This window comes from Pseudomonas sp. PA15(2017), from assembly GCF_001945395.1.
GTDB lineage: Bacteria > Pseudomonadota > Gammaproteobacteria > Pseudomonadales > Pseudomonadaceae > Aquipseudomonas.
Window position 1 is genome coordinate 1669 of record NZ_MSXV01000056.1, and the last position, 114317, is coordinate 115985.

Sequence of the window (114317 nt, forward strand, 5' to 3'; positions counted from 1 at the left end):
CGGGGCAGGCTCCAGCTCGGCCAACCGATGAAAGCCCGCTTGTTTGAGACGGCGCGCAACGGTACTGACGGCCACGCCGAGTGCCAGCGCGATCTGTCGGTAGGTATGGCGAGATTGGCGTAGTTGAATCAGTTGTGCGATGAGGTCGATTGCCGTCTCATGAGGGCATGAATGCGGACGTGACGAGCGATCCATCAGGCCGGCCTCGCCCTCCTCACGAAAGCGCCTGAGCCATTTGTAGGCGGTGCGGACACTGACTCCTGCGGCTTGTGCTGCATCTTCGACACGTAATCCATCGAGCATGCGCTGCACGAGAAGGGCTCGACCTCGAGGGGTAAGACGGGCATGTTTATGCAAGTTCATCCGGGGCTCCTGGAAGGCTGTGTTGGTTGCGCTTCCAGAATTCCGGGAACGCCCCGGATGAACAACCTACTGAGAGATCACAGCTAGCCTCAATCGGGCTAACTCCACGCCTATTCTTGCGCCGCCACATGTTAGCTGAAAACGACCAGCTACGGCGAATATTTTTATTCTAATAAAATTTTATAGTTGACTATATTTTTTTATTTGTGATAATTAATTGGCCATGGCCGATCATCAGATTCACCGATGGCCGTGGCATGAGCTTTTCAATCCGGGTTGGCTCGCAAGGGCCTCCGTTTGCTTCACGCAGCAGCGACGTAGAGGTTTACGCGGACGCCAAACGGGTAGACCGCACTGGGCAGTCAGCCAAATCGATAATGGCTTTCTGAAAACAAGTGTTTGAATGCAGTCAACATCCATTGGAGTGAGTGTCTTGAATCTCAAAAGTATTTCCCTGGCAATAATCCTAGCCATGACGGGTGCTGTTCACGCCGAGCAGATCAATCGCAGCGAGAATGCGACGGAGTTTTTGGAAAGCGTGTTCACGGGCACAGAGCAGTATTCAAACTTCTATCGAATGGAAGAAATATTCCCTACCAATAGAGTTTTGAAGTCGGGCAATCCAGTGCAGTGGCCAGTAGGCAAATCTATTTCTCTTCCAGATCGCTATACATTCCAAGGAGAGGAGCGCGCGACTCAGGGCCTTTTGACAGAGACAGAAACATCCGCTCTCCTGGTCATTAAAGATGGCCAGATTCGTTACGAAAACTATTGGCTGACCGGTGGGGAAGACCATCACTGGATGTCGATGTCCGTGGCCAAGAGTCTGGTTTCTGTACTGATGGGCGTTGCGGTTTCCGAGGGCATGATCGAGAGTGTCGAAGACACCGCTTCGAAGTATTTACCAGAGCTGAAAGGCTCTGCTTACGAAGGTGTGCGATTGAAGGACATCCTGCAGATGTCCTCGGGTGCTCGCTGGAGTGAGGATTACTCTGACGAGAAAAGTGAAGTCAACCGTCTTTTGAGCGCCATGACCGGACAGTCTTCTTTTTTGGAGTTCGTGGGCTCTATGAAAAATGAGCTAAAGCCCGGAACCTTCAATCGCTACAACTCTGCAGACACGCTGGTTTTGGGATTGGTGTTGGAGCGTGTAACCGGTAAAACGCTGGCAGCCTATACTCAGGAAAAGCTCTGGGGGCCGCTCGGTGCGACCGATGATGCTTACTGGATCACGGACAAGGCTGGCCACTCGATGGCTTTCGGGGGCTTCAACGCAACCGCTCGCGACTATGCTCGGCTTGGAGAATTGTATCGCCTAGGTGGCAAGTTCAACGGTAAACAAATCGTTCCAGAAAAATGGGTTAATGCATCGCTGACCGCTGATGCTCCGCACTTGGTGCCTGGTGATCGGGAAAACGGTGATTCTGGTATGGGCTATGGCTATCAATGGTGGCTGCTCGAAGGCGGTAAGCATGATTACTCTGCCATTGGCGTGTACAATCAGTTTATCTATGTGAGCCCGGAACACCGCACAGTAATCGTCAAGCTGTCCGCGCCTCGAAATTATGGCACTACAAAAGAGAATATCTCGTTGCACGAAGATGAGACTTTCGAGCTTTTTCGCAAGATCGCTGAAAGCATGGACTGAGGCGATACGCCACCCAAAGGCTTAACTTAGCGATTAGGGCGGGTAACCGCCCTTTTTTGCGTCTGCCACCGCGATCATTTCGCCGAAGTCAGTAGAACTGAAGACACTCTGGCGACTGTAGATGACAGCAAACACAATCGAGCAGAAGTATGAGTGTTGTTTTGAGATGCCACATCAGCAATCAATACGCCGCCAAGATTCCCTGCGGGTGGTAGCCGTGGATCACCGTGCCGTTGACCTTGAGCACCGGCACGCCGCGGCCGCCCAGGGCGTCGTAGGCGCGGCGGGCTTCGGGAGATTTTTCGATGTCCAGCTCGGTGTAAGCGATGCCGCGTTCGCCGAGAAACTCGCGGGTCTTGGCGCAGTAGCCAGCACCAGCTGGTGGAATAGAGGATGACTTCACCCTGGCCGGCCACCTGCTGCGGTTTGCCCAGCAGCATCGGTTCGATGCGATCCCAGTGTTGCCAGGCGGCGAGCGCCGCGAGAATCAGCAAAATCCGTTTCATGATGAGCGTCTCGGCAATGGGGCTCGGCGTTTATCAGCTAGGGTCTGTTGACGTTTCACACGCGGCCGCGCCAGAGCCCGTTTTATCGCGAGGCAAGGCACGAGCCGCGAAGTTTAGCTGGCTAAATGAGCCGGCGAGAAACGCTGCCTCGCGATAAAACGGGCCCGGCCCTTCGGGTTGCGCGAGAAATCTCGTCATGCGTCGTTGGTGGACTTGGCAAGGGAACGACCATTCCCTGCGTCCTCCGCCTAGCCTGGCGAGATTTCTCGCGGCAACGCGGCTCGCGTTGAAACGTCAATAGACCCTAATCCTTGCGGCGTTTCAACTGGTCGGTCAGCTGGGTCGGCAGGTTGCGGATGGTCAGGGTATCGGAGGCCTCGTCGTATTCGATCTTTGAGCCCAGCAGGTGGGCCTCGAAGCTGATCGACAGCCCTTCGGCGCGGCCGGTGAAGCGGCGGAACTGGCTCAGGGTGCGCTTGTCGGCGGGGATCTCTGGCGACAGGCCGTAATCCTTGTTGCGGATATGGTCGTAGAAGGCCTTGGGGCGCTCCTCGTCGATCAGCCCGGAGAGTTCTTCCAGGGTCATCGGCTCGCCCATCTTGGCCTGGCTGGTGGCGTAGTCGACCAGGGTGTCGGTCTTCGCCCGGGCCTGCTCTTCGGGTAGATCCTCGCTCTCGACGAAGTCGCTGAAGGCCTTGAGCAAGGTGCGGGTTTCGCTGGGCGAGTCGACGCCCTCCTGGCAGCCGATGAAGTCACGAAAGTACTCCGAGACCTTCTTGCCGTTCTTGCCCTTGATGAACGAGATGTACTGCTTGGACTGCTTGTTGTTGCGCCACTCGCTGATGTTGATGCGCGCCGCCAGGTGCAACTGACCGAGGTCCAGGTGCTTGGCTGGGGTCACGTCCAGCGCGTCGTTCACCGCCACGCCTTCGCTGTGGTGCAGCAGGGCGATGGCCAGGTAGTCGGTCATGCCTTGCTGGTAGTGGGCGAACAGCACGTGGCCGCCGGTTGACAGGTTGGATTCTTCCATCAGCTTCTGCAGGTGCTCGACGGCCTGGCGGCTGAAAACCGTGAAATCTTCGCCGTCTTCCAGGTAGGTTTTCAGCCAGCCGCTGAACGGATAAGCGCCGGATTCCTCGTGAAACAAGCCCCAGGCCTTGCCCTGCTTGGCGTTGTAGCTATCGTTGAGGTCGGCCAGCATGTTCTCGATGGCCTGGGAGGCACCCAGTTCGCTGTCGCGGGCGTGCAACACGGCAGGGCTGCCGTCGGGCTTCTTGTCGATCAGGTGGACGATGCAGTGACGGATCGGCATGGGCTATCTCTTCAGGCGTGACGCAAAGGGGCCGCGTCAAAGCGGCCAGGGTTGCGCAGAGTTTACCCGACTGTCGTCGCGTTGGTCGCCCGTTGCCGAACCAGCAGCGGGGCTTGGCGCATTTTGGGGTGTCGAGTGTTGAGGTGCGCGTCAGGATTGCTTCTGTGGACGAGGGCAGTGGGCTATCTGTGACTTGTTACAAATTTTCCCGATAAATATCTAAAGGTTATTATATAACATTATTTCAGACTATTATGAATAATAGCTTCTGCAGGCACTGAAGGCAGCGAAATCTTCGCCATCTTCCAGATAGGTTTTTCAGCCAGCCGCTGTAGGGGATGGATGCCGCATTTCTCGGGGGAAGAAGCCCCAGCTTTACCCTGCTTGGCGTCGTAGCTGTCGTTGAGGCCGGCAAACATGTTTTCGATGCCCGTGAAGGCCACAGATGGCTGTCGCGGGCATGCAACAAGGCACGTCTGCCGCTGTGGTTTTTGTCGATCAGATGGGCGTGGGTCGGCATGGGCTATCCCTTCAGGCCTGGCGCGAGAGGGTCGCGTCTGAGCAGCGGGGGGGCGCAGAGTTCATCCGACTGTCGCAGGCTCAGTCACCCCGCTGCCGAGCAGCGGTAGGGGGTAGCGAATAGCGCGTCTCAGGATGTCGAGTTTCGAGGCAGACTTGACAACCGCTTCTGTGAGCAAGGTCAGCTGGCTGGCTGAGTATTGTTACATTTTTTCCCAATACTAACTTTAACGTTAATGACTAGCATTGTCATAGGTAGTCCGAGCAATCTGTATTCATGGCGGTTATTGAAGGAGTTCACTAATGACCAGTAGTGCCAGACCTGCCGGCCCAAAGGCCCGAGACATAAGTGTTGATGTGCTCATCATGGGCTCTGGAACCGGGCTTGCCGCTGCACTTGCTGCCAAGGAAAAGGGGCTTTCCGTTCTTGTGGTTGAGAAAACCGAGCTGGTGGGCGGCTCCGCCGCGCGCTCAGGAGGCGCCTTCTGGATACCCGGCAATGATGCGTTGCGCCGGGACGGTGCGAATACCTCGGCGAAGCTGGTGAAAACCTATCTGGATGATCTGGTTGGCGAGGATGCCAAGCCCGCTCGGCGAGCGGCCTACGTAGAGCATGGGCCGGCAGCGGTCTCGATGCTGGAGCGAATGACCAAGCTGCGCTTCATATGGTCAAAAGAGTATTCGCATTACCACGCCGAGCGCCCAGGCGGCAGCGCACTTGGGCGCACCTGTGAGAGTAGCCCCTTCGATATCAACCAGCTTGGCGCTGAGAAAAAACGGTTCAGGCCCTCTGCAATGGGCTCGTCGCCTATATCCGTGCCGGTCACAGGCACGGCTTATCGGTGGCTGAACCTGATCGTACGCAAGCCGTTGCAAGCCATTGTGATTGGTTTCAAGAGCGTGATCCTCAAAGGGCTGGGCGCAATGCTGCTGGGCAAGTTTCACGTCGCCAGCGGTCAGGCGCTAGCTGCAGGCATGTTCGAGGGCACCATTCGAGCCAATATTCCAATCTGGACCCGCGCCCGCGTGGTTGAGCTGTTGAGTGAAAGTGGACGTGTGAACGGTGCGGTCGTCGAGCAGGACGGCCAGCGTTTTCGGGTTGACGCTGCGCGCGGGGTGATTCTGGCCGCCGGCGGCTTTGACCACAACATGGCGATGCGCACGAAATACCAGTCACCATCGCTGGTTGAAGACTTGAGCCTCGGTGCCGAAGGTAATACCGGCGACTCGATCAACCTCGCGCAAGAGAGCGGTGCAGGGATTGAACTGATGGATCAGGCCTGGTGGTTCCCTTCGGTCAAGGCTGTTAAGGGCGAAGCTCCGAAAATTCTGCTGGCCGAGCGCTCCCTGCCAGGCTCGATCATCGTCGACCAGCATGGCGAGCGTTTCCTGAACGAAGCCATGGATTACATGAGTTTCGGCCAGAAGTTGTTGCAGCGCGAGCAAGAGGGTAAGCCAGTGGGCCAGATGTGGCTGGTTTTCGACCAGGCCAATCGCAACGGCTACATGCTGGCTGGCTCGCTGATGCCGCGTATGTCTCTGCCGCAGGCTTGGTACGACGAGGGTATTGCGGTCAAGGCGGATAACCCCCGTGATCTGGCCCGCGCCGCCGGCCTGCCGGAAGACCGTTTCGTTGCTGCTTTCGAGCGATTCAATGGCAATGCATTGCAAGGAAAGGATGAAGATTTCCACCGTGGCGAGTTCGCCTACGATCGCTACTACGGCGACCCAACGATTCGACCCAACCCCAATGTTCGTCCCTTAACGGGCACGCTGTATGCCATCAAGCTGGTGCTTTCTGATCTTGGCACCTGTGGTGGCCTGATGACCGACGAACATGCCCGCGTGCTACGTGAAGATGAAACGCCAATCGAAGGGCTCTATTGCAATCGGCAACAACGCAGCCAACGCGTTTGGTCGAACCTACCCCGGCGCTGGCGCCACCATTGGTCAAGGCATCACGTTCGGTTACATCGCCGTTCAGGACATGGCCAGCCATTAGCGGTGCCTGATGCCATGCGCGTGGACAAAAGCTCGTCAAGGTGCGCCGCTTAATGAGTGGCGACTAAACCGCTCCAGCGTGGCGGCGTCCTGTGTTTGTCCTTGATTGATAAAGCCATCCGGTTAATCCGATGTTGCTGGTTCCCTGTGTGCCGCTTACCTCATCAAATCTGGCAGCGAGCGTCCTCGCTCCAAAGGTTTGACAGGTTTGCGGCGCTTGGCCGGTGGGCGTTTTACATCATTGCGCTGCAGCGTTTGTCGTTAGCGGTCGTGTTGGATACGAGGCGTCGACGCTGTTTGCTCCACGGTTTTTCACTACAGATAGGGATGTTGAATGCCTTCTTTCCGTATTTCTTGGCAAGCCCTCGTTTTCGCATCGAGCGGCTTTTTGATTGCTGGCTGTTCAAGTGATGATCCCCAGGAGCCGCTGCCTCCTTCGCTGGTCATCATTCAAAGCATCGAAGCGTTACACAGTGAAGGTGATCCGTGGCGTTTCTCAGGCACGATCAACAGCGTGACCCAGACCGACATGGCTTTTCAGGTCTCTGGGCGTCTGGAAAAGGTTCTGGTTGCCAATGGTACCCCTGTCAAGCGCGGCCAAGTGCTCGCCGAGCTTGACGCTACCGATTACCGACTTCGGGTGCGCGATGCCAAGGCCAATCTTGATCTGCTGACGGCGGACCTCAAGCGTAAACGCCAGTTGCTGGCTGAAGGCATTCTCGCGCCGGCTGCGGTCGAGCCGGTAGTCGCGAACCAGATCGCTGCTCAAGTCGCGCTCGACATGGCGCGGCGCGAGGAGTCTCACACTCGCCTAAGGGCACCTTTTGATGGTGTTGTTGCAAGGCGTCATGTGGAAACAGGCACTGTATTGGAGGCAGGCAGCCCTATCTTCACATTCCAGGACAACCGTTTCATGGAGGTTGACGTCGATATACCCGAGTCTGTGGCGCTGCAGATACCTTTTGACGCCACGCTGCAGGTCCAGGGGACGATCCTTTCGCAGAATCTTTCGCTGCCCTTGGTCTACAAGGAGCACGCGACCCAGCCGGATGAGCGTGCCCGTACCTATCGCGTCAGGCTGCGTGGTGATCGGCCCAACGGGGTTAACTTGCTGCCTGGTATGGCTGTGCGAGTGAAAATACCCCGGCAACATGATTCAGGTACGGCAAATGCCTATCAGGTACCCGTCAGTGCCGTCGTTAAGCACGAAGATGGCAACGAGTCCGTTTGGGTCGTCGATTCTGACCGAGCTCGGCACATTCCAGTCAAGATGATGGGGTTTCAAGGGGAATTGGCTGTGATTGAAAGCGAGCGCCTTTCTCCTGGCTCCAAAATCGTGGTTGCGGGTGCTAGCAAGTTGCAGGACGAACAGCAGGTTCGCTTCCAGGAGCGCACCGAGTGATGGATATAGCCCGTTATGCCATGACGCGACGCGTCAATATTGGTCTGCTATTGATGGTCTGCTTTTTTGGAGGCCTGTACGCTTACTTCGAGCTACCGCGTCTGGAAGACCCGGAGTTCACCATCAAAGAAGCAGTGATCACCGTCTCTTACTCGGGGGCGACCGTTGAACAGGTCGACCAGGAGGTCATCGACCCGCTGGAAACGGTCATTCAGGAACTGGAGCAGGTCAAGACGATCCGCTCCAAAGCCACGCCTGGCAATGCCGAGATTCGCATTGAAATCCTCGAGCACTATCGCGGTAGCGAGTTGCCACAGATCTGGAACCAAGTGCGCAACAAAGTGGGCGATGCGGCGGGTAGCTTACCCCCTGGCGCGTCCGCGCCGTTGGTCAATGATGATTTCGGCGATGTATACGGAATCTACTATGCGCTGACCGGTGACGGCCTGACCCCCGCCGAACTTCGTGATGTGGGAAAGAAACTGCGTCGCGAAATGGCCCTTGTCGAGGATGTGAACAAGGTCGAGCTGATGGGGGTGCATGAGCAGACCGTCGTGGTCGAGGTAGATCCTGACAGGCTGGTCTCGCTGAGCTTGTCGCCTGAAGAAATCATCACGGCACTGCAGAACGCCGACCAGGTCGTTAGCGGTGGTGGTGTACAGGTGGCAGGCAACTTCCTGCGGATAAGGCCCACCGGTGCTTTCGATGAGCTGGAGGCTATGCGCAATCTCCCTGTCGGCGAAGGCCGCCAGAGGTTGCGTTTGGGAGACGTTGCGCGGGTTTACAGAGATTACAGCGAGCGTCCCGGCCAATTGATTCGCTTCAACGGCGAGCCAGCGGTGACCTTGGGCTTCAGTGGGCAATCCGGGGCCAACATCGTTGAAGTCGGCAAGCGTGTTGAAGCCAGGCTCGGTGAGCTGATGCGCGACTTACCCACCGGTCTCCAACTGCACCCTATCTATGCCCAGCACAAAGTGGTCGACGAGGCGGTAGGCGGCTTCGTCATCGATGTCGCGATCTCGATCTTGATTGTTGTCGCGGTGCTCTGCGTTGCCATGGGGCTGCGGGGTGGCTTAATCATCGGCAGTGTATTGCTGTTGACCGCATTGAGTACGTTGCTGGTCATGCTGGTGCTAGGCATCGAGCTGGAGAGGATTTCGCTCGGTGCGCTGGTCATCGCCATGGGTATGCTGGTCGACAATGCGTTGGTCATCTGTGATGGCGTGCTGGTAAGGCAAAAACGCGGGCTGAGTTTCGCCAAGGCGGCCAGCGAAGCAGTGAAAAGCACTCAGTGGCCATTACTGGGTTCCACATTCATCGGCATTCTTGCCTTCGCCGGCATTGGCCTTTCCCAGGACACAACCGGCGAGTTCCTGTTCTCGTTATTTGCCGTGGTCGCCAGCTCTCTGCTATTGAGCTGGTTTCTGGCGATCGTGGGGGTGCCCTTTCTTGGTTATTACCTGCTTGGCGGGCGCAAGGAAGAAGGCCAAACACAGCAGGCCGATGATGACGGTGAGCGAGATCAGCAAGCTGGCGACAAAGCCTTTCAGGGCAAGGGCTATGACCTTTTCCGCTCTTTCGTCAGTGCCGTCCTGCACCGACGCAGGCTCTCCGTCGCCTTGCTGGTAGTGGTCACCGCGTCGTCGCTCTATGCGTTTCGCTTCGTCCCTCAAGACTTCTTCCCGCCCTCTGACACGCCGTTGTTCACGGTTGACGTGTTCTTGCCCCAAGGCACAGATATCCGCGAATCCGAGCGGGTGGCCGGCGGCGTTGAAAGCTGGTTGGCCGAACAGGATGGCGTTTCCGGTGTAGCGACCTTCGTCGGTACGGGGGCGTCGCGGTTCATGCTGACCTACATGGCCGAGCGCCCCGAGCCTTCCCTGATACATTTCGTGGTGCTGGTCGATGACGCCGAGCAGATTGCAGGCTTGGCTGAAAAGGCCAACAAGGAGTTACCGGATCGCTATCCGGAAGGCAGCATCGCAGCCAAGCAATTGATGTTTGGTCCCAACGAAGAAGCGAAGCTGGAAGCCCGCTTCAGTGGGCCTTCGCCAGAGGTGTTAAGGGCCATTTCCGCTGAGGCGCAGCGTCGTCTGCTGGCCGACGGCGACGTCTTCAACGTGCGTGATAACTGGCGCGGGCTCGAGTGGTCGCTGCGTCCCCAGCTCAATCTGGAGCGACTGGCGGACAGCGGTTTGACGCGCCAGGCGGTTGCCCAAGCGCTGGCACTTTACAGTGAGGGCTACAGGGCGAGCGCCTTCCGAGAGGCAGACGAGCGGATACCTATCCTGCTGAGGGCTAAGCACAGCGAACGAGTCAGCCCCGAGGGTCTTCTCGAACGGCAGATCTGGAGCCCCAGTGCTGGGCGCTACATACCGCTCAGTCAAGTGAGCGATGGTGTCGAACGTGTTCGCGAGCCTGGCCAACTGCATCGCTACGACCGTGAGTTGACGGTATCGGTTCGCGCCGAGCCTCGCAGCGATGAAATTTCGAGCGAAGCCCAGAAGCGTATCGCTCCGTTACTCGAAGGGATCGAGCTGCCCCATGGCTACAGCATGAAGTGGGGCGGAGACCATGAGTCTTCCTCGGATGCCCAGGAAGCACTGGCGGGAACCCTGGGCTTGCCCTACCTGGCCATGATCGTTATCACCGTTCTACTGTTCTCACGGGTTCGGCAGCCATTGATCATCTGGCTGGTCGTGCCGATGTCGGTCTGTGGCGTGGTCGTTGGCCTGCTGATATCGGGCTTGCCTTTCGGCTTCATGGCCCTGCTGGGTCTGCTCAGCCTGACAGGCATGCTGATCAAGAACGCGGTGATTCTGGTCAACGAGATTGATCAGCAAATTGCCGATGGCGTGCCGCGCATGAAGGCACTCGTCGAAGCATCTGCATCGCGTCTCAGCCCGGTCAGTCTGGCGGCCATCACCACCGCGCTGGGCGTAGCGCCTCTGTTGCTCGACCCGTTCTTCGCCAATATGGCTGTTACGATCATTGGCGGCTTAGTGTTCGCCACGCTTCTTACTCTCGTAGCAGTACCCTGCCTGTATGCGCTCATGATGCGCATCAATGAGGATGAAACATGAGACTTGCCGTTTGCGTGCTCGTCGCCGCAATGCTGGCTAGCTGCTCGAGCCATCGAGAGATGCCGCCTGCCGAACTCCCCGAACAGTATTTCAGTGTCGGCCCTTACCAGGCGCTCGATGATGCTTCGCTGGCCAACTGGTGGGTTGGTTTTGGCGACAATGATTTAAGCCGTCTCATCAATACCGGTCTTTCGCGCAATCAGGACGTTCGCCTGGCGATAGCGAGGCTCGACACGGCGCGTGCGCAGTTGCGAAACGCGCGGGCTGATATCTATCCGACGCTTTCGGCTCCGACGGAAGCCAGTAGGCAATGGATTGATGCCGACGCTGGCGACAGCGAACTGGGCAAAGAGCTGGGCTTAGGTGATCGTATTCGCGTGCAAAACTGGGAGGTAGCGCTGCAGGCCAGCTGGGAGGTGGATCTGTTTGGCGCGACCCGGGCGCGCATTCGTGGTGCCGAAGAAGAAGCTCGGGCTGCGCAAGCCGAGATTGTGGCGATGCGCCTGGCGGTCACCTCGACGATTGCCCAGGGCTACATCCAGTTACGTGGGCACCAGGCGCAACGTGACGAACTGAATCAAGCCATTGCGCTTGCCGAGAAATTTGCCAACATCGCCCAGCGGCGCTTTGACATAGGCGAGGTCACGCTTCTGGATGTCCAGGCATCGCTTGCTGAAAAGGAGAGCCTGATTGCGCAGCTCGCCGAAACAGATGCCAATTTGCGAGAGGCGGGTCTGGCGCTGAACACGCTGCTGGATATGCCACCAGGCTCGGTTGAGCAATCCCTCGGCCAGCGACCTGTCCCTCTCTACAATGGAGCCGTGGCAATCGGTCAGCCAGCGGATCTGTTACGCCGCCGCCCCGATGTGATCGCGGACATCGCGCGTTTGGATGCCTCCTCGCAGCAAGCGATCGCGGCACGCCGTGACCTCTTCCCCTCCTTGGCCCTGCAGGCTGCCCTTGGGCGCAGTGGCTTTGCCATCGGCGGGCAGTCCAGCGTGTCCGATTTCGGCCGCATTGGGCTGACGTTTGATCTGCCGTTCTTGGATTTCATGCGCCGCGACGCTGCAATCAACATCGCAGACTCTCAGCAGCAAGTAGCCTACCTCACGTTACGTCAGACCCTGGCCAAGGCCTTGGAGGAAGTCGAGCGTGCTGCCGTGCGGCAAGATGGCTCCGAGCGGCGTGCCGGGGCGCTGCAGCGCAGCCTGGCTCATCGGGAACGTGCCCATCAGTTGGCCGACCGTAGCTATCAGCTTGGCGAGGCCAACCTCAACGAGGTGCTCGATGCTCAACGGCAGGTGATCGACGCCCGTCAACAAGCGAACCGAGTTCGAAGCGACAGAGCTATTGCGCAGATCGAATTGTTCGTCGCCTTGGGCGGCGGCTGGAGTGGAGCTGCCCTGGATGAGGTAGCAAGCGCGAAGTAAAGCGCCCCAGGTAGTGTTTGAGCCAGGCGACCAGTGGGATGGCTGCCTGGCTCGGTTCGCCCCCTGCCTCAATCTCCGCTGGCGGCCTATTTCCAAGCGGCTCCAGCCAGCGCTGTTGGTTGAACACGGCCACTCATTTCTGGCTTTCTACGCTTTTTCGTGACACGCGTTTGCCGATCAGCTGGGCTCTGTAGAAGCCTTTGCTCGCCACTGCCAGGGCGTTTTTGGCAAGCGCAGAGTACACAGTTTGCCCTTGTGGTTTCGCTATCAGCTTGCTTCGCCCAGGCATCTCGACTGAGGTGTGGCGATGAACGGGATAACTGGCGGCCTGAGGGCCTGTTCAAAGTCCTGTATGCGCATGAAGCGGCAACTACAAAGCAAAAATGGACATCGGCGCATTATCTGTGGGAGCGGTAGAGGACGCCCAGTCCATGCCAGCGATTTTTCGCGCGCATGGCGCGCTCCCACGGTGGATCGGTGAACGGCCGCAGGCCCGCTGAGCCCTCAGTTGCTGCGGAGCGCAGGCGCCCCATTCGCTGCCGCGGATGGGCAACATGGCAGGGCTGCCGTCGGGCTTCTCGTCGGTCAGGTGAACGATGCAGTGACGGATCGGCATGGGCTATCTCTTCAGGCGTGACGCAAAGGGGCCGCGTCAAAGCGGCCAGGGTTGCGCAGAGTTTACCCGACTGTCGCAGCCTTGGTCGCCCGCCGCCGAGTCAGTCCAGGGCGATTGCCGTGCGGCGACTTGCCCGCCAGCGATCGAGCACCAGTAAGCCGGCCAGCAGGCCGATGGCGTACAGCGCATCGAGGCCCAGCATCAGCAGGATGCCCGCGCACAGCAGCGTGCTGAGGCCGGCCAGCCAGCGCCACAGGCCGCGGAGCAGCAGCCAGCCGGCGGCCATGCTGAGCAGGTAGATGACGATGAAGTTGCCGTTGGCGTAGCGGATCAGCTGGTCGAGCGACAGCGACAGGCTCCAGATCAGCGTGGCACTCAGGGCGCAGCTGAGCACCACCAGCAGCAACGCCCTGGCCGGTACGCCATTGCCGTTGCGAACCGCCAACGCGCGGGGCAGCTTGCCTTCGTCGGCCAGGCTCCAGATCAGTCGCGAGAAGCCCTGGATATACACGTTCATCGAGGCGAAGCAGGCCAGGTAGCCAATGCTCGCGCTGAGCCAGCGGGCCTGGTCGCCAAGCAGCACGTCGAGCATCAGCGGCAGCGACGCGGCATCGGTGCGCGCATCGCCGTAGGCGTGAAAGCTCAGCACCGCCACCGAACAGGCCCAGTACACCAGGCCGGCGAGCAGCACGCCGAGCAGCAGGGCGAGGGGGAAGTCGCGCTGCGGATTCTTGAACTCCTCGCCCAGATGGGTGAAGGCCTCGATGCCGACGAAGCACCAGAACATCACGCCCAACGCCACCGGCAACAGCTGCCAGTTTCCGGCCAGGGGCGGCAGCAACGGTTGCTCGGCGTGGGGCAGGTCGCCCTTGACCCAGATCAGTGCGATGGTGGCGACGATGGCCAGGGCAATGGCGATCTGCACGCCACCAGAGGTACGGGCCGGCCGCTGGCCGAGCAGCAGAATGATGCCCAGGGTAGCGAGCTGGATGGCCAGGACTGCCAGGTCGCTGAGGGTGAACAAGGCGTGCCAGAAGCCGCTGGCGATGTTCAGCGCCGCCGGCAGGCCCACCGGAATCACCGCGAGAAACAGCCAGGCGCTGGTGCGCTCCATGGGCGCGCCGAACGCGCGACCGATCAGGTGCGGGGCGCCGCCCGCATGCGGGTAATGGCGGCCGAGCTGGGCGAAGGTGAAGGCCATCGGCAGAATCAGCACGATCAACAGCAGCCAGGCCCACAGCGAAATCTCGCCAGCAGCCGTGGCGGCCAGCGCGGGAATCACGAAAACTCCGGTGCCCAGTAGAGACGTACACAGCAAACCCACGCCCTGCAGCAGCCCCAGTTCCTTGTTCAATCGGCTCATGTTGTATGCTCTCGCTCCAGACGCGGCCCCTGGCAGAGCGCCTGCCGACCGTATCGCCATGGTAAGGCCGCTTCGCTTGCGCGGCTGCTGGCGAAGCGTCGCCGATCACCGACAAAACGGCGGCAATGACCGTCATCCTGTTTGCAGAGAGCTTCAGTGGACAAGTTCGATCAACGCATCATCGCCTTGCTGTGCGCCGACGCGCGCCTGACCGTCACCGAGGTGGCTCGCCAGGTCAACCTGTCACGTTCCGCAGTGAGCGAGCGCATCCGCCAGCTGGAAGCGTCCGGGGTCATCCAGGGCTACCACGCGCGCATCGCCGAGCCGGCCGCGGTGGTGGTCAAGGCCTACCTGGAACTGTTCTACAAGGGCGGACGCTGCGAGCAGTATGTCGAGCGCATGCGCGCCTTCCCGGAAGTGCGCCGCTGCTCGGGCATCAGCGGCGAAACGGACATGCTGATCTATCTCGAGGCAGCTTCGATGGAACGGCTGGCGGAAGTACGCGGGGAGATCGAGAACCTGCCAGGCGTGTTCAAGGTGAAGACCCATATGGTGGTGAAGGATTGGCTGATGTGAGGCTCAGAGGTTCTGCACCGATATTGGTGCTGCTTCCCGGCATGGATGGAACCGGTTCATTGTTCCAGCCTCTCATCGATCGGCTCGGCACCTTTTCGATATCAGAGTGGTTCGCTACCCCGCTACCGAAGCCTTGGGCTACGAGGCGTTGGAGCGCCTGGTTATCGCAGCGCTGCCCAAGGGCGAGCCATTCATGCTTCTTGGGGAATCGTTCTCCGGCCCATCGCAATATCGATTGCAGCTGCGCAGCCACCCGGCCTGACTGGCTTGATCCTTTGCAGCACCTTCGCTGTAAGCCCACGCCCTGCTATCACCGCACTTTGGCTTCTGGCGGGGACCTTGTCGCCCAAACGAGCGCCCCGCGCAGTTCTCGATCATTTGTTGCTTGGTCGCTATTCAAGCAAAGCACTTCGTTCAGCCTTGTCGTCAGCAGTCGCTCAACTATCGCCCGCTGCTTTTTCCGTGAGGATGAAGGCTATCCATACCGTTAACGTCTTGCCGAAACTAGGATCCATTTCAACACCAGTGCTCTATCTTCAGGCGACTGAGGATCGGCTCGTTCGGTCATCCTCCTGCGCCCTTATACAACGCGAGCTCCCTGCTATTCGCGTTGTCTCGGTGGCGGCCCCGAATTGTCTGCTGCAGGCCGCTCCTGGAGATGCGGCTTCGGCCATCAGCGCTTTTGCTGACCAGTTTTAAGGCTTCTGGCGGCGCAGTCTGGAGCTGTTTCTTAAACCGATACCAATGCAGAGGAGTTGTGAGATGCTGTTCGCTGATGCGTTCAAGTACAAGAAATGGGCAAACGCGGAATTGCTTGAGCTTGGCGAGCGCCAACTGGAACAGCTTCCCGAGAACGATGCGCAGTTCTTCACCCGCATCCTTAATCACACCACGGTCGTCGACAGCCTTTTTATCAGTCGTCTATCTGGTGGGGCGGAACGCTACAGCGCTGACAACACCCGCGAGACGCCTACATTTGCACAGCTCAAGGCACGTATCGCGCAGAACGATGCGTGGCTCATCGGCTTTGCAGAGCGCGCCACAGCTGATGAATTGCAGCGCGTCGTTTCGTTTCGCTTCACCGATGGCGACCATGGGCAATTGTCGGTGGAGGAGGTGCTGCTACATCTGCTGACGCATGGCAGCAATCATCGCGGGATGGCGTCGCGAACGCTGGCGATTCATGGGCTCGAACGACCGAAGGATACTTTTACGCGGTATCTGCATGAGGCTGAGCCGGTCAGGAGAGAGCAAGCCCGGGGATCGTTCACCTGAGCCTTAGAACCTGTTCACGATCATCATGCGCATGAAGCGGCAGCTGCGAGGTAGAAGCGGCCATCGATGCAGTACCTGTGGGAGCGGGCCATGCCCGCGATTTTTCGCGCGCATGGCGCGCTCCCACAGTGGATCGGTGAACGATCGCTACCGCCACTTGGCGGCCAAATCGGCGAACCTGAGCCGAAAGATTATGAACAGGTTTCTAGCGCCTGTTCAAAGTCTTGCATGCGCATAAAGCGGCAATTATAAGGCAGAAGCGGCCATTGATGCAGTACCTGTGGGAGCGGGCGGGGACGCCCAGTCCATGCCCGTGACTTTTTCTCGGGCATGGCCCGCTGTCACAGATAATCACCCGTCCATCCTTCGGGAAAGAACGGCCGCTCCCGCCACTTAGCGGTCAGAATCGGCGAATCTGGACCTAAAGATTATGAACAGGTTGTTAGCCGTCAAGCGCCGCCGTATAAGCCCACATCAGCAACTGCCAAACCTCCTCGGGCATTGCCCCGCAATGACGCTTCAGCTGGCGCATGTCATGGCGCGAGGCGTCGGCGGGGCGCCAGCGGCGGCGGCTTTTTTCCAGGTCGAGCAGGGCGATTTCAGTGCGGGGTGAAGCGGTTTCATCGTCTTCGACCCTGATGAAGACATGCTTGGCGTAGCAGCAGCCGTGCTGCCAGCCACCGCGATGCATGCGAGCCAGGGTATCGGCCAGTGCGGCCAGCATGTAGGCCGACTGCTCGGCGCTGTGTTGTGTTTCGTACCACTGCTGCAGGCTGATGAACCCTGTCAGCGCCTGGGTGATCAACAGGGCCTGCCACTGGCCCTCATGCTTGCGGGCTGAGCCATAAACCAGTTTTGGTACCCGCACGCCCAACTCAGCGAGTGCCTGATAAGCCTGCAGCTCGCGCAAGATGGTCGGGCGGCCAAGTGGATGGCGCAGGCTGCGGTACAGGTGCCCGGTCTGCCGTTTGCTTTAGAGCAGCGGATGGGAGGGGTTGCGGGGCCGCAACAATTGCACACCGCTTTGCCCTTCGCGGCGCTGATTGAGAGGCTCTACCCAGGCACCGTGGCACTGCCACCAGCGTTCGAAGGGGCTGGCCTGTACTGTCGATTGAAAGCCGACTGCCGTCGCCATCACAGCACCTCGCGCTTGCGCAGTACATAGGTGCGCCACATGGCATAGCCGGGCAGAAAGTCGCGATGGCCGAGAATCTGGAATCCCGCTTCGAGAAACTCGGATTCGATCTGCTCGCGGCGCACCACGAAGCGGTTCTCGCCCGCGCCGCGGCGTTTCTCCAGGCGATTACGCCGCCAGGCCTTGTAGTTGCCGTCGACCCACAGCGAAACGATCACCGTATCACGGGTTACCCGGTGAAACTCGCGTAATGCCGCCAAGCGGTGTTCCGCTGATTGGATGTGATGCAGCAGGCGAATGCAGAACACGCAATCCACCGAGTTGTCGCCCAGGGCGATATCGAAGGCCGAAGTCTTGAAGGTCTTGCCCCGGTCGACCACTGCCGGCGGGTGGGCGGCGAGAGCGGTGGCGAGCATGTCGGCGGAGTTGTCCGCAGCCAGGATCACCCGGTTCGGGTGTTCGGCGAGCATCGGCCAGAAACGCCCGGCGCCGCAAGGCAGGTCGAGCACCAGGTTGGGATCGCCGGCCAGGCGCAGGGCGCTGCGGCCGACCTGCACGTCGCGCCAGTGCGACAGCCGCCTGGCCAGGCCGTCCTGGTGTTTGTGCAGGTAGCTCTGGGCGTGTTGCTGGTCGTACTTGCCGGAGAAGGCCAGTTCGATGGAGCGGGATTTGGACATGACGAGGCACCTCTTGGGGAGTGCCTCGATGCTAAGCGGGCAGTTCTGATGAACCCGTCAAGCAAAGGTGAAAAAGTGTCAGTTGCCGGGTTGCAGTAACACCTGAAAGCAACTGCCGGCTACCGGCAGGCTGTGCACGGTGATCTGCCAGCCCTGATGGGCGCAGATGCGCTTGACCAGCGACAGGCCCAGGCCGAGGCCTTCACCGCGCGCCTGCTCGCCACGCACGAAGGGATCGAAGATCTGTTCATGGTGCTGCTCGGGAATGCCCACGCCGCTGTCCTCGACGCGAAAGCCGTCGGCGAGCAGGGTCAGTTTCACGAAACCGCTTTCGGTGTAGTGCAGGGCGTTGCGCAGCAGGTTGGCCATCACCGTGCGCAACAGGGTCGGGTTGTACACGCCATCGGGCTGCGCCTGGGCGTCGATCTGGAAGTCCAGGCCCTTTTCGCGCATCAGCGGCGCCCAGGTGTCCACCTCCTCGTAGGCGATCTGCTCCAGGCTGGCGCTGCCGGCGAACAGGCTCTCGTTGCCCTTGACCCGCGCCAGTTGCAGAAAGGTCTGCACCAGGTCCTGCATTTCCGCGCTGGCGCGTTCGATGCGCTGTACCTGCTTGCGCTGCATCGGCTCCAGGTCGACCTGGGAGAGCAGCTCGCAGGAGCTGGCGATGACCATCAGCGGCGTACGCAGCTCGTGGCTGACGTCACTGGTGAACAGCCGCTCGCGTTCCAGGGACTGGCGCAGGCGGCCCAGGGTGCTGTCGAAGGCGGCGGCGAGTTGGCCCACTTCGTCGTCCGGGTATTCCGGAGCCAGTGCCGGTGCCAGTGGCAGCAATTGGTCGCGGTGGCGCACCTGATTGGCCAGCTTGCTGACCGGACGCATCACCCGCTCGGACATGAACCAGCCCAGCACCAGGGCGCCGAGCACCGACAGCAGAAAACCCGCCAGCACCACGTTGAACAGCACCTGCTCGCGCTTTTCGAATTCGCTTTGCTCCTGCACCAGCAGGTAGCGATCACCGTTGATCAACTGGGTGAAGATATAGAACGCGCGCTCGCCTTCCAATCGCTCGCTGAAGCCTTCGGGCAGGTTGGCGTAGCGCTGTGGAATGGCGTATTGCGGGTAGTTCGAGGCGAAGAAGCGGGTACGCGAATCCAGACGCGGCTCCTGGCCGCTCTTGAGGTCCTGGTGCACCACTACGCCCAGCTCCAGGGCCAGCTCCTCGGAAACCAGGTGCTCTTCGATCAGGTGCACGATGGCCACGATGCTCAGGGAAAACACCCCGCTGACCAGGATGGTCATGGTCGCGAAGGCGATCAGGATGCGCCGGCGAAACGGCTGCTTACTTTGCATCGGTATTCGCCGCCAGCCGGTAACCCACGCCGTGCACGGTTTGCAGCAGGGCAGTGGCGAAGGGTTTGTCGATGGCCTGGCGCAGTTGATGGATGTGGCTGCGCAGGCTGTCGCTGTCCGGGCAGTCGTCGCCCCACAGGGCTTCCTCCAGCGCCTCGCGACGCACCACGGCGGGCGAGCGCTGCATCAGGATGGCCAACAGCTTCATGCCCAGGGGGTTGAGTTTGATCGGTATGCCGGCGCGCGTCACGCTGAGCATGTCCAGGTCGTAGGCGAGGTCGGCGACTTCCAGCAGACGTCGGCGATTGCCCTGGGAGCGGCGCAGGATGGCTTCGATGCGCGCCACCAGCTCGGACAGCGCGAAGGGCTTGATCAAGTAGTCGTCGGCCCCGGCGCTCAGACCCTGCAGGCGATCTTCCAGGGCATCGCGGGCGGTGAGCATGAGGATCGGGATGCTGCTGCGCGCCTCTTCACGCAGGCGCCGGCACAGCTGGTAGCCGTCCAGGCCGGGCAGCATGATGTCCAGCACGATCAGGTCGTAATGCCCTTGGGTGGCCAGATGCAGGCCGCTCAGACCGTCCTGGGCGCAATCGGCCGTGTACCCTTTGAGCTGCAGGTAATCGAGGATATTGGCCAGGATGTCGCGGTTGTCTTCGATCACCAGAATGCGCATGTAACGTTCTCTTCACGGGGATTGACGCTTTTTTCACACGGCCATGACGAACCCCCCACGGGGCCATCGCGAGACTGAGCTCGTTCATCCAGCCAGGATCATACGATGCCACAGCTTCGATACGCCCAACTACGTTACCTGTCGATTGTCCTGTTTGCCTGGGCGAGCGTCTTCGTGCTCACCCGCGGCGCGTTACTGCTAGCCCACTGGAGCGATGCCGGCGCCGGCGGTGTGCAAATCCTGCGTATCTTCATGGTGGGCCTGGTCTACGACGCGACCTTCCTGCTGTATACCGCGCTGCCGCTGGCGCCCTACCTGCTGCTGTGCCCGCACCGGCTTTGGCAGCACCGCGGCCATCGGGTGTTGCTGCATCTGCTGCTGGGCATTAGCTTATTCGTGATGCTGTTCACCGCCACGGCCGAGTGGTTGTTCTGGGACGAGTTCGGTGTGCGGTTCAACTTCATCGCCGTGGATTACCTGGTGTATTCGGAGGAGGTGATCAACAACATCCTCGAGTCGTACCCGGTGTATCCGCTGATCGCTGCCCTGGCGCTGGTGGCGGTTTTTCTGACCGTGGTCCTGAAGAAGCCGGTCAGCGGGGCGTTGAGTGCACCGGTGATGCCCCACAAAGCGGCTTTGGGCGCCTGGGCATTGGTGCTCGCCGGGGCGCTGCTGGCAAGCCTGGCGGTCAACCAGAACTTCCCGCGCGGGCTGGGCGGCAACGCCTACCAGAACGAACTGGCCAGCAATGGCCCGTTCCAGTTCTTCGCCGCCTTTCGCAACAACGAGCTGGACTACATGAAGTTCTACGCCACGCTGCCCGACGAGCAGGTCGGCTCGTTGCTGCGCCAGGAGGTTGCCGAAGACAACGCGCGGTTCGTCAATGACGACCCCGAGGATATCCGTCGAATGATCGACAACTCCGGCCCCGAGCAGCGCCATAACGTGGTGCTGGTCACCGTCGAAAGCCTCAGTGCACGCTACCTGGGCGCCTTCGGTGATACCCGTGGCCTGACCCCCAATCTCGATGCGCTGGCCAAACAGAGCCTGTTCTTCAGCAACCTGTATGCTACCGGCACTCGCACCGACCGCGGCCTGGAGGCGATCACCTTGTCGGTGCCGCCCACCCCCGGGCGCTCGATCGTCAAGCGCATCGGCCGCGAATCCGGTTACGCCAGCCTCGGCCAGCAGTTCCGGAACAAGGGCTACGACAGCGTGTTCATCTACGGTGGCCGCGGCTACTTCGACAACATGAACGCCTTCTTCGGCGGCAACGGCTACCGGATCGTCGACCAGAGCAGCGTCGCCAGCAGCGACATGACCTTCCAGAATGCCTGGGGTATGAGCGACGAAGACCTCTACGCGCAGACCCTGCGCGTGGCCGACGCCGACCACGCCGCCGGCAAGCCGTTCTTCCTGCAATTGATGACCACCTCCAACCACCGGCCGTACACCTACCCGGACGGGCGCATCGACATTCCTTCCGGCAGCGGTCGCGAAGGCGCACTGCAGTACACCGACTACGCCATCGGCCGCTTTCTGGCCGAGGCGAAGGGCAAGCCCTGGTTCGCCGACACCCTGTTCGTGTTCGTCGCCGACCACACCGCGGGCAGCGCCGGCAAGGAAGACCTGCCGGTGGCCAACTACCACATCCCGCTGTTCATCTACGGCCCTGGCATCATCACGCCTGCCGAGGTAACGCGGCTGACCAGCCAGATCGACGTTGCGCCGACCTTGCTCGGGTTGCTGGGCTTCGATTACAGCTCGACCTTCTTCGGCCACAACGTGCTGCGCGATAACGCTCCGGCTGGTCGCGCGCTGATCGGTAACTACCAGCACCTGGGCCTGTTCGACGGCCAGAACCTGGCGATTCTCAGCCCAAAGCGTGCCATGCGTCGGCACGACGATGCCTTGGGCATCAGCCATGAACGGACGGTGGCCAAGCGCGATCCGCTAGTGGCGCGCGATATCGCCTACTACCAGGGCGCCAGCCATGACTTCACCCAGGGTCTATTGAGCTGGCAGCCCACTCAAGCGGCTGCCGTGGCGGTGCACCCATGATCGGTGATCACGCCGTGTCGTTGCCTGCTTACGCTAAGCCTTCGCGGGCTTTCGACTTTCGCCTCTGGCTGGGCATGCCTCTGGGCCTGGTGGCACTGCTGCTGGTGCTCGACCCCAAATCGCTGGATTTTGCCCTGGCCGCGCGCTTCTACGACCCGCTCAGTGGATTCATCGGCGGGCGCAGCTCCTGGCTGGAAAACGTGCTGCACGACCAGGTCAAGATCATGGTGATCTGCCTGGGCGTGGCCTGCATCGTCGCCTTTCTGCTCAGCCTGCTGCCGCTACGGCTGCGCAGCTGGCGCCGCGAACTGGGCTATCTGGTGCTGGCGCTGGGGCTGTCGACCAGCATCGTGCCGCCGCTCAAGACCCTGACCGCCGTGCAATGCCCGTGGAGCCTCACCCAGTTCGGCGGGCACGAAGCCTTCAGCCCGCTGCTCGGTGAGCGCCCGGTTACCGACAAGCCCGGGCGCTGCTGGCCGGGCGGGCATGCTTCCACCGGCTTTTCCCTGCTGGCCCTGTATTTCGCCCTGCGTGATCGCCGCCCGCGCCTGGCCCGCTGGGCACTGGGGTTCGCTCTGACTTTGGGCTGTGTGCTGTCGCTGGGGCGCATGCTGCAGGGCGCGCATTTTCTCTCCCATAACCTGTGGACGCTGTTGCTCGACTGGCTGATCGCCACGATCGGCTACCGCGTGCTGCTGTACCGTCCGGCGCCGCAGCCGGCGCCCACCCTCGCTCAGGAGCTGCGCGGATGAGCGTCGTCAACCTGCGTCAACTGCTGCTGGCGGTTCTGTTCTGCGCGCCCGGCGCCTCAGCCTGGAGCGCGGTGCAAAGTGCTGTCGTGGACTCGCGATGGGCGGCGCCGGTGGACAAAACCTTCAACCTCTACCGCATGCAGCCTGACCTGTACCGCAGCGCGCTGCCCAAGGCGAATCAGCAGGGCGAGCTGCAGCGCCTGAAGATCGCCACGGTGATCAACTTCTACCAGCGCAGCGATGCCGAGTGGCTGAGCGATCCGCACATCCGTCTGATCCACCAGCCCCTGCATGCCGACCGCGTCGACGACGCCGACGTGCTGCTGGCCCTGCGCAGCATTCGCCAGGCACAGGCCAGCGGCCCGGTACTGATCCACTGCAAGCACGGCCAGAACCGTACCGGCCTGATCGCCGCCATGTACCGCATCGTTTACCAGGGCTGGAGCAAGCAGCAGGCGATTAGCGAAATGCGCGGCGGCGGCTTCGGTGGGCAGGAGCGGTTCGAGGATGCCGAACGTTACGTGCGCGAGGTCGATCTGCCGCGCTTGCGCCAGGCATTGGTCAGTGGCGCCTGCAGTACCAGCCCCTGGGCGTACTGCGCACTGCGCGACAAGATGCTCGAGGCGCTCAACGAGTGGTGAGGTGACGATCATGAACAAGCGCCTGGTTTTCCTGGCCATAGCCCTGGTGACGCTGCTTGGCGGCTGCCAGAGTACGCACGACTATCTGTTGGCCCAGGACTATCCGCCGGCCTTCGCCTCCGGCTACGCCGATGGTTGTAGCAGCGGCGACAGCGCGGCCAAGGCGCTCGGTGCGTTTCGCAAGGACGTGCCGCAGTACCTGGCCGACAACCAGTACGCCAGCGGCTGGGACGACGGCTTCCGCCAGTGTCAAGCCAGTGCGAATGCCGGTATCGAGCGGCGCCTGCAGCCCGACAGCGACCGTGATCGAGACTGGTAGCACTAGGGTCGACCAGGACATGGCCAAGGCCATGAGCCGTTCGTTGAAGCGCAACTAGGCGAGTGCACCCTTTAAAGATCATAGGGCAGGGCACATTGGTGGGCCCGACCGCCGAGAGCCCCCATGCCCGCCACGCCGAGCGCGGAGCACAGCCCCTGGTCGAGCGCTTCTGCGCCTGGGCTTCACCTCGTTCGGTGGGGCGGTCGCTGATCTCGGCTCTTTCCGCCAGGCATTCTCCGCTTTGTTAGCCTGCTTTTTCCTCGTATCGGCTGCCTCGTCTGCGTTTTTCAACAGCCTGCGGTACTGTGATAGCCGGCTCCATCGGCAAGGAACGTGACATGGCATTCGACTGGCACGGCGGCACCATCACCCGCGACACCCCGATAGGCAGCGATTACCGCACCACTCAGAACGTGCGTCGCTTCATGGCGGAGCAGTGCGGCGTCGCCTTTCGTTTCGATCGGCCGTTCATGGCCTGGATTCGCAGTGGTGCGCCGCGCACCATGGGTGACGTGGTGGACGAAGGGTTGCGGCGTAATGGCGCCCAAGGCTAAGAACCTGTTCATGATCTTTATGAGCATGAAGTGGCAGCTGCAAGGCAGAAACGGACATCAGCGTAATACCTGTGGGAACGAGCCATGCCCGTGATTTTTCGCGGGCATGGCCCGCTCCCACAGTGGATCAGTGACGGCTGCTTCCGCCCTCTAGTTGCCGCTTCATCCGCATAAAGATCGAGACCGGCTTCTAGTCGCTGCCGTGGCGTAGGCGTTCCACCAGCGCCGGCAGCTCGCTCATGCGCCCGATCAGGTGGTGCACGCCCAGCTGGCGCAGGGTCTCGCCGTGCTCGGGTGGAATGTGGCTGGCGCCGAGAAACCCGATCACCTGCATGCCAGCGGTCAGTGCCGCGGTGGCGCCGGTGGTGCTGTCCTCTACCACCAAGCAGCGGCTGGGGTCGACGCCCGCGCGCTCGGCGGCCAGCAGGTAGAGATCCGGCGCTGGTTTCGGTCGTTCCACCTGGTCGGCGCTGAAGGCCCCGACATTGACGCGCTCGACCAGCTCGCAGCGCTGCAGGGCGAAGGCCACGGCGTCAGCGTAACTGTTGGAGGCGACGGCAAGCGGCAGGTCGATTTGCATCAACGCTTCGCGCACGCCGGGGATCGGCTTGACCTGCTCACGGATCAGCGCCTTGGTGATGGCGCGGTTCTTGTCAAGAAACCCCTCGGGCAGTGTTTTGCCGAAATGCGCTTCGGCCAGGGCCATGATGTCGCGGGTCTGCAGGCCGAAGGTGCCAGCCAGCACCACGTCCAGCTCATGGGCCGGGTAGTGCTCGGCCAGCGCCGAGTGCAGGTGGTGTTCAGCGATGATCTCGCTGTCGATCAGTACCCCATCGCAGTCGCAGATCAGCAGTTCGATGGGCGGTTTCGGCGGCATGGCAGGCAGTCTCCTGTAAGGCGTTTAAGCCTGTTTACCATACAAACCCGTTCAGTTCGAACCGCTCGCCACGGCTCCGGTCGAGCGCTGCAGCAGCAACAAGGGCAGCCCGGCGGCCAGAATCGCCAGGCCGAGCAGGGCACCGGCACCGGCATACAGAGTGCTCGACCAGAACAGCCCCAGGCAGCTGGCGGCGAACAACAGCGGTAGCAGCGGGTACAGCGGCACGCTGAACGGTCGGGCGCGATGCGTATTCAGGCGACGCAGGCGCAGCAGCGACAGGGCAGTCAGGCACATGAACAGCCAGAACACCGGCGCGGTGTAGGCGACCATGCTCTGCACGCCGTTTTCGCTCAGGGCGCCGAACAACAGCAGCGGCAGGGTGATCAGGCATTGCACCAGCAGCGCTCGCACGGGTGTGGCGGCGCGGTCATTCCAGGCGCCGAGCATCGACAGCTGTGGCACGTCGCGACCCAGGGCGTAGTAGACCCGCGAGCCGGTGAGGATGGTGGCGTTCAGGGTGCTGATCGCGGTGATGCAGATCAGCGCGCTGAGTAGCACACCGCCCCAGGGGCCGGCGACGATGGTCATCAGGTCGGCGCCGATGGCACTGGACTGGCGTAGGCCTTCGAGGCTGAAGATGTTGAGGAACACCAGGTTGGCCAGCAGGTAGACGCCGGTCACCACCAGAGTGCCGATCAGCAGCACGCGGCTCATGTTGCGGCCTGGGTTGCGCAATTCGCCGGACAGGTACGCGGCTTCGTTCCAGCCGCCGTAAGTGAGCAGCACGAACACCATGCCCATGCCGAGCATACCGGCCAGGTTGCCGCCGGCATCGGCAGCGGCTGGCTTCACGTGGGCCAACGGTTCGGCCAGCAGCAGGCCGGCGAGAATCACCGTGACCAGCGCCAGCAGGGTGATGCCGGTGAACAGCACCTGCAGGCGCTTGGATTCGTGGGTACCCAGAATATTCAGGGCCGTCAGCGCCAGCACCACGATGGTGGCGTGCCAGGCACTGCCGTATTCACCGAGCGGCAGCAGGCGCTGGGCGTAGTCGCCGTAAATGAAGGCGACCACGGCGATCGCCCCGGTCTGGATCACCGTGCCCCTGGCCCAAGCGAACAGTAGGCTGATCTGCCGGCCCCAGGCCAGGTGCAGGTAATGGTATTCACCACCGCGATCCGGATAACCGGCGCCCAGTTCGGCATAACACAGCGCGCCGACCAGCATCACCAGGCCGCCGGCCAGCCACAGGCCGATGTACAGGAAGGCGTTATCGGCATGCTGGGCCACCAGGGGCGGGAAGCCGAAGATGCCGACGCCGATCACCACGCCGACCAGCATGGCGACGCCGTCGATCACCGACAGCCCGGATTGTCGTGCCGCTGCGTGTGCGCTCATGGCTCAGCTCCGTCGCGCGCTCCAACCGGTCATCGCGCCTTCGGCGGAAATCGGTTCGATGCGATCACCCTCGACCTGGCCGACGTACAGCTTGCCGTCGACCTCGAAGCGCAGCACGCTGCCGTTCAGGCGTCCGCGCAGGCGTTCCTGATGCTGGGTGATGCCACTGATTTCCTGGAAGCGCTGCTCGAGGTCGACGGTGAAACGCTCGCCCTCGGTTTCGATCTGCCAACTGCCGGCGATCTTGGCGGGCACGATCCACAGGTAGATGCGCGCACCTTCGACGATATCGCTGCGATCGGGCTCCCAGTCCTCCATGCTGAAGGCGTGGGACACCACGCGGGTGCCGGGCTCCAGGGTGTCGAGGATGACCGGGCGCAGGCGCATGTTCACGGTGTTCAGCAGGTACATGGTCAACACGTTGGCGTCGGCGATGTCCTTCTTGAACAGGTCGCCCTGTTCGAACACCACCTTGTCGGCGACACCGGCCTGCTGGGCGTTGGCCTCGGCTTCCTCGATGCGCTGCGGGTTCAGATCGATACCGTAGGCGGCCTTGGCGCCACGGTCCTTGACCGCCGAGATGGCGATGCGTCCGTCGCCGGAGCCCAGGTCCACCACGTAATCGTCGGGGCCGACATCGGCGATTTCCAGCATGCGCGCCACCACCGGTTCCGGCGTTGGTACGTAGGGCACATCAAGGGCGATGGTCTGGGCCTGGGCAGCGGATTGCAGCAGGCCGAACAGGGCCAGCGCAGAGGCACACAGGGAAAGGGGGCGAACGGCTGCGGTGGTCATCGGCGGATACCTCTCAGCGGAGTCGGCAAGTGAAGGGAGGGGAACGATTTTCCGACCGGAGCCTAAGCGCCAGGGTTCGACCTGTGGAACCCGGCCTGCTGCCTGGCCGCCGGAAAATCGCCTCGTAGCCCAACGAGTACGGCGCCTGCCGGGTGTGTTACCTCATGTGAAACATTGCCTTGGCAGCGCCGAAAAGGCATGGTGGCCGCAATTTTCAGCCACGGGAGCGGCCCGGCATGCGCCTTTTGCACACCTCCGACTGGCACCTGGGCCAGCACTTCATGGGCAAGACGCGCCAGGCCGAACACCAGGCCTTCTGCGCCTGGCTGATCGAGCAGGTGCGCGCCCACGAGGTACAGGCGGTGCTGGTCGCCGGGGATATCTTCGATACCGGCTCGCCGCCCAGCTACGCCCGTGAGCAGTACAACCACTTCGTGGTGGCGCTACGCGAAACCGGCTGCCAGTTGGTGGTGCTCGGTGGTAACCACGATTCGGTGGCCATGCTCGGCGAGAGCCGCACCTTGCTGGCACAGCTTGGCACCCGGGTGATTCCCGGCGTTGGCGCCCACCTGCACGAACAACTGCTGGTACTCGATGGCGCCGATGGCGCGCCGGCGGCGCTGCTCTGCGCCATCCCGTTCATCCGTCCGCGTGATGTGCTGCGCAGCGAAGCGGGGCAGAGCGCAGCGGACAAGCAGCTGTCGCTGCAACAAGCCATCCACGCCCATTACCAGGCGTTGTACGAGCTGGCCCTGGCGCGTCGTGGCGAACTTGGCGCGGCGCTGCCGATCATCGCCACGGGTCACCTGACCACCGTGGGCGCCAGCGCCAGCGAGTCGGTGCGCGAGATTTACGTCGGCGCATTGGAGGCCTTTCCGACCTCGTCCTTTCCTGCCGTCGACTACATCGCCCTGGGGCACATCCACCGGCCGCAAAAGGTTGGCGGCCTGGAGCACATCCGCTACAGCGGCTCGCCGATCCCGCTGAGCTTCGACGAAGCCCGCCAGCAGAAGGAAGTGCTGCTGGTGGACCTCGATGCCAGCGGCTTGCGCGAGGTGCGCGCCTTGCCGGTACCTCGCTTCCAGGCCTTGCAGCCGGTGCGTGGTTCGCTGAAAACGCTGCCGGCGGCGCTGGCCGAGGCGGCGCGTGAGGGCAGCGACGAGCGTCCGGTGTGGCTGGAAGTGCAGGTCGAAATGGATGATTACCTGAGCGACTTGCAAGTGCGCATCGCCGCGCTGTGCGAAGGCCTGCCCGTGGAGGTGCTGCGCATCCGCCGCGCACGGGGCACGGTGGTCGCCAGCCTGCAGGGCGAGCGGGGCATGCTCGACGAACTGACGCCGGAGCAGGTGTTCGACCAGCGCCTGGCCAGCGAAACCCTGGAGCCCGAGCAGGCGCGGCGACTGCACGGGCTTTATAGCCAGGTGTTGGCCGAGCTGCGCGACGAGCCGGTCTGACTCGGAACCTGTTCATGATCTTGCCGCCCAGGTTCGTCTGGTTGGCCGCTAAGTGGCGGGAGCAGCCGTTCCCCTATCCTGTGGGAACGGGCCATGCCCGTGATTTTTCGCGGGCATGGCCCGCTCCCACAGGTTCCGTATCGATGGCCGCTTCTGCCTTGTAGCTGCCGCTTGCTGCTCATAGAGGTCATGAGCAGGCTTTCAGGCCTTGAAGAAACTCACCCGCTCCAGCAGCCGGCGGGCCAGGGACGACAATTCTTCGCTGGCCGCCGAAACCTGGGTGGAGCCGGCGGTGGTTTCCACCGTGCTGGCGTGAATGCGGCTGATGTTCTGGTTGACGTCCTCGGCCACCAGGCTCTGCTGCTGAGCGGCGCTGGCGATCTGCGCGTTCATGTCCTTGATCGCCCCGAATTCCTGGCGAATACGGCCTAGAGCCTGTTCGGTTTCGGCGGTCTGCTCGACCGTCTTGCGGGCCATCTGGCTGCTGGTCTGCATGATCTGCGCGGCGCCGCTGGCACCGGCCTGCAGTTGTTCGATCATGCCGCTGATTTCCCGGGTCGAGGTCTGCGTGCGGCTGGCCAGCGAGCGCACTTCATCGGCCACCACGGCGAAGCCGCGGCCATGCTCGCCCGCCCGGGCCGCTTCGATGGCGGCATTGAGCGCCAGCAGGTTGGTCTGGTCAGCGATCGCGGTGATTACCGCAATGATGGTCTCGATGTTGCTGCTGTCGCGGGCCAACTGCTCGACCTGCTCGGCAGCGGCGTCGAGCACCTTGGCCAGCTCCTGAATTGCCTGGCCGCCCTGAGTCACCAGCTGGCTGCCGGTTTCCACTTCGCCGTCGGCGTTGCGGGTGGCCGAGGCCGCGGTGCCGGCGTAACCGGCCACTTCGTTGACCGTCGCGGCCATCTGGTTGATGGCCGCGGCCATCTGCTCGGCTTCTTCGGACTGCGCCTGCAACTGGCGGTTATTGCTGGCCGAAGTGGCGCGCAACTGATCGGAGGCCAGGTTCAGCTCGTTGGCGGCGCTGCGCACCTGGGCGATGGTATCGCCGAGGCGCGCGCTCATGTCCTTGACCGCGCCCATCACGCTGTTCGGGTAGCGGGTCTCGACGCGCTGATCGAGGGCGCCGCCGGCCAGGCGCTGGATGACCTCGGCCACCTGGTGGGGCTCAGCGCCGAGCGTCGAGCGCAGGCGACGGATGATCAGCAGCGAGACGACCACGCTGAGCAGGATCGCCACGCTGGTGACGGTCACGATCAGCAGGCCGAAGCTGCCCGCGGTTTCACGCACGCCATCCAGGCTGGTGATGATGTCCTTCTCCTGCAGGTCGATGAAGGCGTTGATGCGCTTCAGCCATTCGGTATAGGCAGCCGCCACGTCCCGTGACAGCAGCGTCTGCGCGCCCTCGATATCGCCACTCTGGCGCTGGCTGATCAGTTGCTGGGTCAGTTGGCGCGCGGTGTTTTCGACGGCCTTGATCTGGCTGAGCTGGTGCTGTTCTTCGACACTCGCGGTACTGGCAGCGACCAGTTTGTCCAGCGGCGCAGCCGATTGCTGGTAGAAGGCGTCGAGACGCTCGATGTTCTACAGTTGTTCGTTCAGCGCGGCGGGCTGGCGGGCCAGAACCAGGTCACGGATGGCGATGGCACGGTCGTGCACGCTGCCGCGGAAGTTGATCGCATAGCGCTGCTTTAGGCTGGCGCCCTCGTTGACTTCGCTGAGGCTGCTGTCGATCACCTGCACGCGCTGGATACCGACCAGGGCGACCAGAATCATCAGCGACAACACCAGCCCGAAACCCATGGCCAGACGCTGGGCGATCGTTAGCGGTTGCGACATCTTGGGTACCTATGAGCAGAAAGGGCCGGCTTGCTCGAGCGGTCGGTGGGCGCGCAGGAGAGGGTGGCCAGGGAACGCTGAGGCTAATCTTTGCACAGCGGAAAGCAAGTGTTTTGCGATGGCTAATTGATGTTATAGCTTGCCGCTATGGTCCGTCGCCTGGCGTTTTGCGGACGCCCATGTGACTGGCCGCCGATTCCACTGCGAGCGCACGCGAAGCGCGTTCGCGGTGGCGCCTGGGCTTAGACGCGGAACTGCCCCAGCAGCCGACCGAGTTGCTCGGCCAACTGCCTGAGGTGCTGGCTGGCAGCGCTCGACTGATCGGCCGACTCGGCGGTGCTATGGGCCAGGGCGGCGGTTTCGGTGACGTTCTGGTTGATGTCGTCGACCACATGGGATTGTTGCAGCGTGGCGCTGGCGATCGAGGCGTTGAGGCCGGTCAGGTTGCGCAGCGATTGGCCGATCTGCGCCAGGCTCTCGCCGGCCTGGCTGGCTTGTTCGACGGTCAGGCGCGAAGCGTGGCTGCTGTCGCCGATGGCTTTCACCGCCGCCTGTGAGTTGGTCTGCAGGCGTTCGATCATGCCCTGGATCTCGGCCGTGGATTTCTGCGTGCGCTGGGCCAGCAGACGTACCTCGTCGGCGACCACGGCGAAGCCGCGGCCCTGTTCGCCGGCCCGGGCCGCTTCGATGGCGGCGTTGAGCGCCAGCAGGTTGGTCTGTTCGGCAATCGAGCGGATCACTTCCAGCACCCCGCCGATCTGCTTGCTTTCGCTGGCCAGCGACTCGATCACCGCCACGGCCTTGTCGATGGTGCCGGACAGCTGGTCGATCTGCTTGAGGCTGGCGTCGATATTGTGCTGGCCCTGGCGGGCCTGCTCCTCGGCGGTGTGCACTTCGCTGGAGGCGTGCTCGGCGTTCTTGGCGACGTCCTGCACGCCGTAGGTGACTTCGTTGACCGCGGTGGCGACCAGTTCCATCTGCTGAGCCTGCTGTTGGCTGTGCTGCTGAGCGGCGCTGGAAATGTCGCCGAGCGAACGCGCGGCCTGGTCGAGCGAGGACGCGGAGTCGAGCAACTGGCGGATCACCTGGCGCATCTTGCCGGTGAAGGCGTTGAAGTGTCCGGCCAGGGCGGCCAGCTCGTCACGACCCTGATCATCGAGCTTGTGGGTCAGATCGCCTTCGCCGCTGGCGATGTTGGCCATGGCCGCAACCGCCTGCTGCAGTGGCGTGGCGATGCTGCGCGAAATCATCACCACCAGAACGATCAGCAGCAGGGTGGCCGGCACGCCGATGGCCAGCGCTCTCAGGGCCTGGGATTTGAACTCGGCCTGCACGTCGTCGACGTAGACGCCCGAACCGATGATCCAGCCCCAGGGCTGGAACAGCTCGACGTAGGAAATCTTCGGCACCGGCTCGCTGGCACCCGGCTTGGGCCAGCGGTAGTCGATCGGCCCGGCGCCCTGGCGCTTGGCGATGGCCACCATGTCGTTGAACAGAGCCTTGCCGTCCGGGTCCTTGATGCCGGACAGGTTCTGCCCCTCGAGCTTGGCATTGGTGGGGTGCATGACCATGGTCGGCGTCTGGTCGTTGATCCAGAAATACTCCTGGCCACCGTAGCGCAGGCTGCGGATCACCTCGATCGCCTGCTTCTGCGCCTGCTCGCGGCTCAGCGTACCGCTGGCCTCCAGGCCCTGGTAATACTTGAGCAGGCCTACGGCCGTCTGCACCACGTGCTGGGTCTTCTCGGCCTTGCCGGCGTAAAGGCCGACGCTTATCTGGTTGAGCATGTAGGCGCCGAGCAGCACCAACATCAGCACCGGCATCGCGATGATGAGCCACAGACGACGATTGATCGGCAAGCGACGCAAGCTATTCATGGCGGCATTCCTGACAGTGTTGTTCTTGTTATGGCGCTGGTGCGAAACGGCAGCGATCGTTACTCACCTGATAGCACTTCGATAGCTCGGCGTAAATCGAAAAGATGCGGGTTTGATAGTTTTCTACATCTATCGGGCAACAGCCCGTGTGACGCGGCTTTCAGGTCATCGGATGGCTGCCGGAAAAGGGCGTGAGAGCAACCTGCCGCGCGCCGTCAAGCACGCAGCGAATGGGAGGGGGCGTGGGGCCGATCTGGCCACGCGGTAGAACGTGGCGGTCGCGTCAGCAGATATCGATCTGGTAGCGGAAGTTGGCTGCCGCGGCGCGCGAAAGTCGGTACTCCAGCGGGCTGCGGTCGTAACCTAGGGCCGTGCGCTCGATCACCACGATGGGGTCGCCCTCGCCGATGGCCAGGGTGCCAGCCATTTCGGCATCGGCGCTGCCAACGGTCAGGGTCTCGCGGGCCGAGGCGATGCACTGACCGCACTGCTTCTCATAGAAGGGGTAGAGCAGGTCGCCGAAGGTGTCCGAATCGATATCCAGCAGCACGATGAAGCGCGACGCGGGCAGCCAGATCTCCTCATGGAACAGCGTGCGATCTTCGATCACCCGCAGGCGTTCCATGCGCAGCACCTGCTCACCGCTTTTCAGGGCGAGCGCCTTGGCGATTTCCCTGGACGGCTTTTGCAGGGCCTTGGAAAGAATCCTGCTGGAAGGGATTTCCCGGCCACCGCTGGCGTTCACCTGGCGAAAGAAGCGCGCCAGCGACGCGTCGAAGTTCGGTCGGCGCACGAAGGTGCCGCGGCCTTGACTGCGCAGCAGTAGCCCCTCGTTGACCAGGGTATCCACTGCCTTGCGCACCGTGCCGATGGCCACGCCGTAGAACTTGGTCAGCTCCGCTTCGGTGGGAATCGGTGCGCCGGGTGACCACTCGCCAGCAGCGATCTTGGCCAGCATCTCTTCGCGCAGCCGTTGGTACAGCGGCAGGCGTTCGTCGTATCCGAGAGTCATCGCGTCTTCGTGTCCGGTTGCAACAGGCTGGCGCCACTCTATCACCCCCTGGTCGATTGACAGAATGGCAGAAGCGAATATATGGTCAACTATTCATATATATGACTGCATGTCGTGATAACAACGATTGGCACCACTGCCGGTCTCCATAACAATCGATCAGGTAACGCCTCAATGAGCACTTCCCGCCCTGCCATCACCGGCATTGACACCCACGCGCACATCTTTCGCCAGGATCTGCCGATGGTCGCCAACCGTCGCTACAGCCCCGCTTACGATGCGCTGGTGGAGCAGTACCTCGGCCAGCTGGATGACCATGGCTTGTCCCATGGCGTGCTGATCCAGCCGAGCTTTCTCGGCACCGATAACAGCTTCATGGTCGAGGCGCTGCGCCGTTTCCCCGAGCGCCTGCGCGGCGTGGCAGTGGTCGATGCCAGCATCGACGACACGCAGCTGGACGCGCTTGCGGCAGCCGGCGTGGTGGGCATTCGCCTGAACCTGATCGGCAAGGTGCTGCAGGATTACAGCGGCCCAGCCTGGACCTCGCTATTCGAGCGCCTGGCGCGTCGTGGCTGGCAGGTGGAAATCCAGCGCGGCATCGATGACCTCGCGCAGATCGTGCCGGCCATCGTCGCCACCGGTGTGGACGTAGTGATCGATCATTTCGGTTTGCCGACCGGCGGCATCGATGCACAGAACCCCCATCACCGGGCATTCCTGGATCTGCTCGGCGATTCACGGGTGTGGCTGAAACTGTCGGCGGCCTACCGCAGCCAGTCCGATCTGCCCCAGGCGACTTGGGTCCTGGCGCAGGTACGCGAGGCAGCCGGTGGGCTCGAGCGCTTCCTGTGGGGCAGCGATTGGCCCAACACCCAGTTCGAAGATCGGACACACTATGCCGAGCAGTTGGCGCTGATCGAGGCGCTGCTGGAACCGGCCGAGCGCGCCCAGGTGCTGGTTGCCAACCCCGCCCGCCTGTTCGGCTTCACCCGCTGATCGCCCGCATACACAGGAAGCCTTCATCATGATGAGCCTGCTCGTCGTCGCGGCGATCGTTATCTCCGTGGCCCTCGGTTACAAGACCAAGATCAACATCGGCCTGTTCGCCATCGCGTTCGCCTACCTGATCGGCTGCTTCGGCATGGGCCTGAGCCCGTCCGACATCATCAACATGTGGCCGCTGAAGATCTTCTTCATCATCTTCTCGGTATGCCTGTTCTACAGCTTCGCCACGGTCAACGGCACCCTGGAGAAACTCGCCGAACACCTGATCTACACCTGCCGCGCCTTCCCGCAGCTGCTGCCTTTCGCGGTGTTCGCCACCGCCGGGGTGATCGCTGCGATGGGTGCGGGCTACTACACGGTGCTGGCGTTCATGGCGCCGATCACCCTGCTGCTCTGCGAGCGCACCGGCATGAGCCTGATCCTCGGCGGCATGGCGGTTAACTACGGGGCGCTGACCGGTGCCAACTTCGTGTCCAGCCAGAGCGGCATCATCTTTCGTGGCCTGATGACCGGTGCCGGGATTTCCGAGAACGATGCCTTCATCAATGCCTTCGGCATCTTCCTCAGCACCCTGGTGATTCCGCTGGTAGTGATCAGTGCCTTCGTGTTCCTCACCGGGCACGGCAAGTCGATGAAGAATTCGTCCTACGTGGCCACGCCGCCGGCGCCGCTGAATCGCGAGCAGCGCATCACCCTGTGGCTGACCCTGGCGATGATGGCCATCGTGCTCGCCGCGCCCATCGCCCATATCGCCCTGCCGGACAACGCTACCGTCACCTTCGTCAACGCGAAGATGGACATCGGCCTGATCGCCAGCCTGTTCTCGGTGATCGCCCTGCTGCTCAAACTCGGTGACGAACGCAAGGCCATGGCCTCGGTGCCGTGGAGCACGCTGATCATGATCTGCGGCGTGGGCATGTTGATCTCGGTGGCGATCAAGGCCGGCACCATCGACATCCTCGCTTCGTGGATCGGCAGCACCATTCCGCCGGTGCTGGTACCAGTGGTGTTCGGCATCATCGCCGCGATCATGTCGATTTTCGCGAGTACCCTGGGCGTGGTGACGCCGGCGCTTTTCCCCATCGTGCCGCCGATCGCCGCGACCATGGGTATCGAGCCGATGGTGATCTTCATCGCCATCGTGGTCGGTGCCCAAGCCACTTCGATCTCGCCGTTCGCCTCCGGCGGCAGCCTGATCCTCGGCTCCTGCACCTCGGAGCAGAGCCGCACCGCGCTGTTCCCACAGTTGCTGTTCAAGGCCGCGCCCATCGGTTTCGTGGCGGCGCTGGTGTTCAACGTGCTGCTCACGTTCGTTTACTGAGACGAATTCCGGGCACAAAAAACCGCAGCCAGGCTGCGGTTTTTTATGGTCTCCATGTCGCTCGGGTCGAGCGAGGCGATACCCGGGAACTCGATTACTTGGGCTGCAACTCCAGCAGTCGCCCGCCGCTGCCATCCTCCAGTAGCCAGATGCTGCCGTCCGGGCCTTGCTCGACTTCGCGGATGCGCGCGCCCATGTCGTAACGCTCGGCCTCGCGGGCGTTGTCGCCGTCGAAGGCGACGCGCACCAGCGCCTGGGACGACAGGCCGCCGATCAGCCCGGCGCCGTTCCAGCCGGGAAACCGCTCACCCTGATAGATCACGAAGCCAGCCGGGGAAATGACCGGGTTCCAGGTAATCTTCGGGGCCTCGAATTCAGGGCGGGTGTCGTGATCGGGGATCGGTTTGCCGCCGTAGTGGTCGCCGTTGGAAACCTCCGGGTAGCCGTAGTTTTCGCCGCGTACGATCAGGTTCAGCTCGTCGCCGCCTGCCGGGCCCATCTCGTGTACCCACAGCTTGTCGTTGGCGTCGAAGGCGAGGCCGAGCATGTTGCGGTGGCCCAGCGACCACACTTGGGCGGCCACGCCGCCCTGATCGGCGAAGGGATTGTCGGCCGGCAGGCTGCCGTCATCGTTGAGGCGCACCAGCTTGCCGAGGTTGGCTTTCATGTCCTGAGCCGGGGTGAATTTCTGCCGTTCGCTGGAGGTGATCCACAGCTTGCCGTCCGGGCCGAATGCCAGGCGATGGCCGTAGTGCCCGGCACCGCTGACTTTGGGCGTTTGCTGCCAGATCACGCTCAGCTCGGTCAGCGCGCCGCTGCCGTCGTCGTTGAGCTGCAGCTTGGCGCGGGCCACTGCCGCGCCGCGGGTGTCGCCGTCACCGGCTTCGGCGTAGCTGATATAGACGTACTGGTTGTTGGCGAAGTCCGGGTGCAGGATCACGTCACCAAAGCCGCCTTGGCCGCCGTAGGCGACTTCCGGCACGCCGGCGATGTCGTGGCTCTTGCCGGTCTTGGGGTCGACATGTTTGAGCACGCCGCGCTTCTCGGTCACCAGCAGCGTGCCGTCGGGCAGGAAGGTCATGGCCCATGGCTCATCCAGCGTGGCGCGTGGCTCGGCGGTGAACGGCCATTGTGCCTGGGGCAGAGCGTCCGCCGCCTGGGCGCCGAGGCTGGCGAGACCGAGTGCGATACCACCGAGCAAAAGATGAACGGGACGGGTCATGGCGAATCTCTCCTGATAGCGGGCCTCATACGTTACCCGCGCGCCGAGGATGTAACAGGGCGTTTTTGTTACCACGCACGTCAAACCATCTGCGTCGCGGCAAGGCCCCGCCAGCCGGCAACAATGCCACAATAGCGGCCTGCTACCGTTTCGAGTCCAGCTCAGCCACCATGAAAATCCTTAGCCTGCGCCTGAAGAACCTCAACTCGCTCAAGGGCGAGTGGAAGATCGATTTCACCGCCGAGCCCTTCGCCAGCAATGGCCTGTTCGCCATCACCGGGCCGACTGGCGCAGGCAAGACCACGCTGCTCGATGCCATCTGCCTGGCGCTGTATCACCGCACCCCGCGCATGGACAAGGTCGGCGGCGAGAACGAGCTGATGACCCGGCACACGGCCGAGTGCCTGGCCGAGGTCGAGTTTGCAGTGAAGGGGCAGGGTTATCGGGCGTTCTGGAGCCAGCGTCGCGCCCGCGACAAGGCCGACGGTGCGTTGCAGGGCGCCAAGGCCGAGCTGGCTCGGCTGGACGGGCAGATCATCACCGACAAGCTCAGCGAGAAACCCAAGGAAGTGGAGCGTCTCACCGGTCTGGATTTCGGTCGTTTCACCAAGTCCATGCTGCTGGCTCAGGGCGGTTTCGCGGCTTTTCTCGAAGCCTCCGCCAACCAGCGTGCCGAGTTGCTCGAAGAGCTGACCGGCACCGATATCTACGGGCAGATTTCCCAGCGGGTGTTCGAGCAGACCCGCGAGGTGAAAGCCACCCTCGATCAACTGCGCGCCCGTGCCGAGGGCGTCGAGCTGCTGGACGACGAACAACGTCTGGCGCTGGCTGACGAGGCGGCGCAGTTGGCGGTCGATGAGGGCGAGGCACAGGGCGCGTTCGCCGAGGCTGGCCGCCAGCGCCAATGGCTGACCGACCTGGCGCGTGCCGAAGGCCAGGTGGCGGCTGCCGCCAACCAGGTGGAAGTTGCCAACCAGGCCGAGCGCGACGCGGTCAGTGACCTGGCGCGTCTGCAACTGAGCGAGCCCGCCCGGCGCCTGCAGCCGCTTTACCAGGCGCGGCGCGAGGCTGGCCGTGCCCTGGCCGCCAATCAAGAGCAACAACGTAGCCACCAGCAGGCATTCAGCCAGGCCGGTGAGCAGTCGCACGGCAGCCTGGAGCAGGCCGCACGGGCCAGCGCGGCGCTGGCCCTGGAAAAACGCCAAGCCGTGCAACGGCTCGATGATGAATGCCAAGCCCTGGATGCCCAACTGCAGGCCACCGCTGACCATGAGCGCCTGGCCGCGCAGCTCAGCGGTTGGCAGCAAGCCTTTCAGACTCGCGATCAGCTGTTTCAGACGCTCACTGCCTTGCAGACGCGCCAACAGGCGGGAGCAGGCCAGTTGCAGCAGTTCACCGCGCAACTGAGCGGCCTCGCCCAATCGCTGCAGGCCGCCACCCAGGCCAGAACCGCAGCGGAGCGAGTGGCCGACGAGGCGCAAGGGCGCTGGCAAGCCGCCCTGGCCGGTTACAGCGAGGCGCAATGGCGTGAGCGCTGGCAGCAGGTGCACGCGCGCGGCAGCGCCCTGGAACAACTGGCGCAACTGGCCGAGCGGCGCAGGCAATTGCTTCAGCAGCGTGAGCGCACGGCGGCCGGCCTGGCCCGTCAGCAGCAGAGCCTGGTCGAGCAGGAGGCCGCGCGCTCGACACTACGTGAGCGCTATCGCGAGGTGAAGCAGCGCTTGGCCGACCAGGAAAAACTGCTCGAACAGGAACAGCGCATCCGCGCGTTGGAAACCTATCGCGCGCAGTTGCAGGCCGACGAGCCCTGTCCGCTGTGCGGCTCCATCGAACACCCGGCCATCGCCGCCTATCAGGCGCTGGACGTCTCGGCCACTCAGCAAGGGCGCGACGAGGCGCGGCATGCGCTGGAGGCGCTGACCGAACAGGGGCAGAACCTCAGCAACCAGGTCGCCACCCTGCAGGCCCAGGTGGTGCAGAGCCAGGAGCAGGATCAGGAGTTGCAACGCCAGCTCGATGCTCTGGCGGCGACCTGGCAGCGCCTGGGCGAAGCACTTGACCCGCTGCCCGAAGACGATCAGGCCCTGGCCGCTGCGCAGACCCGCCAGCTCGCCGAGCATGTCGAGATCAATGCCACCCTCAGAACCCTCGATGGCCTCAAGGTCGAGCTCGAGCGCGCCCGGCAGAGCGCCAACATCGCCGGCCAGAAATACACCGCGGCGCAGCATCAGCAGGCCGCCATCGAGCATGAGCGTGATCTTGTGGCGGCCGCTCAGCAGGCGCTGGACGAGCAGCTGGGGGCCCAGAAGGAACGTTTGAGTGCATCGCAGGCCGAACTGGCCGCGCAGCTGGCGAGCATCGGCCATGAGCTGCCGGATGATGGCGCTGCCTGGCTGGCCGCCCGCCAGGCCGAGGCCGCTCGCTGGCAGGAAACCCAGCAGCGACGCCAGGCGTTGACCCAGCAACTGCCGGCGCTGCAACACCAGGCCAGCGAGGCCGACAAGCAGGCGCAGCAGTGGCAGGCGCGCTGGCAGGAGGCAGGCGGTGTGCCGCTCGCAGGCGAGTTGATGGAGCAGGCGGCGGCACGTCTCGAGGCGGCCCAGATCGGCTGGGAAAGTGCCGAACGGCGCTGCCTGGAGCTGCGCATCACCCTGGACGCTATCGCCCAACAGCAACTGGCGTTGCATGAGGCCGAGCAGACGGCAGCGCAGCAGTGGCAGGCGGCCTTGGCTGGCAGCCCGTTCGCGGACGAGGTGGCATTTCTCGCCGCTTCTCTCGAAGACGAACAACGCGAACGGCTGCAGGCGCTCAAACAGCGCCTGGAGAAAGCCCAGACCGAAGCCCGCGCCCTGCAGGCCTCGGCGCAGGCGCAACTGGCCACGCTGCAGGCCGAGCCACAGACCGAACACGATGCCGCTTACCTGGATGAACGGCTGCAGGTCTTGCAGGCGACCTTGAGGCAGCTCGGCCAGCGCCAGGGCGAAATCCGCGGGCAATTGCAGGGTGACGAGCAACGGCGGCTCAACCAACAGGCGCTGTTCGAGGCCATCGCCCGGCAGCAGGGCGAGTATGACGGTTGGCAGCAGCTCAACAGCCTGATCGGCTCGGCCGACGGCGCCAAATACCGGCGCTTCGCCCAGGGTTTGACCCTCGGCCATCTGGTGCACCTGGCCAACGGGCAACTGCAGCGCCTGCATGGCCGCTATCAACTGGCGCGCAAATCCCTGGGCGAACTGGAGCTGGAGGTCGTCGACACCTGGCAGGGTGATGTGGCGCGTGACACGCGCACCTTGTCCGGCGGCGAGAGCTTTCTGGTCAGTTTGGCGCTGGCCCTGGCGCTGTCCGACCTGGTCAGCCACAAGACACGCATCGACTCGCTGTTTCTCGATGAAGGTTTCGGCACCCTGGACGGCGAAACCCTGGAGGTGGCCCTCGATGCACTGGACAATCTCAACGCCAGCGGCAAGATGATCGGCGTGATCAGCCACGTCGAGGCGCTCAAGGAGCGTGTTGCCGTGCAGCTCAAGGTCAACAAAGGTGTAGGCATGGGCTACAGCACCCTGGAGAAACGCTATGCGATTTGAATTTCTGGCAGCGTGCCTCTTGGCAACCAGCCTCGTGCATGCCGAAGACGTACAGAAAGACCACGGCCTGCAGCCAATGGACGAGCGCGGTTGCGTACTCGGCAATGCCGGCATGCAGGCGCCGACCTTGACGCTGATGGCCGCTGCCTATGGCGAGTCCGAAGCGCGCAAGGACATGGCACTGGCGCAGATGAAACAGGCGCTGGAGGCCGGCTGCCCGGTCGACGAACCGGACCAGATGGGGCTCTCGGCGCTCAATGGCGCCATTCTTTATAACGAGCCGGAGCTGGTGAAGCTGCTGCTCGCCCAGGGTGCCGATCCCAAGCGCAAGATCGTCAGCCCGAAGACCACGGTCAACGGCCTCGACTCCTTCGCTTTTCTCGATCTGCTCGACAAGCGTGACGGCAAGCGTGATCGCCAGGCCATCCGCGCGCTGCTGGCGGCGCGCCGCTAGCGTCTCGCTTGTGGTCGGGGAGGTGATTGGCCGCGGTTGCAAATTCACCGCGGAACCATGTGGCGGGTAGGGCTATCTGTTGTAGGTATTTTTAATCGCCTCGTGCAGAAAATTACCTATTCAGGGATGCCCATGCATAGACGTAACCTTCTCAAAGCCTCCATGATGCTGGCCGCTGCCAGTGGCCTGCCGGCCAGCCTGTTCAGCCTGCACAGCTTCGCCGAAACCGCTGACGGCGAGGCCGAACCCTTCGACTTCAAGCAACTGCAGGCGCGCGCCAAGAGCCTGGCTGGCCGGGCTTACAAGAGCACCGCCGAAGTGCTGCCGGAGACCCTCGCCAAGCTGACGCCCCAGCAGTTCAACGCCATCCAGTACGACCCGGCGCACTCGCTTTGGAACGAACTTGGCGGACAGCTGGACGTGCAGTTCTTCCACGTCGGCATGGGCTTTCGCCAGCCGGTGCGCATGCACGCCGTCGACCCCAAGAGCCGCCAGGCGCGCGAAGTGCATTTCCGCCCCGAGCTGTTCGAGTACGGCAAGAGTGGCGTGGACGTCGCGCAGCTCAAGGGTGACCTGGGCTTTGCCGGCCTGAAGGTATTCAAGCAGCCGAACATCGCCAAGTACGACATCGTGTCGTTTCTCGGCGCCAGCTACTTCCGCGCGGTGGACAATACCGGCCAGTACGGCCTCTCGGCGCGCGGCCTGGCAGTCGATACCTTCACCGACACGCCAGAGGAGTTCCCTGATTTCACCGAGTTCTGGTTCGAGACCCCGGACAAGGACGCTACCCGCTTCGTGCTCTACGCCCTGCTCGATTCGCCGAGCGCCACTGGCGCCTTCCGTTTCGATATCGACTGCCAGGAAAAGCAGGTGGTGATGGATATCGACGCCCATATCAATGCTCGCAAGACCATCAAGCAGCTCGGCATCTCGCCGATGACCAGCATGTTCTCCTGCGGTGGCCATGAGCGACGCATGTGCGACTTCATCGCCACGGCGATCCACGACAGCGATCGCCTGTCCATGTGGCGTGGCAACGGCGAGTGGGTCTGCCGGCCGTTAAACAACCCGGAAAAACTGCAGTTCAACGCTTTCGCCGACACCAACCCGAAGGGCTTCGGCCTGGTGCAGTACGACCATGACTTCAAGTCCTATCAGGACACCGTGGTCTGGTACAGCCGCCGTCCGAGCCTGTGGGTCGAGCCGACCACCCAATGGGGCGAGGGCAGCATCGACCTGCTGGAGATTCCCACCACCGGCGAAACCATGGACAACATCGTCTGCTTCTGGAATCCCAAGCAACCGATCGAGCCCGGTACCTCGCTGAACTTCGGCTACAAGCTTTATTGGGCCGCGCTGCCGCCGGTCAAACCGACCCTGGCGCAGGTGCACGCCACCCGCTCCGGCATGGGCGGCTTCACCCTCGGCTGGGCGCCGGGCGAGCACTGGCCGAAAGTCTGGGCGCGGCGTTTCGCCATCGACTTCGCGGGCGGCCCGCTGGCGAAAATGGATGCCAAGGCCCAGGTCGAGGTGGTGGTCGAAGCTTCCCACGGCGAGGCCAAGGATTTCAGCATCCTGGCCCTGTACCCGGAGGTGGAAGGTTTCCGTGCGCAGTTCGACTGGTTCCCCACCAGCGACAGCGTCGAGCCGGTGAACATGCGCGCTTACCTGCGCCGCGTCGACAATAAGGAAGTGCTCAGCGAAACCTGGCTGTACCAGTACTTCCCGCCGGCGCCGGCAGAGCGCCGTTACCCGGACTGGAAGAGCGATTCCTGATCGCCTGACAGGTGGCAAGCGCCTCCTTTGAGCGGCGCTCTGCCCACGCTCCTGGCCGGGCTGATAGACTGGCGCACTTTTCCGAATTCCAAGAAGTGCGCCATGGCCCTGCCGTCCACGACCTACAAGGTCGATCTCAACCTCACCGATATCGATCGCAACATCTACGAAAGCCTGCGTTTCACCGTGGCTCGCCACCCTTCGGAAACCGAAGAACGCCTGGCGGCACGGCTGATCGCCTATGCGCTGTTCTACCAGGAGAACCTGGCCTTCGGTCGCGGCCTGTCGGACGTCGATGAGCCGGCGCTGTGGGAAAAGAGCCTGGATGGTCGCGTGCTGCACTGGATCGAGGTCGGCCAGCCGGACAGCGAGCGCATCACCTGGTGCTCGCGGCGTACCGAGAAATTCAGCCTGGTGGCCTACGGTAACCTGCGCGTGTGGCAGACCAAGTGCCTGGACCCGGTGCGCAGCCTGAAGAACATCAACGTCGTCGCCCTTGGCCAGGAGGCACTGGCCGAGCTGTCCCAGGATCTGCCCCGTTCGCTGAGCTGGAGCGTGATGATCAGTGACGGCGAGCTGTTCGTCACCGACGAGCGCGGCCAGCACGAGATTCCCGTGGAGTGGCTGGCCGGCGAGCGAGACCTGAGCAACTGATGCAACGCCGGGCTTCGGCCCCCGTGTTAACCGCAAGAGTAGAAAACCCGTCCATGCGTATCGAGTCCCGCCCGCTTCCCGCCTCCCTGCCTGACCTGGGCAACCTGCCGCCGTTGTTGACCCGTCTTTATGCCGCTCGTGGGGTGCTCTCGGCAGTGGAGCTGGAAAAGGGCCTGGCGCGGCTGATTCCGTTCAGCCAGCTCAAGGGCATCGATGCCGCGGTCGAGCTGCTGGTTGAAGGCTTGCGGCAACGCCAGCGCATGCTGATCGTCGGGGATTTCGACGCTGACGGCGCCACGGCGAGCACCGTCGGTCTGCTCGGTCTGCGCATGCTGGGCGCCGCCCACGTCGATTACCTGGTGCCCAATCGCTTCGAGTACGGCTACGGCCTGACCCCAGAGATCGTCGCCGTGGCGCTGGGCCGCGAGCCTGAATTGCTGATCACCGTCGACAACGGCATCTCCAGCATCGAGGGCGTGGCCGCGGCCAAGGCCGCCGGCCTCAAGGTGTTGGTCACCGACCATCACCTGCCGGGCCACGAGTTGCCGGCGGCCGATGTCGTCGTCAATCCCAATCAGCCGGGCTGCAGTTTCCCCAGCAAATCACTGGCCGGCGTCGGGGTGATCTTCTACGTGCTGCTGGCGCTGCGCGCGCGGCTGCGCGAACTAGGCTGGTTCACCGCCGAGCGCCCCGAGCCGAACCTCGGCGAGCTGCTCGACTTGGTGGCCCTGGGCAGCGTCGCCGACGTGGTGCCGCTGGACGCCAACAACCGCATCCTGGTGCATCAGGGCCTGGCACGCATTCGCGCCGGCCGCGCGCGCCCTGGGTTACGTGCGCTGCTGGAAGTGGCTGGCAAGCAGCACGGGCGGATCACTTCGACCGACCTGGGCTTCATCCTCGGGCCGCGCCTGAATGCGGCGGGGCGCCTCGATGACATGAGCCTGGGCATCGAATGCCTGCTCTGCGAGGACGAAGCCCTGGCCCGCGACATGGCCGTGCAGCTCGACCAGCTCAACCAGGACCGCAAGGCCATCGAGCAGGGCATGCAGCGCGAGGCCCTGGCCCAGCTCAAGGACCTGTCGCTGGAAAACCTGCCGTTCGGCCTGTGCCTGTTCGAGGCGGACTGGCATCAGGGCGTGATCGGTATCCTCGCCTCGCGCCTGAAGGAGCGTTATCACCGCCCGACCATCGCCTTCGCCGATGCCGGGGAGGGCATGCTCAAGGGCTCGGCGCGTTCGGTGCCGGGTTTCCACATCCGCGATGCGCTGGACGCCGTGGCCTCGCGGTATCCGGGGCTGATCGGCAAGTTCGGCGGCCACGCCATGGCCGCTGGCCTGTCGCTGTCGGCCGAGCATTTCGAGACCTTCGCCAAGGCCTTCGACGAGGAAGTGCGTCGCCAGCTCTGCGAGGACGACCTGACCGGCCGGCTATTGTCCGATGGTGTGCTGAGCATCGATGAATTCAACCTGCCCCTGGCCCGCGAGCTGCGCAACGCCGGCCCCTGGGGGCAGCATTTTCCCGAGCCGCTGTTCCACGGCGCCTTCCAGTTGGTGCAGCAGCGTATCGTCGGCGAGCGTCACCTGAAGGTAGTGCTCAAAAGCGAATGCGGCGCCCTGCAACTCGACGGCATCGCCTTTGGCGTCGACCGTGACGTGTGGCCCAACCCGACCGTGCGCTGGGTCGAGCTGGCCTACAAACTGGACGTCAACGAGTTCCGCGGCCAGGAATCGGTGCAGTTGCTGATCTCCCACCTGGCGCCGCGTTAGCAGGCAAAAACTACCTGGTGGTTCAGGTTTGAACGGGGTTGGCTTCAGGCCTGTCTATTGATTGGGCTGGGTGGTCGTTCGCGCAATATTCAGACGCAATCTGTAACCGACGACGGCCCGGCTTCCCAGTAGATTCGTCCGTTCCTGAACCATTGGAGAACTCCATGAATACGCGTGGCTTGCTCGACCAACTGCTGAAGTCCGGGCAGGAATTGCTGCAACAGAAAACCGCTGGCAAGTCTTCGTCCGGGCTCGGTGGTGCACTGGGTGGCCTGCTCGGTGGCAACGCTGCTGGTGCCGGCAAGAGTGATAACGGTGGCATCGGTTCGATGCTCAAGGGCGCTGGCGGCGGCGCGGCCCTGGCCATGCTGCTGGGCAACAAGCGAGTGCGCAAGGTCGGCGGCACGGTGGCGATCTATGGCGGCCTGGCCGCGCTCGGCGTGATCGCCTACAAGGCTTACGGCAATTGGCAGGCCAAGCAGGCGGGCGCGCCCAAGGGCGAGCCACAGACGATCGATCGTTTGCCAGCGCCCGAAGCGGAGCTGCACAGCCAGAGCATCCTCAAGGCGCTGGTGGCGGCGGCCAAGGCCGATGGGCATGTCGACGAGCGCGAGCGCGAACTGATCGAAGGCGAGTTCAGCAAGCTGGCCAGCGACAGTGAAACCCAGCGCTGGCTGCATGCCGAGCTGAACAAGCCGCTGGACCCGGCTGACGTGGCGCGCGCCGCCAGCACCCCGGAAATGGCGGCGGAAATGTACGTGGCCAGCGTGCTGATGGTCGACGAGGAGCATTTCATGGAGCGCGCCTACCTGGACGAACTGGCCCGTCACCTGAAGCTCGACCCCGCCCTCAAGGCGGAGCTGGAAGCCCAGGTTCGCCAGGACCTTCAGTAACCCTTCGCATCTGCCTGTCGGCGGCCCCAGGTTGTCCGGCAGCTGTCCCCATTCTCCCTCCGCATGTCCGGGCGCCTGTTCTACAGTAAATAGGCCTGGTCTCGCTTGCGCTGCACTCGCAACGCCCCTAGAGTCCGGCAGCATGAGCTGCGGGCGCTGTCCTACGGCTGGATCAGGAATATCGGCAGATGGGGTTGAATGTGAAGAACTGGACAGTTCGCCAGCGTATCCAGGCAAGTTTTGCGGTCATCATCGCCATCATGTTGTTGATGGCCGCTGCTTCCTTCGAGCGTCTGCTCAAGGTCGAGGGCGGTGCTACTCGCCTGCTGGATGACGCCATGCCCGGCATGTTCCAGATTACCCAGGTGCGCAGCGCCTGGACGGATATGTTCCACCAGACCATCGTTCAGGTCAGCCTGCGTGAAACGCACACGCTCAATGATGCGGACAGGCAACTGGTCAAGGGAGCCACCGACAAGTTGGCCACGTCGCTTGCCGATTACCGCGCCACCATCCGGGACGATGCCGACCGTAGCGCACTCGACGCGTTCGAAAAGACCCGTGACCTGTTCCTCGTGCAGCAGGCCGAGGTTCTCGACCTCTACGACCAAGGGCGTCAGGCCGATGCCGAGGCGCAGCTCACCGGCCAGCTCACCGACACATGGAACGAAGGCCGCACCCAGTTGACTTCGATGATCGAACTCAATCGTGACGTGGCCTATTCTTCGGCGGGCGACATCGTGTCGGCAGTCAACCGCGCCGAGCTGAGCATGGCGATTTCCGTGCTGTTGGCGATCATCGCCGCATTCGTGTGCGGCTACTTCCTGATGCAGGCGATTACCCGTCCGGTGCAGCAGGTGGTCAATACCCTGCAGACGCTGGCCAGTGGCGACCTGACCGCGCGCCTGAACCTGGGCCGCCGCGACGAGTTCGGCGCCATCGAAACCGGCTTCAACGGCATGGCCGAGGAGATCAAGACCCTGGTCGCTCAGGCCCAACGCTCGGCCGTGCAGGTCACCACCTCGGTCACCGAGATCGCCGCCACCTCCAAGCAGCAGCAGGCTACTGCTACCGAAACCGCGGCCACCACCACGGAAATCGGCGCCACCTCGCGGGAGATCGCCGCCACTTCGCGCGATCTGGTGCGCACCATGACCGAGGTTTCCGGCGCCGCCGAGCAGACCTCGACCCTGGCCGGTGCCGGGCAATTGGGTCTGGCGCGCATGGAAGACACCATGCACCAGGTGATGAGCGCTGCCGAACTGGTCAACGCCAAGCTGGCGATCCTCAACGAGAAGGCCGGCAACATCAATCACGTGGTCACCACCATCGTCAAGGTCGCCGACCAGACCAACCTGCTGTCGCTCAATGCGGCCATCGAGGCCGAGAAAGCCGGCGAGTACGGTCGCGGCTTCGCCGTGGTGGCCACCGAAGTGCGTCGCCTGGCCGACCAGACCGCCGTCGCCACCTACGACATCGAACAGATGGTGCGCGAGATCCAGTCAGCGGTATCCGCTGGGGTGATGGGCATGGATCGTTTTTCCGAAGAAGTGCGCCGCGGCATCACCGAGGTGGGTCAGGTCGGTGAGCAGTTGGTGCAGATCATCCATCAGGTGCAAGCCCTCGCGCCGCGCGTGTTGATGGTCAATGAAGGCATGCAGGCGCAATCCACCGGTGCCGAGCAGATCAATCAGGCTTTGGTGCAGCTTAGCGAGGCGTCTTCGCAGACCGTAGAGTCGCTACGCCAGGCCAGTGCCTCCATCGACGACCTCAACCTCGTGGCGAACGGTCTGCGTACCGGCGTCAGCCGCTTCAAGGTCTGAATCGATGGTCGAGGTAGGCAGGCCTTCGCCGGGGCGGCGTAGCCCGGGACAGCTGTTCCTGCTGTTCAGCATGGGCAGTGATCGTTACGCGCTGGACGTTCACGAAGTGGTCGAAGTGCTGCCGTTGCGCCGCTTCAAGCACATTCCTGCGGCGCCTGCCTGGGTCGCCGGGCTGTTCGTGTTTCGCGGCACGCCGGTGCCGGTGATCGACCTGACCGCCCAGGCGCTCGGCCAGCCCGCGGTGGTGCGCACCAGCACCCGGCTGGTAGTGGTGCATTACCAGCCACGGGGTGATCAACCGGCGCGCTGGCTGGGCCTGATTCTCGAACAGGCCAGCGACACGCTACGCAGCCCCGCCGAGGCCTTCGTGGAGAGCGGCGTCAGCCTGCCGGAGGCCCGCTATCTGGGGCCGGTGCTCAAGTCCGAGCAGGGCCTGGTGCAGTGGGTGCGGGTTGCCGACCTGCTCGACGAAGCGGTTCGCGACCTGCTGTACGCGGCAGTGGCGGAGGGCGGTCGATGAACCCGCGCTTCGAGCAGTTGCTGCACGGTTTGATCGGGCTGGATGCCGAATCCGTTGGCCAGATGGTGATCGAACGGGCGGTTCGCCAGCGTATCGCCGCCCTTGGCTGTGCCAACGAGGATGCCTACTGGCTGAAGGTGCACAACTCCGCCAGCGAGCAACAGGCACTGGTCGAAGCGGTGGTGGTGCCGGAAACCTGGTTCTTCCGCTACCCGGAATCCTTCGTTGCATTGGTCAGCCTGGCCCGCGAGCGCAGCACGCAACTGGCCGGTGCCCGGCCACTGCGCATCCTCAGCCTGCCGTGCTCGACCGGCGAGGAGCCTTACACGATCGCCATGGCGCTGCTCGACGCCGGTTTGCCGGGCGATGGTTTTCGCATCGATGCCATGGATATCAGTGAGGTCAACCTGCAGCGCGCCGAGCGGGCCCTGTATGGCCGCAATTCCTTTCGCGGTGATGACCTGAGCTTTCGTGATCGTCATTTCGCCGAAACTCCTGAAGGTTTCGAGCTGCGCAGCGAGGTGCGACGCAAGGTGCGCCTGCTGGCCGGCAACCTCCTGGCGCCCGGCCTTCTGGCCGGTGAAGCGCCCTATGATTTCGTGTTTTGCCGCAATCTGCTGATCTACTTCGACCGGCCCACGCAACACACGGTGGCTGGCGTGCTGCAGCGCCTGATGCGCGACGACGGCGCATTGTTCATCGGCCCGGCCGAAGCCAGCCTGTTCAGTCAGGTGGGCATGCAGGCGCTCAACATCCCGTTGGCTTTCGTATTCCGCCGCCAGGCACCGCGGCCGGCCAGCGCGCCGGCTCAGGCCGTGCCGAGCGTGACGGCGCGGGCGCGACCTGCGCCTGTGGCGATGCCGGCTGCCAGGGCACCGGCACCGGTGCGGCGTACGCCGCCTGCGGTGCCGGCACCTGCCGCGGGCGCTGCCGATACCGCGCTGGATGAAATCGCCGCGCTCGCCAATGCCGGGCGTAGCGCTGAGGCGCGTGCCGCCTGCGAGCGTTACCTGGCCGCCCATGGGCCGACCGCCCAGGCGTTCTACTGGTTGGGGCTGCTCAGCGACGTGGCTGGACGTAGCGGCGAGGCCCAGGATTATTACCGCAAGACCCTGTACCTGGCGCCGACCCACGCCGAGGCCCTGGCGCACCTGGCGGCGTTGCTCGCCGCCCGCGGCGATATGGCCGGCGCCAGGCGCCTGCAACAACGGGCGGGCCGTGGAGTGAGCCGTGATGAGCGATAGCCTGCTGCCGCTGAGCGATGCCGAACGTGACGCGGTCGACGACTGCTGGAACCGTATCGGCGTGCAGGGCGACAAGTCCTGCGAGCGGCTGGTCAAACACATTCACTGCCGCAACTGTGAAGTGCATGCCGAGCTTGCCACCCGCTTGCTCGACCGTTTCGCGCTGCAGCGCGACGACAGCCAGCCGGAGGAAGAGTGGGTCGAGCAGGACAGCGGCGAGCGCCGCTCACTGCTGTTGTTCCGTTTCGGCGATGCCTGGCTGGCGTTACCGACCCGCGCGCTCAGCGAAGTGGCCGCCAGTACGCCGATTCATTCCCTGCCACACCAGCGCTCGCTGGGGCTGATCGGCGTGACCAACGTGCGCGGCGCCCTGGTGGCGTGCTTTTCCCTGGGCGAGATGCTCGGGCTCGACACCGGCGAGGCGGTCAGCGAGCGGCGCGTGGTGCCGCGCATGCTGATCTTCAACCTGGCGGACGGGCCGGTGGTTATTCCGGTCGACGAGGTCGAGGGCATCGAGGCGATCGCCGTTGGCCAGATCGTCGAGTCCGGCGCCGGCAGTGTACCGGTGGGCCGCCGGTTCGCGGCGGGCGTGTTGCAATGGAAGGGCCGTAGCGTGACCCTGCTCGACGAGCAGATCGTGCAGCAGACCATCGCCAGGAGTCTCGGATGACGCCCGATCAGATGCGCGACGCATCGCTGCTGGAGCTGTTCAAGCTCGAGGCCGAGGCCCAGACCCAGGTGCTCAACAGCGGCCTGCTGGTGCTCGAACGCGAGCCGCGGCATGCCGGCAGCCTGGAGGCCTGCATGCGCGCGGCCCATTCGCTCAAGGGCGCGGCGCGTATCGTCGGCCTCGATGCCGGGGTCAAGGTCGCCCACGTCATGGAGGATTGCCTGGTCGAGGCCCAGGAAGGGCGCTTGCTGCTCAGTCCCGAGCATATCGATGCCTTGCTGCAGGGCGCCGATATCCTGCTCGGCCTCGGAACGCCGGCGCAGCCCGGAGTGGTCGCCCCCGATATGGACGCGCTGGTGGCGCGCCTGGGAGCGCTGGCGCGTGGGCTTCCGGTCCCGCCCTCGGCACCCGCTCCGGCTCAGCCGGCCGTCACCGTTACCCAAGCCGTCGCGCCACCCGAGCAGCCTGTAGCCCCGCCCGCTGTCGAGCTGCCGGTCGTTGCGCCGCCTGCCCGCGCGGAGGCCAGTGAGCCGGCCAGTGAAGGACGGGCGCGCATTCTCAGGGTCAGCGCCGAGCGCCTCGATCACCTCCTGGATATTTCCAGTAAATCCCTGGTGGAATTCCAGCGCATCAAGCCTCTGGGCGACAGTCTGCAGCGCCTGAAACGCCTGCAGGCCACCGCTCGCCGCGCGCTGGATGTCGCCCGCGAGGCATTGCCCAAGGGTGCGGTGGATGCCCAGGCCGAAGCCATGTTGCTGGAAACCCGCCAGGCCCTCGGCGAATGCCAGCAATTGCTGGCCCAGCACATGACCGATCTGGACGACTTCGGCTGGCAGGGTGGGCAACGCGCCCAGTCCCTCTATGACGCCGCGCTGGCCTCGCGCATGCGGCCATTCGCCGATGTGCTGGCTGGCCAGGAACGCATGCTGCGTGACCTGTCCCGATCCCTGGGCAAGCAGGTACGTTTGGTCGTCGAGGGCGAGGGCACCCAGGTCGATCGCGACGTGCTTGAGCGTCTCGAGGCGCCGCTGACGCACCTGTTGCGCAACGCCCTGGACCATGGCATCGAAACGCCGGAGCGCCGCGTGGCACTGGGCAAGCCTGCCGACGGGCAGATCCTGATCCGCGCCCGTCACCATGCCGGCATGCTGCTGCTGGAGCTGCGCGATGATGGCGGCGGTGTCGATCTGGAAAAGCTGCGCCGGGCTGTGGTCCAACGCGGCTTCGCCACCGAGCAGACCGGCGAGCAACTGACCGAGGAGGAGCTGCTGGCTTTCCTGTTCCTGCCCGGCTTCAGCATGCGCGACCAGGTTACCGAGGTGTCCGGCCGCGGCGTCGGCCTGGACGCCGTGCAGCACATGGTGCGTCAGCTGCGTGGCGGCGTGCGCATGCAGCAGCGCCAGGGCGAGGGCTCGACTTTCCACCTCGAAGTGCCGCTGACCCTGTCGGTGGTGCGCAGCCTGGTGGTCGAGGTGGGCGGTGAGGCCTACGCGCTGCCGCTGGCGCATATCGAGCGGATGACCCGCCTGCAGGCCGAGGACATCGTGCAGCTCGAAGGCCGCCAGCATTTCTGGAGTGGCGGGCAGCACGTCGGCCTGATCGCGGCCAGCCAGATTCTCCAGCGCCCGGAAGGCAAGCCCAGCGACAACGGCATTCCGGTAGTGCTGATCCGCGACCGCGACAGCCTGTTTGGCCTGGTGGTCGAGCGGTTCCTCGGTGAGCGCACCCTGGTGGTGATGCCACTGGATGCACGGCTGGGCAAGGTGCAGGACGTCTCCGCCGGCGCCTTGCTGGACGACGGCACGCCGGTGCTGATCCTCGATGTCGAGGACATGCTGCACTCGGTGGCCAAGCTGCTGGGCAGCGGGCGCCTGGAGCGGGTCGACCGCAGCGCCCGGCAGATGGCCGGCAGCAAGCGCAAGCGCGTGCTGGTGGTCGACGACTCGCTGACCGTGCGCGAACTGGAACGCAAGCTGCTGCTGTCGCGCGGCTACGACGTCGCCGTGGCGGTAGACGGCATGGACGGCTGGAACGCGCTGCGCGCCGAGCACTTCGACCTGCTGATCACCGACATCGACATGCCGCGCATGGACGGCATCGAGCTGGTCACCCTGGTACGCCGCGACAACCGTCTGCAATCGCTGCCGGTGATGGTGGTGTCCTACAAGGATCGTGAAGAAGACCGCCGGCGTGGCCTGGACGCCGGGGCCGACTATTATCTTGCCAAGGCCAGTTTCCATGACGAGGCGTTACTCGACGCCGTGGTTGATCTGGTAGGGGAACCGCACGAATGAGGATCGGAATCGTCAACGACATGCCGCTGGCAGTCGAGGCCATGCGCCGTGCGCTCGCCCAGGAACCGGCCCATCGCATCGTCTGGGTGGCGGGCAACGGCGCCGAAGGCGTGGCCTGCTGCCAGGCCGATCTGCCCGATCTGGTATTGATGGACCTGCTGATGCCGGTCATGGACGGTGTCGAGGCGACGCGGCGGATCATGGCGCAGACGCCCTGCGCGGTGCTGATCGTTTCGGTGGATATCGAGCAGTACGTCAATCGTGTGTTCGAAGCCATGGGCCATGGCGCCCTGGATGCGGTCAACACGCCGTCATTGACCGGCCAGGGCAGCGACGCAGCGGTGCTGCTGCGCAAGATCCACAATATCGGCTGGCTGATCGGCCAGAGCAGCAGTCGCAAGGCCAGTGTCGCAGCCACGGCACCGGCGAGCTCTACGGCGCGCCGCTTGGTGGCGATTGGCGCTTCGGCGGGAGGCCCGGCCGCGCTCGCCTCGCTGCTCAAGCAACTCCCCGATGATTTCAACGCCGCCGTGATGCTGGTGCAGCATGTCGACGAGGTGTTCGCCGCCGGCATGGCCGACTGGCTGGCCGGCGAATCGGCCCTGCCAGTGCGCCTGGCCCGCGACGGCGAGCAGCCGCAGCCGGGCCTGGTGCTGCTGGCCGGCACCAATAACCATATGCGTCTGCAGCGCAACGGCACCCTGACCTATACCGAGGAGCCGCGCAGCCACGCCTACCGGCCTTCCATCGACGTGTTCTTCGACAGCGTGGTCGAGCACTGGAGTGGCGAGGCCATCGGTGTCTTGCTTACCGGCATGGGCCGCGATGGCGCCCAGGGCTTGAAGAACATGCGCAGCCGCGGTTACGTCACCATCGCCCAGAACCAGGCCAGCTGTGCGGTGTATGGCATGCCCAAGGCCGCCGCCGAAATACAGGCGGCCAAGGAAATACTCGCGCTGGAGCGCATCGCACCGCGTATCGTCGAACTGTTTGGCTGATAGACTGACTGATACCCACGCAGACCCGCCTTCAATCGGTCCGGAGACCTACATGCAAGCCCCATCCCATTCCATGGAAGAATTCGGCTCACGCAAGGATGGCGCGGTCATGGTGCTGCTGGTCGATGACCAGGCGATGATCGGCGAAGCGGTGCGGCGCGAACTGCTGGGCGAAGAGGGTATCGACTTCCATTATTGCTCCGACCCGACCCAGGCCATCGCGGTGGCCGAGCAACTGCGGCCAACGGTGATTCTGCAGGATCTGGTGATGCCCGGTGTCGATGGCATTACCCTGCTCGGTGAGTACCGCGCACGGCCGGCGCTGCGCGACGTACCGATCATCGTATTGTCCACCAAGGACGACGCCACGGTGAAGAGCTCGGCATTCGCCGCCGGTGCCAACGATTACCTGGTCAAATTGCCCGACACCATCGAACTGGTGGCGCGCATTCGCTATCACTCGCGTTCCTACATGGCCCTGCAGCAGCGCGACGAAGCCTACCGCGCCCTTCGCGAGAGCCAGCAGCAACTGCTGGAAACCAACCTGGTGCTGCAGCGGCTGATGAACTCCGATGGCCTGACCGGACTGTCCAACCGTCGCCATTTCGACGAGTACCTGGAAATGGAATGGCGCCGTGCGACCCGCGAGCAGACGGCGTTGTCGCTGCTGATGATCGACGTCGATTTCTTTAAGAGTTTCAATGATCGTTTCGGTCATGTCGCCGGTGACGATGCCCTGCGCCGCGTGGCCGCCGCACTGCGCAGCAGCTGCAGCCGCTCCACCGACCTGGCCGCGCGTTATGGCGGCGAAGAATTCGCCATGGTGCTGCCCAGTACCTCGGCCGGTGGCGCACGCTTGCTGGCGGAAAAAGTACGCCGTGCGGTGACCGACCTCGGTATTCCCCATGACAAACCCGAGCCGGGCTCGGTGCTGACCGCCAGCATCGGCGTCGCCACCCTGGTGCCGCGTGTCGGCCAGACCTCCCTGCAACTGGTCAACATCGCTGACCAGGGCCTGTACATGGCCAAGCAGGCCGGTCGCGATCAGGTCGGCATGGTCAACGACACCAGCGCGCTGTCCTGAATCATTACGGATCGTCGCCCGGCGCCGGGGCTTCGCCCTGTAGCGTGACCCGGCCGCGACCGGTCTGCTTGGTACGATAAAGGGCCTGATCGGCCAGCTCCACCACCTGCTCCAGGCTGTTGTCGTCCTGCGGCCACAGCGCCCCACCGATGCTGCAGCCAATCTGCAATTGCTGGCTTTCCCAGTGAATCGGCGCGGCCAGTGCCTGGATCGTTCGTTCGGCGACCTGCCGGGCCTGATTGGCGGCATCATCGGCGGCGACTTGCAGGATCATCAGAAATTCGTCACCACCCAGGCGCACCACCAGATCGCCGCCGCGCAGGCAGCCGCGCATGCGTGAAGCGGCCTCACGCAGCACCTGGTCGCCCGCGGCGTGGCCATAGCGGTCGTTGACCGGCTTGAAGCCGTCGAGGTCCAGATAAAGCACCGCCAGGCCGTCTTGCGAACCCTGATTACGCTGTTGTGCCCGGGGCAGAAATCTGGCCAGTGCAGCCCGGTTCGGCAGGCCGGTCAGCGGGTCGTGGTGCGCGCGGTTTTCCAGGGCGTCGAGTTCGGCGTGCTGGTGGGTGAGGCTTTCCACCAGATGGCGGATCGAGTGGCTGAGGCGGGCGATCTCCCGGGGGCTGCCGATTTCCGGGATCACGGTGATCTCGCCATTGGCCAGGCGATCCGCCGCACGAGCGATGGTGCGCAGCGGGCGGGTCACGTAGCTGGCCAGCAGCCAGCCGCAGGCGGCGAACAACACGGCCAGCACCACGCCCCAGCCGAGGATGGTGAGGTGCATGGCCTGCACCGGCGCATCGGCCAGTTGCAGATCCTGGCGTGCCACCACCATCCAGCCCAGGCCCGGGTAGTCGAGGTAACCCTGACTCGCCGTCAGTCCGGTGAGGTAGTCCTTGCCATCGGGCCATTGCTGCACGGCCCACTCGCTCTGTCGGCCGGCCAGCTCGTTCATCATCGGCAGATGCAGGCGCTGGCCGACCATCGCGCGCGGGCCGAGCAGGATGGTGCGGTCGCGGCCGACCACGAAGAATTCGATTTGGCGGCTTTCCTCGATGGGCTTGAGGATCGCCTCACGCACCTCGTCGGCCCATGACCACGACAGGTGCGAAGCGAGCACGCCGACCAGGTGGCCGGCGTCGTCGCGCACCGGCAGGCTGATGTCGACGAACTTCATCGCCTCGCCGGTGGGATTGGGCAGCAGCTTGGCCAGCAGTACCGCCTCGTGCACGTCGCCGATGAACAGGCCCTTGCTGCCCTCCAGAAACACCGGACGCTGGGCGATGCTGGCGCCTTCGAGAATACCGTTGCTGGAGGCCAGCACCTGGCCCTGGGCGTCGGTGAAGCCGATCCAGGCGATGGTCGGGAACTTGCCCTGCAGCTCGTCGAGCAGCCGGCGCACTTCGCGGCCGTCGGCCGGTTGGCGCAGGGCGTCGAGGCTGCCGATCACCTGCAGCATGCTGGCGCGGCTCTGCATATCGCGATCCAGACGGTCGACCATGGTGTAGGACGATTCGGCCAGGTCCCGGCCGATTTCCTCGCGGATACGCTGGCTCGAATCGTGGCTGCTCAGGCTGCCGAGCAACAGGCTGAGCAGGCAGACCAGCACCACGATGAGCAGGGCATAGTGGCTACGCAGGCTTTGGGTGCGGAGCATGGTGATTGAGGATCCTTGGCGCGATGGCGGGCGGCTCATTCGAGTATAGAGGGGCCATTGGTCCGCCGGTGGCCGATCGCCGCACTGGTCTGCTCCCGTTTGCACGCACGGCACTATGGGTGGGGGCGCCCAGGTTGCGCGGTAAATGACCTCATCCGTCGTTGCAGGACTTGGCAGACGGCTGATCCATTCCCGGCGTCCCGCGCCTGATCACAGGCCATTTCCTGCAGCAACGCGGCTCGCGTCGGAGCGGGAGCACACCCTAACATGCTGCCAGAATAGCCCGAGTCAGGTATACTCAGCGGCTTTTCCCAAGTTTTATCTGCGAGTGCCGCCAGCCATGGAAATCAACCCGATCCTGAACAGCATCAAGGACCTGTCCGAGCGCACCCAGACTATTCGGGGGTATCTTTGACTACGATCACAAGCATGATCGTCTCGTCGAAGTAAACCGCGAACTCGAAGACCCGAACGTCTGGAACAAACCCGAATATGCCCAGAGCCTGGGCCGTGAACGTGCCACCCTGGCGCAGATCGTCGAAACCATCGACGACCTGACCGGTAGCCTGGCCGATTCGCGCGACCTGCTGGACATGGCCGTCGAAGAGAACGACCAGGGCGCCGTCGACGACGTGGCCGCGGAAATCGAGCGCCTGCGCGAGATCCTCGAGAAGCTCGAGTTCCGCCGCATGTTCAGCCACGAGATGGACCCCAACAACTGCTACCTGGATATCCAGGCCGGCTCCGGCGGTACCGAGGCACAGGACTGGGCCAACATCCTGCTGCGCATGTACCTGCGTTGGGCCGACAAGCGCGGCTTCAATGCCGAGATCGTCGAGCTGTCCGAGGGTGAGGTCGCCGGTATCAAGGGCGCCACCGTGCACATCAAGGGTGAGTACGCCTTCGGCTGGTTGCGCACCGAAATCGGCGTGCACCGCCTGGTGCGCAAGAGCCCGTTCGACTCTGGCGCTCGCCGCCACACCTCGTTCTCGGCGGTGTTCGTGTCGCCCGAGATCGACGACAAGGTGGAGATCGAAATCAACCCGGCCGACCTGCGCGTCGACACCTACCGCTCCTCCGGCGCCGGTGGTCAGCACGTCAACACCACCGACTCGGCGGTGCGTATCACCCACGTGCCGACCAACACCGTGGTGGCCTGCCAGAACGAACGTTCCCAGCACGCCAACAAGGACACCGCCATGAAGATGCTGCGGGCCAAGTTGTACGAGCTGGAAATGCAGAAACGCAACGCCGCTTCCCAGGCGCTGGAAGACAGCAAGTCGGATATCGGCTGGGGCCACCAGATCCGCTCCTACGTGCTCGACGACTCGCGCATCAAGGATCTGCGTACCGGTGTCGAACGTAGCGATTGCCAGAAAGTGCTCGACGGCGACCTTGACGGTTACCTCGAAGCCAGCCTCAAACAGGGCCTTTGATCCCGCACCCCCATGTGGGGCGCCGCTGCCGCTGAGCGGCGGCGCCCTGCGGATTCCCCATCGATTAGTGATTAGACGCCAGGCAGATAGACCACCATGAGCGACCAACAGCCCGACCAGCACGAACTGCAACAGGAAGAAAACAAGCTGATTGCCCAGCGCAAGGAAAAGCTTGCTGCCATCCGTGAGCAGGGCAGTGCCTTCCCGAACGACTTTCGCCGCGAAAACCTCTGCGCCGACCTGCAGAAACAGTACGTGGACAAGACCAAGGAAGAGCTGGAAGAGGCGGCCATTGCGGTCAAGGTCGCCGGGCGCATCATGCTCAACCGTGGCGCGTTCATGGTCATCCAGGACATGACCGGGCGCATCCAGGTCTACGTCAACCGCAAGACCCTGGCCGAAGAGACCCTGGCTCAGGTCAAGACCTGGGACATGGGCGACATCATTGCAGCCGTTGGCACCCTGGCCCGCAGCGGCAAGGGCGACCTGTACGTCGAGATGACCCATGTGCGCCTGCTGACCAAATCGCTGCGCCCGCTGCCGGACAAGCACCACGGCCTGACCGACACCGAGCAGCGTTACCGCCAGCGTTACGTCGACCTGATCGTCAACGAAGAGGTGCGCGACACCTTCCGCGTGCGCTCCCAGGTCATCGCACACATCCGCCGTTTCCTCGCCGAGCGCGACTTCCTGGAAGTGGAAACGCCGATGCTGCAGACCATTCCCGGTGGCGCCGCGGCCAAGCCGTTCGAAACCCATCACAACGCCCTGGACATGGCCATGTTCCTGCGCATCGCGCCGGAGCTGTACCTCAAGCGCCTGGTGGTTGGTGGCTTCGAAAAAGTCTTCGAGATCAACCGCAACTTCCGCAACGAAGGTGTTTCGACCCGGCACAACCCCGAGTTCACCATGCTCGAGTTCTACCAGGCCTACGCCGACTACGAAGACAACATGGACCTGACCGAGGAGCTGTTCCGCGAGCTGGCCCAGACCATCCTCGGCAGCACCGACGTGCCGTACGGCGACAAGGTTTTCCACTTCGGCGAGCCATTCGTGCGCCTGTCGGTGTTCGACTCGATCCTCAAGTACAACCCCGAAATCACTGCCGCTGACCTGCAGGATCTCGACAAGGCCCGCGCCATCGCCAAGAAGGCCGGCGCCAAGGTGCTCGGCTTCGAAGGCCTGGGCAAGCTGCAGGTGATGATTTTCGAGGAGCTGGTCGAGCACAAGCTGGAACAGCCGCACTTCATCACCCGTTACCCGTTCGAAGTCTCGCCGCTGGCCCGTCGCAGCGACGACGATCCGAGCGTTACCGACCGCTTCGAGCTGTTCATCGGTGGCCGCGAGATCGCCAACGCCTACTCCGAGCTCAATGATGCCGAAGACCAGGCCGCGCGCTTCCTGCAGCAGGTGGCCGACAAGGACGCCGGTGACGACGAAGCCATGCATTTCGACGCCGACTTCGTACGGGCCCTCGAATACGGCATGCCGCCGACCGCGGGCGAGGGCATCGGCATCGACCGCTTGGTGATGCTGCTGACCAATTCGCCGTCGATTCGCGACGTGATTCTATTCCCGCATATGCGCCCAGAACTCTAAGAACCTGTTCGTAATCTAAGCTCAGGTTCGTCGACTTTGGCGGCTAAGTGGCGGGAGCGGTCGGCAGATCGCTCCTTGTGGGAACGGGCCATGCCCGTGATTTCGCGGGCATGGCCCGCTCCCACAAGTACTGCATCAACGGCTGCTTCTGCCTTGTAGTTGCCTCTTCATGCGCATACAAGACTTTGAACAAGTTCTAAGGGTCGAACGAGACACCTCCGGGCGGCTTTTTATTGCCCGTGATTCAGCGCCTATCCTGTAGGTGAAGGTCCCGCTTGACGCGCCGCGCCAGGGAGTCGGACTATCAGCCCGGCCACGACTGTCTCAAGGAGAGCATTTTGAAAGCCTGGCGTGCATGGGTGGTGCTGTCGTTTCTGCTACTGAGTGGCTGCCTGGTGACTTTCAAGGAGCCGATCCCGGCCAACGAGGCAGCGCCGATTCCGCTGCTCGGCGTATGGTCGCGCGTGGACGAGTGGGGCGAGTTGCGCTACCTGGACATTACCCGCTCAGGCTCCAACCTGTACAAGGCCGACACCTACGTCGACAACCCGGACAACATGCCCAGCGTGCAGAGCTACAGCTTCACCGTCGCCCACCATGGGCGGCGTTGGTACCTGTCTGCCGGAGTGCCCAAGCGCCTGGGCGCGAACTTCGCCATCGGCGGCTTCGAGCTGACCCAGGCGGGCGAGCTGGTGCTCTTCAACCTCGATGTCGAGCGCATCCGCGAGGCCATCGCCAGTGGCGAGATCAACGGCAGCGATGTGAACATGCCCCAGGGAGGCGTGCTGGTGACCAGCAAACTGGATAAGGTGTTTGCCTACCTCAACGACCCTGCCAATTCCGACCTGTTCGTCGAAGTGGCGCGCTACCAGCGCAGCGCGCCCTGAACCGTCAGCCAAGCAAAGAGGATTGCCATGAACAGCCACACAGGACTCGACGGCTACCAACTGGTGGTGCGCGCGCTGTCCGATCGTATCGTCGAGGCGCAAACGCCGATCCGCGTGCTCGATGCGGTGAAATGGGACGACTCCATCCGCCAGGCGTTTCTCAAGCACAAGGGTCGCGAGCTGCCGGCCATCGACCGCAGTTACTACGAAAGCCGCCCGCTGGCGTTCGACCCGGCCGCCAAGAAGCTGGAGTTCCAGAACATCGAGCGCGACATCACCCGCCAGCTCGGCCAGTTCAACCCGGTGGGGCAGATCATGCGCCGCATGTGCCGCGAGTACCGCATGGTGATTCGTATGCTGGAGGCGCGCGGTACCGCGGATTTCGGGTTGATTTCCCAGGAGCTGTATGGCGCGGCGTCCGACGCCTTCCATGCTGGTGACCCGACCCTGGCAGATCTGGGCCTGATGGTCTCCGACTACCTGAACAACATCGACAGCCGCGGCGACCTCAAGGACGAGCCTAAGACTCTGGGCGCCAAGGAAGCCGTGGCTCTGCTGCAGAGCCGCCTGAACCTGGTGTTCGGCGAGAGCGAGAACACCATTCGCGTGTTCGAGTCCGACGGCATTCTCGCCGACGCGGCGGCGGGTGCCGATTACATCAAGATCCGCACCGACGCCATGTTCAACGAGCGTGACGTCAAGGCGCTGGAGGTGCACGAAGGCCTGGTGCATGTGGCGACCACGCTCAACGGCCAGAACCAGCCGATCTGCACCTTTCTGGCCAAGGGGCCGCCTTCGTCGACGGTTACCCAGGAAGGCCTGGCGATTCTCATGGAGGTGATCGCCTTCGCGTCCTACCCCAGCCGCCTGCGCAAGCTGACCAACCGCACCCGCGCCATCCACATGGCCGAGCAGGGCGCGGATTTTCTGCAAGTCTGCGATTTCTACCGCGAGCAGGGCTTCAGCCTGGAAGACAGCTACAGCAATGCCAGTCGCGCCTTTCGAGGCTCGGCGCCGAATGGCTTGCCCTTTACCAAGGACCTTTCGTACCTGAAGGGTTTCATCATGATCTACAACTACATCCAGCTCGCGGTGCGCAAAGGCAAGCTGGAACAGATCCCTTTATTGTTCTGTGGCAAGACCACGCTCGAAGATATGCGTACCCTACGCCAGCTGGTCGATGAAGGCTTGGTGAGCCCACCCAAGTACCTGCCGCAGCAGTTTCGCGACCTCAATTCGCTGTCGGCCTGGATGTGCTTCTCCAACTTCCTCAACCACCTGAGCCTGGATCGGATCGAAGCCGACTACGCCAACATCCTTTGAGCTGCAGCTCGGGTTGGGCGCGGCGCGACCGGTCTGCACTTTCCCTGAGCCGCCGCACGCCGGCAGCTCGTACCCGAGATGCCGGCATGACAGAACGCAATCCCATCCCCCTGATCCTCACTGCCATCGGTAGCGTCGCCGGTACCGTGGCGGTGCTCGGCTATTACGGCTACCTGCACTTCGCCAAGGCCGAGGATGCCTTGCTGCTGGCCGAGTTCACCATGCTCAAGACCGTTCCTGGCGAGGATTACAAGGTGAGCCTCAAGCCTGCCGACCAGGTTGCGCAATGCATCGACGGCGTGCTGGTGCTGTTCGATCTGCAGCAGAAGGGGCTCAGCGGCGTGCTGGTGGATGACCACAAGCGGGCCGTGCGCTGTAACGGATAGAGGCCGAAAAACGACAAGCCCCGCAAAAGCGGGGCTTGTCTGGTCGGGTCGCTGCGCCTACGGTGAGCGCAGTGAGTCCCTGGCAGGCCGGAGCCTTTAGTTGGTACGCACCGAGGAGCGCGGCGCAACCTGCTTGTCGTCGTTGGAAATGGTCACTTCCACACGACGGTTCATGGCGCGGCCCGAGGCATTGGCGTTGCTGGCTACCGGGTACTCCAGGCCATAACCCTGAGCGACGATGCGCTCCGGGCCTACGCCCTGGCTGACCAGCGCAGCGCGAACGGAGTTGGCGCGACGCTCGGACAGGCTCTGGTTGTACTGAGCCGAACCGGTGCTGTCGGTATAGCCTTCAACGATCACCTTGCGGTCCGGGTTGTTGCGCAGGAACTCGGCCAGTTTGGTGATGTTATGCATGCCACCTGGCTTGAGCTCGGCGCGATCGAGGTCGAACAGCACATCACCGAAGGTCACCAGGGTGCCGCGTTCGGTCTGCTTGGCGTTCATGCTTTCCTGCAGCTGCTTGATCTGCGCGTCGCGGGCTTCCAGGCGTGCCTGGGCACGTTGGGCGCCAGTCTGCTCCAGGTTCTGCTCGGTAGTGCGCAGGGCGATGGTCTGCTCGGCCAGCTCGATACGCTTATTGGCCAGATAGGCCAGCTGATCGACGCGTTTCTCGTTTTCTTTCTCGCGGAAGGCTTTCTCGGCACGCTCCAGCGCTTCGCCGGCGTCCTTGGTTTCCAGGGCGGCCACTTTGACCGACTCCGGGTTGGTCTGCAGGCTGGAGTAGCTGCTGCGCGCCTGCTCCAGGTTGACGTTGGGCTTGGTGGCGCAAGCGGCCAGGCCGACGCTCAGGGCCAGCAGGGCAGGGATCATCACTTGTTTACGCATGGTCGTTCATCCTTCTATGAATTGACGAAAGCGGTGGCGGGGCGTTATTGCTGCTGACCCTGGGTACGGATCTGCTGGGCGCCGCGCATGCCTTCCTGACGCAGCTCTTCGATACCCTGCTGAGCATCCTTGAGCGCCTTGTCAGCCTTGGCTGCCTGAGTCTTGCGAGTCGCTACGCGAGCGTCCCATTCGGCCTGTTCGGCCAGACGCTTGGCTTCTTCGTAGTTTTTCCCGACCAGTTCCAGCTCGGCCTGCTTGAGCTTGTCTTGAGCGGAGCGGGTTTCCACTGGAGCGAATTCGACACCGCCGGAACTGACGGCTTCGTTGACGGCGGACTTGGTCACGGCCATCTGCTCGCTGGGCGGGTTGCCCGCGCAGCCTGCCAGCAGCAGGGTGCTGCCAATGGCCAGCGCAGCGACTTTCCAGCTGGCCAGTTTGGTGCGAGCGGTTGGGGCATTGTTAGTGGTCATGGTGCAACTCCATTGGTAAGTAACTGGCAAAACAGTCGGTTCCACAAGGGTTACCTGACGTGCGGAGCTCAGAAGACGAGGCCGCTGAGTAAGTTTATCTCCGTCGACCAACGGTCGTCACGGCATAGCCTTATGAGTTAGCAAGGACGAAAAACGTTCAGCAAAAAACACATTGCCAGTACCAGGTGCCCCGCAGATCGCTCCAGAGCCCCTCCGCTCGGTCTTGGCCCCACCGATACGTCGTTTAGGATGTGCCCGAAGCAAGGTCATCCTGCTCCTGGCGGTAATGGCGGGCCAGTTCGAGAAAGCGCGGGGTCGGCCCGATGTCTTCGTAGATCGGATTACCTTCTTCATCGGTGGCCACCACCTGAGTGCCCTGCACATAAGGTAGGCTGGCCTCCAGGTCTTCCAGTGCGGCGGCCAGCAATTCGGCCAGCAGCTCTTCGGAGCGACGCCTTGGGTACATGTGGCTGAGTGCGGCCAGGCGTGCGGCGGCTTCGACATCCAGGTGTACTTGATAGGGCGTGCTGGTCAGGCGGCCGGTGGCGTTCTGTTCCCATTGCTGGACGAGCTGACGAATCTTCATAGCGACCTCGGTGCGGGGATTGTTTGCTAGAGACCCGAGCCATTCGGCGGCGTTCCGGCGGATGTTCGCGCCGACAACCACCTGCCTTGGTCGTACGGCGGCTTGTCAGGCGTGCCGCGGCTGGGCAATCTGGGGGCTCACGCAGAGGCGCAGGGAGACCGGTATGACGCAAATCGATGCACGTCTACGCGAGGATGTTCACCAACTCGGTGAGGTGCTCGGCAGCACCATTCGCGACCAGCACGGCGGGGCCTTTCTCGACAAGATCGAGCGTATTCGCAAAGGCGCCAAGGCCGCGCGCCAGGGCTCTGCTGACGGCGCTCGGCAGCTCAGCGAAACCCTCGACGGGTTGCACGATGACGAGTTGCTCCCGGTGGCGCGGGCCTTCAACCAGTTTCTCAACCTGGCCAATATCGCCGAGCAGTACCACCGCGTGCGCCGCCGCGGCGCTGGTGAGGCGCAACCCTTCGAGAACCGCGTGTTCGACGAGCTGCTGCAGCGCCTGCGCGCCAATGGCCATGAGCCCGCAGCCCTGGCCCGCCAGGTCGCCGAGCTGGATATCGAACTGGTGCTCACCGCTCACCCCACCGAGGTGTCGCGGCGCACGCTGATCCAAAAGTACGACGCCATTTCCGCGCAGCTCGCCGAGCAGGATCACAGCGACCTGTCGAGCGCCGAGCGCGACGTCATCGCCAGCCGCCTGCAACGGCTGATCGCCGAGGCCTGGCACACCGAGGAAATTCGCCGCGTGCGACCCACTCCAGTGGACGAAGCCAAGTGGGGCTTCGCGGTGATCGAGAATTCCCTGTGGTACGCGCTACCGACGGTGATGCGCAAGGCCGACCAGGCGTTGCACCGCGAAACCGGGCAACGCCTGCCGCTGGACGCCGCGCCGATTCGTTTTGCCTCGTGGATGGGCGGTGATCGCGACGGTAACCCCAATGTCACCGCGAAGATCACCCGCGAGGTGTTGCTGCTGGCGCGCTGGATGGCCGCCGACCTGTACCTGCGCGACATCGACAGCCTGGCCGCCGAGCTGTCCATGCAGCGCGCCAACGACGAGCTGCGCGCACGCGCCGGCGACAGCGCAGAGCCCTACCGCGCGGTGCTCAAGCAGCTGCGCGAGCGGCTGCGCGCGACCCGCGCCTGGGCCCACGAATCGCTCGCCGGCCCGGTCAACCCAGCGGCCCAGGTGCTGCATGACAACGCCGATCTGCGCGAGCCGTTGCTGCTCTGCTATCGCTCGTTGCACGATTGCGGCATGGGCGTGATCGCCGATGGCCCGCTGCTGGATTTCCTGCGTCGGGTCAGCACCTTCGGGCTGTTCCTGGTGCGCCTCGACGTGCGTCAGGACGCTGCCCGCCACGCCTCGGCAATCGCCGAGATCACCGAATACCTGGGCTTGGGTCGCTATGACAGCTGGGACGAAGAGCAGCGGCTGGCATTCCTTCAGGAGGAATTGAAAGGACGCCGACCTTTGTTGCCGAGCGACTTCGATCCCAGCGCCGACACTGCTGAGGTGCTCGCTACCTGCCGTGAAGTGGCCGCTGCGCCAGCCGCTTCGCTGGGTTCCTACGTGATCTCCATGGCCGGCGCCGCTTCGGATGTGCTTGCCGTGCAACTGCTGCTCAAGGAGGTTGGGCTACGCCGCCCGATGCGCGTGGTGCCGCTGTTCGAGACCCTGGCGGATCTGGATAACGCCGCCTTTGCCATCGAGCGACTGCTCGGCCTGCTGGACTATCGCGCCGGCTTGCAGGGGCCGCAGGAAGTGATGATCGGCTATTCGGATTCCGCCAAGGATGCCGGCACCACAGCGGCTGCCTGGGCGCAGTACCGCGCCCAGGAAAGCCTGGTGCGGATCTGCCGCGAGCATGGCGTCGAGCTGCTGCTGTTCCATGGCCGCGGCGGCACCGTAGGGCGCGGTGGCGGCCCGGCTCACGAGGCGATTCTGTCGCAGCCGCCCGGTTCGGTGAGCGGGCGCTTCCGTACCACCGAGCAGGGCGAGATGATCCGCTTCAAGTTCGGCATGCCGGATATCGCCGAGCAGAACCTCAACCTTTATCTGGCCGCGGTGCTGGAGGCCACTCTGCTGCCACCGCCGGTGCCCCGGCAGGCCTGGCGCGAGCAGATGGACAAGCTCGCCGGAGATGGCGTGGCTACCTACCGCGGCGTGGTGCGTGAGCACCCGCAGTTCGTCGAGTATTTCCGCCAGGCGACGCCCGAGCAGGAGCTTGGCCGCCTGCCGCTAGGCAGCCGTCCGGCCAAACGGCGCGAAGGTGGAGTGGAAAGCCTGCGCGCAATCCCGTGGATTTTCGCCTGGACCCAGACACGCCTGATGCTGCCCGCCTGGCTCGGTTGGGAGGCCGCTCTGCAAGGCGCGCTGGCTCGTGGTGAGGGCGACACCTTGCGGGAGATGCGCGAGCAGTGGCCGTTCTTCCGCACCCGCATCGACATGCTGGAAATGGTACTGGCCAAGGCCGATGAGTCGATTGCCCGGCTTTACGACGAGCGTCTGGTAGACGGCGAGCTGCATCCATTGGGTGCCCATTTACGCGACCTATTGTCGCAGGCGAGTGAGGTGGTGCTGGGCCTGACTGGTCAGGCGCAGCTGTTGACCCACAGCCCCGAGACCCTGGAATTCATTAGCGTGCGCAATACCTACCTGGACCCGCTGCACCTGTTGCAGGCCGAGCTGCTGGCTCGTTCCCGGCAGCGCGAGCAAGAGGCCGGAAGCGCTCTGGAGCAGGCGTTACTGGTCAGCGTGGCGGGTATCGCTGCAGGGCTTCGCAACACCGGTTGAGCGGCATCTCCAGATCGTGCCATGCAGGTGAAATGGTCATGAAAAGCCGTGAACTATCGGCGATCTGCCGATAGTTGGACGGCGCGAGGCGTGCGTTCGACCTTGGTTGGATGGCGCCTCTCACGCCGCTGCGTTCAAGCTGTACAAGCGCAACGGCCAGTGCGCGGCGAATCGCCATGGGCTGCGGCTTTCGACGGCTTGTGCGGCATTGGAGCGCTGTGTATCTTGATCGACCTTCTGACAGTTCGGCATCTGGCCGGGCTGGCGAAACCCAGTTGAGATTGGCCCCGCAAGGCGAGTCCACCATCACTACCAAGAACTTGAGGAGCACATCGATGCGCGTGATTCTGTTGGGGGCGCCCGGTGCCGGCAAAGGTACTCAGGCAGGTTTCATCACCAAGAAATTCTCGATTCCCCAGATTTCCACGGGCGACATGCTGCGTGCTGCGGTCAAGGCTGGCACCGAGCTGGGCCTCGCGGCCAAGAGCGTGATGGACGCCGGCGGCCTGGTTTCCGATGAGCTGATCATCAACCTGGTCAAGGAGCGTATCGCGCAGCCCGATTGCGCCAACGGCTTCCTGTTCGACGGCTTCCCGCGCACCATCCCGCAGGCTCAGGCCCTCAAGGATGCCGGCGTGCAGATCGACCACGTGGTGGAGATCGCCGTTGACGACGAAGAGATCGTCGGCCGCATCGCTGGTCGCCGCGTGCACCCGGGCTCGGGCCGCGTCTACCACACCGAGCACAACCCACCAAAGGTTGCCGGCAAGGACGACGAAACCGGCGAGGAGCTGATTCAGCGCGAAGACGACAAGGAAGCCACCGTGCGTCATCGTCTGTCGGTCTACCACTCGCAGACCAAGCCGCTGGTGGATTTCTACCAGAAGCTCTCGGCCGCTGAAGGCACGCCGAAGTACAGCGCCATCGAAGGTGTCGGCTCGGTCGAGCAGATCACCGCCAAGGTGTTGGCAGCGCTGAGCTGACCTGACCTACTTCTACCACGGCCCGCTTGCGGGCCGTTGTCGTTTCTGGGCATGCCAGAGCGCTCGCGAGCCAGGTTGCGGTCGTTGGCAGGCAGCCACGAGCGCTCCGGTTTCGCTACCATCGGGCTTCTCCATCGCCACCTGGCATGCTCCGAATCCCAGCCGGCGCGCCATTGCGCCTGCTGGTTCGATCGACCGTCACGAAGAACTTCGAGAAAGGCGGCTACAACCACCCTCCGTCAGAGTGCATTCCATGACCCAGAACAGAAGATTTGCCTGCTTGCCCATCGCCCTCGTGGTATCGGCACTGAGTGCATCCGTCGCCCTGGCCGACGGCGCCCCCGAGAAAAAGGGCGAGTGCTCGGTTGACCAGTTCACCATGGCGCTGCGTTATCAGCAGCAATCTGCGGAAGTTCGCGCCTTGCAGATGCAGGCCTACAACATCGCCACCGAGAAGCTCGACGCCGCCGTTGCGGCAGTCGACGATCCTTCCAAGCTGGCCATCGTCACCGACGTGGATGAAACGGTGATCGACAACTCCGCGCTGCTGGCGCGCGACCTCGCCAATTGTCACACCTACGATGGCTGGGACACCTGGCTGCCGTGGGAGCGTGACGGTGACCCGGTGCTGATCCCAGGCGCCAGGAAGTTTCTCGAGCACGCCGACAAGCTGGGCGTGGCCATCCGTTACGTTTCCGACCGCTCCGAGGAGCAGAAGGACTACACCCTCAAGGCCCTGAAGAAGCTCGAGCTGCCTCAGGTCAGCGCTGACAGCGTGCTGCTGCTTGGGCCGCCCAAGGTCGAGCGTCGTGCGCTGGTCGCCAAGGATTACCGTATCGTGATGCTGCTCGGCGATACCCTGCATGACTTCGACGCGCGGTTCCGCAAGACGCCGGTGGCCGAGCAGCGTGCCACTGCCGAAGCCGAGTCGGCCAAGTGGGGCACCGAATGGATCGTGTTCCCCAATTCCGGCTATGGCACCTGGTCCAAGGAGCCGCTCAAGGCCTGGGACGCCAAGCCCGTCATCGAGAAGTGGTAAGCCCCGTGGCAAATCGCTGATCCGCTGATCGGCCGGCACCCGCTCTGGGTGTCGGCTACGGCCGCCTGGCCGTTGAGCTTCTTTCTGGCAAGGCCGGTTGGCTCGCTGCGCTGGAAAAAACCAGCTCAAACCGTTTTAATGCCCGCCCGCTCAGCCACCTCTACAGATCGCCATGACCACTCTGCTGGCCCTCGATACCGCCACCGAAGCCTGTTCCGTCGCCTTGCTGCATGACGGCCGCGTGACGAGCCACTACGAGGTGATTCCGCGCCTGCACGCGCAGAAACTGCTGCCGATGATCAAGGCGCTGCTGGCCGAGCAGGGCGTCGCGCTATCGGCGCTGGATGCCATCGCGTTCGGGCGCGGCCCGGGGGCCTTTACTGGCGTGCGTATCGCCATTGGCGTGGTGCAGGGGTTGGCCTTTGCTCTGGATCGCCCGGTGCTGCCGGTTTCCAACCTGGCCGTGCTGGCGCAGCGTGCCCAGCGCGAGCACGGCGCCAGCCAGGTCGCTGCCGCCATCGACGCGCGTATGGACGAAGTGTACTGGGGCTGCTACCGCGCCGAGGCGGGTGAGATGCGTCTGCTTGGACGCGAAGCCGTACTGGCTCCGGAGCGGGCATTATTACCGGACGATACCCACGGCGAGTGGTTCGGCGCTGGCACGGGTTGGGGCACTTTCGCCGAGCGAATCGCTGGCCAGGTCGTTGCCTGCGATGGCGCGATGCTGCCCCATGCCGAAGACCTGCTCGATCTGGCCTGCTTCGGCTGGGCCCGCGGTGAGGCGGTGGTGGCCGATCAGGCCCAACCGATCTATCTGCGCGATCAGGTCGCTACGCCGAAAATGCCGCCGCCCGCGGGCTTTTGAGCGATAAGCGACGAGAGGGTCGCCCTTTTGTCGTCAACGTATCGACATCCATTGCCAAGGGCTGTCAGCGCAGCTAAATTGCCACTACTTCCGCACGCCTTCCTGCCGAGCCTTCATTGATGCGTATCGACGGTAACATCGCGCCCTATTCACCGGATCGTGGCCCCCGCTCGGGGACTGCGGTTACGCCGTATCGCGAGGCGAACCGGGAAGTAGAGGTGAAGCGCGAGCAACCGGCATCGACCGCAGGTGCCCAGGGCTTCGAGCAGACTCCGCAGATCCGTCGTGTGCAGCAGAGCAGTGCCAGCACCGATAACTTCCCCGTGCGCGCACTCGACAGCACCTACCAGCCTGCCATGAGTAGCCGCGCCGCCCAGGCGATCGCCAGCTATAGCAGTACCGCCGCGTTCGCCCGTGATGTGGATGCCCAGCAGGTCCTGGGCCTCGACCTCTACGCCTGAACGATTCACGGTCGGCTCGGCTCGCCCGAGTCAGGCACAATAGGCGCTTTCGGCTGATCAGCGATTTCCGATGCTTCCGTATTTTCTTGGTTGTCCTTCCTGGAACGAGTCCGCCTGGCGCGGTAGCTTCTATCCGCCCGATCTGAACATGAGCGACAGCGTGGAGCACTACTGCCGTGTGTTCAATGCGGTGGAGGGCAATACCACCTTCTATGCACGGCCCGACGCGGATAAACTCGAGCGCTGGGTGGCGCGCATGCCGGCGCATTTCCGTTTCTGCGCCAAGGTACACAAGGACATCAGCCACGAAGGCGACCTGCGCGACCAGTTGGGCAGCACCCAGGCATTTCTCGATCTGCTCGCACCGCTGGGCGAACGGGTCACACCGCTGTGGTTGCAACTGCCGGCGCAGTTCGGCCCTCTGCGGCTGGGTGAGCTGGCGGTGTGGCTGGACGAGTTCGCTGATCGGCAGATCGCCGTGGAGGTGCGTCATCCGGCATTCTTCGACAAGGGCGACGAGGAACGGGCGCTCAATCGGCTGCTTCACGAGCGCGGCGTCGAGCGTATCTGCCTGGATTCCCGAGCGCTGTTCAGCTGCACTTCCCGCGACCCGGCGGTGTTGCATGCCCAGTCCAAGAAGCCGCGTCTGCCGATTCGCCCCGCGGCATTCACGAACAGCCCTCAGGTGCGCTTTATCGGCGGGCCGGACCTGGGCGCCAACCAGCCGTTTCTCGAGCCCTGGCTGGACAAGGTCGCCGCCTGGATCGAACAGGGCCTGACGCCCCATGTCTTTTTGCATACCCCGGACAATCAGCTAGCCGCGGCTCAGGCGCTGCGTTTTCACGAGCTGTTGAGCGAGCGGTTACCGGGCCTGCCGCCGTTGCCGCCGTACACCGATAACGAGCCCAGGGCCGAGCAATTGGGGTTGCTTTAAGGCAGAAGCGGCCGTTCGCCGATTCACTGTGTGAGCGGGCGGGGACGCCCAGTCCATGCTCGTTATTTTTCGCGGGCATGGCCCGCTCCCACATTGGATTGTGATTAGGGCCTTAGGATGGGGGTAACCCATCGGCAATTGATGGCTTACACCTACTCGGCCCGATCCATCCTACGGCGGGAATTGATGGGGTTACGCGCTCGCAGTTGTGGGAGCGGGCCATGCCCGCGAAAAGCCGCGCTCCCAGTGTTGATCACGATCAGGCCAGACGCAGGTGGTTGTCCCAGAGCCCCGCCGGCAGCTCAAGGGGCTGCATGGCGATGCGTTCGCTGCGGCAGTCGTAGAGACGGCAGCGGCCGATGCCGGCGCTGACCACGAAGCCGTTCTCCACGGCACCGACGCCGGCGCAGTCGGGCAGGGCGGTATCCAGGCGCACTGCGCCACTGTCCAGGTCCCAGATGAACAGGCGATTCCCGCGCGGCGCGGTCATCGCCAGCAGGCGCAGGTCGCTGTGCACGGCGACGCTGGCGGTGTACTGGCTCATCATCTGGCGCTGTGCATCGGCCATGGGAAAGTGCTGGAACGGCTGACCCGGGCGCTTGATCGCTACCAGCGGCACGGCGTCCATGGCATCGCCCATGTACTGCTGGCCGCTGACCACGGTGCCGTCGCTGGCCACGGCCAGGTGGCGCACGCTGTTCATCGGCTCGGGGAGCTGTTCCTTGCTGTGCAGGGTGCCGTCGCGGGCCATCAGTACCAGGCTGGCTTGCATCGCGTCGAGGTTCATTTCCACCCGGCTTTCCGCCTCGGTGCGGATGCCGCCGTTGGCCACCACCAGGGTTTCGCCATCGGGCATCCACAACAGCTGGTGCGGGCCCAGGCCATGGCTGGAGAGCTCGTCGCGGTGCACCAGACGCTCGCCCTCCAGGCGATAGGCGCCAATCACCCCACGGCCGGGGTCGCGGGTGTCGTTTTCGGTGGCGTACAGCCACTCGCCATCCTTGTGGAACACGGCGTGGCCATAGAAATGCCGATCCTGCTCGCTGCGCAGGGTCTGCAGCAGACGGCCATCGCGGGTGTCGACCAGATAGCTCTCGGTGCTCGGCCGGCGCCCGACGAACAGTGCCAGGGGCAAGGTGGGGTGAGGCACCACGTCATGGCAGCGCTCGGTCACCTGGGTGACGAAAGCGCGCTCGCCATCGAGTCGATAGCCGACCGCATAATGCTTGCCGCCTTCATCGTTACGTGCCGACAGCAGCAGCGGCTGGTGGCCGGTGTGGGTCAGCTTCCAGCCACCGACGGCGCCGGCAGCCAGTAGGGTGGCGCTGAGGCCGAGAAAAGCCCGGCGTTTCATGGTCATGGTTTCAGTCTCCGTCGTGGGCGTTGAAGCCCAACTGGATGCCCAGCGCTCGCGCCAGCTCGCCTTCGTGCAGGCGGTGCAGCACGTTGAGGCTGTCGTAGAAGGCATTGAGGCTCTGGCGGCCGGCGTCGTCGGCGAGCAGCTCGCCGAGCGGGCGCTGCAGGCCGGCCAGTTGCTTGCGACATTCGACGTAGGCGGCGTCGATGCGTTTCTTGAGATCGTCCTGATCGCTGCCCAGCAGGGCCTGCAGGCCATCGTTGTTGGCACCGTGCCAGAGCTGCTCGGCACCGCTCAGCGCCGCACCCAGGTTGCTCAGGCTGGCCTGGCTGCGCCACGCTTCGGCCTGGTAGGGCTGCGGTACGCCCTTGCTCTGCCGGCCCAGGGGAGCGCCGAGCTTTTTCTTCAGGCCATCGATGGCGCTGACCTGAGTACGCAGCATGTCGGAGATCGCCTCGCCCGCTTCGGCGTAGCGCTCGTTGGGGAAGGTGCGAAACAGCGCTAGGGCGCCATTGTCGCCTTGCCACTGGTCAAGCACGGTGGTGACCAGCGCCTGCTGGTGCTCGCCGATTGCTACCAGCATTGGGCAGTAGCGAGCTTTCTGCTCGGGGTTCTGCAGGTCGATCTCGGGATCGAACATCAGGTATTCGTAGGCGGTGAGCCCCTGGACGACCACGCTGGCCTTTTCCAAGTCGGCCGCGCCCAATTGCGGCTTGGCCTTGATCAATGCCTCTACCTGGCGGGCCACGAGGTTCTTCTTGTCCGGCCAGAACTGCACCTGCCAGGCGCGGTTACCTTCGGCCAACGGGCCGACCGCCAGTGGCTGCAAGCTGGCCCAGGCGCTCTGGGTGGTGAGGAACGCCTGGCGAGCGGTGCCCAGGTCTTCCTGGCCTGCGCAAAATGCCTTGGAGCTGCTGGCCAGGGCGACATTGGCCTCTCTCCAGGTAGCGTGGGCCGGTAGCAACACGCCTTCGGCCAGCGCAGAGCTGGTGGTGGCATCAGGATCGGCCGGCGAGCAGGCGGCCAGGGTCAGGCCCAGCAGGGCGAGGGTCAGCGGAGAACGGATCATGCGCGGCTCCTTACAGTGAATTCAGAAACGCCAGAAGCGCGGCGCGCTCCTCGCTGGAAAATTGCAGCACCCGCTGCTTGGCCGCTTCGGCTTCGCCGCCATGCCAGGCGATGGCTTCGAGCAGGTTGCGGGCGCGGCCGTCGTGCAGGAACTGGGTGTGGCCGCTAACGGTTTCCGTCAGGCCGATGCCCCACAGCGGTGCGGTGCGCCACTGGCGCCCGTTGGCGAGAAACTCGTCGCGGCCATCGGCCAGGCCTTCACCCATGTCGTGCAGCAACAGATCGGTGTAGGGGCGAATCGTCTGGCCTGCCAGTTCCGGTTCGGCGGCATCGGCAGCGGTGACGAAACTGGGCGTGTGGCAGCCCTGGCAGCCGGCGCGGTGGAACAGAGTCTTGCCGGCCAGCACCTGCGCATCGTCGACATGGCGGCGCGCCGGCACGGCGAGGTTGCGGGTGTAGAACAGCACCATGGCCATGATGTTGTCGCTGACTTCCGGTTCACCGCCGTGGGGCGCGGCGCGGCAGTCGGTCTGCGCTTGGGTGCAGCCATCGGTGGGCAGCAGGCTGCTGGTCAGGCCCATGTCCTGCAGGAAGGCGTGGGCGTTCTGCTGGTTGAGCGTTGGTTGCCCGGCCTTCCAGCCGAAACGGCCGAGCACGGTCTCCTGGCGCGCATCGTCCCACACCCGATTGGGCCGACCGCGGATGCCATCGCCGTTGCGGTCGTCCGGGTCGGCGTTGGCGAGGATCGCCGCTTCGGGGATCGCTTCGAGCAGCCCCAGGCCGATCATCGGCGGGGCGACGCGCGCCGAGAACAACGTGTCCGGGTGCATTGGCCCATAGCCGAGCTGGCTAATGTTCAACTGCGGCTTGCGCAGTTCGAGGGTGTGCCCGTCGGCGAAGCGCACCCGCTCGGTGCTGTACTCGACGCGCACCTTGCCTTCGGGGGCGACACCGGGGTTGGCCATGTCCTGCAACTGGCTGCCATAGGTGGGTTCGGGCACCACGCCAAGGCGTTGGAGTGCGGCGCGATTGGCGTCGCCCGCCGGTATCGACAGGCGCACCAGCATCGATACGGCGTTGACGCTACCCGGCTCGGGCGGGTGGCCACGGCCATCGCGAACATGACAGTTCTGGCAGGCGTTGGTGTTGAACAGTGGGCCGAGGCCGTCACGGGCCGTGGTGGTCGATGGGGCGATCACCCAGGGGTTGCGAAAGAAGCTGTTGCCCACACTGAAGTCCAGACGGCGTTCGGGGGCCAGATTGGCGGAGGGCAGGGAGAAGGCCACGCGATCACTGCGTGACACGGTTGCGGCGCCACCGGACAGCGCTTCGCCAGGTTCGGCGCTGGTGAAGCTGGGCGACTGATCGCAGGCGGTCAGGCCGAAAGCCAGAAACAGCAGCGGCAGCAGGCGACCGGGTGACGCTGACATGGATGAATCCGGAGGGCAGAAATCGAGGGCGGGAATCTTAGCAGTCTGCGCAGGTTTAAATAAGATGGATTTGCGTTCAATCGGCTGGTGCTATGGGCTGGATATCAGGCAACCATAGCGGCGCGGACCATGAAAGTTTTGCTCCGAGGTCACTGGCGCAGTTGCAGGCCGCATAAAAAAGCCGGTACGCAAAAACGTACCGGCTCGTCTGTCACACGGATGAAACGCCTGGATCAGAACTTGTGATCGGCGGTATCCGGGTTCAGGTCGCTGATGCCCAGCTTGCCGGCGGCCTGTTCGATGGCACCGGTCTGCTTGACCAGCGCAGCGATGGCGTCGCGAACCAGTTGCTGGCCTTCGGCGTTGTCGGCGGCGATCAGCTGATCGAAGTGCATGCCCTTGTTGGCGCTGTCGACCAGAGCCTGAAGCTTGGCCTGGGTGGCGTCCAGGTCGGCCTTGACGGTGCCATCGGTGGCGGCGTCGGCCTTGGCGACCAGCGAAGACAGGCTCGCGCCGCTCAGGGTGCTGCCGTCGACCTTCTTGTACTCGCCCAGGTAGACGTTACGGATGCCCAGGCCGTTGTAGTAGTGCGAGTTGTGGGTGTTGTCGCTGAAGCAGTCGTGCTCGTCTTCGGTGGAGTTGGCTTCCAGGGCGACCTTCATGCGTTCGCCGGCCAGTTCGCCGAGGGACAGGCTGCCCATGCCGAACAGCATCTTGCGCAGGCCGTTCTCGGCGGATTCGCCTTCCAGGGTGGCGCGGTAGTTGTCGGCCACGCCGGCTTTCCACTGACCGGCCATTTCGTCGAGGTCGGCGACCAGCAGGTCGGTAGCGGCTTTGAGGTAGGCACGGCGACGCTCGTTATGGCCGCCGGTGGCGCCATCACCGACCACGTAGTCGGTGGCCGGACGCTCGCCAGCGCCCGGGCCGGTGCCATTCAGATCCTGGCCCCAGAGCAGGAACTCGATGGCGTGGTAGCCGGTGGCGACGTTGGCTTCGGAGCCGCCCAGCTCGTTCAGGCTGGCGAGCAGGTCCGGGGTGATTTCGGTGACGTCGATCTTGTCTTCGCCGACCTGGATCTCGGTGTGGGCGATGATGTTGGCGCCGGCCGCCGGGTTGCCCAGGGCGTGCTGGTAGTCGGCGTCGACGTAGTCGATCAGGCCTTCATCCAGGGGCCATGCGTTAACCTGGCCTTCCCAGTCGTCGACGATGGTGTTGCCGAAGCGGAACACTTCGCTCTGCATGTAAGGGACGCGGGCGGCCAGCCAGGCTTCGCGAGCAGCTTTCAGGGTTTCGTCGCTGGGGTCGGCGAGCAGAGCGTCGATAGCGCTTTGCAGCTTCTTGGCGGTGCTGGCGGCGTCGTCGAACACGGCCGATGCCATATCGGCGTAATGTTTGACCACGGCCTTTGCAGCGGCTTCGTCGAAGGCGCCGGCTGCTGCTGGTGCACTGCTGCCGGTCGCTTGCGCAGCCGGGGCGGCGGCTTGGTTGGCAGGCGCCTTGTCTTCGCCGCAACCCGCGAGGGCAATGGCGATGGTCAGCAGGCTGGCAGAGGCCAGGGGCATACGAATCATGACGAAATCCTTTGCATGTTGGTGGGGAGTGCGCATGGGGTTCCACGCGAGCTGCAACATAATGCGAAAGATTTGCATTTTAAGCAAAGGGTCGATGTGCTAGCACGCGGATCGCGTCGGCTGTCGCGATCCGCTTTTCAGGCGGGAAGTCAGAGCGTGGCGGGGTTGATATGCCGCTGCGAGCGGCTGGACTGCTTGAGGTACTGGGTCAGCTCGCGGGCGGGCAGCGGCCGGCTGTAGTAATAGCCCTGACCTTCATGACAGCCCTGGGCGATGATGTAGGCCTCCTGCTCGGCGGTCTCCACACCTTCGGCGATGACCTGCATGCCCAGGCTCTTGCCCAGCTGGATGATGGCACGAACGATGGTGGCGTCGTCCTCGTCCTCGAGCAGATCCTGCACGAAGCTCTTGTCGATCTTGATCTTGTCCAGCGGCAGGCTCTTCAGGTAGCTGAGCGAGGAATAGCCGGTGCCGAAGTCGTCGATGGCGATCAGCGCACCGGAGCGGCGCAGGCTGAGCAGGTGCTGGGCAGCGGTGCTGATGTCTTCCATCAGGCCGGTTTCGGTGACTTCCAGCTCCAGGCTGCGAGCGGGCAGGCGGTACATCTGCATGAGGTTGTTGACTACGCGCGGCAGCTCGGCGTGGTGCAGCTGCACGGTGGACAGATTGACCGCCATGCGCAGTTCGCTGTAGCCCTGATCATGCCACTCGCGCAGTTGACGGCAGGTCTGGTCGAGCACCCATTCGCCAATGGCGATGATGCTGCCGTTCTGCTCGGCCAGCGGAATGAACAGGTCCGGGCCGACGAAACCATGCTGTGGGTGCTGCCAGCGCAAAAGCGCCTCGACGCCCACCACGCGCTGGTCGCGGTAGCTGATCTGCGGCTGGTAGACGACGTGCAGCTGGTTCAGCGCCAGGGCGTCGCGCAGGTCCTTTTCCAGTTCGCGGCGACGACGCATCTCGCTGTCGACGCTGGCGATGTAGAACTGGTAGCGGTTGCGCGAGCGGCTCTTGGCCAGGGTCATGGTCTGTTCGGCTTTCTGCAGCAGCTTCTCGGGGCTGTCGCCGTCTTCCGGGAACAGGGTAATGCCGATGGTGGCGCGCAGTTGCACCTGGTGATCGTCGAGGGTGAAGGGCGTTTCCAGGTCGTCGAGCACGCTCTGCGCCAGCTCGGCAGCTTCATAGGGTTGCTCGATATCGGCCTGCACCAGAGCGAACTGATCGCCGCCCAGGCGTGCCAGGGCGCCGAGCCGGCCACTGTGGCTGCGCAGGCGATCGGACAGCGCTAGCAGCAGCTGGTCGCCGGTCTGGTAGCTGAACTGTTCGTTGATGCCCTTGAAGTCATCCAGGCCCACGCACAGCACGGCGACGCGGCGCTGCAGGCGCCCGGCATCCTCGAGAATCTGTTCGAGCTGCTGCTGCAGTTGCAGGCGGTTGGGTAGGCTGGTCAGGAAATCGTATTGCGACATGCGCTGCAGGCTGTTTTCCGCCTCGCGGCGCAGGTGGGTGTTGCGTTCGATGGAGGCGAGCAGCCCGTTGGCGGTATTGATCCACAGGCCCAGCTCGTTCTTCTCGTTGCCGGCTAGCATCGGCAGCTTGTTCTCGCTGGGGCGATCCGGGTTGATGCTGCTCAGGTGCTCGATGATCAGCCCCAGGGGCTTGGTCAACAGCCAGTAGTAGACCAGGTACAGGACCAGGCCCATGGCCAGGGCGCGTAGCACGCCAGAGATGAAGATGATCACCGAGTTGGTGAGAAAGCTTTCCCCGTACAGTGCGGTGTCCAGGGTGATGTTCAGGTCGCCGTAGTATTCGTTGTAGGGCTCGCGGCCGACCAAGCGGGTGCTGAAATGCTGTTCCTCGCCGAGGATCGGGTCGGTCAGCCAGCGAATGGGCAGGTGGGCGAGCGGCCGGCTCTTTTCGGCGAGCATATGCTCGCCCGGGTAGCCAATGGACGCCTGGCGCACCGATTCATGCTGGAACAGGCCTTCGACCACCTGCATGCCCATCTCGCGATCCAGGCTGTAGACCGCCTGGGTGGAGGGGTCCCGGAACATGCCGAGAATGCGCTGGGAGTCGCTGGTGATGGAGTGGCGCGTCTTGTAAACGTCGAACACGATTTGCCCGAGGCTGAGCACCACGCCCACGGCAAGCGCGGACAACAGCACCACGCGCAGCAGTTTCACGGACAAGCTGTGCTTGAGTTCCAGCTTCAAATGGCTGTTCCTTGTGCGATACCCGGCGCCGGATTGGAGTTGAGTATTGGCAAACTCACGTTGGCAGTCAAAGGGCGCATGCGTGCGCCGACCAATCTTGTCGCATCTGGGTTCTGTTTCGGAACGAACCGCCAAGTCTTGAGCGCCGCCTGTCGATGCCGTCACGTTGTCACAGGCAAAAAAATGCCCCCCTGACTCGCATCAGGAGGGCATCTTCATCGAGCTAGGGTTCAGGCAGCGAAGTTCTTCGCCACGAAGTCCCAGTTGACCAGGTTCCAGAACGCCTCGACATACTTCGGACGTACGTTGCGGTAGTCGATGTAGTAGGCGTGTTCCCACACGTCGCAGGTCAGCAGCGGGGTATCGCCGCTGGTCAGCGGGCAGCCGGCGCCGATGGTGCTGGACAGGGCCAGGGAACCGTCAGCTTTCTTGACCAGCCAGCCCCAGCCGGAACCGAAGGTGCCGACGGTGACCTTGCTGAACTCTTCCTTGAACGCGTCGAAGGAGCCGAAGGCCTTGTCGATGGCTGCAGCCAGTTCGCCGGTCGGCTGGCCGCCGCCGTTCGGGCTCAGGCAGTTCCAGTAGAAGGTGTGGTTCCACACCTGGGCGGCGTTGTTGAAGATGCCGCCGGAGGAAGTCTTGACGATTTCTTCCAGGCTCTTGCCTTCGAACTCGGTGCCAGGCACCAGGTTGTTCAGGTTCACGACATAGGTGTTGTGGTGCTTGTCGTGGTGGAACTCCAGTGTTTCCTTGGAGATGTGCGGCTGCAGGGAATCGTGTGCGTACGGCAGCGGCGGCAATTCGAAAGCCATGGTTATTCTCCTAATCAGGTCTGTTGCGATGAGCGCAAGGCCGATCACGGGCGGCCAAACATGCGTCGGCGGATTTATACCCTTTGCGACGCAGGGCAGGGATCATAGCACCGGGGCTACGCCATAACCACGCAGCAACTGTGCGGGATACCGGGCCAGAGCCTTCGCGGCGATTCAGGCCAGCTTCATCATCGCCACCCCGGCGAGAATGATCAGGCAGGCGACGGCGCGCAGTGGCGGCAAGCTCTCCTTGAGCCACAGCCGGCCGATCAGCAGGGCGAATACCACGCTGGTCTCGCGCAGCGCCGAAACCAGCGCCACCGGCGCCAGGGTCATGGCCCAGATGGCGATGCTGTAGGCCAGCATCGACATGGCGCCGCCCAGCAGGCCGGCGCGCCAGTGCGGCACGAGTGCGCTAATAACGCCCCGGCCGCGTTGCCCAGATATTACCAGCGCCATCACCAGGCCGTTGACCGCGAACAGCCAGGCCGAGTAGGACAGCGGGTCACCATTGGCGCGGGCGCCGCTGGCGTCTGCCAGGGTGTAGCCGGCGATGAACAGGGCGGTGAGCAGCGCATTGATCAGCAAGCCACTGCTGCTCTTGCCGTGGCCGCCGCGTATCGCCATCAGCCAGATGCCGCCGACCAGCACGGCAAGGCCCAGCCATTGGCCGGCCGGCAACACTTCACCGAGCAGCAGGACGGAGAGCACCGCCACCAGCAGCGGCGAGCTGCCTCGGGAAATCGGATAGACCTGGCCGAGGTCGCCGTGCTGGTAAGCGCGGCTCAGGAACAGGTTGTAGCCGATGTGCAGCAGCGCCGAGAGGATGATCCACGGCCAGGCCGCCGCGTTGGGGGCGGCCACGAAGGGCAGGGCGAGAAGGGCGACGATGCCGGCGCCGATCTGGATCAGCGAAGCGGTGAGAAAGCGATCCAGGCCGATCTTAAGCAATGCGTTCCAGCCGGCGTGCAGGGCCGCGGCGGCGATGACCATGAGAAAGACGCTGGTTTCCACTGCTGCTCCCTTGCAGTTCAGGTGGGCCCCAGCATAGCAGTTGAGGCCGCCGTGATGCGGGCGTTACAGCGGGTTGGCGATCAGTGGCCAGGCGATGGCGAACATCATGGTCGCGACCACCAGGTCGATGATTCGCCAGGTCAGCGGGCGAGCCAGCCAGGGCGCGAGCCAGGCGGCGCCGAAGGCCAGGCACAGGAACCACAGCATCGACGCGCTGGCCGCACCGGCCGCGTAGGCCGAGGGCACCGGCTGCTGAGCGCCGAGCGAGCCGATCAGCAGGACGGTATCCAGGTACACGTGGGGGTTGAGCAGGGTCACCGCCAGAGTCGCCAGCAGCACTGCGCGCAACGATCGCGAGGCGCCGGTCTCAGCTTGCAGCCCGGCGGGGCGGCAGGCGCGTCGCAGGGCCTGGGCGCCGTACCAGATCAGAAACGCGGCGCCGCCCCAGCGGGCGATGCCGAGCAGGAGTTCGCTCTGCACCAACAGGGTCGCCAGGCCGAACACGCCAGCGCTGATCAGCAGCGCGTCGCAGACGATGCACAGCAGGGCGACCGGCACGTGATGTTCGCGGCGCAGGCTCTGGGCGAGCACGAAAGCATTCTGGGCGCCGAGGGCGATGATCAGGCCGGCGGTGATCGCCAGGCCGTTGGTGTAGCTCTGCCACATGGTGAAAGTCCTTGGAAACGAACGCATCGAGGGCGATGGGCGGGTGGGGATGGCTATCAGTCTGCGTCGCAAGGCTGTATAAGAAAAACAAATAGTGCTGATCGCTCATTAGGAAAATCGATTGCTTGATTACAAGTTGCTCGCCGCCCTGGCTGCGGTGGTCGAACAAGCCGGTTTCGAACGTGGTGCCCAGGTGTTGGGCTTGTCACAGTCGGCCGTGTCCCAGCGCATCAAGCTGCTGGAGGCGCGCATCGGCCAGCCGGTGCTGCTGCGAGCCGCGCCGCCGACGCCCACCGATGTCGGCCGGCGTTTGCTCAACCATGTGCAGCAGGTGCGCCTGCTCGAGCGCGACCTGCAGCAGCAGGTGCCGGCCCTGGAAGCGGACGGCGAAACCCAGCGCCTGCGCATCGCCATCAATGCCGACAGCCTGGCGACCTGGTGGGCGAAGGCCGTGGCAGACTTCTGCGCCAGCCACCGGGTGTTGCTGGAACTGGTGGTGGAGGACCAGGAGGTCGGCCTCAAACGCATGCGTGCCGGCGACGTGGCCGCTTGCGTGTGCGCCGCGGAACGGCCGGTATCCGGTGCGCGCAGCCTGGCACTGGGCGCCATGCGCTATCGGGCCATGGCCAGCCCGGCGTTCATCGCTCGGCACTTTTCCGGCGGCGTGAGCGCCGAGCGCATCGGCCAGGTGCCAGCCATCGTGTTCGGCCCCGATGACCAGTTGCAGCACCGTTACCTGAACGAACTCGGCCTGTCGGGCAGCTTCCTGCACCACCTGTGCCCATCTTCCGAAGGCTTCATGCACCTGACCGCCGAAGGGCTGGGCTGGGGCATGGTGCCCGAGCCGCAGGTGATCGAGGCGATGGCCCGTGGCGAACTGGTCGAGCTGCTCCCCGGGCGGCCCATCGACGTGCCGCTTTACTGGCACCACTGGCGCAATGGCGGTGACTTGCTCGACCAGCTCACCCGGCACCTGCAACGCCATGCCGGTAATTATCTGGTGCCGCTGGTGTGAGCGAAGCTGCCGCGATCCGCACAACGTCTTATAGTGCGCGCAGCAGCGGGCGGAGGGCATGATGAAGATTCTGGTCACCGGAGCAAGCGGGTTCATTGGCGGGCGCTTCGCGCGGTTCGCCCTCGAACAGGGCCTGGACGTGCGCGTCACTGGCCGCCGCGAGGAGGCGTTCGAGCACCTGATTCGCCGGGGGGCGCAGTTCATGCCCGGCGATCTGGCCGATCCCGAGCTGGCGCTATCGCTGTGCCGCGACGTCGAGGTGGTGTTGCACTGCGCCGGCGCCGTGGGTGTGTGGGGGCGCTACGAGTATTTCCACCAGGGCAACGTGGTGCTCACCGAGAACGTCATCGAGGCCTGCCTCAAGCGTGGCGTGCGTCGTCTGGTGCACCTGTCCTCGCCGTCGATCTATTTCGATGGTCGCGATCACCTCGGCCTGCGCGAGGAACAGGTGCCCAAGCGCTTCGCCAACCATTACGCGCGCACCAAATTCCTCGCCGAGCAGCGTCTGTTCGGCGCCCAGGAATTCGGCCTGGAAGTGCTGGCGCTGCGCCCGCGCTTCGTCACCGGGGCGGGGGACGTGAGCATCTTTCCGCGGATGATCGCCCTGCAGCGCAAGGGCCGCCTGGCGATCATCGGCAACGGCCTCAACAAGGTCGATTTCACCAGCGTGCACAACCTCAACGATGCGCTGTTCGGCGCCTTGCTGGCTGCCGGGCCGGCGCTCGGCAAGGCTTATAACGTCAGCAATGGCGCGTCGCTGCCGCTCTGGGACGTGGTCAACTACGTGCTGCGGCAGCTGGAGTTGCCGCCGGTTACCCGTCATGTACCGGTGGCCCTGGCGCGCAGCCTGGCCGCTGGCAGTGAAGGCGTATGCAGCCTGCTGCCCGGTCGCCCCGAGCCGGTGCTGACGCGCCTGGCAGTGGACGTGATGAGCCGCGACTTCTCCCTGGACATCAGCCAGGCCCGCGAGCATCTGGACTACCAGGCGAGCCACGGCCTGTGGCCGGCGTTGGACGAGTTCTGTCGCTGGTGGAAGGCGCAAGGCTAGCTGTGATCCAGGGCCGCCGCGGAACCCGAGTCGCCCACCACGTGTCTCTGTGCCCGATACAGGCCGTCGCGACACGTCGATTACTGGCACTACGACACCCAAGCGCCATCCATGAATCGGTATACTGCGCGGCACTTGCCTCCACCGTGGTTTTCTCAAGGTCCCCACATGCGTAACGATGCCCACGACGAATTCGATGACGTACCCAGCCTGACACCGGATCGCCGCGATCAGGACGATTTCGAGCCCGAACCGCAACCCTACGCCCGTAACGGCGCAACCTCGCGCAAGGCCAAGGCGCCGCGCTCGGCCAGCACCGGGCCGCTGTGGGCACTGGTTGGCGCCCTGAGCATTGCCCTGGCGGGCCTGGGCTGGTGGAGCTTCCAGCAGATCAGCCTGATGGAGCAGCAACTGGTGGCCACCCAGGAGAGCTTCGCGCGTATCAGCGAGGAAGCCGCCGGACGCATTCAGGCTATTTCCGGCAAGGTAGTCGCCGCCGAATCGACCTCCACCAGCGGCAGCGAAGCGCTGAAACTGCAAGTGCGCCAGTTGGAGAGCAAGCTGAACGAGCTGAGCAAGCAGCAGCAAGCCGCGGGCGGCCAGCAGAGCGGGCAGGACAAGCGCATCGAGCAACTGGTCGCCGACCTCAAGACCCAGCAGGGCGACGCCGGCAAATACGACGACAGCTTGAAAACCCTGGGCAGTGGCCAGGACACCCTGAAAACCGAACTGGCCGCCGTGAAAACCGAGCTGGCTTCGTTGAAGAGCAGCCAGGGTGATGCCGGCAAGCTGGCCACTCAGGTCAAGAACCTGGCGGGTGAAGTCGAGGCGCTGAAGAAGGCCGGTAACGCCAACGCCGCGGTCGAGCGTCTGGAGCAGGACATGCTGGTACTCAAGAGCCAGCTCGACAACCGCCCGGGCACCAGCAGCAATGCCGGCAGCACCGCGGAGTTCGACGCCTTCCGTGCGCAGACCACCCGTAGCGTCAATACCCTGCAGGCGCAGATACAAAATTTGCAGCAGCAGATCGACGCTCGCTGAGAACCTGTTCAAAGTCTTCAAGCCGAGGTTCGGCGATTTGGCCGCTAAGTGGGGCGCAGTAACCGTGGGAGCGCTCACTCCATGCCCGCGAAAAATCACGGGCATGGAGTGAGCGCTCCCGTCCGCCCCTGCCTTGCAGCAGCCTCTGTCATGTTCAGCGCGTCGCCAGCCAACAAAAAGCCCGCGTTTTACGCGGGCTTTTTGTTGGCGCTGATGAGGCTTACAGACGCGGGTAGTCGATATAGCCAACCGGGCCGGAACCGTAGAAGGTTTCCTTGTGCGGCTCGTTCAGCGGTGCGTCCTGGCGCAGGCGCTCTGGCAGATCCGGGTTGGCGATGAAGGGCACACCGAACGCCACGGCGTCGGCCTTGCCACTGGCCAGCCAGGCGTTGGCCTGATTCTTGGTGAAGCCTTCGTTGGCGATGAACACGCCGCCGAACGCCTCTTTCAGGCTCGGCGACAGGCTGTCGTCGGCTTCGTGCTCACGGGCGCAGAGGAAGGCGATATTGCGCTTGCCCAGCTCGCGTGCCACATAGGTGAAGGTTTCGGTGCGGTTGGAGTCGCCCATGTCGTGGCTGTCGGCACGAGGCGCCAGGTGCACGCCCACGCGGCCCGGCTCCCAGACGCCAAGTACCGCATCGGTGATTTCCAGCAGCAGGCGGGCACGGTTTTCCAGGCTGCCGCCGTAGTTGTCGGTGCGCTTGTTGGTGCCGTCTTGCAGGAACTGGTCGATCAGGTAACCGTTGGCCGCGTGGATTTCCACACCGTCGAAGCCGGCGGCCTTGGCGTTCTCGGCGCCCTGGCGGTAGGCCTCGATGACCTCGGCGATTTCTTCGCTTTCCAGCGCGCGTGGGGTCACGAAGTCCTTCATCGGGCGGATCAGGCTGACATGCCCGGCGGGCTTGATGGCGCTGGGGGCTACCGGCAGTTCGCCGCCCAGGTAGACCGGGTCGGAAATGCGGCCCACGTGCCACAGCTGTAGGACGATCTTGCCGCCGTTGGCATGCACGGCCTTGGTCACGCCACTCCAGCCGCGTACCTGGTCGTCGGACCAGATACCGGGGGTGTTCGGGTAGCCCACGCCCATCGGCGTGACCGAAGTGGCCTCGCTGATGATCAGACCGGCGGAGGCGCGCTGTACGTAATACTCGGCCATCAGGGCATTGGGCACGCGGCCTTCGTCTGCGCGGCAGCGGGTCAGGGGAGCCATGATGACGCGGTTGGCGAGTTCCAGATCGCCGATCTTGATGGGGTCGAACAGTGTGGTCATTGCCTGAATCCTCGAATCATTCGCTCGGTAAGGGTTGTTGGATGGGGTGAACAGGTCGGGTTGCGATGGCATCGAGCTCATAGCTCACGGTCGATCCGCTCGACAAAGGCCGCGATGGTCGCGTCGTTGCGTTTGAAGAAATTCCACTGGCCGACCTTGCGACTGGTCACCAGGCCGGCGCGCTGCAAAGTGGCCAGATGCGCGGAGACCGTGGATTGCGAGAGCCCCGTGCGCTCGTCGAACTTGCCGGCGCATACACCGATGTCGAAGGAGTGGTCAGGCTGCACGAAGTAAGCCTCCGGCTCTTTCAGCCAGCGCAGGATGTCTCTGCGCACCGGGTGGGCCAGGGCCTTGATCACTTCGTCGAGGTCGATGTCGTTATTGCTCATCGGGTCTCCTGCCAATTGCCCTGTAACGCCGTATCGCGATGGGGCGAACTTTATATCGAGACTTGGCGATATACAGATCGTTCAAGCAGATAGTGCATATCGACCGGCATGATGACGCGCCCCTCGCCGTGGCCGGGGCGAGGCTTTAAGCTGGCGCGATGAACTACCTCGCTCACCTTCACCTGGGCGGCGACGCGCCCGCTGAACTGCTTGGCAGCCTGTATGGCGATTTCGTCAAGGGGCCGCTGGCTGGGCAGTGGCCGGCCGCCATCGAGGCGGGTATCGCGCTGCACCGGCGCATCGATGCCTTTACCGACAGCCATCCGCTGCAGGCCCGGGCGCGGGCACGCTTTCCAGTCGAGCGTCGGCGGGTGGCCGGCATCTTTCTCGACCTGTTCTTCGATCACTGTCTGGCCCGCGACTGGCAGCACTACAGCGATCAGCCGCTGCAGCGGTTCACCGACCGTGTCTATCAGGTGCTGGCCGCCGAGCCGCAACTACCCGGCAGCCTGCAACACATCGCCCCGCGCATGGCGGCCCAGGACTGGCTAGGCAGTTACGAGCAATTCGAGGTGCTGGGGCAGGTGATCGCCGGTATGTCCCGGCGCCTGTCGCGACCGGGTCTGCTGGACGGCGGGCTGGACGATCTGCGTCGTCTCTACGAGCCGTTGAGCGAGGATTTCAGCGCCTTCTATCCGGAACTGATGGCCTTCGCCCGCGAGCAACGCGAGGCGCTGCCCGGTCGTTGAGTAATCCGCTGCCGGGAATCAGCCTTGGCCGGAACCGTTCTGTAGTTTGTCGAACAGCGTCGCATCGACCTTCTTGCGGCGCGCGCCTTCCAGGTGCGCGCGCATGCGGTCGGCGGCGGCGAGGCGGTCGCCCTGTTCGATCAGGTCGAGGATTTCCAGGTGCTGTTCGACCTGGGCGCGGCGATGTTCACGAGACACGTCCACGCGATATTCGACCAGGCGGCGCAGGCGATCCAGGCGCTTGAGCGACTGCAGCAGAAAGCGGTTGCCGGAGAACCCGGCGATGATCTCGTGGAAGCGCGAGTTGGCTTCGTAGAGCTCCTCGATGGTCATGCTCAGGTAACCGCCCTCGGCGATGAACGCCTGCTGCTTGCGGCAGCTGGCCAGCAGTTCGCGATCGACCTGGAAGGTCGGCGACAAAAGCCCCGCCGGCTCGATGATCGAGCGAAAGGCGAAGCTCTCCTCATACGCCTCGATCGAGTCGATCACCGGCAGCATCTTCCAGCCCTGGCCGCTGCGCTGTTCGGCCCAGCCTTCCTGCTGCATGCGCAGCAGCGCCGCACGCAGCTCGGCCCGTGACACGTCGAACTGGCGCATCAGCTCGATCTCGGTGAACTGCTCGGGCAATTGTCGCGACAGGCGCAGGGCGACGAAGCGGCGATACACCGAATCCTCCTCGGCCTCGGCGATTTCCTGTACCAGCTCGTTGAGCTCATCAGCCGCCTGGGCGAGGAAGAAGCCGCGGTTGCGATCGTGCTTGAGCATGCCGCGTTCGGCGAGGTGATTGAGCACGAACTTCACCGGTGTGCGCGAGGTGCTCAGCGTGTGTGCCAGGTGCGACTCGACCAGGTGATGGCCAATGGGCAGGCGCTCGCGGCGCACGTAGGCGATGACCTCGCGAGCGACGCGCTTCTGCAGGGCAGTGAGAACCGCTGAAGGGGAGTTGTCCTGGGCCATGGCGATGAACGTCGATTCCTGTACCGGTTGATGCGCCTGCGCTGATCGGCTCGGCAGGCGCTGCATTCTGCTACGTAATCGGGGCCACGGAAAGATGCCGGGAGGTTAGCGGTTTTCAACTTCTATTGTCTTTTATGCGTCTAAAGATCAATAATAGGCATGTCGAACCACGAGGCCAGCGCTGAATTTAATCAATGAATGCCGCTGTGCTCGACAGGCTGTGAACAACGTAGCGATAAAAGACATCGAACAAGCAAGGCTTTCGTTCTCCGCGACCACCTCGAACTCGATCAATCACCAGGCCGCTGGTGCACGTACCGAAGGGGACGCAATGTTCAAGACCCACTGGATCAATCACCTGGGAACACCGCTGGTCGGCGCCCTTGGGGCGGTGATCGCGACCCATATCGGCTGGCCGCTGCCCTGGATGATCGGCTCGCTGGTGGCAGTGATCCTGGTGCGTTGCTTCAGCACCTGGCAGTTGCAGCCGCTGCCGGGCGGGCGCAAGTTCGGTCAGTGGATCATCGGTATCGGCATCGGCCTGCATTTCACCCCGACGCTGGTCGCGCAGATCGCCGGGCACCTGGGGCCGATCATCATCGGCGCGCTGATCACCGTACTCAGCAGCATCGCCGGCGTGTGGTTCATGCGCCGCACCGGCGAGACCATGGCCACGGCGTACTTTTCCAGCATGCCGGGTGGCTCCAGCGAGATGGTCAACCTTGGCGCCCGCAATGGCGCCGAACTGACTCGCGTCGCGGCAGCGCAAAGCCTGCGGGTGGTGGCGGTAGTGCTGTTGGTACCGGCGGTGTTCAAGTTCCTGCTCGGCGATGGCGACGTTCACCTGCATGCCGTTCAAGCGGACTGGCCGTGGCTGGCGTTGATCATGCCGGTGGCCGGGTTGGCCGGCTGGCTGCTGCAACGCTACCGCCAGCCCAATCCCTGGTTGTTCGGCCCGCTACTGGTCAGCGCCGCCGCCAGCATCGGCTTCGACCTGAGCAGCACGCTGCCCGCCGGTGCCAGCCAGGTCGGCCAGCTGATGATCGGCAGCGCCCTGGGCTGCTTCTTCAACCGTGCGTTCTTTCGCTACGCCCCATCATTCCTGGCACGCACGCTGGTTACCACGTTGGTGATGATGCTGGTGGCGTTCGTCGGCGCGGTACTGGTGGGTTGGGCGAGCGGGCTGGATATCCAGTCCCTGACGCTGGGGATGATGCCCGGCGGCATCGCCGAGATGAGCCTTACGGCCGAGACCCTGCAACTGGCGGTGCCGCTGGTGACGGCCATGCAGGTGGTGCGGCTGTTCCTGGTCCTGTTCCTGGCCGAGCCGATCTTCCGGCGCTGGCTGCAGAGTGATAGCCCGCAGTTGCGGCGGGCGTGAACGATCTCTTGGTAATTCCAAGCACAGTGGTCGCGATGCAGTGAGAACGGACGTCAGTGCACTACCTGTGGGAGCGGGCGGGGACGCCTAGTCCATGCCCGCGATTTTTTGTGCGCATGGCGCGATCCCACCACTGCTGCAGTGCCTGAGCGTATGCAGGGATGCGCCGGGAAAGCTCGCGGCTAAAGCTGCTCCTACGCGTTCGCTGGGATTGCGCTTTTGCCTTGTCGCCCTTGCACCGCGGAACAATGAGTTCCCAGAAATCTTGAGCCGGCCCTAAGCCGCAGCCTGAGTTTCCGGCTGCTGCACCCCATACAGCGCCTCGCTCACTGCCGCCTGCGCCCGGCGGGCCAGTTCGTTGCGGTTGCCCGAGTCGCTGGCGATCGGCTCCAGCAAATGGATTTCCACTTCGGCCACGTCGCTGTTCATCAAGCGCAGCAAGTGCGAGAGCATGTCGTCGTCGCCGATGAAGGGCGCCACGTTGCAACGCTGGCCATCGCGCAAGTAGCGGATGGCGATGGGCTGCAGGTCGATGCCGCTTTCGATGGCGCTGCTCAGCAGGCGGCCATGGAAGGTGCGCAGGGCGGCGCCGTCGCAGGTGGTGCCTTCGGGGAAGATCAACAGGTGGCGGCCGCCGCTCAGGTGACGACCGAGCTGCTGGTTGAGCAGCCCGCCGTCCCCTGCACCGCGGCGGATGAACAGGGTGCCGGCCTTGTGCGCCAGCCAGCCGGCCAGCGGCCAGGTGCGTACCTCGGCCTTGGACAGGAACGACAGCGGCGCCAGCATGCCGATCAGCGGGATGTCGGTCCAGGAAATGTGATTACTCAGCCATAGCATCGGCTTGTGGGGCAGTTGCCCCTGCACACGAACGCGAAAGGGCAGGGCGTTGCCCAGACGTGCCAGCCACCAGCGGGTCAGGCGCTGGCGCAGGCCCATCAGATCACCGCGTATCAGGCGTTCGACCGGCACCAGCAAGGCGGCCAGCAGCGCACCTACTGCAAGCACTGCCGCCAGGCGGCTCAGGCGCAGGTAAAGACGCAGTTTGCTCATGGGGTTTTCGGCCTGGAAGAGAGAGGAGAAGGGCGCGCGCCACACAGCAGACACACGCTGCCCGGCACGGCATTTCTACCGCGCCGGCGCGCCGTGGGCAAGTCGTCGATCAGACTGCGGCCTTGAAGTGCCGGGCGTAGCGGGGGCACAGCTCGTCGCGCTTGAGCAGGATGAACACGTCGGCCACCTGGAAGTCCTTGTCCCAGCACGGCTCACCGCAAACCTTGGCGCCCAGGCGCATGTAGGCCTTGAGCAGCGGCGGCATCTCGGCGATCACGTTGCCGGAGACTTCCATCGCGGGCAGCGGCGTCTTGGGTTCGGCACGCAGGTTCTCGGTGCACAGGTAGCGTTCGCGCAGGCGTTGCATGATGGCCTGAGCCTGGATACCGCCGTCCTGCATGGGGATGCTGGCGCAGCCCATCAGGTAGCGGTAACCGCCTTCGTTGAGCACTTCGGCCAGCTCTGCCCACAACACGGCGATGGTGCCGCCGTTGCGGTACGCGGCATCGACGCAGGTGCGGCCGATTTCCAGTACCGGGCCTTGCAGGTGACGCAGGCCGTGCAGGGCGAATTCCTCTTCGCTGTAGAAACGGCCCAGGCCGGCGGCCGCCTGGTGGTCGAGCAGGCGTGTGGTAGCTACCAGCTCGCCACTGTTAAGGTCGCGCACGCCGATGTGTTGGCAGTGCATGTCGTAGTCATCCATGTCCAGGCCCAGCTCGGCGCCCTTGAGCTTGGCGTCGAATTCGGCGCTGAACACGCGAAAGCGCAGAGCCTGGGCTTCGCGCAAGGCGCGCGGCGTGGTCAGGCGCTCGGCCTGCAGGCGACGGGGACTGTTGCTGCGCTCGGGTGCCATGGCGTTCTGGGTCATGCCTTACCTCCGTTGCGGGTCGGGCAGCCTCGCTGCGCACGAACCGGTTGGCCTGCAGACCTGAGCAAACTCAGGAAACACATTCAGGCTAGGGAGGGCGGGTGTCACGCCTGTGAAGGTTCGGTGATGCTTATGTGACAGGCGCGCGGGGCGGCTGGGGCGCGAATCGCAGGTGCAGCAGGCGGGCATCCTGCTTACCATATGCGCCCCTCAACCGTGCGAGCGCCCACCGCGTATGTTCTTCATCCGAAACCTCGGTTTGCCTTTCATCCTGATCATCGGCGGCGTGGTCGCCATGATGGGATTGGCGATCCTCTCCCGGCAGGGCGGTGACGCAATGAGCTGGGCGCGGACAGTTTTTCCCTGGATGATCGTGCTGCCAGCATTTGGCGCGGCCTGGGCAGTGCGGCGGCTGGTGCAGATCTGGCAATGGCGGCGCAGCACCCTGGATGGTGGTTGTCCACGGTGTACCGGCGTGGTGGCGAACGGTCGTTGTCGCATGTGCGGGCAGCGCCTGTAACGGGCGCTCGGCTTTGCTGACCCAGGTCAGCAGGCGGCAGTCCACTGCTGCTCGATCGCCGGCGGCGACCTGATCTATGTGCCGCTGAGCATGGAGCCGTCCAAACATGTACCGGTGCAGGAGCTAACCTACAGCTTCGCCTCGCACCAGAAGCCGGACATCATCGCCCTGCTTGACCGTGGCCAGTCCTTCGCCCTCGGGCGTTGCACCCTCAAGGCGGTGCCGGCGTATTTCCTGCACTCGGTGGGCAACGTCCAGCTCTTCGATCCGCTGAGCGAGATCCTCTTCTCCGGCGACATGGGCGCCTCGATGCATCGACGATGCTGGCCCCGTGGTGGATTTCGCGGCCCACCTGCCGAGCATGCTCGGCTTTCATCGTCGCTACATGGCCAGTCACACGGCCGACCACTCGTGGGGCGTGAGGTGATCAACGCCTTTCTGCACTGGATCGAGAACCCGGAGTGCGGGCTCGACCTGCTCGGCCCTGAGGACTATCAACTGCCGCGTTAGATCTTGACACGCATCGTGCTTTGCAAGGCGCACGCGCCCGGCTATCGTGGCGCATCCCCCGCTGCCGTCGAGATGCCATGCGCCGCTTTTCCCCTCTCCCTTGCGTGAATGACTGATGCCTGGTCAGGTTTTTCCCTGGCGCCAGGGTAACCAGTTCACGCTGCTCAACGATGGCCCGGCGTTCTTCCCGCGGATGATCGCCTGCATCGACGCCGCTCGTGAAACAGTCGAACTCGAACAGTACCTGGTGTGCAGCAGCGCCTGTACCGATGCGCTGCTGCGCGCCCTGTGCGAAGCGGCCGAGCGGGGCATCACGGTGCGTTGCCTGTTCGATGCCTTTGGCTGCCAGGCGCTGAGTGCCGCCGACCGCCAGCGCATGCTGGACGCCGGTATCCAGCTACGCTGGTACAACCCGGTGCGCTGGCGGCGTGGCGTGCGCAACCTGTACCGCGACCACCGCAAGTTGCTGGTGGTCGACAGCCAAGTGGCCTTCGTCGGCGGCACTGGCTCGACCGATGACTTCTGGACGCCAAGTGAGCCCGAGAGCGCCTGGCACGAAGTGATGGTGGAGATCGACGGGCCGCTGGTGGCCGACTGGCTGCAACTGTTCGACCGCCAGTGGCAGGCCAACAATTCACGCTTCGCCTGGCGCCCCTATCTCACGCCTCACCGCCAACCCTTGCCTCATCGTCCGGCAGAGGGTGCCGGCTGGGGGCGGGTGGCCTATGCCGATGCCCGCCAGCATCGCGACATCCTGCAATCGCTGGTCCGCGCGCTCAACGGCGCCCAGCACCGGGTGTGGCTGGCCACGCCTTACTTCCTGCCCACCTGGCGCGTGCGTCGGGCGCTGCGCAAGGCGGCAGGTCGGGGGGTGGACGTGCGCCTGCTGCTCAGCGGCCGGCACACCGACAACCCGCCAGTACGCTTCGCCGGGCAGCGTTACTACCCACGGCTGCTGCGTGCCGGCGTGCGCATCTTCGAGTTCCGCCCGCGCTTTTTACACTTGAAGATGGTGCTGGTGGATGAATGGACCAGTGTCGGCTCCTGCAACTTCGATCACTGGAACCTGCGCTTCAACCTCGATGCCAACGTCGAGACGCTGGACGCCGCCTTCACCACAGCAGTGCAGCAGAGTTTCGAGACCGATTTTCCGCAGAGCCGCGAGGTCGACCTGCAGATGTGGCAGGCACGTCCGTTCTGGACGCGCGTGCGTCAACGCATCTGGGGCTGGGCGGATCGGCTGATCGTCAACCTGCTCGATCGACGCCGCTGATTCGCCCCAGGATGCGCAGGTACAAACGCATGGTGGTGCCTGCACCGGGCGCCGTTTCCATCCGTACGTCGCCGCCCGTGGTGTTGGCGAACTCGCGGGCCTGAGCGAGGCCCAGGCCGGTGCCCTTGCCGGCCTGCTTGGTGGTGAAGAAGGGATCGAAAACCTTCGCTGCCAGCTCGGCGGACATGCCTGGGCCGTCGTCGCGAACGCTCAGCACCAGGTAGTTGCCGTCGCTGAGCTGGCCGTCGCCGGTCAGTTGCTGCTGGTGTGTGGCGATCAGCACCTGGCCGCGGCCCTGCATGGCATCGCGGGCATTGCTGAGCAGATTGAGCAACACCGCCTGCAACTGCACCTCGTCGCACATCACGCCGACATCACGCGCGCTGAGGTCGAAGCTCAGGCTGATGGCGTCGCCCAGGGTGCTGGCCAGTAGCTCGCGTGCGGCATCGAGGCGTTCGCTGATATCGATGCACACCAGCTCCGGGCCGTCCTGGCGGACGTTGGCGAGCAACTGGCGGATCAACTTGCCGCCTTGCTCCACCGCCTGCAGGCCGGTCTGCGCGAAACGTTCCACCTCCGCCGGGCGCCGAGCCCTTAGCTGGGCCATCTGCAGGCTGGTGCTGAGCACCTGCAGCAGGTTGTTGACGTCATGGGCGATGCTGGCGGTGAGCATGCCAAGGGAGGACACGCGGCGCGCATGACGTAGCGACTGCTCGGCCTCGCGATGGCGCGCCTGGGCCTGTTCCAGTTCAGCGAGCAAGGCATTGGCACGCCGCTCGCGTTGCGATTCCAGCAGACGTAGCTGCAGCAGCGCGGCGGTCTGCCGGGCCAGCGCCTGCAATGCCCGGCGCTGGTGGTCGGGGAGGGTGCGTGGCCGCGTGTCGATCACGCACACGGTGCCCAGAGGTTGGCCGGCGTCGGTGCGGATCGGTGCGCCGGCATAGAAGCGGATGTGCGGCTCGCCGAGTACCAGGGCGCTGTGCTGAAAGCGCGGATCCAGCAGCGCGTCCTCGACCACCAGTACGTCATCGGGTTCGAGAATCGCATGGGCGCAGAACGCCAAGTCGGGTGCGTCTCGCGCACGTCCAGGCCAATGCAGGCCTTGAACCATTGGCGCTCGCGGTCGACCAGGGAAACCAGGGCGATGGGGGTGTCGCACAGGGAGGTTGCCAGCAGCACCACATCGTCGAAATTATGCTCGGGCGCCGAATCGAGAATGTCCAGGTGTTCGAGCAAGAGCAGGCGCTCTTCTTCGTCGTGCGGCACAGGGGCAGGGCGATGGGGCATCGGGGGGGACCGCGCAAGGAGTGGCGGCATGATGCGCCGTACGCTGTACAGGTGGCAAGTGACTTGTCGGTCAGGCCGACGCATCGATCGGGCCACACCAAGCTACCCGAAGCCCTTCGCTTGAAAGTGTGAACCCGCTTTTCGCCCTTTCGGTCACAACCTGCAGATGGCCTTGAAAGGCCGCGAACAGCCGTTAGCCGATGAGGTGATTCCATGCAGATTTTCCAAGCGTTGCGCGAGAGCCATGACCGCCAGCGGGCGATGGCCGAAGCGTTGCTCGCCACCACAGGCGATTCCCCCGAGCGGGCCCAACGTTACAGCGAGCTGAAGGACGAGTTGCTGGCCCATGCCCGGGCCGAGGAGCGATTCTTCTATTCGCCGCTGATGAAGCATGACGCTGGCGTGGATCTGTCGCGCCATGGCGTGGCCGAGCATCACGAGATGGACGAGCTGCTGGAAACCATGGAAGACACCGACCCGTCGAGTCCGTCTTGGATCGCCACGGCGCGCAAGCTCAAGGACAAGATCTTCCATCACCTGGAAGACGAAGAGCACACCTTCTTCCAGCAGGCCGGAAAGATGCTCAGCGACCAGCAGAAAACCGCCCTCGCCAACCAGTACGTAAAGGACTACGAGGAAGCGCTGAACTGACCGGCGCTTGCCTCGGGCTCTTTACCCTGCAAGTGACTCGCGCACCAGCGAGGTCGGGGGCGAGTCTGCAGCTGGGTACGGAGCAGCGCCCATGAGCTGCCTAGCCTGGGTGGGCCGTACCTGACTGTGCCACCCGGGGTGCAGCCTGCGGCGCAAGGCCCATATCGTTCCCTTCGATTGCATTGATGAATCGATACTTGCGCCGATTGGTAGCGATTGGCGTCCGAGCGCCGGTAACTCACCACCACCCAACTGAGTGCTTGTACACCCCATATTTGCTGTAGAACTTCTCGCCGCCGCGCTGCTCGAATCGAGGACAGGGGCGCTTCATCGGCCTCGCCAGCAGCGTGATAGGTAAGCCGATGCCAACAGGTGGCAAGCAGGATTTCCGGGTCGACAACGCCTCCTCGGGCGATATTTCCGGCTCGGGCAAGAACATCTTCTTCGCGGCGGTGGAAACCACCCGCATGCCGATGATCGTCACCGACCCGAATCGGCCCGACAACCCGATCATCTTCGCCAACAAAGCCTTCCTGGAAATGACCGGCTACGATGCGGACGAGATCGTGGGCAAGAACTGCCGATTCCTGCAGGGCGCGGAAACCGATCGCTCGGTGGTGACCCAGGTGCGCGAGGCCATTCATGCGCGCCGGGAAGTCTCGGTGGAATTGATCAACTATCGCAAGGACGGCTCCACGTTCTGGAATGCGCTGTTCATCTCGCCGGTCTACAACGATGCCGGCGAGTTGATCTACTTCTTCGCCTCGCAGCTGGACATCAGCCGTCGTCGCGATGCCGAAGAGGGCCTGCGCCAGGCGCAGAAGATGGAAGCGCTGGGCCAGTTGACCGGCGGCATCGCCCACGACTTCAACAACCTGCTGCAAGTGATGATCGGCTACCTGGAGGTGCTCGAGCGTTCGGCCAACAAGCCTGAATACGATCAGGACCGCATCCTGCGTTGCGTCAACAATGCCCGTAACGCCGCCGACCGCGCTGCCACGCTGACCCAGCAATTGCTGGCGTTCTCGCGCAAGCAGAAGCTCGAAGGTCGGGTGCTCAACCTCAATGGTCTGATTAGCGGTTTTCAGGAACTCGGCGAACGTACCCTGGGGCACGCCAATCTGCGCCTGACGCTCGACAAGGCCCTGTGGAACTGCCGCATCGACCCGACCCAGGCCGAGGTGGCGTTTCTCAATATCCTGATCAATGCCCGCGACGCTCTGGAAGGGCGCGAGCAACCCGCGGTGCACATCGAAACCAAGAACGTGGCGGTCGAGGAACTTGGCAGCATGTCCTACGACGGCTTGATGCCCGGGCGTTACGTCAGCGTGGCGATCACCGACAACGGCGTGGGCATGTCCGACAGCGTGAGCAGTCGGGTGATGGATCCGTTCTTTACCACCAAGGACGAAGGCAAGGGCTCCGGGCTTGGCCTGTCGATGGTCTATGGCTTCGTCAAGCAATCCGGCGGCACCGTGCGCATCTATTCCGAGGAGGGCGTGGGCACTACGCTGCGCCTGTATTTCCCGGCCGACGACAGCCAGGTGATCCACAGCCCGGCCAAGGAACGTACCAACGAACGCAACGGCACCGAGCGCGTGCTGGTGGTCGAGGACCGCCCTGACGTGGCCGACCTCGCCCGCATGGTGCTGGAGGACTACGGCTATGTCGCCGACATCGCCCTCAATGCGCGCGAAGCGCTGCTGCGCCTGGATGTGGCCGACTACGACCTGCTGTTCACCGACCTGATCATGCCCGGCGGCATGAACGGTGTGATGCTGGCGCGCGAAGCGCGGCGTCGCAAGCCGGGGCTCAAGGTGTTGCTGACCACCGGCTATGCGGAAAACTCGCTGGAGCGTACCGATGCCGGCGGCAGTGAGTACGATGTGATCTCCAAGCCGTACGTGCCCAACGAGCTGGCGCGCAAGGTGCGCCAGGTGATCGACGGGCCGACCGGCGTAGGTTGAAACAGCCAGCCGCACGCGCCGCAATGCGGCGCCGGACGAGTGGTCGCAAGACTATACGAACTGTTCTGCGTGTATCCGCCTCACAAAGGTATGGACAAATACATCAGCAGATTCACGACGGAAACCGGCTGCCAACTCGAACTCGAAAGAGGCCCTACCGGCATATGCTTCAAGGCGATGTCCAGCGCTGGGCATTGTCTAGGGCAACGGCATTTGAGCACGTCACAACTGGGCAACGGTGCCCTCGTGCAAGCGGTGATGCTGGACTTCATTGCCCAGATCAAGCGCTTGCAGGAACTCGATGGTCGAATCGTCTCGCTGCCGACCCGTGCCTTCATCCAGGACGCCGACTCCGCCCCCGACCGCTGATTTCGATTGCGGCATGCACAAATCCCCTCGCAAACGGCTGTTTCGCAGCTACCGTGCCTGAAGACGCGCTGTATAAAGTGGAGCCCTTTCGCTGGTACAGGCCGTCGCCCCATGAATCTCTGGTTCCGTCTTTTCCTGATGCTGCTGCGCCGGCCCTGGCGCAAACCCGTTTCGGCGTTCGATACCACCGTGGTGCGCATGCGCGTTTGGCCGCTGGATCTCGACCTGAACCGTCACGTCACCAACGGTCGCTACTTTACCCTCGCCGACATCGGCCGCATGGACTACGTGCTGCGCAGCGGCGCGTTCCGGGTGGCGCTGCGCCAGCGCGCGCTGCCCATCGTCGGTGACGTATGGGGCAAGTTCCGCCGCGAGCTGCGGTTGTTCGAGCGCTTCGAAATCCACACCCGCATGCTCGGCTGGGACGACAAGTGGAGCTTCATGGAACACCGCTTCGTCAAGGATGGGCGGGTGGCTGGCGTGGTGATCATGCGTGGTCTGTTTCGCGGCCGGCATGGCAACGTCCCGCCAGCCGACTTCGCCGGCGAGCTCGGCCTGCCAGAGCAGTCGCCAGCGCTGGCGGACTGGCTCCGTGAATGGTCAGCCAGTTGCGACGGGTTGAGCAACCAGTTGCGTACCGAAGAGCAGTAAGCGTCAGCGATACGTCCGGGACTGCCCGAGGTATCGCCGACGCTGCAGTTACCTCGCTGGATCAGAAGTCCAGGGTCAACCCCGCATACAGCGCCCGTCCATCGCCTGGGGCGTGCAGCGATTGCCGTACGCCCGCGCTGTCGTCATACCAGGCGTATTCGTAATAGCGGTTGGTGATGTTCTTGGCTTGCAGGTCGACACTGAGTGTCGGTGAGACCTGATAAACCGCACCCAGGTTGAGCAGAACATAGTCACCGTATTTACCCGTGCTGTTGGTGCGCTCCAGGTAGTAGTCGCTCTGCCCATTGGCCCAAGCCGATAGCTGCAGTGCGGGCGTCAGCTGATAGGTGGTGCCCGCGGCGTAAAGGTGATGTGGAACGTGATCCATCTCCTTGCCCTTGCTGGCCGGCAGATTGGGGTTGGGCTTGAGAATCTCGGAGAACTGCCGCGAATAGGACAGCCAGATGCTGCTGGCCTCGGTCGGGTACAGGTTCACTTGCAAATCCCAGCCCTTACGCAGGGTTTGCCCAACGTTTTCGGCATCGCCCACCGCGTCATTGAGCTTGCGCTGCACTTCGTCCGAGGCCTCCTGTTCCCAATAGGCGATGCGCCCATCCAGCCAATCGGCAGGCCTGAACTTGATGCCGGCTTCCCAGCCATCGTTGATCGACGGTTTCAGATCGTCGCTCTGGCTTGCCAGGCGATAGGCCGCCGAGCCAACACCGACCTGGTAGCTGCGCCCCCAGTTGGCATAGAAACTCGCCTGTTGCCACGGCGAATAGACGACGCTGAGTTTGGGCTGCTTGATCAGGCCGTAATCGTTTAGGTCGGCGCGCTCATTCGTCAGTTCGTTGCGGTAGTTGCCGTACAGCTTGTCGACGCGATACGCCGGGATGATCTTCAGCGTGTCGGTTGGCTCGATAACCGCCTGCAGGTAGGCGCCGTAAACGCTCAGGTCGAAATTCTGATCGCGGGTTTGCGTTACGCGGCTGCGTTGCAGGGTTCGGTAGCGAAGGCTCTCGTTCTCCTGGCGCTGTACCTCGGCGCCGCCCTCGAGCGCGAAAGCATGCAGGTGCTCTACCTCCGGCCGCCAGGTCAGGCTGCTCAGCGCGCCATACTGGGTTTCATCGGCATAACGTTCCTGTTGCGACGAGGTGCGCCAGTACTGCGTCCAGCGCCGGTCTTCGAAGGTATTCACATAGGCCTTGCTGGCCAGGCTCAAGGTGTCGGTGAGGTTGGTGTCGAGGTGCAGGCTGATCTGGTTCATCTCACGTTCACCGGTATCGGTGGCGTTGTTGACATATGACTGGTGTGGGCGGTCGTGTGAGTCGAAGCGGCTCAGGTAGCCGGGCTCGTCTGCATCGGCCTTGTAGTGCCGGGCGATCAAACCGGCGCGCCAGGCATCGTTATCGGCGGTGTAGAACCATTTGCCCGAGAAACTCATGCGCGCAGCGTCGGCGTGATCCCGGTAGCCGCTGCTGCTCTGGTAACTGAACGAATAGTTCTGGCTCCAGTTAGCGTCTTCGATGCCCTTGAGCACCTGCAACTCGCGGGTGTCGAAGCTGCCATAGCGCAGGCGCAATTTGCCGTCGTTGCCGCCCTGGCGGGTGTTGATGCTGGCGTTGCCGGCAATGTTGTGCAGCCCGTAGCGTGGGTCGTTGGTGCCGCGTACCACTTCGATGCTGTCGATCTCCAGCGGGAACACCATGTCGATGAAGGGCATGTTGCCGTCGTTGGTATTGCTGGGAATGCCATCGATCAGCAGCTTGACGGCATTCACCTCACCTTCGCCGTTAAAACCGCGAAACGACAGCTTGCCGGAAGTGGTGCCCTGGTTGAATTGCGTGAGCATCACGCCAGGCGCGCGGCTGAACAGTTCCCAGCTGTATTGCACCGGCTGCTTTTCGAGCGTGTCGGCGCCCAGTACGTCGACCGAGCTGAGAATGTTGCGGCTGGTCAGGGGGCCGGTTTGCTCGCCGACCACACTGACTGCGCCCAGGGTGACGACGGAGTCGCCGGCATTGCGGGTATCGGCGATGGCCGAGGTCAGTGGTGCAGCAGTGAACAGACAGGACAGCATTACGTGAGGCGCAGAACGGCGCACTGCTGGTAGCAGAGTGGTGTGTGTGGTTTTCATTGAGGTGTTTCCACGCAGATAAGTGACGCTGATTCGCGGCTGCGCGAGCGCGCAGACTGTTGGAGTCAGGCTGATTGGGTCACACGGCGAGGAAGCGGGTAGGGGACGCGCGAGGATTCAGGGAGGGCCGTAGATAGCGCGGTGGCGGTTGCGCCAGGCTGCGTTCGAGAGTCGGCGACGGTATGGCCGACTGAAGGTGGCCGATGTGCCACGAGGCGGTGTTGAGGGCGAGGGTCAGGGATGTGGAGGAGCACAGTGGGCAGCTGAACTGCGCACTCATTTGCTGAGACTGGCTGGAGTTGCTGTCGTTGTAGCTTTGGCCGTGATCGCTGCCAAAGGCGCAGTAACCACCACTCAGGCCGCTGAGGGTCAGACCGCTCATTTGGCCGTGGTGAATACCACAGACGAACAGGGTGAACAGAACGCTGGCGTACAGCGTCCATGCAATCAGCGACCGTTCAGCGCGTACGAATTTCATGGGGCCGAACTTTACCACCACGGTAAGGTTTGGCGCGGTCGCTTGGCGTGGTGAATTGCCGCATTGGCAGAGGCGGGCGGGGCGCGGAGAGTCGGTCCCCGCGCCCGTTGTGTTTCAGGCGCACAGGTGTGCGCCAATGATCAGGCCAGCGTCGCGAGGTCGGCGGCGTTGAAGCCTGGCAGCGGCTCACCATTGCGCACCTTGTTGGCCCAACCGGCATCGGAGATTAGCACGCGGCCTACGGCGATCAGGTCGAACTCCTCACGCGCCATGCGCAGGTGCAGCTTATCCAGCACCGCAGCGCCGGAGCCCTTGCCGCCGAAGGCGCCGAAGAAGTCGCCATCGAGCCCCACCGAACCGACGCTGATGGTCGCCGCACCGGTGAGCTTCTTCGCCCAACCGGCGAAGTTCAGGCCCTCGGCGCCGTCCAGTTCCGGAAATTCCGGTTCCCAGAAACGCCGCTGCGAGCAGTGCAGGATATCCACGCCGGCTTCGACCAGCGGCGCCAGCCACTCGCTCATCTGCTCCGGCGTAGTGGCCAGGCGCGCGGCGTAGTCCTGCTGCTTCCACTGGCTGACGCGCAGGATCAACGGGAAGTCTTCACCCACCGCAGCGCGTACCGCGCGGACTGCCTCGGCGGCGAAGCGCGAGCGCTCGGCGATCGTGGCACCGCCAAAGGCATCGGTGCGGGTGTTGGTGCCGGGCCAGAAGAACTGGTCGATCAGGTAACCGTGGGCGCCGTGCAGCTCCACGGTATCGAAGCCCAGGCGCTTGGCATCGGCAGCGGCCTTGGCGAAGGCGGCTACGGTATCGGCGATGTCTTCCAGACTCATCGCCGCGCCGCGCGGATCATCCGGCCCCACCAGCCCGCTGGGGCTCTCGACCGGCGCTTCAGGCTCCCAGCCGCCCTGGCCACGGGTCGAGCCGGTGTGCCAGATCTGCGGCCCGATAAGCCCGCCAGCGGCATGCACGGCCTTTGCTACTTCACCCCAGCCGGCCAGCGCCGCGTCGCCGTGGAAGAAAGGGATGCCCGGCATGTTGCGCGAAGCCGGGCGGTCGATCACCGTGCCCTCGGTGAGAATCAGGCCGACACCGCCTTCGGCGCGGCGGCGGTAATACTCGGCGTGTGCCTCGGCTGGAATACCTTTTGGCGCCATGGCGCGGGTCATCGGCGCCATGACGATACGGTTGGGGAGTGTCAGGCTTTTCAGCTTGAAAGGGCTGAACAGAACGTCGTCGGACATGAACACCTCATCTCGGGTTGAATGACCGCTGCGGTCAGCGGCTTGCTGCTTGCACATAAAGGTATGGCTGGACTGGGGCGCAACGGCGGCCGCAATCGACAGCGAAGCGCCGTCATATGCCCATGACCCTCATCGCCTTGCAAGCGTCGGCGCGCCGCTGATACGTACGCCATTCATGGCGCGAATACCGGGGACGTATTGCCGTCGAGGGTTAAGATTATGTTCATAATCTTTTATGTCAATATTTTGATTATGATTGACATCTATGTATGCTGAGGTCATTGAGTCGAGCATCAATGCAGAGGCGGCGATATGCGCGTAAGCAAAGCCCAGGCCCAGGCGAACCGGGCGCTGATCGTGGAGACGGCATCGCAGCTGTTTCGGGAGCGCGGTTATGACGGCGTCGGCGTTGCGGATCTCATGGCCGCCGCCGGCTTCACCCATGGCGGCTTCTACAAGCACTTTGGCTCCAAGGCAGACCTGATGGTGGAGTCCGCGGCCTGCGGCATCGCGCAAACCCTGGAGCGCAGCCAGGAATTGGACGCGCAGCAGTTCTTCGAGGGCTATCTGACCCGCAGGCACCGCGATACCCGCGACCACGGCTGTACGCTTTCCGCCCTTGGCGGGGATGCGGCGCGCCAGCCCGAAGCGCTGAAGGCGATCTTCGCCGACGCCATCGAGGCCCTGCTCACCAGCTTGGCGCGCAATGGCGAGCAGGAAGCAGACGAGCAGCAGCGGGCCAGGCTCATTGGCCAGCTCGCCCAGGCCGTAGGCGCCATCGTGCTGTCACGTGCCTGCCCCGATGACTCGCCCCTGGCCGATGAAATTCTCGGCGCCTGCCGCGCGCCGCAGCCCGACGGTACACAATGACACTCCGTTCACCGATGCGCATTCGTCACGTACTGGGAGATCGCCATGACCCTTCATTATCTCGATGACCTCGCCCCCGGGCAGCATTTCACGGGTGCCACCCGGGCGCGCGTTGACGAAGACGCCATCAAGGCCTTTGCCCGTGAGTTCGACCCGCAACCCTTTCATCTCGATAACCAAGCGGCGCGCCAGTCGCTGTTCGGTTCGCTGGCGGCCAGTGGCTGGCATACCGCGGCACTGACCATGCGCTTGCTGGTGGACTGCGAGCCGAAGTTGGCCGGTGGCATCATCGGTGCCGGTTTCGACGAACTGCGCTGGCCACTGCCGGTGCGGCCCGGCGACGAGCTGCGGGTCGAACTGGAGGTGCTGGAGGTACGGCCGTCCAGGAGCAAACCTGGCCAGGGCCTGGTCAAGCTGCGCACCACCACCCTGAATCAGCACGATCAGGCCGTACAGATTTCCGTGGGCAATCTGGTGGTGCCGCGGCGTAGCTGAACGACACGCTCGACCAGATGCACTGCCGGTAGTGCGGGTGGGTAGTTGCCGAAACACGCTGACCGAGCCAAATTCCTCTTTGAACAGCATGATGGCGTATAGCTATTTGGTGTCTTGACGCAGGCCGCTCTGTACTGCCGGGAGAGGGCATGGATTCGCTGAGCAAATCGCAACTCAAGGAGCTGGTGCGACGGGTGATCGTCGCCCAGGGCAATGCCTTCATCAAAGAGCTGCTGCGCAGCACCACGGCCAGAATCGGCGCGACCAAGGAAGATTTCACTGCCAGCCTTGACGCGGCCATCGATGCCGACGAGCTGACCCAGGAAAAGCTCGAAGCCTGGCTGGCGGAAGTCGAGGGTTGGGGTGACCAGCACCTTTACCTGATCGCGCCGCCCGAGGTTGATGGGGTGCAGCTGGCTGCCGGTATCGCCTCGAGCCCCCATGCCGAAGTGCTCGGCGCCAGCGCCAGCCTGGATTTCCCGCAAGCCCTGACGCTCACCCATATCGCGCTGTCCGATACCGGCCTGTCGCTGCTCTGGCATCAGGGCAAGGCCGGTTGGAATCGTTTCAAAGCCAAGGATTTCACCCTGGAGGAAGGGCTGGATCACTACCGCTTCGACGCCTATCGGCAGCGCCTGGATCGCAGTGTGGTGCGCTTCGAATGGCGCTTTGCCGATCCTTACTGTCTGGTACTGATTCACCGCAACCCCGAGATCGATCACAAAGCGGTTTTTCAGGACATCCGCCGCACGCTGGCCGCCATCGGTTGCCCGGACGCCGCGGCGAAACCCATTCCCCTCGACCAGGCCGTCAAGGTGGCGGCGAGCAAAGGCAAGGGCGTGCATTCGACCCGCTTCGAACTCGATGGCGGTTATGTGGAGATGGCCTCGACCCTGGCCGACGGCGGCATCGACGCCGTCGAGCCGGTGCGTGTGGTGTTGCAGGCAGTGGACACCGGCCAGTTCGACCGTGCCCAGGGCATGCTGCATTTCGCCGCCGAAGAACACGGTACCAGCCGGCGCATCGCCGTGCAGGTCTACGGCCGTGAAGCACGGCTGCGCATCTGGGCGCAGTGCAAACGTGAAGACGTGCTGCGCATCGTCGAGCTGCTCTGGGCATACAACGGCGCGCCATGACTACTGCACGGTCAGACCGCTGGCAGGCGGAAATCGACCGGCGCCTGAGCCAGGGCGTCGAGCTGGAATTTACCCTGGCGCAGTTCGCCCAGGCGGTCGAGGTGGCGCCTGGCGATACCGAGCTGCAGGCGTTTCTCGATGGCCTGGCCAGCGCCCAGGCCGCCGTGCGCCGCGATGCCTACCGTTGCCCCATGGCGGGGTGCGCGCGTTTGTTGCCGGCAGGCGTGGCCAATACGTTCTGCCCGTTCTGCCAAGCCGACTTTCAGCAACAGGGCGTCGAGCCCGAGGTCGAGCCCAGCTACCGATTGGTGGGCGAGAGCAGCCGCGACATTCGCTGGGTGATCGTCATCCACGGCATGAACAGCCGGGCCAAATGGCAGGAAGCGTTCAGTTGGGAAATCGCCAACCGGCTCAGCTATTCGGCGCCGGTACTGATCTACAAGTACGGCTGGGCGACCATCGACGTATTCGCCCGCTGGCTGCACGTGCGTCTCGCCAGGCGCCTGGGCGAGCGCATGCGCATCGCCATCGCGGAGGCGCGAAAGAGCCGCCTGCCCGACAGGCCGGACATCATCGCCCACAGCTTTGGCACGCTGCTGCTGGCGCGGGTGCTGGAGAACCCCGAGTTCGCCGATCTGCAGTTCGGTCGCATCATCACCGCGGCGAGCATCGTGCGCCCGGACTACGACTGGGATCGGCTCATCCAGCAGGGGCGGGTGGAGGCGGTACTCAACCATGTCGGCGCTCAGGATCGCGCCGTGCCGTTCGCCGAGTACGCCATTCCCGGTGCCGGGCCCGGTGGAGCGGTGGGCTATCTGGCCAAGTCGACGCTCAACGTGCGCGCCGACGGGTACGGTCACTCGGGGTTCTTCGTCCCGGAGAACCTCGGCGTGGCGATCTCTCGAGGTGGACTCTGGCAGGGCTTTTTGACACGCCCGTTGGCGCACTTTCGCCCGGCTGGTGCCTTCGTTGCCGAGCCGCACTGGCGACCGGCACCGTTGCCGGCTCGGGTATGCACGCGAGCGCTGGCCTGTGGGTTGTTCTGGGTGCTGGCGCCGTTCTCGTGGCTACGGCGCAAGATCGATCCTTAGAGCCCGTTCACAATCTTTAAGCCCAGGTTCGGCGACTTTGGCGGCTAATTGGCGGAAGCGGCCATCCACCTATTCTGCGGGAGCGGGCCATGCCCGCGAAAAAATCGCCAGCATGGACCAGGCGTCCTCTCCCGCTCCCGCAGTTAGTTACTCAGGCGGCGACGCATGGCCTGTGCTGCCCGATCCGTCCACCATTGCTGGTCGCATCGGCAGACAACCAGCGTGCCACCTGATCGCTCAAATCCGCGGTGCGCTCTTGATCGTCGACAGGGCGCGCTCGATGGCTTCGTGGGGTGTCGAGGGCATGGGTTGCTCGACGTAGTTGTACTTGCTGTTGTCGAGAACCAGTATCTGGGCTTTCTTTGCCAGCTTGTCGACGTCGTAGCCCAGGTCGATGCAGGCGCCCAGCATGGCCATTATGGCCTGTTCGAGCACTCGTTCACTCTGTGTAGCCATTTGCGCACCTCGGTCATGGCCTGTCGCTGGCCGGCTCGGGCACGGATGATCCATGCCCTACTGGTGAAATATGACTACGGGCGAGGCGCAAGGATTCAGGAGAAGTTGGCCGCTGCGGGCTACCTGCCGATGAGTGACCGGTCGGGTTGCACCTTGGGCTCGGAAACGGCGGTTCTGACGAGAAAATCAAGAGCGCTCGCACAGTGCCATAAATGCCAGGGTGCTAAGATGGCTGCCGCCTTTCGCAGCATGCGCACCATGCGCCAGGCCAGGAAGGCCGAACATTCCCATCATGGACATGCATTGAGCAGACGATGAACAAATTAGCAGCAGTAGCAGTAGGGCTGGTGGCGGTCGGTGCACTCAGCACGGCCGGCGCCTGGTACACCGGCACCCAGTTACCCGGCGTTCTCAACGACCTCATCGAGGAATCCAATCGCCAGGGGGCTGAAGCGCTGCTGGGCAGCGGAGCCAGCTTCAAGCTGGAGCTGGTGTCGCTGGAGACTCGTCTGTTCACCAGCACCGCGCGCTACAAGTTCAGCTTCGATGCGCCGTCCGAAGAGGGCGAGGCGCGGCACATGGAAGTACTGCTGCTGGACAACATCGAGCACGGCCCGCTGCCGCTGTCGCGCCTGATGCGCCTGAACCTGTGGCCGGTCATGGTCGCCAGCAACTACCAGCTGGAACCCAACGAGCTGACCCAGAAGTGGTTCGATGCCGCCAAGGGTGCTGCGCCGCTCACCGGCCAGGCCAGCCTGGATTATAACGGCGCCAGTCGCGGTTCGCTGGTGCTGACGCCGCTGGATTTCGCGCCGTCGCCAACTTCCACGGTCAACTTTTCCGGCATGACCCTGGACTTCGAAGCCAGCAAGCACGCCAAGGAAGTGCAGGTCAGCGGCGCCATGGACAGCCTGTCGATCACCAGCACCGAGAACACGCCGGTGCAGGCCGACCTGCATGGGCTGACCCTGACCAGCGACCAGCGCCTGGGCAGCGCCGATTTCTACGTCGGCGACAGCAGCATCAAGCTGGCCACCGCGCAGATCAAGGTCGGTGACAAGCCTGCCGTGCTGATCAAGGACATCGCCCAGGTCGGCAGCCTGCAAGAAAGCGGCAGCATGCTCAACGGGCAGATCGGCTATGACCTTGGCATGGTCAGCTACGACGGCCAGGACATCGGCGGCCTGCGCACCCTGTGGGCCATCAAGAACTTCGACAGCGCGGCGCTGCAGTCGCTGTTCAAGCTCTACCAAGACAAACTGACGCCCATCCAGAAAGCCCAGGCCCTGGGTGAAAAGGCTTCCCAGCTCGACTTTTCGGTCGACGAAGAGGCGCGCATGAAGGCCGACCTTGAGAAGCTGCTGGCCGGCAAACCACAGCTGGCAATGGATAACCTCACCCTCACCACGCCCCATGGCCAGGCCTCGCTGCGGGTGGTGGTGGACATGGACAAGCCCGAATCCTTCGAGCTGCCGCCAGACGAGCTGGGCCGGCAACTGATTGGCCAGCTGGATGCCAAGCTGTCGGTCGCCAAGGCGGTGATCGGCGATGGCGTGCGCATCCAGGCCATGGTCGAAGGCGTCACCGATGCCCAGGCCGTCGAGCAGCAGGCGGCGATGATGACCGAGATGGGCAGCGGCATGGCGCTCGGCACCGGCCTGGTGACCCTGGAAGGCGAGACCCTGCAGTCGACCCTGCATTACGCCGACAACAAGGTGACCTTCAACGGCCAGGACATGAGCGTCGACGAGTTCGTCATGCTGGTGATGTCCAAGACCGGCGGCATGGGCGGTGCTGATGCGTCGGTCTACGGCGGCGCGCCGGAAGACATGGGCGGCTACGACGACGGCGCTGACACCCAGGCGCCCGCTCAGGCTGAGTGATTCCCTCGCGTGAATGCAAAAAAGCCAGTCGGAAGACTGGCTTTTTTGTGGATGAGGTGCGGGCTCAGAAGCTGTATTTGGCGGTCAGCATCAGGTTGCGCGGCATGCCGTAGGTGTCGCCGCCGTAATCCACCGAACTGGCAATCGACGAGTAGTACTTCTTGTCGAAGATGTTGTTGGCATTGAGCTGCAGGTCGAGGTTCTCGTTTACCGCATAGCCTGCCATCAGGTTGGTGAGGGCGTAGGCGCCCTGCTTGAGGCGGTAGCTGCTGCCATCGTCCAATGGGATGTCGTTGTAGAGACGGCTCTGCCAGGACAGATTGCCACCCACGCGCAGCTTCTCCAGCGGGCCTTGGAAGCGGTATACGGTTGAAAGCTTGAACAGGTGTTCGGGGAGATCGGTATCGAAGCGCTGGTTTTCGTTTTGCGGGTTGGCGGCATCCTTCAAGATGTGCACTCGAGCGTAGGTATAGCCTGCTCCGAGCTGCCAATTCTCGGTAAGTGCGCCTTGTAGCTCCAGATCGATGCCCTCGCTGCGTACCTCGCCGGAGGCCAGGTAGCAGGCGCTCTGCGGACAGCCCAGCCTGGATGTTTCTACTGCACGGTTCTCCTGGTCGATGCGGAAAAGAGCTGCGCTGGCGTTCAGGGCACCGTCGAAGTATTCACCCTTGATGCCCACCTCGTAGTTCTTTCCCTCGATGGGCCTGACTGGAGAGCCGGTGATGTCTTTTTCGGTTTGTGGTTTGAAAATGTCGCTGTAACTCACGTAGACCGAGTGGTGATCGTCCAGGTCGTAGATCAGCCCGGCTAGTCGGGTGACGTTACGGGTTACCTTGTAGTCGGCCGCTGAGCTTTCCTTGTCGTCGTAGTCGTACCAGTCCAGGCGCCCGCCGAGGATCAGTTTCAGCGGGTCGGCCAGGCTCAGGCGGGTGGTCAGGTACACGCCGTCCTCGGTAGTGACCGTGCGCTTGCTGCCGGTGCGCGTGAAGTCCGGTTTGCCGGCATCGAGCGGCCAGTACAGATCGTAAGGGCTGTAGCTGTGGGTGTTCATGTCTGTGATGCGCTTGCTGGCGCCCACCACCAGTTCATGGGAGCGCCCAAAAGCCTCGAACGGGCCACTGACAAAACTATCCAGGCCGAGCTTGTGCTCGTCATATTTGGCTTGCCAGACGGTTCGCTCAAGGCTGTTGTCAGCTGCCCAGCGCGACAGGTAGGAGCCTGAGAAAATAGCATTCAGGTCGGAATAATTGGCATTGACCTGCAGCTTCCAGTCATTTGCCAATTGTTGACGCAGTTCGGCGAACAGCGTGTTGGTTTCCTGCTCCTTGTTCTCCCAGTCGGTACCCGGATTATAGGAGCGCGGCAGATCCTGATGGCGGCCGTCCAGGCCGATCATCGATGCCCCCCAGAAATAGTTGGTCTTGTCCTTCTGGTGCGAGAAGCCGACGGCCAGGGTGGTGTCGTCGTTCAGGTCCGCCTCGGTAATGGCGTAGAACAGGCCGTGATCTTCCTCGGCGCCGTCGACGAAGCTGTTGGCGTCGCGGTACGAGGTCACTACCCGGCCGCGCAGGGTACCGCTTTCGTTGAGCGGGCTGGAGGCGTCGACTTCGCCGCGGTAATCGTCCCAGCTACCGGCTGCGCCTGTGAGGGTGACGCGCTGATCGGCCAGCGGCCGCTTGCGCACCATATTGACTGCCGCCGAGGGGTTGCCTGCGCCAGTGACCAGGCCGGTGGCGCCGCGCACGATCTCCACCCGGTCGAACATCGCCAGGTTCGGTTGCACGCCCACACCTACACCGTTGTAGCCGCTGGGGATGCCGTCATACATCAGGTTGTCGATGTCGAAACCGCGGGCGTAATAGGTCTGCCGGCCTGGGCCGTCCCCATAGCTTAGAAATACACCTGGCGCGGCGTCGATGGCGTCATTGATGCTGGTCATACCCATATCATCCATACGCTGCCGTGTGATCACGGTGACCGCCTGGGGCGTTTCGCGCATGGTCATGGGCAGCTTGGTGGCGGTGGACATGGCACCTGTGGTGTAGGAGCGCGAGCCTTCGGTGGTGCTGCCCAACTGAGTGTTGGTGATTTCGGTGGCGCCCAGTTCCATCACGCCAACGTTGCCCTCCGGTGCCTCGCTGCTTTGCTGAGCCAGGGCCGGCGCCATGGTGGCCATGCAGATGGCGAGAGCCAGGTGGTTGCGGGGCGCAGTGAAGCAGCGAGGTGGGGCGAGACGCGACATGACGGGTTCTCTGTCAGATAAGTAGGAGGCGTTATGATTGTGATAATCGTTACCATTATAGTCTCAAGATATTTCCGGATGACAAAGCGCCTTTCGCGAATTCGTCGATTCTTCAAGGGTTTATCGATTAAAAGTGGCTAGGGTCTGTTCCCGTTTCAGCGCGAGCCGCGTTGCAGCGAGAAATGGCCTCCGGTTAGGCGCAGGACGCAGGGAATGGTCGCTCCTTTGCCAAGTCCTGCAACGACAGCGGAGGTCATTTCCCGCGCAACCTAGGCGGCCCCACCCGGAGGGCCGGGCCAGTTTTTGCGCGACGCAGCGTTACTCGATGGCTCATTTGGCCTACCAAACTTCGCATCTCGTGCCTTGCTTCGCGCAAAAGCTGGCTCCGGCGCGGCCGTGCGTGAAACGGGAACAGACCCTTAGCGTCAGCTTTCCGCCGCCGTTCAATGAGGGTATTTACGATGATTGGCAAGCCAGCCTGGGACGACTCGAAACCTGTGCTGAGGCCTGCGCGGGTTACCGATTTACCGGCCATCTACCGCGGCGAACTGGGCTATATCCGTCAATGGGAACCGCAGCATGAGCAAGCCTGGCAAATGGCTGCCGAGCGGCATCTCGCGCAGTGGGTCGAGAACTTCGAGCGGCTGACCATCGTCTGTGTCGATGACCAGCTCGTCGGCTATTCGCTATGGGCCGATGAGCTGGGGCACGCGGAGCTGTACACCCTGCATGTCAGCGAGGCATACCGGCGAAGAGGAATCGGCCAGATGCTGGTCGGGGCCTATATCGACAGCGCCCGGCAGGTGGGCTTCGAGACGCTGAGCCTGCACGTGCGTGCCGATAACCCGGCCCGGCGGCTCTACGAGCGTGCCGGGTTCGCCCATCTCGGGGCCAACGCCCTCGGCTACCTGCACTACGAGCTGCAGGTGGCGGATTAGCGGCCTGCGGGGGCCGGCGCCGTTGGCTTGAGCGGTCGGGTGCTGGGCAGTAGCGCGGTGGCCAGGCCCAGCAGCGGCAGGAAGGACACCAGGTGGTAAACCCAGATGATGCCTTGCACGTCGGCCAGCTCGCCCAGGCCGGCTGCGCCGATGCCGCCGATACCGAACATCAGGCCGAACATCAGCCCGGACACCATGCCGACGCGACCCGGCACCGCTTCCTGGGCGTAAACCACCAGGGCCGCGAACGCCGATGACATCACCAGGCCGATCATGATCGCCAGCACTGCCGTCGCCGTGGCGCCGACATAGGGCAGGGCCAGGGCGAAGGGCGCCACGCCCATGAAGGAAATCCAGATCACCGCCTTGCGGCCGATGCGGTCGCCCACCGGGCCACCCACGAAGGTGCCGAGCGCCACCGCAGCGAGAAAGATGAACAGGTAGATCTGGCTCTGCTGAACGCTCATGGCGAAGCGCTCGATCAGGTAGAAGGTAAAGAAGTTGGTGAACGCCGCGATGTACACGAACTTGGCGAACATCAGCACGCAGATCACCGCGATGGCCTGGATCACCTGGCCGCGGTTCAGGCCGACCGTCTGTTTGCTGGCCAGGCTTTTCAGCTTCGCCTGGCCGTGATGGACGCTCCAGATGGTGAGGCGGCAGAGCACGAAGATCGCCAGGGCGGCGGCTAGCATGAACCAGGCGATGGCATGCTGACCGTAGGGGATGACGATGGCCGCCGCCAACAGCGGCCCCAGGGCCGAGCCCGAGTTGCCGCCGACCTGAAAGGTCGATTGCGCCGTACCGAAGCGCCCGCCGGAGGCCATCCGCGCGATACGCGACGCCTCGGGGTGAAAGGTCGCCGAGCCCACGCCCACCACCGCCGCCGATAGCAGCAGCATCTCGTAGCTGTTGGCGAAGGCGAGCAGGGCAATACCGATGAAGGTCATCACCATGCCGGAGGGCAGCAGGTAGGGTTTTGGGTGCTTGTCGGTGTACATGCCGATCCAGGGCTGCAGCAGCGAGGCGGTGATCTGGTACACCAGGCCGATCCAGCCGATCTGCGCGAAGCTCAGCGAGAACTGGGTCTTGAGCATTGGGTAAACGGCTGGCATCACCGCCTGGATCATGTCGTTGAGCAGGTGCGAGAACGCGGCGGCGCCGACGACTGGCAGCAGAAAACCATGGGCCTGGACAGGCGGGGCGACGTCGTTGGTAGCGAGTTCGGGTGAATCGAGATCGGTAGTGGTTTTCATACGCAAGGCTTCGAGTGGCTGCAGGGCCGGCTGGCATCCGGATGCCTGCCTGGCCAAGTGGCGGGACAGGGCGCCAAGCTTACGGCTGCAGGCCGCGCCTGTCTCGCCTGATTCGGCAACGGGTTAAACTTCTGCGCCGCCTCACGGGTCGATTTCGGGACAGACAGCGACCAAGCGACGAGGGCCCATGTACGACCACCACTGCACCGCGCTGGCAAATTCGGGCCGCAACGGATCTACCCCATGAGTCGCCACGACGCGGCAGCCCTGACCACCCCAGACGGCCGCTATCTGGTCATCAGGGGCCGGCTATGGCGCCTGTCCAACCCCGCCTTGAGCGAGTCGCGGCGCCAGGTCCTGGTCAACGAGCTCATGGACGCTCGGCGCCTGGTCAAGGCCGCCAAGGCAGCAGACGACGCCGCAGCGCTCGCCCGCGCCCGCGCCCAGGTGCAGGCGGCCAAGGTCGGCCTGGGTGAGCGTGGCCCGGTGTGGTGGTGCGATGGCACGCCGGATTACAACCGCTATCTGGTCGCCAATACGCCTTACGCCGACTGGTTCGAAACGCTTGAGCGCAAAGGCATGGCGGATCGAAGGTGATCGAGGCCGGCGACCCGCGCGCGGGGGGCTGGGCGCCGCGCTCATCTGTGCGTACGCTGTGCGCGGCCGGCCACCTGACGAAACTCGGAGCCGCGACGGCGTTCAGGGCAGCAGAGGCGATGGGATGGCGCGGCAGCGAGCGGGGAGACCAGACGTGCATGATTCAGGTCGGCGACAGTTCGACCTGCCTGCGGCAACCGGCAACCCGCGTGGTCTGCTGATCGCCGCAGTGATTTTCGTGTGCGGCGTGCTGTTGCTGTCGACCGCCCTGCATGTGCGCTGGGACAAGGCTCAGGCCACGGCTAAAAGCACCGAAGCCATGCAGACCCTGGCGGCCGCGTTGAACAGTCAGGCCGAGTCGACCATCCGGGTCGCCGATACCGTGCTGGCCGCGCTGATTTCCATGCACCGCTCCGGTGGGCACGGCGAGGCCAACATTCGTGAACTGAACCAGGTGGCCAGAACCCAGATACGCGAGTTGGGTGAGCTGGACGGCCTGTATATGTCCGATGCCAACGGCCAGTATTTCCTGGCCACCAATGCCGAACCCCAAACGCTGAACAACGCCGATCGCGTGTATTTCCAGCATCACCGACAGAGTGCGAACAGCGAGCTGTACATCGGCCAGCCGGTGCGCGGCAAGACTACCGGGCAGTGGGTCATCACCTTGTCCAAGGGCATCTATGAGGACGACGGCACGTTCCGTGGCGTCGCCCTGGCCACGCTCAGCGTCGAGCGCTTTCGCAGCCTGTATCGCTCGCTGCCACTCGGCGAGCAGGGCATCGTGGTGCTTGCCAAGCGCGACGGCACCATCCTCGCCCGCTCGGAAAGCGACGCGCAGACCTACCTGACCAACATTTCCCAGAGCCCGATGCTCCAGGCCATCAATCAGGGCATCGACAAGGGTTCGGTGACGCTGACCGCCATCGTCGACGGTGTGCGGCGCATCTATGGCTTCGACGCCAGCCCCAAGTACCCGGTGCTGGTGGCGGTGGCGATGCCCGAGCGGGAGGCGCTGGCCGCCTGGAAACAGCGTGCCTGGGCGATGTGGGGCTTTGCCCTGGCCGCCGTGCTGGGCGTCGGCATCATGGGCCTGCTGGTGCTGCGCGCCCTGGGCCGGCAGTCGGCCATGGCGGTGGAACTGCACGCCGCGCACCAATCCCTGGCCACCGCCAACACCACCCTGCAAACCCTGGCTACCGAAGACGGCCTCACCGGCCTGGCCAATCGCCGTCAC

96 protein-coding genes and 6 pseudogenes (1 of these 102 running past the window's edge) are annotated in these 114317 nt (G+C 63.7%); 60 read left to right on the plus strand and 42 right to left on the minus strand.

The window, feature by feature from the left end; genetic code table 11:
• A partial coding sequence (locus tag BVH03_RS20965; RefSeq protein WP_143486033.1) for a leucine zipper domain-containing protein occupies positions 1–363 on the minus strand: 363 nt, incomplete at its 3' end.
• Between the two features lie 433 nt (positions 364–796).
• Between BVH03_RS20965 and BVH03_RS20970 the strand changes: the two genes are divergently transcribed.
• Entirely contained in the window at positions 797–2011 is a 1215-nt protein-coding gene (locus BVH03_RS20970) for a serine hydrolase (RefSeq protein ID WP_256574775.1), read from the plus strand.
• A gap of 181 nt (positions 2012–2192) precedes the next feature.
• Here BVH03_RS20970 and BVH03_RS20975 read toward each other — a convergent pair.
• From BVH03_RS20975 to BVH03_RS27005, 3 genes and pseudogenes are all read right to left on the minus strand, one after another.
• Positions 2193–2517, minus strand: a pseudogene (locus BVH03_RS20975) (glutaredoxin family protein).
• Positions 2518–2821: 304 nt separating this feature from the next.
• The gene (gene yejK, locus BVH03_RS20980) at positions 2822–3829 is read right to left on the minus strand and encodes a nucleoid-associated protein YejK (RefSeq protein WP_075963005.1); all 1008 of its coding nucleotides are present in this window, start codon (positions 3827–3829) and stop codon (positions 2822–2824) included.
• Positions 3830–4105: 276 nt separating this feature from the next.
• Positions 4106–4349 (minus strand): annotated as a pseudogene (locus BVH03_RS27005) (nucleoid-associated protein); the annotation flags it as partial.
• A gap of 302 nt (positions 4350–4651) precedes the next feature.
• On the opposite strand from BVH03_RS27005, the gene BVH03_RS20985 reads away from it, so the two are divergent.
• The 4 genes from BVH03_RS20985 (at position 4652) to BVH03_RS21000 (ending at position 12264) form a co-directional block, all read left to right on the plus strand.
• Entirely contained in the window at positions 4652–6403 is a 1752-nt protein-coding gene (locus BVH03_RS20985; RefSeq protein ID WP_218189558.1) for an FAD-dependent oxidoreductase, read from the plus strand.
• 280 nt (positions 6404–6683) lie between these two features.
• Positions 6684–7751, plus strand: a complete 1068-nt coding sequence (locus BVH03_RS20990) for an efflux RND transporter periplasmic adaptor subunit (protein ID WP_075963006.1) — start codon at positions 6684–6686, stop codon at positions 7749–7751.
• Positions 7751–10834, plus strand: a complete 3084-nt coding sequence (locus BVH03_RS20995; RefSeq protein ID WP_075963007.1) for an efflux RND transporter permease subunit — start codon at positions 7751–7753, stop codon at positions 10832–10834. The genes BVH03_RS20990 and BVH03_RS20995 overlap by 1 nt, the downstream gene beginning before the upstream one ends.
• The gene (locus tag BVH03_RS21000; RefSeq protein WP_075963008.1) at positions 10831–12264 is read left to right on the plus strand and encodes an efflux transporter outer membrane subunit; all 1434 of its coding nucleotides are present in this window, start codon (positions 10831–10833) and stop codon (positions 12262–12264) included. Before BVH03_RS20995 ends, BVH03_RS21000 begins: the two co-directional genes overlap by 4 nt.
• Before the next feature lie 716 nt (positions 12265–12980).
• Here the strand turns inward: BVH03_RS21000 and yjeH are convergent.
• On the minus strand, positions 12981–14243 hold the full coding sequence (yjeH, locus tag BVH03_RS21005; protein ID WP_075963009.1) for an L-methionine/branched-chain amino acid transporter: 1263 nt from the start codon (positions 14241–14243) through the stop codon (positions 12981–12983).
• Between the two features lie 156 nt (positions 14244–14399).
• Between yjeH and BVH03_RS21010 the strand changes: the two genes are divergently transcribed.
• The 3 genes from BVH03_RS21010 (at position 14400) to BVH03_RS21020 (ending at position 16094) form a co-directional block, all read left to right on the plus strand.
• Positions 14400–14819 carry an Lrp/AsnC family transcriptional regulator gene (locus tag BVH03_RS21010; RefSeq protein ID WP_075963010.1) on the plus strand — a complete coding sequence of 140 codons (420 nt, stop codon included), beginning with the start codon at positions 14400–14402 and terminating at the stop codon, positions 14817–14819.
• A gap of 106 nt (positions 14820–14925) precedes the next feature.
• Positions 14926–15081, plus strand: a complete 156-nt coding sequence (locus BVH03_RS27010) for a hypothetical protein (RefSeq protein WP_256574776.1) — start codon at positions 14926–14928, stop codon at positions 15079–15081.
• A 500-nt stretch (positions 15082–15581) separates the two neighbouring features.
• A complete protein-coding gene (locus BVH03_RS21020; protein WP_075963011.1) occupies positions 15582–16094 on the plus strand; it encodes a DinB family protein in 513 nt (170 codons plus the stop codon).
• A 442-nt stretch (positions 16095–16536) separates the two neighbouring features.
• On the opposite strand, the pseudogene BVH03_RS21025 reads toward BVH03_RS21020, so the two are convergent.
• The 4 genes and pseudogenes from BVH03_RS21025 to BVH03_RS21040 form a co-directional block, all read right to left on the minus strand.
• Positions 16537–17229: pseudogene (locus tag BVH03_RS21025) on the minus strand (lipopolysaccharide kinase InaA family protein).
• Complete coding sequence (locus BVH03_RS21030) at positions 17229–17906, minus strand: class I SAM-dependent methyltransferase (protein WP_075963012.1); 678 nt, start codon at positions 17904–17906, stop codon at positions 17229–17231. The pseudogene BVH03_RS21025 and the gene BVH03_RS21030 overlap by 1 nt, the downstream one beginning before the upstream one ends.
• 78 nt (positions 17907–17984) lie before the next feature.
• Positions 17985–19256 (minus strand): HAMP domain-containing sensor histidine kinase, encoded by a 1272-nt coding sequence (locus BVH03_RS21035; RefSeq protein ID WP_075963013.1) that lies wholly within the window; start codon positions 19254–19256, stop codon positions 17985–17987.
• A complete protein-coding gene (locus tag BVH03_RS21040) occupies positions 19246–19929 on the minus strand; it encodes a response regulator transcription factor (RefSeq protein ID WP_075963014.1) in 684 nt (227 codons plus the stop codon). The genes BVH03_RS21035 and BVH03_RS21040 overlap by 11 nt, the downstream gene beginning before the upstream one ends.
• 105 nt (positions 19930–20034) lie before the next feature.
• On the opposite strand from BVH03_RS21040, the gene BVH03_RS21045 reads away from it, so the two are divergent.
• The 5 genes from BVH03_RS21045 to BVH03_RS21065 all read left to right on the plus strand — a co-directional run bounded on the left by BVH03_RS21045 (position 20035) and on the right by BVH03_RS21065 (position 24256).
• Positions 20035–21990 carry an LTA synthase family protein gene (locus tag BVH03_RS21045; RefSeq protein WP_075963015.1) on the plus strand — a complete coding sequence of 652 codons (1956 nt, stop codon included), beginning with the start codon at positions 20035–20037 and terminating at the stop codon, positions 21988–21990.
• A complete protein-coding gene (locus tag BVH03_RS21050; protein WP_075963016.1) occupies positions 21987–22742 on the plus strand; it encodes a phosphatase PAP2 family protein in 756 nt (251 codons plus the stop codon). The genes BVH03_RS21045 and BVH03_RS21050 overlap by 4 nt, the downstream gene beginning before the upstream one ends.
• The gene (locus BVH03_RS21055; protein ID WP_075963017.1) at positions 22739–23383 is read left to right on the plus strand and encodes a dual specificity protein phosphatase family protein; all 645 of its coding nucleotides are present in this window, start codon (positions 22739–22741) and stop codon (positions 23381–23383) included. Before BVH03_RS21050 ends, BVH03_RS21055 begins: the two co-directional genes overlap by 4 nt.
• Before the next feature lie 10 nt (positions 23384–23393).
• On the plus strand, positions 23394–23702 hold the full coding sequence (locus BVH03_RS21060) for a hypothetical protein (RefSeq protein WP_075963104.1): 309 nt from the start codon (positions 23394–23396) through the stop codon (positions 23700–23702).
• Between the two features lie 338 nt (positions 23703–24040).
• On the plus strand, positions 24041–24256 hold the full coding sequence (locus BVH03_RS21065) for a DUF6434 domain-containing protein (protein WP_075963018.1): 216 nt from the start codon (positions 24041–24043) through the stop codon (positions 24254–24256).
• Between the two features lie 190 nt (positions 24257–24446).
• Here BVH03_RS21065 and BVH03_RS21070 read toward each other — a convergent pair whose 3' ends face one another.
• The 3 genes from BVH03_RS21070 to BVH03_RS21080 are packed head-to-tail and all read right to left on the minus strand — an operon-like array spanning position 24447 to position 27329.
• Positions 24447–25133, minus strand: coding sequence for an HAD family phosphatase (locus BVH03_RS21070; protein WP_075963019.1), 687 nt, complete (start codon positions 25131–25133; stop codon positions 24447–24449).
• A 51-nt stretch (positions 25134–25184) separates the two neighbouring features.
• Positions 25185–26534, minus strand: a complete 1350-nt coding sequence (locus BVH03_RS21075; RefSeq protein WP_075963020.1) for an APC family permease — start codon at positions 26532–26534, stop codon at positions 25185–25187.
• A 3-nt stretch (positions 26535–26537) separates the two neighbouring features.
• A complete protein-coding gene (locus BVH03_RS21080) occupies positions 26538–27329 on the minus strand; it encodes a methyltransferase domain-containing protein (protein ID WP_075963021.1) in 792 nt (263 codons plus the stop codon).
• A 236-nt stretch (positions 27330–27565) separates the two neighbouring features.
• On the opposite strand from BVH03_RS21080, the gene sbcD reads away from it, so the two are divergent.
• Complete coding sequence (gene sbcD / locus BVH03_RS21085; RefSeq protein ID WP_075963022.1) at positions 27566–28783, plus strand: exonuclease subunit SbcD; 1218 nt, start codon at positions 27566–27568, stop codon at positions 28781–28783.
• Between the two features lie 201 nt (positions 28784–28984).
• Here the strand turns inward: sbcD and BVH03_RS27320 are convergent, their stop codons facing one another.
• The 5 genes and pseudogenes from BVH03_RS27320 to BVH03_RS21100 form a co-directional block, all read right to left on the minus strand.
• Positions 28985–29866 (minus strand): methyl-accepting chemotaxis protein, encoded by an 882-nt coding sequence (locus BVH03_RS27320; protein ID WP_371915382.1) that lies wholly within the window; start codon positions 29864–29866, stop codon positions 28985–28987.
• Positions 29867–30367: 501 nt separating this feature from the next.
• Entirely contained in the window at positions 30368–30622 is a 255-nt protein-coding gene (locus BVH03_RS27325; RefSeq protein WP_371915381.1) for an MCP four helix bundle domain-containing protein, read from the minus strand.
• 242 nt (positions 30623–30864) lie between these two features.
• On the minus strand, positions 30865–31716 hold the full coding sequence (locus BVH03_RS27330) for a methyl-accepting chemotaxis protein (RefSeq protein WP_371915383.1): 852 nt from the start codon (positions 31714–31716) through the stop codon (positions 30865–30867).
• Between the two features lie 6 nt (positions 31717–31722).
• Positions 31723–32499 (minus strand): annotated as a pseudogene (locus BVH03_RS27335) (cache domain-containing protein); the annotation flags it as partial.
• A gap of 283 nt (positions 32500–32782) precedes the next feature.
• Positions 32783–33511 carry a GntR family transcriptional regulator gene (locus BVH03_RS21100; protein WP_075963024.1) on the minus strand — a complete coding sequence of 243 codons (729 nt, stop codon included), beginning with the start codon at positions 33509–33511 and terminating at the stop codon, positions 32783–32785.
• Positions 33512–33685: 174 nt separating this feature from the next.
• Here BVH03_RS21100 and BVH03_RS21105 point away from each other — a divergent pair, with 174 nt between their 5' ends.
• Positions 33686–34507 (plus strand): amidohydrolase, encoded by an 822-nt coding sequence (locus tag BVH03_RS21105; RefSeq protein WP_075963025.1) that lies wholly within the window; start codon positions 33686–33688, stop codon positions 34505–34507.
• A gap of 28 nt (positions 34508–34535) precedes the next feature.
• Positions 34536–35837 (plus strand): SLC13 family permease, encoded by a 1302-nt coding sequence (locus BVH03_RS21110; RefSeq protein ID WP_075963026.1) that lies wholly within the window; start codon positions 34536–34538, stop codon positions 35835–35837.
• A gap of 94 nt (positions 35838–35931) precedes the next feature.
• Here BVH03_RS21110 and BVH03_RS21115 read toward each other — a convergent pair whose 3' ends face one another.
• The gene (locus tag BVH03_RS21115) at positions 35932–37059 is read right to left on the minus strand and encodes a PQQ-dependent sugar dehydrogenase (RefSeq protein WP_075963027.1); all 1128 of its coding nucleotides are present in this window, start codon (positions 37057–37059) and stop codon (positions 35932–35934) included.
• 170 nt (positions 37060–37229) lie between these two features.
• Between BVH03_RS21115 and BVH03_RS21120 the strand changes: the two genes are divergently transcribed.
• The 13 genes from BVH03_RS21120 (at position 37230) to BVH03_RS21180 (ending at position 54819) form a co-directional block, all read left to right on the plus strand.
• A complete protein-coding gene (locus BVH03_RS21120) occupies positions 37230–40643 on the plus strand; it encodes an AAA family ATPase (protein WP_075963028.1) in 3414 nt (1137 codons plus the stop codon).
• Positions 40644–40662: 19 nt separating this feature from the next.
• A complete protein-coding gene (locus BVH03_RS21125) occupies positions 40663–41097 on the plus strand; it encodes a hypothetical protein (RefSeq protein ID WP_143486025.1) in 435 nt (144 codons plus the stop codon).
• Positions 41098–41229: 132 nt separating this feature from the next.
• Positions 41230–42873: a glucan biosynthesis protein D gene (locus BVH03_RS21130; RefSeq protein ID WP_075963030.1), complete on the plus strand. Its 1644-nt coding sequence runs from the start codon at positions 41230–41232 to the stop codon at positions 42871–42873.
• A 102-nt stretch (positions 42874–42975) separates the two neighbouring features.
• Positions 42976–43527 carry a YaeQ family protein gene (locus tag BVH03_RS21135; protein WP_075963031.1) on the plus strand — a complete coding sequence of 184 codons (552 nt, stop codon included), beginning with the start codon at positions 42976–42978 and terminating at the stop codon, positions 43525–43527.
• 53 nt (positions 43528–43580) lie between these two features.
• A complete protein-coding gene (gene recJ / locus BVH03_RS21140; RefSeq protein ID WP_075963032.1) occupies positions 43581–45293 on the plus strand; it encodes a single-stranded-DNA-specific exonuclease RecJ in 1713 nt (570 codons plus the stop codon).
• Positions 45294–45457: 164 nt separating this feature from the next.
• Positions 45458–46186, plus strand: coding sequence for a tellurite resistance TerB family protein (locus tag BVH03_RS21145; protein ID WP_075963033.1), 729 nt, complete (start codon positions 45458–45460; stop codon positions 46184–46186).
• 200 nt (positions 46187–46386) lie between these two features.
• Positions 46387–48009 (plus strand): methyl-accepting chemotaxis protein, encoded by a 1623-nt coding sequence (locus tag BVH03_RS21150; RefSeq protein WP_075963105.1) that lies wholly within the window; start codon positions 46387–46389, stop codon positions 48007–48009.
• A gap of 4 nt (positions 48010–48013) precedes the next feature.
• Positions 48014–48529, plus strand: coding sequence for a chemotaxis protein CheW (locus BVH03_RS21155; RefSeq protein WP_075963034.1), 516 nt, complete (start codon positions 48014–48016; stop codon positions 48527–48529).
• Positions 48526–49773 carry a protein-glutamate O-methyltransferase CheR gene (locus BVH03_RS21160; protein ID WP_075963035.1) on the plus strand — a complete coding sequence of 416 codons (1248 nt, stop codon included), beginning with the start codon at positions 48526–48528 and terminating at the stop codon, positions 49771–49773. Before BVH03_RS21155 ends, BVH03_RS21160 begins: the two co-directional genes overlap by 4 nt.
• Positions 49763–50443, plus strand: a complete 681-nt coding sequence (locus BVH03_RS21165; RefSeq protein ID WP_075963036.1) for a chemotaxis protein CheW — start codon at positions 49763–49765, stop codon at positions 50441–50443. The genes BVH03_RS21160 and BVH03_RS21165 overlap by 11 nt, the downstream gene beginning before the upstream one ends.
• Positions 50440–52737 carry a hybrid sensor histidine kinase/response regulator gene (locus BVH03_RS21170; protein ID WP_075963037.1) on the plus strand — a complete coding sequence of 766 codons (2298 nt, stop codon included), beginning with the start codon at positions 50440–50442 and terminating at the stop codon, positions 52735–52737. Before BVH03_RS21165 ends, BVH03_RS21170 begins: the two co-directional genes overlap by 4 nt.
• Positions 52734–53735 (plus strand): chemotaxis response regulator protein-glutamate methylesterase, encoded by a 1002-nt coding sequence (locus tag BVH03_RS21175; RefSeq protein ID WP_075963038.1) that lies wholly within the window; start codon positions 52734–52736, stop codon positions 53733–53735. Before BVH03_RS21170 ends, BVH03_RS21175 begins: the two co-directional genes overlap by 4 nt.
• A 52-nt stretch (positions 53736–53787) precedes the next feature.
• A complete protein-coding gene (locus BVH03_RS21180; RefSeq protein WP_075963039.1) occupies positions 53788–54819 on the plus strand; it encodes a diguanylate cyclase in 1032 nt (343 codons plus the stop codon).
• A gap of 4 nt (positions 54820–54823) precedes the next feature.
• Here the strand turns inward: BVH03_RS21180 and BVH03_RS21185 are convergent, their stop codons facing one another.
• The gene (locus BVH03_RS21185; protein ID WP_075963040.1) at positions 54824–56476 is read right to left on the minus strand and encodes a GGDEF domain-containing protein; all 1653 of its coding nucleotides are present in this window, start codon (positions 56474–56476) and stop codon (positions 54824–54826) included.
• A gap of 340 nt (positions 56477–56816) precedes the next feature.
• Between BVH03_RS21185 and prfB the strand changes: the two genes are divergently transcribed.
• The 5 genes from prfB (at position 56817) to BVH03_RS21210 (ending at position 62107) form a co-directional block, all read left to right on the plus strand.
• A protein-coding gene (gene prfB, locus BVH03_RS21190) for a peptide chain release factor 2 (RefSeq protein ID WP_143486026.1) occupies positions 56817–57912 on the plus strand; the annotation gives its coding sequence in 2 pieces (ribosomal slippage) (positions 56817–56888 and positions 56890–57912; 1095 coding nt in all).
• 96 nt (positions 57913–58008) lie between these two features.
• Positions 58009–59511 (plus strand): lysine--tRNA ligase, encoded by a 1503-nt coding sequence (gene lysS, locus BVH03_RS21195; RefSeq protein ID WP_075963041.1) that lies wholly within the window; start codon positions 58009–58011, stop codon positions 59509–59511.
• A gap of 338 nt (positions 59512–59849) precedes the next feature.
• The gene (locus BVH03_RS21200) at positions 59850–60398 is read left to right on the plus strand and encodes a hypothetical protein (RefSeq protein ID WP_075963042.1); all 549 of its coding nucleotides are present in this window, start codon (positions 59850–59852) and stop codon (positions 60396–60398) included.
• A gap of 27 nt (positions 60399–60425) precedes the next feature.
• Positions 60426–61721, plus strand: coding sequence for a flavohemoglobin expression-modulating QEGLA motif protein (locus tag BVH03_RS21205; RefSeq protein ID WP_075963043.1), 1296 nt, complete (start codon positions 60426–60428; stop codon positions 61719–61721).
• 86 nt (positions 61722–61807) lie between these two features.
• Complete coding sequence (locus BVH03_RS21210) at positions 61808–62107, plus strand: hypothetical protein (RefSeq protein ID WP_075963044.1); 300 nt, start codon at positions 61808–61810, stop codon at positions 62105–62107.
• A gap of 96 nt (positions 62108–62203) precedes the next feature.
• Here BVH03_RS21210 and BVH03_RS21215 read toward each other — a convergent pair whose 3' ends face one another.
• From BVH03_RS21215 to BVH03_RS21225, 3 genes are all read right to left on the minus strand, one after another.
• Positions 62204–62992, minus strand: a complete 789-nt coding sequence (locus BVH03_RS21215) for an OmpA family protein (protein ID WP_075963045.1) — start codon at positions 62990–62992, stop codon at positions 62204–62206.
• A 44-nt stretch (positions 62993–63036) separates the two neighbouring features.
• Positions 63037–63462, minus strand: a complete 426-nt coding sequence (locus BVH03_RS21220; protein WP_075963046.1) for a DUF4398 domain-containing protein — start codon at positions 63460–63462, stop codon at positions 63037–63039.
• A gap of 244 nt (positions 63463–63706) precedes the next feature.
• A complete protein-coding gene (locus tag BVH03_RS21225; protein WP_075963047.1) occupies positions 63707–64048 on the minus strand; it encodes a pilin assembly protein in 342 nt (113 codons plus the stop codon).
• 163 nt (positions 64049–64211) lie between these two features.
• Here BVH03_RS21225 and ppc point away from each other — a divergent pair, with 163 nt between their 5' ends.
• From ppc to BVH03_RS21255, 6 genes are all read left to right on the plus strand, one after another.
• Positions 64212–66848 carry a phosphoenolpyruvate carboxylase gene (gene ppc, locus BVH03_RS21230; RefSeq protein WP_075963048.1) on the plus strand — a complete coding sequence of 879 codons (2637 nt, stop codon included), beginning with the start codon at positions 64212–64214 and terminating at the stop codon, positions 66846–66848.
• 335 nt (positions 66849–67183) lie between these two features.
• Positions 67184–67831 (plus strand): adenylate kinase, encoded by a 648-nt coding sequence (gene adk, locus BVH03_RS21235; RefSeq protein ID WP_075963049.1) that lies wholly within the window; start codon positions 67184–67186, stop codon positions 67829–67831.
• Between the two features lie 280 nt (positions 67832–68111).
• On the plus strand, positions 68112–68870 hold the full coding sequence (locus tag BVH03_RS21240; protein WP_256574777.1) for a 5'-nucleotidase, lipoprotein e(P4) family: 759 nt from the start codon (positions 68112–68114) through the stop codon (positions 68868–68870).
• Positions 68871–69042: 172 nt separating this feature from the next.
• The gene (tsaB, locus tag BVH03_RS21245) at positions 69043–69735 is read left to right on the plus strand and encodes a tRNA (adenosine(37)-N6)-threonylcarbamoyltransferase complex dimerization subunit type 1 TsaB (protein ID WP_075963051.1); all 693 of its coding nucleotides are present in this window, start codon (positions 69043–69045) and stop codon (positions 69733–69735) included.
• A 119-nt stretch (positions 69736–69854) separates the two neighbouring features.
• Positions 69855–70196 (plus strand): hypothetical protein, encoded by a 342-nt coding sequence (locus BVH03_RS21250; protein WP_075963052.1) that lies wholly within the window; start codon positions 69855–69857, stop codon positions 70194–70196.
• A gap of 70 nt (positions 70197–70266) precedes the next feature.
• Positions 70267–71130, plus strand: coding sequence for a DUF72 domain-containing protein (locus BVH03_RS21255; RefSeq protein WP_075963053.1), 864 nt, complete (start codon positions 70267–70269; stop codon positions 71128–71130).
• A 259-nt stretch (positions 71131–71389) separates the two neighbouring features.
• Here the strand turns inward: BVH03_RS21255 and BVH03_RS21260 are convergent, their stop codons facing one another.
• The 8 genes from BVH03_RS21260 to BVH03_RS21295 all read right to left on the minus strand — a co-directional run bounded on the left by BVH03_RS21260 (position 71390) and on the right by BVH03_RS21295 (position 81261).
• Complete coding sequence (locus BVH03_RS21260) at positions 71390–72484, minus strand: DUF1513 domain-containing protein (protein ID WP_075963106.1); 1095 nt, start codon at positions 72482–72484, stop codon at positions 71390–71392.
• Positions 72485–72494: 10 nt separating this feature from the next.
• A complete protein-coding gene (locus BVH03_RS21265; protein ID WP_075963054.1) occupies positions 72495–73556 on the minus strand; it encodes an imelysin family protein in 1062 nt (353 codons plus the stop codon).
• Positions 73557–73566: 10 nt separating this feature from the next.
• Positions 73567–74985 carry a di-heme oxidoredictase family protein gene (locus BVH03_RS21270; protein WP_075963055.1) on the minus strand — a complete coding sequence of 473 codons (1419 nt, stop codon included), beginning with the start codon at positions 74983–74985 and terminating at the stop codon, positions 73567–73569.
• A gap of 233 nt (positions 74986–75218) precedes the next feature.
• A complete protein-coding gene (locus tag BVH03_RS21275; protein WP_075963056.1) occupies positions 75219–76556 on the minus strand; it encodes an imelysin family protein in 1338 nt (445 codons plus the stop codon).
• A gap of 149 nt (positions 76557–76705) precedes the next feature.
• The gene (locus tag BVH03_RS21280; protein ID WP_075963057.1) at positions 76706–78769 is read right to left on the minus strand and encodes a bifunctional diguanylate cyclase/phosphodiesterase; all 2064 of its coding nucleotides are present in this window, start codon (positions 78767–78769) and stop codon (positions 76706–76708) included.
• Between the two features lie 230 nt (positions 78770–78999).
• Entirely contained in the window at positions 79000–79581 is a 582-nt protein-coding gene (locus BVH03_RS21285) for a superoxide dismutase (protein ID WP_075963058.1), read from the minus strand.
• Positions 79582–79755: 174 nt separating this feature from the next.
• The gene (locus BVH03_RS21290; protein ID WP_075963059.1) at positions 79756–80595 is read right to left on the minus strand and encodes an EamA family transporter; all 840 of its coding nucleotides are present in this window, start codon (positions 80593–80595) and stop codon (positions 79756–79758) included.
• Between the two features lie 63 nt (positions 80596–80658).
• Positions 80659–81261, minus strand: coding sequence for a LysE/ArgO family amino acid transporter (locus BVH03_RS21295; protein WP_075963060.1), 603 nt, complete (start codon positions 81259–81261; stop codon positions 80659–80661).
• 121 nt (positions 81262–81382) lie between these two features.
• On the opposite strand from BVH03_RS21295, the gene BVH03_RS21300 reads away from it, so the two are divergent.
• From BVH03_RS21300 to BVH03_RS21310, 3 genes are all read left to right on the plus strand, one after another.
• Positions 81383–82276, plus strand: a complete 894-nt coding sequence (locus tag BVH03_RS21300) for a LysR family transcriptional regulator ArgP (RefSeq protein WP_075963061.1) — start codon at positions 81383–81385, stop codon at positions 82274–82276.
• A gap of 61 nt (positions 82277–82337) precedes the next feature.
• Positions 82338–83324: an NAD(P)-dependent oxidoreductase gene (locus tag BVH03_RS21305; protein ID WP_075963062.1), complete on the plus strand. Its 987-nt coding sequence runs from the start codon at positions 82338–82340 to the stop codon at positions 83322–83324.
• Positions 83325–83492: 168 nt separating this feature from the next.
• Complete coding sequence (locus BVH03_RS21310; RefSeq protein ID WP_075963063.1) at positions 83493–84365, plus strand: ATPase; 873 nt, start codon at positions 83493–83495, stop codon at positions 84363–84365.
• Between the two features lie 220 nt (positions 84366–84585).
• Here the strand turns inward: BVH03_RS21310 and BVH03_RS21315 are convergent, their stop codons facing one another.
• Positions 84586–85635, minus strand: coding sequence for an alkene reductase (locus tag BVH03_RS21315; RefSeq protein ID WP_075963064.1), 1050 nt, complete (start codon positions 85633–85635; stop codon positions 84586–84588).
• A gap of 77 nt (positions 85636–85712) precedes the next feature.
• Positions 85713–86024, minus strand: a complete 312-nt coding sequence (locus tag BVH03_RS21320) for a helix-turn-helix transcriptional regulator (RefSeq protein WP_075963065.1) — start codon at positions 86022–86024, stop codon at positions 85713–85715.
• Between the two features lie 158 nt (positions 86025–86182).
• On the opposite strand from BVH03_RS21320, the gene BVH03_RS21325 reads away from it, so the two are divergent.
• On the plus strand, positions 86183–86773 hold the full coding sequence (locus tag BVH03_RS21325) for an ACP phosphodiesterase (RefSeq protein ID WP_075963066.1): 591 nt from the start codon (positions 86183–86185) through the stop codon (positions 86771–86773).
• Between the two features lie 18 nt (positions 86774–86791).
• Here the strand turns inward: BVH03_RS21325 and BVH03_RS21330 are convergent, their stop codons facing one another.
• Positions 86792–87796, minus strand: a complete 1005-nt coding sequence (locus BVH03_RS21330) for a GntR family transcriptional regulator (RefSeq protein WP_256574778.1) — start codon at positions 87794–87796, stop codon at positions 86792–86794.
• 265 nt (positions 87797–88061) lie between these two features.
• Here BVH03_RS21330 and BVH03_RS21335 point away from each other — a divergent pair, with 265 nt between their 5' ends.
• Positions 88062–89111 (plus strand): AbrB family transcriptional regulator, encoded by a 1050-nt coding sequence (locus BVH03_RS21335; protein ID WP_075963067.1) that lies wholly within the window; start codon positions 88062–88064, stop codon positions 89109–89111.
• A gap of 276 nt (positions 89112–89387) precedes the next feature.
• Here BVH03_RS21335 and BVH03_RS21340 read toward each other — a convergent pair whose 3' ends face one another.
• Positions 89388–90161 (minus strand): 1-acyl-sn-glycerol-3-phosphate acyltransferase, encoded by a 774-nt coding sequence (locus BVH03_RS21340; protein ID WP_075963068.1) that lies wholly within the window; start codon positions 90159–90161, stop codon positions 89388–89390.
• Between the two features lie 109 nt (positions 90162–90270).
• On the minus strand, positions 90271–91029 hold the full coding sequence (gene olsB, locus BVH03_RS21345; RefSeq protein ID WP_075963069.1) for an L-ornithine N(alpha)-acyltransferase: 759 nt from the start codon (positions 91027–91029) through the stop codon (positions 90271–90273).
• Between the two features lie 235 nt (positions 91030–91264).
• Between olsB and BVH03_RS21350 the strand changes: the two genes are divergently transcribed.
• The 3 genes and pseudogenes from BVH03_RS21350 to BVH03_RS21360 all read left to right on the plus strand — a co-directional run bounded on the left by BVH03_RS21350 (position 91265) and on the right by BVH03_RS21360 (position 93332).
• Positions 91265–91549, plus strand: coding sequence for a hypothetical protein (locus BVH03_RS21350; protein WP_143486027.1), 285 nt, complete (start codon positions 91265–91267; stop codon positions 91547–91549).
• Between the two features lie 60 nt (positions 91550–91609).
• A pseudogene (locus BVH03_RS21355) lies at positions 91610–92059 on the plus strand (MBL fold metallo-hydrolase); the annotation flags it as partial.
• A gap of 115 nt (positions 92060–92174) precedes the next feature.
• Positions 92175–93332 carry a phosphatidylserine/phosphatidylglycerophosphate/cardiolipin synthase family protein gene (locus tag BVH03_RS21360; RefSeq protein ID WP_075963072.1) on the plus strand — a complete coding sequence of 386 codons (1158 nt, stop codon included), beginning with the start codon at positions 92175–92177 and terminating at the stop codon, positions 93330–93332.
• Here BVH03_RS21360 and BVH03_RS21365 read toward each other — a convergent pair.
• Positions 93307–94619, minus strand: a pseudogene (locus BVH03_RS21365) (sensor histidine kinase). The gene BVH03_RS21360 and the pseudogene BVH03_RS21365 sit on opposite strands and share 26 nt — an antisense overlap.
• Before the next feature lie 213 nt (positions 94620–94832).
• Between BVH03_RS21365 and BVH03_RS21370 the strand changes: the two are divergent.
• From BVH03_RS21370 to BVH03_RS21380, 4 genes are all read left to right on the plus strand, one after another.
• Complete coding sequence (locus BVH03_RS21370; RefSeq protein ID WP_075963073.1) at positions 94833–95270, plus strand: hemerythrin domain-containing protein; 438 nt, start codon at positions 94833–94835, stop codon at positions 95268–95270.
• A 362-nt stretch (positions 95271–95632) separates the two neighbouring features.
• On the plus strand, positions 95633–97237 hold the full coding sequence (locus tag BVH03_RS21375) for a histidine kinase famiy protein (RefSeq protein ID WP_075963074.1): 1605 nt from the start codon (positions 95633–95635) through the stop codon (positions 97235–97237).
• Between the two features lie 213 nt (positions 97238–97450).
• Positions 97451–97606 carry a hypothetical protein gene (locus tag BVH03_RS26470; protein WP_168175656.1) on the plus strand — a complete coding sequence of 52 codons (156 nt, stop codon included), beginning with the start codon at positions 97451–97453 and terminating at the stop codon, positions 97604–97606.
• Positions 97607–97717: 111 nt separating this feature from the next.
• Positions 97718–98257 carry an acyl-CoA thioesterase gene (locus BVH03_RS21380; RefSeq protein ID WP_075963075.1) on the plus strand — a complete coding sequence of 180 codons (540 nt, stop codon included), beginning with the start codon at positions 97718–97720 and terminating at the stop codon, positions 98255–98257.
• 61 nt (positions 98258–98318) lie between these two features.
• Here BVH03_RS21380 and BVH03_RS21385 read toward each other — a convergent pair whose 3' ends face one another.
• The 3 genes from BVH03_RS21385 to BVH03_RS21395 all read right to left on the minus strand — a co-directional run bounded on the left by BVH03_RS21385 (position 98319) and on the right by BVH03_RS21395 (position 102116).
• The gene (locus BVH03_RS21385) at positions 98319–100337 is read right to left on the minus strand and encodes a TonB-dependent receptor (protein ID WP_075963076.1); all 2019 of its coding nucleotides are present in this window, start codon (positions 100335–100337) and stop codon (positions 98319–98321) included.
• Positions 100338–100473: 136 nt separating this feature from the next.
• Positions 100474–100872 carry a DUF2946 family protein gene (locus BVH03_RS21390; RefSeq protein WP_075963077.1) on the minus strand — a complete coding sequence of 133 codons (399 nt, stop codon included), beginning with the start codon at positions 100870–100872 and terminating at the stop codon, positions 100474–100476.
• Positions 100873–101012: 140 nt separating this feature from the next.
• On the minus strand, positions 101013–102116 hold the full coding sequence (locus tag BVH03_RS21395; protein WP_075963078.1) for an NADH:flavin oxidoreductase: 1104 nt from the start codon (positions 102114–102116) through the stop codon (positions 101013–101015).
• A gap of 312 nt (positions 102117–102428) precedes the next feature.
• Here BVH03_RS21395 and BVH03_RS21400 point away from each other — a divergent pair, with 312 nt between their 5' ends.
• The 4 genes from BVH03_RS21400 to BVH03_RS21415 all read left to right on the plus strand — a co-directional run bounded on the left by BVH03_RS21400 (position 102429) and on the right by BVH03_RS21415 (position 105708).
• Positions 102429–102986 carry a TetR/AcrR family transcriptional regulator gene (locus BVH03_RS21400; protein ID WP_075963079.1) on the plus strand — a complete coding sequence of 186 codons (558 nt, stop codon included), beginning with the start codon at positions 102429–102431 and terminating at the stop codon, positions 102984–102986.
• Positions 102987–103031: 45 nt separating this feature from the next.
• Positions 103032–103481, plus strand: a complete 450-nt coding sequence (locus tag BVH03_RS21405; RefSeq protein WP_075963080.1) for a MaoC family dehydratase — start codon at positions 103032–103034, stop codon at positions 103479–103481.
• A 149-nt stretch (positions 103482–103630) separates the two neighbouring features.
• Entirely contained in the window at positions 103631–104617 is a 987-nt protein-coding gene (locus BVH03_RS21410) for a hypothetical protein (protein ID WP_075963081.1), read from the plus strand.
• Positions 104614–105708, plus strand: a complete 1095-nt coding sequence (locus BVH03_RS21415) for a hypothetical protein (protein WP_075963082.1) — start codon at positions 104614–104616, stop codon at positions 105706–105708. The genes BVH03_RS21410 and BVH03_RS21415 overlap by 4 nt, the downstream gene beginning before the upstream one ends.
• Positions 105709–105945: 237 nt before the next feature.
• On the opposite strand, the gene BVH03_RS21420 is transcribed toward BVH03_RS21415, so the two are convergent.
• Positions 105946–106164: a hypothetical protein gene (locus tag BVH03_RS21420; protein WP_143486028.1), complete on the minus strand. Its 219-nt coding sequence runs from the start codon at positions 106162–106164 to the stop codon at positions 105946–105948.
• Positions 106165–106478: 314 nt separating this feature from the next.
• Here BVH03_RS21420 and BVH03_RS21425 point away from each other — a divergent pair, with 314 nt between their 5' ends.
• Entirely contained in the window at positions 106479–108047 is a 1569-nt protein-coding gene (locus BVH03_RS21425) for a YdgA family protein (protein WP_075963084.1), read from the plus strand.
• 64 nt (positions 108048–108111) lie between these two features.
• Here BVH03_RS21425 and BVH03_RS21430 read toward each other — a convergent pair whose 3' ends face one another.
• Positions 108112–110289, minus strand: coding sequence for a TonB-dependent siderophore receptor (locus tag BVH03_RS21430; protein ID WP_075963085.1), 2178 nt, complete (start codon positions 110287–110289; stop codon positions 108112–108114).
• A 461-nt stretch (positions 110290–110750) separates the two neighbouring features.
• On the opposite strand from BVH03_RS21430, the gene BVH03_RS21435 reads away from it, so the two are divergent.
• Positions 110751–111227: a GNAT family N-acetyltransferase gene (locus BVH03_RS21435; protein ID WP_075963086.1), complete on the plus strand. Its 477-nt coding sequence runs from the start codon at positions 110751–110753 to the stop codon at positions 111225–111227.
• Here the strand turns inward: BVH03_RS21435 and BVH03_RS21440 are convergent.
• Positions 111224–112483, minus strand: coding sequence for an MFS transporter (locus BVH03_RS21440; RefSeq protein ID WP_256574779.1), 1260 nt, complete (start codon positions 112481–112483; stop codon positions 111224–111226). The genes BVH03_RS21435 and BVH03_RS21440 overlap by 4 nt on opposite strands.
• Before the next feature lie 243 nt (positions 112484–112726).
• Here BVH03_RS21440 and BVH03_RS21445 point away from each other — a divergent pair, with 243 nt between their 5' ends.
• Both BVH03_RS21445 and BVH03_RS21450 read left to right on the plus strand, forming a co-directional pair.
• Entirely contained in the window at positions 112727–113080 is a 354-nt protein-coding gene (locus BVH03_RS21445; protein ID WP_075963087.1) for a hypothetical protein, read from the plus strand.
• A gap of 124 nt (positions 113081–113204) precedes the next feature.
• Positions 113205–114317, plus strand: the 5' portion of a protein-coding gene (locus BVH03_RS21450; protein ID WP_256574780.1) for a sensor domain-containing diguanylate cyclase. The gene runs 465 nt beyond the window's last position; 1113 of the gene's 1578 nt are visible here — the first part of the coding sequence; its start codon is at positions 113205–113207; the stop codon falls past the right edge of the window.

Bases quoted from the DNA above. Each gene is read 5' to 3' on its own strand.
- BVH03_RS21310 (WP_075963063.1), top strand. From the start codon at position 83,493: ATGCGTAACGATGCCCACGACGAATTCGATGACGTACCCAGCCTGACA.
- BVH03_RS21330 (WP_256574778.1), bottom strand. From the start codon at position 87,796: ATGCAGCGCCTGCCGAGCCGATCAGCGCAGGCGCATCAACCGGTACAG.
- BVH03_RS21110 (WP_075963026.1), top strand. From the start codon at position 34,536: ATGATGAGCCTGCTCGTCGTCGCGGCGATCGTTATCTCCGTGGCCCTC.
- BVH03_RS21020 (WP_075963011.1), top strand. From the start codon at position 15,582: ATGCTGTTCGCTGATGCGTTCAAGTACAAGAAATGGGCAAACGCGGAA.
- BVH03_RS21220 (WP_075963046.1), bottom strand. From the start codon at position 63,462: ATGACCACTAACAATGCCCCAACCGCTCGCACCAAACTGGCCAGCTGG.
- BVH03_RS20995 (WP_075963007.1), top strand. From the start codon at position 7,751: ATGGATATAGCCCGTTATGCCATGACGCGACGCGTCAATATTGGTCTG.
- BVH03_RS21205 (WP_075963043.1), top strand. From the start codon at position 60,426: ATGAACAGCCACACAGGACTCGACGGCTACCAACTGGTGGTGCGCGCG.
- BVH03_RS21420 (WP_143486028.1), bottom strand. From the start codon at position 106,164: ATGGCTACACAGAGTGAACGAGTGCTCGAACAGGCCATAATGGCCATG.
- BVH03_RS21390 (WP_075963077.1), bottom strand. From the start codon at position 100,872: ATGAAATTCGTACGCGCTGAACGGTCGCTGATTGCATGGACGCTGTAC.
- BVH03_RS21415 (WP_075963082.1), top strand. From the start codon at position 104,614: ATGACTACTGCACGGTCAGACCGCTGGCAGGCGGAAATCGACCGGCGC.
- BVH03_RS21325 (WP_075963066.1), top strand. From the start codon at position 86,183: ATGAACTACCTCGCTCACCTTCACCTGGGCGGCGACGCGCCCGCTGAA.
- BVH03_RS21315 (WP_075963064.1), bottom strand. From the start codon at position 85,635: ATGACCACACTGTTCGACCCCATCAAGATCGGCGATCTGGAACTCGCC.
- BVH03_RS21035 (WP_075963013.1), bottom strand. From the start codon at position 19,256: ATGCAAAGTAAGCAGCCGTTTCGCCGGCGCATCCTGATCGCCTTCGCG.
- sbcD (WP_075963022.1), top strand. From the start codon at position 27,566: ATGCGCCTTTTGCACACCTCCGACTGGCACCTGGGCCAGCACTTCATG.
- BVH03_RS21185 (WP_075963040.1), bottom strand. From the start codon at position 56,476: ATGCTCCGCACCCAAAGCCTGCGTAGCCACTATGCCCTGCTCATCGTG.
- adk (WP_075963049.1), top strand. From the start codon at position 67,184: ATGCGCGTGATTCTGTTGGGGGCGCCCGGTGCCGGCAAAGGTACTCAG.
- BVH03_RS21165 (WP_075963036.1), top strand. From the start codon at position 49,763: ATGAGCGATAGCCTGCTGCCGCTGAGCGATGCCGAACGTGACGCGGTC.
- BVH03_RS21350 (WP_143486027.1), top strand. From the start codon at position 91,265: ATGTTCTTCATCCGAAACCTCGGTTTGCCTTTCATCCTGATCATCGGC.
- BVH03_RS21440 (WP_256574779.1), bottom strand. From the start codon at position 112,483: ATGAAAACCACTACCGATCTCGATTCACCCGAACTCGCTACCAACGAC.
- BVH03_RS21375 (WP_075963074.1), top strand. From the start codon at position 95,633: ATGCCAACAGGTGGCAAGCAGGATTTCCGGGTCGACAACGCCTCCTCG.
- yejK (WP_075963005.1), bottom strand. From the start codon at position 3,829: ATGCCGATCCGTCACTGCATCGTCCACCTGATCGACAAGAAGCCCGAC.
- BVH03_RS21000 (WP_075963008.1), top strand. From the start codon at position 10,831: ATGAGACTTGCCGTTTGCGTGCTCGTCGCCGCAATGCTGGCTAGCTGC.
- BVH03_RS21100 (WP_075963024.1), bottom strand. From the start codon at position 33,511: ATGACTCTCGGATACGACGAACGCCTGCCGCTGTACCAACGGCTGCGC.
- BVH03_RS21115 (WP_075963027.1), bottom strand. From the start codon at position 37,059: ATGACCCGTCCCGTTCATCTTTTGCTCGGTGGTATCGCACTCGGTCTC.
- BVH03_RS21270 (WP_075963055.1), bottom strand. From the start codon at position 74,985: ATGTCAGCGTCACCCGGTCGCCTGCTGCCGCTGCTGTTTCTGGCTTTC.
- BVH03_RS21055 (WP_075963017.1), top strand. From the start codon at position 22,739: ATGAGCGTCGTCAACCTGCGTCAACTGCTGCTGGCGGTTCTGTTCTGC.
- BVH03_RS21120 (WP_075963028.1), top strand. From the start codon at position 37,230: ATGAAAATCCTTAGCCTGCGCCTGAAGAACCTCAACTCGCTCAAGGGC.
- BVH03_RS21295 (WP_075963060.1), bottom strand. From the start codon at position 81,261: ATGTGGCAGAGCTACACCAACGGCCTGGCGATCACCGCCGGCCTGATC.
- BVH03_RS27320 (WP_371915382.1), bottom strand. From the start codon at position 29,866: ATGGGCGCGGTCAAGGACATGAGCGCGCGCCTCGGCGATACCATCGCC.
- BVH03_RS21425 (WP_075963084.1), top strand. From the start codon at position 106,479: ATGAACAAATTAGCAGCAGTAGCAGTAGGGCTGGTGGCGGTCGGTGCA.
- BVH03_RS21405 (WP_075963080.1), top strand. From the start codon at position 103,032: ATGACCCTTCATTATCTCGATGACCTCGCCCCCGGGCAGCATTTCACG.
- BVH03_RS21060 (WP_075963104.1), top strand. From the start codon at position 23,394: ATGAACAAGCGCCTGGTTTTCCTGGCCATAGCCCTGGTGACGCTGCTT.
- yjeH (WP_075963009.1), bottom strand. From the start codon at position 14,243: ATGAGCCGATTGAACAAGGAACTGGGGCTGCTGCAGGGCGTGGGTTTG.
- olsB (WP_075963069.1), bottom strand. From the start codon at position 91,029: ATGACCCAGAACGCCATGGCACCCGAGCGCAGCAACAGTCCCCGTCGC.
- BVH03_RS27330 (WP_371915383.1), bottom strand. From the start codon at position 31,716: ATGCGCCAGGTGATCCGCCAGTTGCTCGACTCCGCGTCCTCGCTCGAC.
- BVH03_RS21135 (WP_075963031.1), top strand. From the start codon at position 42,976: ATGGCCCTGCCGTCCACGACCTACAAGGTCGATCTCAACCTCACCGAT.
- BVH03_RS27325 (WP_371915381.1), bottom strand. From the start codon at position 30,622: ATGTCGCAACCGCTAACGATCGCCCAGCGTCTGGCCATGGGTTTCGGG.
- BVH03_RS21395 (WP_075963078.1), bottom strand. From the start codon at position 102,116: ATGTCCGACGACGTTCTGTTCAGCCCTTTCAAGCTGAAAAGCCTGACA.
- BVH03_RS21075 (WP_075963020.1), bottom strand. From the start codon at position 26,534: ATGAGCGCACACGCAGCGGCACGACAATCCGGGCTGTCGGTGATCGAC.
- BVH03_RS21320 (WP_075963065.1), bottom strand. From the start codon at position 86,024: ATGAGCAATAACGACATCGACCTCGACGAAGTGATCAAGGCCCTGGCC.
- BVH03_RS21340 (WP_075963068.1), bottom strand. From the start codon at position 90,161: ATGAGCAAACTGCGTCTTTACCTGCGCCTGAGCCGCCTGGCGGCAGTG.
- BVH03_RS20985 (WP_218189558.1), top strand. From the start codon at position 4,652: ATGACCAGTAGTGCCAGACCTGCCGGCCCAAAGGCCCGAGACATAAGT.
- BVH03_RS21050 (WP_075963016.1), top strand. From the start codon at position 21,987: ATGATCGGTGATCACGCCGTGTCGTTGCCTGCTTACGCTAAGCCTTCG.
- BVH03_RS21145 (WP_075963033.1), top strand. From the start codon at position 45,458: ATGAATACGCGTGGCTTGCTCGACCAACTGCTGAAGTCCGGGCAGGAA.
- BVH03_RS21255 (WP_075963053.1), top strand. From the start codon at position 70,267: ATGCTTCCGTATTTTCTTGGTTGTCCTTCCTGGAACGAGTCCGCCTGG.
- BVH03_RS21215 (WP_075963045.1), bottom strand. From the start codon at position 62,992: ATGCGTAAACAAGTGATGATCCCTGCCCTGCTGGCCCTGAGCGTCGGC.
- BVH03_RS21275 (WP_075963056.1), bottom strand. From the start codon at position 76,556: ATGATTCGTATGCCCCTGGCCTCTGCCAGCCTGCTGACCATCGCCATT.
- BVH03_RS21030 (WP_075963012.1), bottom strand. From the start codon at position 17,906: ATGTCCAAATCCCGCTCCATCGAACTGGCCTTCTCCGGCAAGTACGAC.
- BVH03_RS21070 (WP_075963019.1), bottom strand. From the start codon at position 25,133: ATGCCGCCGAAACCGCCCATCGAACTGCTGATCTGCGACTGCGATGGG.
- BVH03_RS21210 (WP_075963044.1), top strand. From the start codon at position 61,808: ATGACAGAACGCAATCCCATCCCCCTGATCCTCACTGCCATCGGTAGC.
- BVH03_RS21445 (WP_075963087.1), top strand. From the start codon at position 112,727: ATGAGTCGCCACGACGCGGCAGCCCTGACCACCCCAGACGGCCGCTAT.
- BVH03_RS21400 (WP_075963079.1), top strand. From the start codon at position 102,429: ATGCGCGTAAGCAAAGCCCAGGCCCAGGCGAACCGGGCGCTGATCGTG.
- BVH03_RS21430 (WP_075963085.1), bottom strand. From the start codon at position 110,289: ATGTCGCGTCTCGCCCCACCTCGCTGCTTCACTGCGCCCCGCAACCAC.
- BVH03_RS21170 (WP_075963037.1), top strand. From the start codon at position 50,440: ATGACGCCCGATCAGATGCGCGACGCATCGCTGCTGGAGCTGTTCAAG.
- BVH03_RS21080 (WP_075963021.1), bottom strand. From the start codon at position 27,329: ATGACCACCGCAGCCGTTCGCCCCCTTTCCCTGTGTGCCTCTGCGCTG.
- BVH03_RS21040 (WP_075963014.1), bottom strand. From the start codon at position 19,929: ATGCGCATTCTGGTGATCGAAGACAACCGCGACATCCTGGCCAATATC.
- BVH03_RS21180 (WP_075963039.1), top strand. From the start codon at position 53,788: ATGCAAGCCCCATCCCATTCCATGGAAGAATTCGGCTCACGCAAGGAT.
- BVH03_RS21105 (WP_075963025.1), top strand. From the start codon at position 33,686: ATGAGCACTTCCCGCCCTGCCATCACCGGCATTGACACCCACGCGCAC.
- BVH03_RS21435 (WP_075963086.1), top strand. From the start codon at position 110,751: ATGATTGGCAAGCCAGCCTGGGACGACTCGAAACCTGTGCTGAGGCCT.
- BVH03_RS21045 (WP_075963015.1), top strand. From the start codon at position 20,035: ATGCCACAGCTTCGATACGCCCAACTACGTTACCTGTCGATTGTCCTG.
- BVH03_RS21265 (WP_075963054.1), bottom strand. From the start codon at position 73,556: ATGATCCGTTCTCCGCTGACCCTCGCCCTGCTGGGCCTGACCCTGGCC.
- BVH03_RS21175 (WP_075963038.1), top strand. From the start codon at position 52,734: ATGAGGATCGGAATCGTCAACGACATGCCGCTGGCAGTCGAGGCCATG.
- BVH03_RS21305 (WP_075963062.1), top strand. From the start codon at position 82,338: ATGAAGATTCTGGTCACCGGAGCAAGCGGGTTCATTGGCGGGCGCTTC.
- BVH03_RS21225 (WP_075963047.1), bottom strand. From the start codon at position 64,048: ATGAAGATTCGTCAGCTCGTCCAGCAATGGGAACAGAACGCCACCGGC.
- lysS (WP_075963041.1), top strand. From the start codon at position 58,009: ATGAGCGACCAACAGCCCGACCAGCACGAACTGCAACAGGAAGAAAAC.
- BVH03_RS21370 (WP_075963073.1), top strand. From the start codon at position 94,833: ATGCAGATTTTCCAAGCGTTGCGCGAGAGCCATGACCGCCAGCGGGCG.
- BVH03_RS20990 (WP_075963006.1), top strand. From the start codon at position 6,684: ATGCCTTCTTTCCGTATTTCTTGGCAAGCCCTCGTTTTCGCATCGAGC.
- BVH03_RS21250 (WP_075963052.1), top strand. From the start codon at position 69,855: ATGCGTATCGACGGTAACATCGCGCCCTATTCACCGGATCGTGGCCCC.
- recJ (WP_075963032.1), top strand. From the start codon at position 43,581: ATGCGTATCGAGTCCCGCCCGCTTCCCGCCTCCCTGCCTGACCTGGGC.
- BVH03_RS21160 (WP_075963035.1), top strand. From the start codon at position 48,526: ATGAACCCGCGCTTCGAGCAGTTGCTGCACGGTTTGATCGGGCTGGAT.
- BVH03_RS21380 (WP_075963075.1), top strand. From the start codon at position 97,718: ATGAATCTCTGGTTCCGTCTTTTCCTGATGCTGCTGCGCCGGCCCTGG.
- BVH03_RS21410 (WP_075963081.1), top strand. From the start codon at position 103,631: ATGGATTCGCTGAGCAAATCGCAACTCAAGGAGCTGGTGCGACGGGTG.
- BVH03_RS21360 (WP_075963072.1), top strand. From the start codon at position 92,175: ATGCCTGGTCAGGTTTTTCCCTGGCGCCAGGGTAACCAGTTCACGCTG.
- BVH03_RS21130 (WP_075963030.1), top strand. From the start codon at position 41,230: ATGCATAGACGTAACCTTCTCAAAGCCTCCATGATGCTGGCCGCTGCC.
- tsaB (WP_075963051.1), top strand. From the start codon at position 69,043: ATGACCACTCTGCTGGCCCTCGATACCGCCACCGAAGCCTGTTCCGTC.
- BVH03_RS21285 (WP_075963058.1), bottom strand. From the start codon at position 79,581: ATGGCTTTCGAATTGCCGCCGCTGCCGTACGCACACGATTCCCTGCAG.
- ppc (WP_075963048.1), top strand. From the start codon at position 64,212: ATGACGCAAATCGATGCACGTCTACGCGAGGATGTTCACCAACTCGGT.
- BVH03_RS21155 (WP_075963034.1), top strand. From the start codon at position 48,014: ATGGTCGAGGTAGGCAGGCCTTCGCCGGGGCGGCGTAGCCCGGGACAG.
- BVH03_RS21335 (WP_075963067.1), top strand. From the start codon at position 88,062: ATGTTCAAGACCCACTGGATCAATCACCTGGGAACACCGCTGGTCGGC.
- BVH03_RS21260 (WP_075963106.1), bottom strand. From the start codon at position 72,484: ATGAAACGCCGGGCTTTTCTCGGCCTCAGCGCCACCCTACTGGCTGCC.
- BVH03_RS21385 (WP_075963076.1), bottom strand. From the start codon at position 100,337: ATGCTGTCCTGTCTGTTCACTGCTGCACCACTGACCTCGGCCATCGCC.
- BVH03_RS21065 (WP_075963018.1), top strand. From the start codon at position 24,041: ATGGCATTCGACTGGCACGGCGGCACCATCACCCGCGACACCCCGATA.